This window comes from Flavilitoribacter nigricans DSM 23189 = NBRC 102662 (assembly GCF_002646595.1).
GTDB classification, from domain to species: domain Bacteria; phylum Bacteroidota; class Bacteroidia; order Chitinophagales; family Saprospiraceae; genus Flavilitoribacter; species Flavilitoribacter nigricans.
The window spans coordinates 1-115343 of record NZ_PDUD01000004.1; the positions used below are offsets into that span (position 1 = coordinate 1).

The 115343-nt window shown below is 53.5% G+C and carries 87 protein-coding genes (1 of these 87 running past the window's edge); 50 read left to right on the forward strand and 37 right to left on the reverse strand.

Features of this window, described 5'->3' with window-relative positions; all coding sequences use genetic code 11:
* From CRP01_RS03505 to CRP01_RS03535, 7 genes are all read right to left on the reverse strand, one after another.
* On the reverse strand, positions 1-706 hold a 706-nt coding region (locus tag CRP01_RS03505; RefSeq protein WP_143473250.1), incomplete at its 3' end, for a WD40 repeat domain-containing protein.
* Between the two features lie 110 nt (positions 707-816).
* Positions 817-4083, reverse strand: coding sequence for a caspase family protein (locus CRP01_RS03510; RefSeq protein ID WP_099148619.1), 3267 nt, complete (start codon positions 4081-4083; stop codon positions 817-819).
* Between the two features lie 52 nt (positions 4084-4135).
* Positions 4136-7321, reverse strand: coding sequence for a WD40 domain-containing protein (locus tag CRP01_RS03515; protein ID WP_099148620.1), 3186 nt, complete (start codon positions 7319-7321; stop codon positions 4136-4138).
* Between the two features lie 62 nt (positions 7322-7383).
* On the reverse strand, positions 7384-10986 hold the full coding sequence (locus CRP01_RS03520) for an eIF2A-related protein (protein ID WP_099148621.1): 3603 nt from the start codon (positions 10984-10986) through the stop codon (positions 7384-7386).
* A 156-nt stretch (positions 10987-11142) separates the two neighbouring features.
* Positions 11143-14649: a caspase family protein gene (locus CRP01_RS03525; RefSeq protein WP_099148622.1), complete on the reverse strand. Its 3507-nt coding sequence runs from the start codon at positions 14647-14649 to the stop codon at positions 11143-11145.
* A 45-nt stretch (positions 14650-14694) separates the two neighbouring features.
* Positions 14695-15642, reverse strand: coding sequence for a DUF928 domain-containing protein (locus CRP01_RS03530; protein WP_099148623.1), 948 nt, complete (start codon positions 15640-15642; stop codon positions 14695-14697).
* Positions 15643-15674: 32 nt separating this feature from the next.
* Positions 15675-17309: a M48 family metalloprotease gene (locus tag CRP01_RS03535; protein WP_099148624.1), complete on the reverse strand. Its 1635-nt coding sequence runs from the start codon at positions 17307-17309 to the stop codon at positions 15675-15677.
* A gap of 287 nt (positions 17310-17596) precedes the next feature.
* Between CRP01_RS03535 and CRP01_RS03540 the strand changes: the two genes are divergently transcribed.
* Together CRP01_RS03540 and CRP01_RS03545 are read left to right on the forward strand one after the other, a co-directional pair.
* A complete protein-coding gene (locus CRP01_RS03540; protein ID WP_143473252.1) occupies positions 17597-19120 on the forward strand; it encodes a coiled-coil domain-containing protein in 1524 nt (507 codons plus the stop codon).
* 346 nt (positions 19121-19466) lie between these two features.
* Positions 19467-19892 carry a hypothetical protein gene (locus tag CRP01_RS03545; RefSeq protein WP_099148626.1) on the forward strand — a complete coding sequence of 142 codons (426 nt, stop codon included), beginning with the start codon at positions 19467-19469 and terminating at the stop codon, positions 19890-19892.
* A gap of 30 nt (positions 19893-19922) precedes the next feature.
* Here the strand turns inward: CRP01_RS03545 and CRP01_RS03550 are convergent, their stop codons facing one another.
* The 3 genes from CRP01_RS03550 to nagA all read right to left on the reverse strand — a co-directional run bounded on the left by CRP01_RS03550 (position 19923) and on the right by nagA (position 23259).
* Positions 19923-20648, reverse strand: coding sequence for a glucosamine-6-phosphate deaminase (locus CRP01_RS03550; protein ID WP_099148627.1), 726 nt, complete (start codon positions 20646-20648; stop codon positions 19923-19925).
* A gap of 85 nt (positions 20649-20733) precedes the next feature.
* A complete protein-coding gene (locus CRP01_RS03555; protein WP_170110203.1) occupies positions 20734-21963 on the reverse strand; it encodes an Nramp family divalent metal transporter in 1230 nt (409 codons plus the stop codon).
* 81 nt (positions 21964-22044) lie between these two features.
* A complete protein-coding gene (gene nagA / locus CRP01_RS03560; RefSeq protein ID WP_099148628.1) occupies positions 22045-23259 on the reverse strand; it encodes an N-acetylglucosamine-6-phosphate deacetylase in 1215 nt (404 codons plus the stop codon).
* A 160-nt stretch (positions 23260-23419) separates the two neighbouring features.
* Between nagA and rluF the strand changes: the two genes are divergently transcribed.
* The 11 genes from rluF to CRP01_RS03615 all read left to right on the forward strand — a co-directional run bounded on the left by rluF (position 23420) and on the right by CRP01_RS03615 (position 36330).
* Positions 23420-24127 carry a 23S rRNA pseudouridine(2604) synthase RluF gene (rluF, locus tag CRP01_RS03565; RefSeq protein ID WP_099148629.1) on the forward strand — a complete coding sequence of 236 codons (708 nt, stop codon included), beginning with the start codon at positions 23420-23422 and terminating at the stop codon, positions 24125-24127.
* Positions 24128-24316: 189 nt separating this feature from the next.
* A complete protein-coding gene (locus CRP01_RS03570) occupies positions 24317-25525 on the forward strand; it encodes a Gfo/Idh/MocA family protein (protein ID WP_099148630.1) in 1209 nt (402 codons plus the stop codon).
* A gap of 53 nt (positions 25526-25578) precedes the next feature.
* Positions 25579-26367 (forward strand): SDR family NAD(P)-dependent oxidoreductase, encoded by a 789-nt coding sequence (locus CRP01_RS03575; RefSeq protein ID WP_099148631.1) that lies wholly within the window; start codon positions 25579-25581, stop codon positions 26365-26367.
* On the forward strand, positions 26364-27251 hold the full coding sequence (locus tag CRP01_RS03580) for an ROK family protein (RefSeq protein WP_099148632.1): 888 nt from the start codon (positions 26364-26366) through the stop codon (positions 27249-27251). Before CRP01_RS03575 ends, CRP01_RS03580 begins: the two co-directional genes overlap by 4 nt.
* Before the next feature lie 33 nt (positions 27252-27284).
* Positions 27285-28058, forward strand: coding sequence for a sugar isomerase domain-containing protein (locus CRP01_RS03585; protein WP_099148633.1), 774 nt, complete (start codon positions 27285-27287; stop codon positions 28056-28058).
* 53 nt (positions 28059-28111) lie between these two features.
* The gene (locus CRP01_RS03590) at positions 28112-29140 is read left to right on the forward strand and encodes a cobalamin-independent methionine synthase II family protein (protein WP_099148634.1); all 1029 of its coding nucleotides are present in this window, start codon (positions 28112-28114) and stop codon (positions 29138-29140) included.
* 132 nt (positions 29141-29272) lie between these two features.
* Positions 29273-30040, forward strand: coding sequence for a YwqG family protein (locus CRP01_RS03595; RefSeq protein WP_099148635.1), 768 nt, complete (start codon positions 29273-29275; stop codon positions 30038-30040).
* Between the two features lie 332 nt (positions 30041-30372).
* Complete coding sequence (locus CRP01_RS03600) at positions 30373-33174, forward strand: ATP-binding protein (protein ID WP_099148636.1); 2802 nt, start codon at positions 30373-30375, stop codon at positions 33172-33174.
* A gap of 155 nt (positions 33175-33329) precedes the next feature.
* A complete protein-coding gene (locus CRP01_RS03605; protein WP_170110204.1) occupies positions 33330-34049 on the forward strand; it encodes a class I SAM-dependent methyltransferase in 720 nt (239 codons plus the stop codon).
* A gap of 28 nt (positions 34050-34077) precedes the next feature.
* Positions 34078-35292, forward strand: a complete 1215-nt coding sequence (locus CRP01_RS03610; RefSeq protein ID WP_099148638.1) for a hypothetical protein — start codon at positions 34078-34080, stop codon at positions 35290-35292.
* Between the two features lie 171 nt (positions 35293-35463).
* The gene (locus CRP01_RS03615; protein WP_099148803.1) at positions 35464-36330 is read left to right on the forward strand and encodes an MBL fold metallo-hydrolase; all 867 of its coding nucleotides are present in this window, start codon (positions 35464-35466) and stop codon (positions 36328-36330) included.
* 89 nt (positions 36331-36419) lie between these two features.
* On the opposite strand, the gene CRP01_RS03620 is transcribed toward CRP01_RS03615, so the two are convergent.
* Together CRP01_RS03620 and CRP01_RS03625 are read right to left on the reverse strand one after the other, a co-directional pair.
* Positions 36420-37427, reverse strand: a complete 1008-nt coding sequence (locus CRP01_RS03620) for a ThuA domain-containing protein (RefSeq protein WP_099148639.1) — start codon at positions 37425-37427, stop codon at positions 36420-36422.
* 252 nt (positions 37428-37679) lie between these two features.
* A complete protein-coding gene (locus CRP01_RS03625; protein ID WP_099148640.1) occupies positions 37680-40151 on the reverse strand; it encodes a helix-turn-helix domain-containing protein in 2472 nt (823 codons plus the stop codon).
* A 207-nt stretch (positions 40152-40358) separates the two neighbouring features.
* Between CRP01_RS03625 and CRP01_RS03630 the strand changes: the two genes are divergently transcribed.
* Together CRP01_RS03630 and CRP01_RS03635 are read left to right on the forward strand one after the other, a co-directional pair.
* The gene (locus CRP01_RS03630; RefSeq protein ID WP_099148641.1) at positions 40359-41744 is read left to right on the forward strand and encodes a D-arabinono-1,4-lactone oxidase; all 1386 of its coding nucleotides are present in this window, start codon (positions 40359-40361) and stop codon (positions 41742-41744) included.
* 194 nt (positions 41745-41938) lie between these two features.
* Positions 41939-42382 (forward strand): hypothetical protein, encoded by a 444-nt coding sequence (locus CRP01_RS03635; RefSeq protein ID WP_099148642.1) that lies wholly within the window; start codon positions 41939-41941, stop codon positions 42380-42382.
* A 103-nt stretch (positions 42383-42485) separates the two neighbouring features.
* Here CRP01_RS03635 and CRP01_RS03640 read toward each other — a convergent pair whose 3' ends face one another.
* Positions 42486-43838, reverse strand: a complete 1353-nt coding sequence (locus tag CRP01_RS03640) for a BNR repeat-containing protein (RefSeq protein ID WP_099148643.1) — start codon at positions 43836-43838, stop codon at positions 42486-42488.
* A gap of 580 nt (positions 43839-44418) precedes the next feature.
* Between CRP01_RS03640 and CRP01_RS03650 the strand changes: the two genes are divergently transcribed.
* The 6 genes from CRP01_RS03650 to CRP01_RS03675 all read left to right on the forward strand — a co-directional run bounded on the left by CRP01_RS03650 (position 44419) and on the right by CRP01_RS03675 (position 49836).
* A complete protein-coding gene (locus tag CRP01_RS03650; protein ID WP_099148645.1) occupies positions 44419-44718 on the forward strand; it encodes a hypothetical protein in 300 nt (99 codons plus the stop codon).
* 129 nt (positions 44719-44847) lie between these two features.
* Complete coding sequence (locus CRP01_RS03655; protein ID WP_099148646.1) at positions 44848-46512, forward strand: D-arabinono-1,4-lactone oxidase; 1665 nt, start codon at positions 44848-44850, stop codon at positions 46510-46512.
* 155 nt (positions 46513-46667) lie between these two features.
* On the forward strand, positions 46668-47627 hold the full coding sequence (locus CRP01_RS03660) for an alpha/beta hydrolase family esterase (RefSeq protein ID WP_143473253.1): 960 nt from the start codon (positions 46668-46670) through the stop codon (positions 47625-47627).
* 5 nt (positions 47628-47632) lie between these two features.
* Positions 47633-48340: a DUF2927 domain-containing protein gene (locus tag CRP01_RS03665; protein WP_099148648.1), complete on the forward strand. Its 708-nt coding sequence runs from the start codon at positions 47633-47635 to the stop codon at positions 48338-48340.
* Positions 48341-48505: 165 nt separating this feature from the next.
* Complete coding sequence (locus tag CRP01_RS03670) at positions 48506-49525, forward strand: hypothetical protein (protein ID WP_143473254.1); 1020 nt, start codon at positions 48506-48508, stop codon at positions 49523-49525.
* Between the two features lie 26 nt (positions 49526-49551).
* Positions 49552-49836, forward strand: coding sequence for a DUF3303 domain-containing protein (locus CRP01_RS03675; protein WP_099148650.1), 285 nt, complete (start codon positions 49552-49554; stop codon positions 49834-49836).
* 74 nt (positions 49837-49910) lie between these two features.
* On the opposite strand, the gene CRP01_RS03680 is transcribed toward CRP01_RS03675, so the two are convergent.
* Complete coding sequence (locus CRP01_RS03680; protein ID WP_099148651.1) at positions 49911-50507, reverse strand: fasciclin domain-containing protein; 597 nt, start codon at positions 50505-50507, stop codon at positions 49911-49913.
* A gap of 258 nt (positions 50508-50765) precedes the next feature.
* Here CRP01_RS03680 and CRP01_RS03685 point away from each other — a divergent pair, with 258 nt between their 5' ends.
* The 5 genes from CRP01_RS03685 to CRP01_RS03705 all read left to right on the forward strand — a co-directional run bounded on the left by CRP01_RS03685 (position 50766) and on the right by CRP01_RS03705 (position 58986).
* On the forward strand, positions 50766-52340 hold the full coding sequence (locus CRP01_RS03685) for an SGNH/GDSL hydrolase family protein (protein WP_099148652.1): 1575 nt from the start codon (positions 50766-50768) through the stop codon (positions 52338-52340).
* 80 nt (positions 52341-52420) lie between these two features.
* On the forward strand, positions 52421-52945 hold the full coding sequence (locus tag CRP01_RS03690; RefSeq protein ID WP_099148653.1) for a hypothetical protein: 525 nt from the start codon (positions 52421-52423) through the stop codon (positions 52943-52945).
* Between the two features lie 677 nt (positions 52946-53622).
* Positions 53623-54768: a transporter gene (locus CRP01_RS03695; protein ID WP_099148654.1), complete on the forward strand. Its 1146-nt coding sequence runs from the start codon at positions 53623-53625 to the stop codon at positions 54766-54768.
* 785 nt (positions 54769-55553) lie between these two features.
* Complete coding sequence (locus tag CRP01_RS03700; RefSeq protein ID WP_099148655.1) at positions 55554-58178, forward strand: PAS domain S-box protein; 2625 nt, start codon at positions 55554-55556, stop codon at positions 58176-58178.
* 37 nt (positions 58179-58215) lie between these two features.
* Entirely contained in the window at positions 58216-58986 is a 771-nt protein-coding gene (locus CRP01_RS03705; protein WP_099148656.1) for a GNAT family N-acetyltransferase, read from the forward strand.
* A gap of 20 nt (positions 58987-59006) precedes the next feature.
* Here the strand turns inward: CRP01_RS03705 and CRP01_RS03710 are convergent, their stop codons facing one another.
* Complete coding sequence (locus CRP01_RS03710) at positions 59007-60632, reverse strand: DUF5597 domain-containing protein (RefSeq protein ID WP_099148657.1); 1626 nt, start codon at positions 60630-60632, stop codon at positions 59007-59009.
* A 93-nt stretch (positions 60633-60725) separates the two neighbouring features.
* Positions 60726-61400 (reverse strand): GDSL-type esterase/lipase family protein, encoded by a 675-nt coding sequence (locus CRP01_RS03715; RefSeq protein WP_170110205.1) that lies wholly within the window; start codon positions 61398-61400, stop codon positions 60726-60728.
* 518 nt (positions 61401-61918) lie between these two features.
* Between CRP01_RS03715 and CRP01_RS03720 the strand changes: the two genes are divergently transcribed.
* From CRP01_RS03720 to CRP01_RS03730, 3 genes are read left to right on the forward strand one after another with little or no spacing between them, the layout of a single operon-like run.
* Positions 61919-63214, forward strand: coding sequence for a CitMHS family transporter (locus CRP01_RS03720; RefSeq protein WP_099148659.1), 1296 nt, complete (start codon positions 61919-61921; stop codon positions 63212-63214).
* A 44-nt stretch (positions 63215-63258) separates the two neighbouring features.
* The gene (locus tag CRP01_RS03725; RefSeq protein WP_099148660.1) at positions 63259-64608 is read left to right on the forward strand and encodes an acyclic terpene utilization AtuA family protein; all 1350 of its coding nucleotides are present in this window, start codon (positions 63259-63261) and stop codon (positions 64606-64608) included.
* 1 nt (position 64609) lies between these two features.
* Complete coding sequence (locus CRP01_RS03730; RefSeq protein WP_099148661.1) at positions 64610-64909, forward strand: AtuA-related protein; 300 nt, start codon at positions 64610-64612, stop codon at positions 64907-64909.
* A 311-nt stretch (positions 64910-65220) separates the two neighbouring features.
* Here the strand turns inward: CRP01_RS03730 and CRP01_RS03735 are convergent, their stop codons facing one another.
* Positions 65221-65778, reverse strand: a complete 558-nt coding sequence (locus CRP01_RS03735) for a GNAT family N-acetyltransferase (RefSeq protein WP_099148662.1) — start codon at positions 65776-65778, stop codon at positions 65221-65223.
* A 178-nt stretch (positions 65779-65956) separates the two neighbouring features.
* Between CRP01_RS03735 and CRP01_RS03740 the strand changes: the two genes are divergently transcribed.
* On the forward strand, positions 65957-66421 hold the full coding sequence (locus tag CRP01_RS03740; protein ID WP_099148663.1) for an SgcJ/EcaC family oxidoreductase: 465 nt from the start codon (positions 65957-65959) through the stop codon (positions 66419-66421).
* A 113-nt stretch (positions 66422-66534) separates the two neighbouring features.
* On the opposite strand, the gene CRP01_RS03745 is transcribed toward CRP01_RS03740, so the two are convergent.
* From CRP01_RS03745 to CRP01_RS03765, 5 genes are all read right to left on the reverse strand, one after another.
* Positions 66535-67749 carry a right-handed parallel beta-helix repeat-containing protein gene (locus CRP01_RS03745; RefSeq protein WP_099148664.1) on the reverse strand — a complete coding sequence of 405 codons (1215 nt, stop codon included), beginning with the start codon at positions 67747-67749 and terminating at the stop codon, positions 66535-66537.
* On the reverse strand, positions 67742-68692 hold the full coding sequence (locus CRP01_RS03750) for a glycoside hydrolase family protein (protein ID WP_099148665.1): 951 nt from the start codon (positions 68690-68692) through the stop codon (positions 67742-67744). The genes CRP01_RS03745 and CRP01_RS03750 overlap by 8 nt, the downstream gene beginning before the upstream one ends.
* Positions 68693-68764: 72 nt before the next feature.
* Positions 68765-70066, reverse strand: a complete 1302-nt coding sequence (locus CRP01_RS03755) for a hypothetical protein (RefSeq protein ID WP_099148666.1) — start codon at positions 70064-70066, stop codon at positions 68765-68767.
* Between the two features lie 97 nt (positions 70067-70163).
* Positions 70164-70673 (reverse strand): hypothetical protein, encoded by a 510-nt coding sequence (locus tag CRP01_RS03760; protein ID WP_099148667.1) that lies wholly within the window; start codon positions 70671-70673, stop codon positions 70164-70166.
* Positions 70674-70733: 60 nt separating this feature from the next.
* Positions 70734-71216 carry a DinB family protein gene (locus CRP01_RS03765; protein WP_099148668.1) on the reverse strand — a complete coding sequence of 161 codons (483 nt, stop codon included), beginning with the start codon at positions 71214-71216 and terminating at the stop codon, positions 70734-70736.
* 184 nt (positions 71217-71400) lie between these two features.
* Here CRP01_RS03765 and CRP01_RS03770 point away from each other — a divergent pair, with 184 nt between their 5' ends.
* From CRP01_RS03770 to CRP01_RS03785, 4 genes are all read left to right on the forward strand, one after another.
* Positions 71401-72645 carry a putative DNA modification/repair radical SAM protein gene (locus CRP01_RS03770; protein WP_099148669.1) on the forward strand — a complete coding sequence of 415 codons (1245 nt, stop codon included), beginning with the start codon at positions 71401-71403 and terminating at the stop codon, positions 72643-72645.
* 15 nt (positions 72646-72660) lie between these two features.
* A complete protein-coding gene (locus CRP01_RS03775; RefSeq protein ID WP_099148670.1) occupies positions 72661-73416 on the forward strand; it encodes a TIGR03915 family putative DNA repair protein in 756 nt (251 codons plus the stop codon).
* A 41-nt stretch (positions 73417-73457) separates the two neighbouring features.
* Entirely contained in the window at positions 73458-74216 is a 759-nt protein-coding gene (locus tag CRP01_RS03780) for a DUF72 domain-containing protein (protein ID WP_099148671.1), read from the forward strand.
* Between the two features lie 87 nt (positions 74217-74303).
* The gene (locus CRP01_RS03785; protein ID WP_099148672.1) at positions 74304-76931 is read left to right on the forward strand and encodes a GH116 family glycosyl-hydrolase; all 2628 of its coding nucleotides are present in this window, start codon (positions 74304-74306) and stop codon (positions 76929-76931) included.
* Between the two features lie 9 nt (positions 76932-76940).
* Here the strand turns inward: CRP01_RS03785 and CRP01_RS03790 are convergent, their stop codons facing one another.
* From CRP01_RS03790 to CRP01_RS03820, 7 genes are all read right to left on the reverse strand, one after another.
* Complete coding sequence (locus CRP01_RS03790; RefSeq protein ID WP_099148673.1) at positions 76941-78206, reverse strand: cellulase family glycosylhydrolase; 1266 nt, start codon at positions 78204-78206, stop codon at positions 76941-76943.
* A 67-nt stretch (positions 78207-78273) separates the two neighbouring features.
* Positions 78274-80748: a discoidin domain-containing protein gene (locus tag CRP01_RS03795; RefSeq protein WP_099148674.1), complete on the reverse strand. Its 2475-nt coding sequence runs from the start codon at positions 80746-80748 to the stop codon at positions 78274-78276.
* Positions 80749-81055: 307 nt separating this feature from the next.
* Positions 81056-82633, reverse strand: a complete 1578-nt coding sequence (locus CRP01_RS03800) for a RagB/SusD family nutrient uptake outer membrane protein (RefSeq protein ID WP_099148675.1) — start codon at positions 82631-82633, stop codon at positions 81056-81058.
* A gap of 23 nt (positions 82634-82656) precedes the next feature.
* Positions 82657-86322, reverse strand: coding sequence for a SusC/RagA family TonB-linked outer membrane protein (locus CRP01_RS03805; RefSeq protein WP_170110206.1), 3666 nt, complete (start codon positions 86320-86322; stop codon positions 82657-82659).
* A gap of 203 nt (positions 86323-86525) precedes the next feature.
* Positions 86526-87548 carry a FecR family protein gene (locus CRP01_RS03810; RefSeq protein ID WP_099148677.1) on the reverse strand — a complete coding sequence of 341 codons (1023 nt, stop codon included), beginning with the start codon at positions 87546-87548 and terminating at the stop codon, positions 86526-86528.
* Positions 87549-87759: 211 nt separating this feature from the next.
* Positions 87760-88362: an RNA polymerase sigma factor gene (locus CRP01_RS03815; protein ID WP_099148678.1), complete on the reverse strand. Its 603-nt coding sequence runs from the start codon at positions 88360-88362 to the stop codon at positions 87760-87762.
* A 347-nt stretch (positions 88363-88709) separates the two neighbouring features.
* The gene (locus tag CRP01_RS03820; protein WP_099148679.1) at positions 88710-90029 is read right to left on the reverse strand and encodes a KamA family radical SAM protein; all 1320 of its coding nucleotides are present in this window, start codon (positions 90027-90029) and stop codon (positions 88710-88712) included.
* Between the two features lie 332 nt (positions 90030-90361).
* Here CRP01_RS03820 and CRP01_RS03825 point away from each other — a divergent pair, with 332 nt between their 5' ends.
* Complete coding sequence (locus CRP01_RS03825) at positions 90362-92509, forward strand: outer membrane protein assembly factor BamB family protein (protein ID WP_099148680.1); 2148 nt, start codon at positions 90362-90364, stop codon at positions 92507-92509.
* A 134-nt stretch (positions 92510-92643) separates the two neighbouring features.
* Here the strand turns inward: CRP01_RS03825 and CRP01_RS03830 are convergent, their stop codons facing one another.
* Complete coding sequence (locus CRP01_RS03830; RefSeq protein WP_099148681.1) at positions 92644-94200, reverse strand: sensor histidine kinase; 1557 nt, start codon at positions 94198-94200, stop codon at positions 92644-92646.
* 282 nt (positions 94201-94482) lie between these two features.
* Here CRP01_RS03830 and CRP01_RS03835 point away from each other — a divergent pair, with 282 nt between their 5' ends.
* Positions 94483-94944, forward strand: a complete 462-nt coding sequence (locus tag CRP01_RS03835) for a response regulator (RefSeq protein WP_099148682.1) — start codon at positions 94483-94485, stop codon at positions 94942-94944.
* Between the two features lie 88 nt (positions 94945-95032).
* On the opposite strand, the gene CRP01_RS03840 is transcribed toward CRP01_RS03835, so the two are convergent.
* The gene (locus tag CRP01_RS03840) at positions 95033-97390 is read right to left on the reverse strand and encodes a TonB-dependent receptor (protein ID WP_099148683.1); all 2358 of its coding nucleotides are present in this window, start codon (positions 97388-97390) and stop codon (positions 95033-95035) included.
* A 432-nt stretch (positions 97391-97822) separates the two neighbouring features.
* Between CRP01_RS03840 and CRP01_RS03845 the strand changes: the two genes are divergently transcribed.
* Positions 97823-98434: a hypothetical protein gene (locus CRP01_RS03845; protein ID WP_099148684.1), complete on the forward strand. Its 612-nt coding sequence runs from the start codon at positions 97823-97825 to the stop codon at positions 98432-98434.
* Here the strand turns inward: CRP01_RS03845 and CRP01_RS03850 are convergent.
* From CRP01_RS03850 to CRP01_RS03870, 5 genes are all read right to left on the reverse strand, one after another.
* Positions 98428-98892, reverse strand: coding sequence for a MarR family winged helix-turn-helix transcriptional regulator (locus tag CRP01_RS03850; RefSeq protein WP_099148685.1), 465 nt, complete (start codon positions 98890-98892; stop codon positions 98428-98430). The genes CRP01_RS03845 and CRP01_RS03850 overlap by 7 nt on opposite strands.
* A gap of 34 nt (positions 98893-98926) precedes the next feature.
* Positions 98927-99397, reverse strand: coding sequence for an EVE domain-containing protein (locus tag CRP01_RS03855; protein WP_099148686.1), 471 nt, complete (start codon positions 99395-99397; stop codon positions 98927-98929).
* Positions 99398-99505: 108 nt separating this feature from the next.
* Positions 99506-99934: a nuclear transport factor 2 family protein gene (locus tag CRP01_RS03860; RefSeq protein WP_099148687.1), complete on the reverse strand. Its 429-nt coding sequence runs from the start codon at positions 99932-99934 to the stop codon at positions 99506-99508.
* 128 nt (positions 99935-100062) lie between these two features.
* Entirely contained in the window at positions 100063-100272 is a 210-nt protein-coding gene (locus CRP01_RS03865; RefSeq protein ID WP_099148688.1) for a hypothetical protein, read from the reverse strand.
* Between the two features lie 48 nt (positions 100273-100320).
* On the reverse strand, positions 100321-101988 hold the full coding sequence (locus CRP01_RS03870) for a TlpA family protein disulfide reductase (RefSeq protein WP_099148689.1): 1668 nt from the start codon (positions 101986-101988) through the stop codon (positions 100321-100323).
* A 162-nt stretch (positions 101989-102150) separates the two neighbouring features.
* On the opposite strand from CRP01_RS03870, the gene CRP01_RS03875 reads away from it, so the two are divergent.
* The 9 genes from CRP01_RS03875 to CRP01_RS03915 all read left to right on the forward strand — a co-directional run bounded on the left by CRP01_RS03875 (position 102151) and on the right by CRP01_RS03915 (position 109640).
* Entirely contained in the window at positions 102151-102723 is a 573-nt protein-coding gene (locus CRP01_RS03875; RefSeq protein WP_099148690.1) for a pentapeptide repeat-containing protein, read from the forward strand.
* Positions 102724-102783: 60 nt separating this feature from the next.
* The gene (locus CRP01_RS03880; RefSeq protein ID WP_099148691.1) at positions 102784-103326 is read left to right on the forward strand and encodes an inorganic diphosphatase; all 543 of its coding nucleotides are present in this window, start codon (positions 102784-102786) and stop codon (positions 103324-103326) included.
* Between the two features lie 357 nt (positions 103327-103683).
* Positions 103684-104808: an acyl-CoA dehydrogenase family protein gene (locus CRP01_RS03885; RefSeq protein ID WP_099148692.1), complete on the forward strand. Its 1125-nt coding sequence runs from the start codon at positions 103684-103686 to the stop codon at positions 104806-104808.
* 305 nt (positions 104809-105113) lie between these two features.
* The gene (locus tag CRP01_RS03890; protein WP_170110207.1) at positions 105114-106238 is read left to right on the forward strand and encodes a helix-turn-helix domain-containing protein; all 1125 of its coding nucleotides are present in this window, start codon (positions 105114-105116) and stop codon (positions 106236-106238) included.
* Between the two features lie 137 nt (positions 106239-106375).
* On the forward strand, positions 106376-106936 hold the full coding sequence (locus CRP01_RS03895; RefSeq protein ID WP_143473256.1) for a hypothetical protein: 561 nt from the start codon (positions 106376-106378) through the stop codon (positions 106934-106936).
* A gap of 1 nt (position 106937) precedes the next feature.
* The gene (locus CRP01_RS03900) at positions 106938-107966 is read left to right on the forward strand and encodes an alpha/beta fold hydrolase (RefSeq protein ID WP_170110208.1); all 1029 of its coding nucleotides are present in this window, start codon (positions 106938-106940) and stop codon (positions 107964-107966) included.
* A 63-nt stretch (positions 107967-108029) separates the two neighbouring features.
* Positions 108030-108584, forward strand: coding sequence for a hypothetical protein (locus tag CRP01_RS03905; RefSeq protein WP_099148696.1), 555 nt, complete (start codon positions 108030-108032; stop codon positions 108582-108584).
* An 87-nt stretch (positions 108585-108671) separates the two neighbouring features.
* On the forward strand, positions 108672-109022 hold the full coding sequence (locus CRP01_RS03910; RefSeq protein WP_099148697.1) for a TfoX/Sxy family protein: 351 nt from the start codon (positions 108672-108674) through the stop codon (positions 109020-109022).
* A gap of 180 nt (positions 109023-109202) precedes the next feature.
* Positions 109203-109640 (forward strand): hypothetical protein, encoded by a 438-nt coding sequence (locus tag CRP01_RS03915; protein WP_099148698.1) that lies wholly within the window; start codon positions 109203-109205, stop codon positions 109638-109640.
* A 5-nt stretch (positions 109641-109645) separates the two neighbouring features.
* On the opposite strand, the gene CRP01_RS03920 is transcribed toward CRP01_RS03915, so the two are convergent.
* The gene (locus tag CRP01_RS03920) at positions 109646-110362 is read right to left on the reverse strand and encodes a hypothetical protein (RefSeq protein WP_143473257.1); all 717 of its coding nucleotides are present in this window, start codon (positions 110360-110362) and stop codon (positions 109646-109648) included.
* A 219-nt stretch (positions 110363-110581) separates the two neighbouring features.
* Here CRP01_RS03920 and CRP01_RS03925 point away from each other — a divergent pair, with 219 nt between their 5' ends.
* From CRP01_RS03925 to CRP01_RS03940, 4 genes are all read left to right on the forward strand, one after another.
* Positions 110582-112093: a hypothetical protein gene (locus CRP01_RS03925; RefSeq protein WP_099148700.1), complete on the forward strand. Its 1512-nt coding sequence runs from the start codon at positions 110582-110584 to the stop codon at positions 112091-112093.
* Entirely contained in the window at positions 112090-112890 is an 801-nt protein-coding gene (locus tag CRP01_RS03930) for a creatininase family protein (RefSeq protein WP_099148701.1), read from the forward strand. The genes CRP01_RS03925 and CRP01_RS03930 overlap by 4 nt, the downstream gene beginning before the upstream one ends.
* Positions 112891-113578: 688 nt before the next feature.
* Positions 113579-114883, forward strand: a complete 1305-nt coding sequence (locus CRP01_RS03935) for an enolase C-terminal domain-like protein (protein ID WP_099148702.1) — start codon at positions 113579-113581, stop codon at positions 114881-114883.
* A gap of 209 nt (positions 114884-115092) precedes the next feature.
* Positions 115093-115343 carry the 5' end (the start) of a pyridoxamine 5'-phosphate oxidase family protein gene (locus CRP01_RS03940; RefSeq protein ID WP_099148703.1) on the forward strand. 316 nt of this gene lie beyond the right edge of the window, so the window shows 251 of its 567 coding nt (coding positions 1-251); it begins with the start codon at positions 115093-115095; its stop codon lies off the right edge, out of view.

Consider the following 115343-nt stretch of genomic DNA (forward strand, 5'->3'; position numbering starts at 1 on the left):
CTGAATGCCCTTCAAATGTTTTGATTTTCTGTCCCTCCAGGTCCCACAGTATTGCGGTACCATCAAAGGATCCGGTGAGGATGAATTGCCCGTTGGGGGAGAAGGCCACGGACCAAACCTGCTCTGAATGCCCTTCAAATGTTTTGATTTTCTGTCCCTCCAGGTCCCACAGTATTGCGGTACCATCAAAGGATCCGGTGAGGATGAATTGCCCGTTGGGGGAGAAGGCCACGGACCAAACCAGCTCTGAATGCCCTTCAAATGTTTTGATTTTCTGTCCCTCCAGGTCCCACAGTATTGCGGTACCATCACCGGATCCGGTGAGGATGAATTGTCCGTTGGGGGAGAAGGCCACGGACCAAACCGGCCCTGAATGCCCTTCAAATCTTTTGATTATCTGTCCCTCCAGGTCCCACAGTATTGCGGTACGATCCGGTGATCCGGTGAGGATGAATTGTCCGTTGGGGGAGAAGGCTACGGAAGTGACCGGCTCTGAATGCTCTTCAAATCTTTTGATTTCCCGCCGCTCCAGGTTCCATAGTATTGCGGTGTTATCATGTGATCCTGTAAGTATTGACTTCCCATTGGGAGAGAAGGCTACAGAACTGATATCTTTTGTATGCCCAATCGGTACCACCAACACCGGCTTTTGCCCCAACAGGCTAGCCGTACCCCACAGAGCGAATAATAAAAAAAGATTTTTCATGCTATCATTGATTTTCACCTGGATATACCGGATGTTTTTAGTAGTGGCTTAGACCTTCTAAGTTTTCAAAACTTAGAAGGTCTTGTAGGTCTTGAAAGTCTTTCCTTCGGTCACTCCTGATGCAACATCGGCTTCACTTTCCGGAAAATATACTGCACCAGTCGTTCCACATCATCGGTAGCTTCCACCTCCAGTATAATAGGCGGTTCGTTCCCCCGGATCAGCCGGATGTCCGTATGGATGATCCCCCGGGCATCGACCGAATACAGGCCGTTGAGGGTATATCCGTTCGGGTAATTATTTATTTCCACAAAAAGCAGATCTGCATCTTTCCCTTTTTCCGTTTCCCGGGCCAACTTTTCTCTCAGCCGGACCTCTATCCCCTGGTCGTCAGTAATGGTTTCCCGGTTGAGGAAGCGTATCCAGTTGACGACCGGTTTTTTGTTACCGATCGAGATGTCGACCCGTTCGTCAAAAATGCCGATGTCGAAGCTGGCACCGGTGCTGGGAAATCCCAACATAGGCGATTGGATACCGTTGATGCTGGTAGCCAGACGCGGCACTTCATCGGCGGCGTACTGGAATAATTTCATCACGTCCACGTAATCCCCATCGGCCGTATTGCGGGTGGCTACGCCCAGCATGCCCTGCAACAGGGCGTAGGTGAGCAAACCCTGGCCGTATTCGGAGGCTTCGTAACTGACCTTATCCGCTGCACTGCCGGACAGGATGAAGGTGCCGGTACGGTCCTTCATACGATCGAGGGCCCGGATCTGACTGGAATTGAGGCTGCGGGTCGTACTGGTCAGGTTGTCGATGACCTTCCCGGAATTACAGGCATCGATGATCAGTACCTGTTTGAGGGCGGCGATGTCTTTGAGCCAGGCGGTCAGTTCTTCCGTGGAAACGGTGTAGCGGGCCCGGGCGTCCGGATCGCTGAGCATATCTTCACTGTTGACATCGTGCGTCAGGTAGTAAAACTGTGCCGCTTCGCTCGCGCCGTAGGTAAGGCCGTGACCGGATAAATAAACCAGTAATACATCTTCCGCTTTGGCTCGCCGGCGGATGTCCTTCAGGGTGCTTTCAATGTTGGCTTTACTGGCAAATTGCCAGTGGATGGGCGTCGCCTCCAGACCGGTCTCGGTGGCCGGCACCGTACTCAGACAGTGCACTTCAATACTATCTCCGTTCGCAAAAAGATTGGCGCCTACGGACTGTAGGGCTTTGGCCATCGCCAGGGCATCCTGAGCGGCGAACTGCAGGTCCAGCTGATCCCCGTTGTAGTCGGAGGTTCCAATGGAAACCACGTACATTTTGGGATCCAGACTGGCTTCCCAGGAATTTTCCGCACCGGAGCCATTACCCTTTGCCCGGGCGGCGGGGCGATAGACCAGTTCTACGGAAGGGCCTTTCAGCCAACCGGCCTCATTGAAAGCCCGCAGACTGACAATATTGGTACTGTCGGGGTGCCGCAGCAGCAGATGGTGGGTGCCGCTCAGATTATAGGAAAACGCTGTTTTGCGATCCGGATTGACATCTCTTTCCACTTCTTTTCCATTGACGAACACGCTAACGGGGCCGATGCCGCCATTTCTTTCGGTCAGTTGTACCTGGAGTTGTTCCCCTTCGATCTGGGCGCTTAATTTGGGGTAGAGCATTAGTTGGTTCATGCCTTCCACCGAGCGTAGGCGTTCCGGTGAGTAGCCCAGCAATTTTTGCAGCAAACCCGGTTCGAAGTACCGGCCTTTGAGTTGATCCAGTTCGATGATCTCCAGATCGACGACATAGTACAGTAGGTTCATGGCACCCGGTGAGGCATCAAATAACCCATCCGGCTTGATGATCACCCACTCCCGGTCGTTGAGCAGGTAAAGCTTCGCCAGTAATTGATCCTGGCTCTGATCGACGAGTTGGATACTGTAATCAAAGCCATTGATCTTCAAATCAATCCGGCGTCCGTCCGGTAATGCAAACTGGTGCTGCAATGTTGAGTTATCCGAAGGAGCGGGTAATGGAGTGAGGCGGCCGGACGGCAGATCGAACGACCATTGTTTACCATCGGCCCGGATCCGAAGTTTTCCATCCGGATCCAGGCCGGCTTCCCGGGGTTCCACCGGATAGCCGTATTCAAACGATTGGGTGATCCGTCCAGATTGCAGATCCCTGACCAGAATATTTCCCTGCCTGTCGGCGATTAAAACCGCAGGTTCACGACCCGGAGCCCGGAAGGGGAGGATCTGATCCAACTGATCGTCGTAATTCTCCTGCACCGTGGTGACGGCCTGTTCCCAGATCTTTTGGCCCCGATCGATATTCCAGGCTTCAAGCTGGTGCTCACCGGATTTAAAGAGCCCTATCAATCCGCCCGAGGTGTTTTTCAGGACAGGGGAAAAGATCTCGATATCCGGCCCGGAGTAAAGGTACAGATCAACTTCGATCAATAGTTCCGGTGGCCGGCCGGTCGTGAGATCCTGCTGTACGATCTGACCGTTATCGAGTAAGGCGTAGAGATAGCGTTCATCCGGGGATAAGGTGGTGCAAACCGGAACTCCGGGGTACGGGCCAAGGTCCCGACCGAATTTGCCCTGTTCATAGTTAAAGAGTTTCAGGTGCGCTTGCTCCGCTTCTCCGGTGTTCAATACGGCGATCGGCTGGGTGGTCATCAGATCCACCACGATCGGCTTATGCGTAAAGACCGGAGTGAAGGTGCTTTTTTCCGACTTTTTAAAGTCAATAAGACTCAGGCTGTATTGGAACTCAGGGTCGAGGATATCCTCCTGGTCCGATTCTACGATCAAAACCTGCAACGGATGGATGGGGAGCGGAAAGAGTTCGGCCTTTTCGTGTACGAACAACTGGCTCTCTTCGGGGCCTTCCCGCTCGGCGATCGGATAACATTTAATCTGATAATCGTACAAATCGCCGGTTCCCCCGGGATCGTACTCTTTGGTAAAAAGGAAGTTGCCATCGGCAGAAAAATATCCTCTGGGAGCAGTAGTCAGTACGCCCCTTTTTTGTTTATCCCTGTCCCAGAACTGTATTTGGGGATAGTTATCCAGACCGACGCTGGTATAAATGATGCCGGAGCCATCCGGCATCATTTCACAATAACTGCCGAAACCCCGACTGAAAACGTAATCGGTGGGCAGGGGGAAGTTGGAAATAAGTTTGCCGGTAGCTACATCCCAAAAGCGGAACTCATTATTCATGAAGGTAGAAATAACGGTTCCGTTTGCCGAGATATCTACTTCGTGAATACCCTCGGAGAGCTTTTGCGGAAAATACAAACGGGCCTGCTGGGCCGCCAGGAGCAGCGGGAATACATTTACCACGAGAAAAAAGACCTTTTTTACGGAATAGGGTCGAAGTTTCATCATTTTAGCTTATACTTTTTACGCTGATCGGTCCCCAAAAAGTGGACGGCATCCATTACCGAATAGCCCTTTTTACCTCCCTCAGCACTAACTTTACCAGCCGGTCGGGATCATCCGTCGGCGGGATCTGCAGATCCATTGGATCTTCTCCATTTTTAAAAAGTTTGATGGTCGTACGGATCTCCGTTCCCGTTATGCTGTACAGTCCACTCAGCGCATACGCTCCCGGATACTTCATGACATCCACGTAGATCAGGTCGGCATTTTTTCCCTTTTCCGTTTCCGACCGAAATTCCGCTTCCAGTAGGCTGACCAGCCCCAGATCATCTTTAAGGGTCACCTGATTCAGGAAATTGGAGCGGATCATGACCGGTTTTTTACTGCCGATGGGAATATTGGCGTTTTCGTCCACGATGCCGATATCGAAACTGTCCCCGGTCTGCGGAAAGCCCAGCATGGGCGTTTGGATACCGTTGATGGTGGCGGCCAGCCGGGGCACTTCATCGCGGGCGTGCTGGAATAACTTCATCACATCGATATAGTTGCCTTCGGCCGTCTGGCGGGTAGCTACACCCAGCATACCCTGCAGCAGGGCGTAGGTGAGCAGTCCCTGACCGTATTCGCTGGCCTCGTAGCTGACCTTGTCCGAAGCGCTGCCGGAGAGCACGAACATACCGGTGCGGTCCTTCATGCGATCCAGCGCGCGGATCTGACTGGAATTGAGGGCCTTGGTACCGCCGGTCAGGTTTTCAACGATCTGGCCGGAATTGCAGGCGTCGATGATGAGTACCTGCTTCAGGGCGGGAATATCGTTGATCCAGTGGGTGAGTTCATCGCTGGAAATGGTATAGGCTTTGCGAATGGCAGCATCACTCAGATCCTCACTGGCAATGCCCTGGGTAAGGTAGTGGAACTGGGCCTGCTCGGCGCCACCGTAGGTCACACCGTGCCCCGAAAGGTAGACCACGATCACATCTTCCGCCCGGGCTTTTTGTTTGATGGACCTGAAAATGGCTTCGATATTGGTTTTATCGGCAAATTGCCAGTCGATGCGTGTGCCCGCCAGTCCGCTCGCGCCTTCCTGCGCGGTGGAGAGGCAATGAACTTCCAGACCGCTGCCGTTGGTGAACAGGGCCGTACCCACCGATTCCAGGGCCCGGGCCATCATGGTCGCGTCCTGGTCGGCAAAGCGAAGATCCAGTTTGGTACCGGTATAATCGGAGGTGCCGATGGAGACCACGTATAGTTTGGGCGTCAATTGACCGACCTGAGCGGAACCGCCTCCTGAACTTCCGCTTCCCCGGCTGCGGGCGGCCGGTACCCGGTACTCCAGCTGGATGGCCGGACTCTTCAGCCAGCCTTCCTCGTTGTAGGCCCGGATACTGATGATGTTGGTGCTGTCCGGATGGTGTAGAAAGTAATTTTCAAAAGGCCTGAGGTCAAAGTTGATCCGACTGGCCCGCCGGGCATTTTCTCCTCGGCCGGGGGGATTGGCGTCTTCCGCCACTTCCTTACCGTTGATGAAAATGCTGACCTTGCCGATGCCGCCGTTGCGTTCTTCGAGCTCAATTTGCAGGACACCCTGGTTAATCCTGGATTGGACTTTGGGGTAAAGCTTGACCGCTTCCAGATTCTCGACGGGCCGGATCCGTTCGTCGGAATAAGCGAGTAACTTTTGCAGCAGTCCCGGCTCGTAGTAGCGGGATTTGAGTTGTTCCAGTTCGATAACCTCCTGCTTACCCTTGTCCTCGATGATATAATACAGCAGATTCATAGCCTGTTGGGAGGCATCAAAAAGGCCATTTGGGCTCATAACCACCCAGTCCGCTTCATCGATATTCAGTAGGGTGGCGATTTCCTGCCGGGTAGTCAGATCCCAGAGTTTTACGGTACCGTCGGTCGATCCGGAAGCCATCATTTTGCTATCGGATGAAAAAGCCAGGCCGGTGATCTCGCCTTTGTGGCCGGTAAAGGTATGGATCCGCTGACCGGTATTCACATCGTGCAGATAAATATGGTGGGTCCAGTTGCCCAGCGCCAGCAGACTGCCGTCCGCGGAAAGCGCTCCGGCGGTCGTGTAGCTGTTGGAGGGTTCCTCGTACCGGTACAGCATCCGGCCCGATGGTATATCCCACACGTAAGCCACCGTTCCGTCCTTTAACTCGTGGTCCGTGAATAGGAGAAACCGTTGCTGGTCAGCCGAAAAGATAACCTGTTTGAGATCCTGTCCAGTATACGGACCCTGATCAAGCGTCTTGATCGGGGCCAGGCCCGGTAGGCCCCAAAGTTCAGCCAGGAGATATCTTCCGAAGTCATTATCCATTCTTTCGACACTTACGCCCAGTTTGCCATCCGGAGAAACGCCCAGGATATTTATAGGAGGTAGTTCATCAGCCGGTTGCGGGAGTGGTTGCTCCTCGGCCGGGAGCTGGGGTTGTTCAATGATCCGGCTCGATTTGAAATCCCAGATCCGGGTTTTTCCTTCCCAGGTCGTCCAGATCAATTGCGAGTCCTCGGTTGCAAATTGCAACTTAACCGGTGGGCGGGTATGACTTTCCAGACGGCGGATCAGTTGGCCGGTCTGCAGATCCTGTAAAATAATGGTTCCGTCACCACGGCCCCGGGCTATAATGGTACCATCCGGAGAGATCTTGTTATCGGGGTGCGTCAAAAATGAATTCTCCTCCTCGGTTTCCCCGGGCAGGTTATAGCCCCGGACGGTTTTTTGGGTCGCATGTTCGTAAAGGATGACCCGACTGTTGCTATTAGCCAGCAAAAGGTATTTCCCGTCCGGACTGACGTCTTCCAGTTCGAATCCTTCCGGGAGTTCCACGTCGCCGGGAGGAGACTTGATGGGCGGGGCCAGGCGGTTATAGCGGGGCGGCCCGTCGAATTCTTCTGACAGCATGTCCCGCTGTTCCGGGTGGTTGAAATCATATACCCGGGCCCGCCCGTCCGTCCATCCCCGGCTGTATTCCACATAGCGCAGATCTTCCGAAGCGCTGAGGGACCCCAGTATGGTCGTACTCATATGCGGAGAGGTCTTGAGCAGTTTGCCGCTATGCACGTCCCAAAGCTTCAGGCTTTTATCGTAGCTGGACGATACCAGTAAGGCACCGTCTTTGGAAAAGAGCAAACCGCTCACGTGGTCGGTATGACCGTTGGGCAGGCCAAGCCGGGGTTTCTGGGCGGCAGCCGCGATGGTTAATAAAAGAAGGCTTAAGGACAAGAGTTTATTCATTGTGTTTTTATGGTCTAATGACGTTTGTAATTTAAACTATACCGCGGGCTGGATCAGCATATCTACTCTGTTTCTTGTATGCCCTTTTTCACCGCTTTTAAAATATTCTGGACCAGGCGTTCGGGGTCATCCGTCGGGTCAATGTTCAGTTCCTGCGGCTCATCATTTCCAAATAATTTAAGCCGGATACTGATCATACCCTCTTTAATGGTATACAGCCCCTTTACCGAATAGGCTCCGGGATACTGATTGGTGTCCACGTAGATCAGGTCGGCTTTTTTACCCCTCTCGGTTTCCTCCCGGAATTTTTTTTCCAGCAATTCGATCAGGCCCAGGTCATCATCCAGCAGCGTTTGATTTAGGAAGACCGACCGGATCAGAACGGGTTTCTTTTTATTGATCAGGATGCTGCCGGGGTCCTTTACAATACCAATGTCAAAGCTGGCCCCGGTAGTGGGGAATCCCAGCATGGGCGTTTGTATGCCATTGATCGTAGCGGCCAGGCGCGGCACTTCGTTGCGGGCGTATTGGAAGAGCTTCATGACATCCACATAATCTCCAACGGCCGTACGTCTGGTAGCTACCCCTACCATACCCTGCAGCAGGGAATACGTCAGCAGACCCTGCCCGTATTCGCTCGCCTCGTAACTTACCTTATCGGCCGCACTACCGGAAAGGACAAACATGCCGGTGCGGTCTTTCATCCGGTCCAGGGCAAGGATCTGGCTGGAATTTAGGTTACGGGCTCCCCCGGTGAGGTTTTCCACCACCTTACCCGAATTACAGGCATCGATGATCAATACCTGCTTGAGGGCGGCTATCTGGTTGATCCATTGGGTCAGTTCATCACTCGAAACGGTGTATTTATTGCGGATATCTTCTACCTTGATCATGTCCTCGCTGGCAATACTGGTGGTCAGGTAGTAGAACTGAGCATTTTCTCCGTCTCCATAGGTTTTTCCATGTCCGGAAAGGTAAACCAGTAGGATATCCTCGGCTTTTGCCCTGGTTTTAATGAGCTCCAGAGTGGACTTGATATTTTCTTTATTGGCGAACTGCCAGTGCACCGAACTGCCCGACAGGTCGGTAGAATCCTGGGTTGAAGTTGTCAGGCAGTACACTTCGAGACTGTCGCCATTGGCAAACAAATTGCCCCCAACGGATTGCATAGACAGGGCTATACTCGTCGCATCCTGATTGGCAAACTTCAGGTTCATACCAGGGGCCGCATAATCCGAAGTTCCGATGCTGACCACATACATTTTGGGATTGGATTGGCCTACCCATCCGGAATTACTACTGTCCCCTTCACCTTTTGCCGATTTAGCAGGACGATATTCCAGCTCGATAAAATTACTCTTCAGCCATCCGGCTTCATTGAAGGCAACCAGGCCGATGTGATTTACACTATCCGGGTGATGAAACAGATATTTTTTCGCCTGGCTCAGGTCATAGGAAACCTGGTTTTGGCGCTGGGGATTTATATCCCGGGCTACTTCTTTGCCATTGACAAAAACACTGAGTATACCTATGCCTCCGGATCTTTCCTGGATTTGGATCTTGAGTTGATCCTGTTCAATGGATGGGCTCAGGTCGGGATAGAGCGCTATTTGGTCCAGACCTTCCACCGAGCGGATCGGCTGGTTGGAGAAGCCCAGTATCTTCTGGAGCAAACCGGGTTCCCAGTAGCGATATTTAAGCTGTTCAAGAGCAATTACTGTGTACTTTCCGGTGGAATAATCCACATAGAACATATTTGCCATAGCACCATCCGAAGCATCAAATAAGCCGGATGGGGTGGTAAGCACCCAGTCGTAGTCGTTGATAAAGTAAAAAGTGGCTATTTCCTCGCCATTTACCGGAGACCAAAGTCGGAGTGTCTGATCGCTACTGGTGGTGATTATATACTTGCCATTTTGCAGGTAATCGGCAAATAAAACGCCATTAGAATGCCCCCGCAGCGTAAACAACTCCTGGCCGTTCAGGTCCCAGACTTTAGCCGTCTGATCTCCACTACAGGTCAGGATCTGTTGCTGGTCGGGAGAGAACGCTACGGCGTTTAGCCAGCTGGTATGACCAGTAAAGGTCCGTTCTACCGTACCATCCAGGTTCCAAAGCTTTGCAACCTGATCAAAACCTCCCGTAAGGATCTGCTTCCCGTCCGGGGAAAAAACGGCAGTAGAAATGAAATGCTCGTGCCCTTCGAGGCTTACTAATTCGTGCCCTTCGAGGTCCCATAATTTAGCAGTTTTGTCACTACTGCCGGTAAGAACGGTATCCCCGGTTGGTGAAAAGGCAACCGAAGAAATACTGTACTGATGTCCTTCGAAAACACTTTTTTGTTCACCATTGGTGTCCCAGGTTCTGGCGAAATAATCCTCACTGCCTCCACCAATAAGGACGAGATCACCTTTCGGCGAAAAAGTGGCCGATGGTGCCCCGCTGTAATCTGCGGCGTAGGTCGTGAATCGATTCAACACCTTTCCCTGCATATCGTAACGTTCCAGTGTCGGGTAGGGGGTTGCGGTCAAAACGGAATTTCCATCTGGTGAAAATTCAACATCATATACATTGCCCAGGTCGGTATCAAACCCCAATTGCAATGGGAAGCCCGACAATTGATTTTCCTTTAGATCAAAGATCCTAATGGTGGTATCCAATGCTCCCAGCACAATTTTTTCACCGTCATTCGAGAGGTCAAAATCACTGATAGCGGGCGAATATCCCCTCAAAGTAGCCTGGGGGTGCCCCTGCAGATTCCAGATCCTAGCCGTTTTATCCAGACTGGCCGTAAGCACGCGTTGTCCGTCCGGAGAGAAAGCGACGGTGGAAAGATGGTGTTCATGTCCACGGAAAGTCTGTACGGCAGTGCCGTTTAGATCCCAAAGAATGGCCGTTCTGTCTTCGCTGGCCGTAAGGATGTGTTCCCCGTCGGGAGCAAAGGCGACGTCTTTGATGCGCTGAGTATGACCCTGAAATGTATTCAACTCTTCTCCGGCAGTGTTCCAGATACTTACAGTATTTCCTTTTATGGTGACCAAAGAATCTCCGCCCGGAGAGAATGCAAAACGAAATCCTTTGATGATCTTTTCCACTTTACCTTCTGGATTCCAGAGCAGGATGGTATCTACACCGCTTCCGGCCGCGATATATTTACCGCTGTCGGGAGAAACTTCGACATCATAGACCCCGGCGCGTACATAATCTGTATGATTATCTAATTTCTGCAGCTCCTGACCTTCCAGGTTCCAGCGACGGGTAGTCTGGTCGTCGCTTCCCGTGACTATTTCATTTCCGTCCGGTGAAAAAGCTACGGTCAGAATTTCCGACCAGTGGCCTTCAAAAGTCTGTAATTCTTTACCGTCCAGGCTCCATAATTTGGCGGTTTTGTCCCGGCTGCCGGTCAGGATGTTTTTGCCTTTTGGCGAAAAAGCTACTGCAGTTACGCCCTCCTGATGGCCGCGGAGGGTTTTTAGTTGCCGGCCTTTACGGTCCCATAATATGGCCGTATTATCTTCGCTGCCGGTGAGGATGAGTTGTCCGTCCGGAGAATAAGCCACTGCACTGATATAACTGGCGTGCCCTTTAGGTACCATCAGTTCAGGTCGTTGGGCCTGAATGACCAGAGGGAGGAGCAGGGGTAAAAGATAAAATAAACGTTTCATGCTTTACTGGGTTTGGATTAGAGAAAGTTAGCACCTCCCATCTATTTTTAAATGGATAAGTTGTACCGCAAGCGTCGCTTAACCCAATTGCCGGAATCAGGAGCGATTGCTGGCAGGTAGCGACGGTTGTTGCAGTAGTGCATTTTCTAAGGCTTATCAGTTGCTGCGCGCGGCCAGTACTTTCTTTACTTGCCTGATAATATACCGGACCAGTCGTTTGGGATCATTGGTTTCCGGAATCTCCAGGTTCACCGGATCTTTTCCATCTTTAAATAATTTAAGATCGATGCTGATGTTACCTCCATTGACCGTGTACAGTCCCCCCAGGGAATAGGCGCCGGGAAGTTTGTTGAGATCAGCGTAGTTCAGGTTGCCGTCGCTGCCTTCTTCGGTTTCTTCCCGAAAGACCATTTCTATCAGTTCAACCAAATTCAGATCATCTTGTAGTTTGTCCTTATTCATCAGCAGGGAACGGATCAGGGTTGGTTTTTCCTTTCCGATAGGAATGTTGACGGTATTATTGAAAATACCGATGTCGAAACTTGCACCTGCTGCCGGAAAACCGAGCATGGGGGTCTGTATGCCATTAATGGTTGCGGCCAGACGCGGTACTTCATCCCGGGCGTGCTGGAACAGTTTCATGACATCAACATAGTCCCCGTCGGCAGTCCTTCGGGTTGCTACTCCTTTCATTCCCTGTAGGAGGGAATACGTAAGTAGCCCCTGCCCGTAAACGGTAGATTCATAACTCACCTTATCCGCCGCACTGCCGGAAAGCACAAACATGCCGGTGCGGTCCTTCATGCGATCCATGGCCCGGATCTGACTGGAATTCAGGGCCCGCGTATTCCCGGTGAGGTTTTCCACCACTTTTCCGGAATTGCAGGCGTCGATGATCAGGACCTGCTTGAGGGCCGGGATCTCGTTGATCCAATCGGTGAGTTCACCACTGGAGATGGTATACTGGTCGCGGACCTGTTTGTCGCTGATCATTCCTTCACTGGCCACACTGCCGGTGAGGTAATAGAATTGGGATTGTTCGGCACTGCCGTAGGTGAGGCCGTGCCCGGACAGGTATACCAGCAGGACGTCCTCCGCCTTGGCTTTCTTTTGGATCACCTGCAGGGTGGCCCTGAAATTTTCTTTATTGGCAAGCTGCCAGCGGACGGGAGTGCCTTCCAGCCCGGTCGACCCGGCCGCCGCGGTGGTCAGCGCGTAGACTTCGATGCTGTCGCCGTTGGCAAACAGGTTGGCGCCTACCGCCTGCATGGCCCGGGCTATGGAGGTTGCGTCCTGGGTGGCATACTGGAGATCCAGTTGGGTGCCGCTGTAATCGGAAGTCCCAAGGGCGACCACGTACATTTTGGGGTTCAGCTTGCCCCGCCAGTTGGCACCGCCACTTGCGTTGCCTCTGCTCCAGGATGTCGGTTGGTAGGGTAGGGTGACCGCCCCGCTTTTTAGCCAGCCATCGCGATTGTAGACCCGCAGGCTGACCGTGTTGGTGCTGTCCGGGTGCCGGAAGAGGTAGTTTTGTTTTGGTCGCAGATCGTAGGTGATACTGGTTTGGCGTTGGGTGTTGGCATCCTGCTCGATCTCTTTACCGTTCATGAAAATGCTGAGTGCGCCGATACCACCGGATCGTTCCCGGAGGTTTATCTTCAGCTGGTCGTCCTCAATGACTGCGTCAATTTCCGGATACAGGTCCACCTGCTCCAGGCCCGCTACCGAACGGATCGACTCGGAAGAATAGCCCAGGAGCTTTTGCAGTATGCCGGGCTCGTAGTACCGGCTTTTCAATTGTTCCAGTTCGATGATCTCCGATCGGTCGCCCTCAAGGATCTTGTAGAACATCAGCTCCATCGCCCGGGGCGAGGCATCGAACATGCGGTTGGGCGTCATAACCACCCAGTCTTCGCTGGCCAGATTGATCAGGGTGGCCATCAGCCCCCCTTTTTCGAGGTTCCAGAGTTTGACCGTCCCGTCCTGAGCATTGGTCATCGAAAGAAACAGTGCATTATTCTGCGGAGCGAACGCAAACCGGGTTACTGCATTGGGGTGTCCATCCAAACGCGTGAAACGACCGCTTTTTTGGTTGAAGACGGAAAATTCTCCGGTCCCATGACCAATAAGCAGATAATTTCCATCCGGCGAAAATGCCAAACCGGAGATCCCCAGGTTTATAGACACGGAAATCTGCTGACCCTGACCTTTTTCGATGTCCCAGAGGATGTTTGAGGTTTCCGCTCTCCGGGCCTCCAGAGAAGTCCAGAAAAAAATATGGTTTTTATCCGGAGAAAAAATCGCTCCTGCTATCGCATTCCCCGATTTCAGGATATCCCGGACACCGTTCAGGTCCCGAAGCTTGCGATCGCCATTCCCGTTCCACAATTCCAACTGATCGTTGGCACCCATCCGGACGCTCAGTTCCCCGTCTTCGGAAATCCCGAGCGCACCGTCGGGTAAGGAAACGCCTGGTCGCGGAGGCTGTTGCGGCTCGGAACGGACAATGCCGTTGACCAGATCCCAACTGCGGTGGCTTCCATCGCTGAGCCGGAAATGGAGCTGCCGGCCCTCCGGCCCGAATTCGGCGTGCTGCACGGCTGCGGTATAGGCTTTGAGAACGGTTTTTAACCGGCCGTTCCCGGCGTCGTGCAGGTAAATAGCTCCATCGGCTCCTCCCCGGGCCACCAACTGGGCGTTAGGGGAGAAAGTGGCCTGATTGAACACCAGACTTTCCGGCCGACTGCCGGGATCGATCAGATGGGTCGGCGGATAACGACTGAACAACGGCAGCAGCTTTTGGGATTCGATATGAAATAAGCCGGATTGCCCCCGGGAATCGGTGATCAACAGATGTGTACCGTCCGGACTGATGTCGTTGAGGTAAGTACCATCGGGCAGATTGACCCGGGCGTGAACGAGCCCGGTTTGCATCTGCCAGATGGTAAATTGCCGGCCCGCCGGCCCGTCCGGACTGCCGAATAAGTACGCTCCGCTACTATTAATGGCTATGATCGGGCTCAGTCCGGCAAAAGTGACGGGCGGAGCGGACCGTTCCTCCCAAATGCCGTGGAGGCTCATCTGGTCGCCGGAGCGCTGGTAATAGTGGATGCCGTCGGGGCAAAAACCATAATGTTCCGCACCGACCCCGTTGGTGAAATAGACCACCTGGCCGGAACCGGAAAACCTGATCTGGGTGACGGACTGCAATTCACCCTGGTAATCCCGCGCGGGAGGACCGGAAGGCGCTCCATTTAAGTCGTTCAGCAAACTGTTCAGGTCCGATTCGACGGGCTTGGGACTAAGATCATTCCCATCCCAGAAATTATTGCTTTCCAGGTTCCAGATCCAGTTGTACCAGTTGCCGGTCATGGAGCCGGAAAAATAAGTGACAAGGTTTTGTTCCGGAAATAGGAATAAGTTTCGCAGGAAGGGCGCAGCGGAGATCTCCGGAGAGGTCTTGAGCAACTTCCCGCTTCGAACATCCCAGAGTTTCATGGTATTGTCCATGGAACTGGATACCAGATACCGGCCATCCGCAGAAAACCGCAGACCGGTGATGGCTCCGGTATGGCCGAGATTTAACCCCAGTTCCGCAAGTTGAGCGCATACCAGAACGGGCAGGCACAGTAGTGCCACTAGTGCAAATAATTTACTGGGCATGAGTTTCTTTTTGGAGACAATGGAAGAAAAAAGTTCAACGCTCGGCTATTCGATCATATCGTACCGCCAGCGGAACGATTCGTAAAGCAACTGAGCCAGTTGATTCTTTTTGTTTTTCCGCGCTGCGGTTGCCAGGCGATCGTAGGCTTCGGCCAAAAATCCGGCCTGTTCCAGTACACTGGCTTCCATCAGCATTTTGGCCGCCGGATCACCCGTTTGGTACATACCGGAGGACCGCAGACTTCTCTGGAGTTCGGACAATTCCGCGGGAGCGGCGTAGACAAAACTGATGTTTGGCGTATTCAATTCCGGGTCTTCCAGAGCGCTTACCTGCCACTTGTAGGTCTTGCCGTTTTCTAGGCGATAGTCAGTAGAGTTGAGGTCCAGGTCAAATCCTTTTACTTCCTGCTGCCAGAGCACTTCGTCATCCGACGAACGCAGCGTAAAGCGAAATTTCTTCAGTTTGCGTTCCGGATCGTCCAGTTTCCAGCTGAAGCCCAGTTCGCTGCCGCTGACTTTACCTCCGGTGGGTTGCAGCCGGATGATCTCGTATTCTTTGTTACCGTGGCCGTCCTTTTCCAGTTTGCTGGGCGGTGGTGGCGGTGGGTCGCCGGCTTCCGCAAAACCCGAGCGGACCTGGAAATAGGGGTTGAGAGCTTCGTCGACCTGCCCGCTCATGAGTTCAGCCAGGTCGTTTTCACGGAACAGGCTGACATTGCCGGTAATCGCGGCGACGTTCTGCTCGCCGCTGGTGTTGACCACCGCGTACTCTTCATCGTAAAAAATACCGACGGTCGCTCCCGGATAGATCTTCAGGGTGCCTCCCGGAGCCAGTTCCGTGCCGGGCTGGATCTTTTCGAGTTTGGCATTTTCACTGGCAGCATATTTCACTTTACCGGTGATGCTGTACACTACGGGAACCTGATCGTTTTGTGCGGGTAGAGCGAGATGGATGGTAAAAAATAGAACAAAGAGCCAGATTAGCTTTTTCATAGCTGAAGTTTTAGAAGGTAATGGCGATATGTTTACAGTTTTGTTGAGTAGACGATCCATTGCTGTAGTTGATTTTGGTCATTTAAGAGAAAGAGTAGGTGCTGTTCGGGATAAGACAGGCAACGCCCCGCCGGCAGTTCCAGGGTCTTGGGCGGATCCCCGTAGGCCCGCAGGATCTCGTGGGCCTGATCCCCGAGCCGGATGCCCTTCTGGGTAGCGCCCTCGTAATTGGGCATAGTCTGGTGGAACAGCGCATACTCCCCTTCGCTGACGTAGTGGATCAACAGCTCCGACTGTTCCAGATTTTGTCGGCCGCAGATGACCTCGTTCGGCAGTTCGGAAGTGATGGTGAACTGTGGCTCCGCCAGCACATCTTCTAAAATCACCTCCTCAATAGTTTCCACTCCGGTAGCGGGTTTGGTCGCGATCACCGGTGGTGCCGGCGGTCCCTGAATGCGGGCCAGATTGGCCTGGGCCAGGGCGCGATTGCCGGGCAGAGCCAGCGTAAACTGGGTGCGGGCCTCATCGATCTTATCCTGGAGGGCATTGATGATCCCCAGTGCGATCTGGGCGTCGGCGGACTGTTTGAAACTAGCGGATTGCTGACTTAGCGCCAGGGCCTTACTGGCAAAATAAGTAGCGTCCAGCCAGGCTTCCCGCAAGGTGTATACAATGGCGAGATTCAGATAGCCGATCGGCTTTTCCGGAGCCAGTTCGATGGCATTCTTCAACCAGCTTTCAGCGTGCCGGAGCAGTTCTGCTTTTTTTTGATCCGCATCGTGGATCTCGCGGGTGTTCAGGCCGTCCAGTCGGCTACCCAGATCCAGTTCCAGCGGAAAGGCGTACGGCAATTTCAAGGGGTCGGTCAGGTGAATGGCACCTAGACAGGCATTGACCCCGGCATTATTATAGACCTCATAACTCTGAAAATCCGTCAAGATGTTTTGGTAGTATTGATCGGCAGTGGCGTGGGCTTCGAGCAGGGTCAGCAGATTGGCCATCAGGTAAACGTTGTGGAGTTTCCGGAGCCTTTCGGCCGTACTGGCGCTGGTGATCAGCCGTTCTTCCAGGTTGGGATAACCTTCGATCGCAGCGGGCAGGTCGTAAGCTTCGTAGGCCTGTTTGAGGAATTTATCAAAAACATTGTAGGTATTGTAGCCGGCGGAGATCGCCAGAATACCACCCAGGTAGTCGGCCTGGACTTCAAATTTCAGTCCTTCGTTCAGCTCGCCGATCTTGGTGCTGATGTCCAGCTTTTTATTGGCGCTGACAAAACTCCGGCTCCAGTCGTGATTTTCGTAGTAGTGGGTGATCTCATGGGCCAGCAGGGCCGCCATAGCGTTGAGGGAGTCGGCTCCCATCCGGGTACATACATCGTAGGCCGTTTCCTCCAGTCCGATCTCCGTAGTGAAGGGATTCATCCAGGCTACGTAGCGCTCACCCGCGTTCATGACGAACTTCGGTACGGGCTTCCGGCTATCTCCCCGGGCCTGAATGAGCTGGTCGTAGAGGTGTTTGGCCGTTTCGTATTTATGGTCCCGGATCTCTTTGGGTAGCGCCCGGGAGCGACCGTTCTGCACGAATGCAAATAAACTGTCCTGGGCAAAGGTAGAACTACTGGTTACCACGCAAAGGATAAATACGACCGTTCGCAATAAGACGCTCATAGCAAGGATGCTTTATGATTTAATGGGCATAATCCGGCAGGAAGTGTAAGTGTCTTCTGCCGTAAGGACTACTGATTACATTTAGAACCGGAGAAAAAGGTTACCTTTTTCAGCCTTGCCAAATATAAAGTTCTACAGGGTCGTAGCGATCATTTCAATAAAAAAAAAGAGCGGACTGTTGAAGAGGGGAACTGCTTACTGGGCTGTACATTTTTTTGAGTGATGCAAACCGAACTGTTAAAATTCCTATATTGGAAAATTAATAAAAAATACTTAAATCCCAAGCAATGAGAAACTTCTTGATGGCAGTAATTCTAATTTTTGCTCCAATTATCCTTGCTGCTCAGGATCTCCACATTTACTACGATGTCTACAAGGATTCTATTTTCTACAAAAAAAATGGCCAGACGGTGGAAAGGGCCCAGTTGAAGAAGGGAGCCAATGCCGTTTTGCACATTGTGAATTACAATGACTACATCTACGATGTGATGGTCAGCACGGAGTCGGAAAACTACGAGATCCCTTCTTCCGGCATGGGTAAAATGTTCGGTGGCGGTGGAATGGGGGATGCCTTCCGGGAATTAGGAGACGCAGCGGGCAATTTCGGGATATCGGGATTCGGCCTGGAGGCCAATTCCCTGACCGATGAACGCGAAGGGGCGGTGGAATACGAAAGCACGGTTTCCCTGGAAGCGATCCGGCTGAGCAAAAGATTTGAAACGGTCCTGGAGGATATGGCCGACATCGAGAATGATATTGAGGAACTGGGGGAAGACATTGAAGAAAAGATCCAGAATCAGCAGTTTGCGTCCTTCAAAAAAGACCAGGTCTACCAGCTGCGCACCAATCCCAATCTTTCGGCGAATATGATTAAAAAGATCTCCATGGATTACATGGAGCAGGTGCTGGATATTGAAAGGGGAGAAGATTTCGACCTGGAGAAACTCTTTGAGAAATCGGACCCCAAAAAGGTGATCGGATCCACGGTGAAGGATTACAAGACCGAAACGACCCGCCTGGAAGGCAAATTCGCGGAACTGTCCTCCATCGCCCAGCTGCTCTTCGCTTTCGAAATGCCGGGTACGGATAAGGCCACCTTTGAAAGTGCCTTCACCCGGGCGGCCCAACGGCAGGAAGCTTACCAGGAAAAGGTAGCGACCATGGAGGCACAGATCAACGATATTCAAAAGTTAGATATCCAGGAGTTTGCGGATCTCCGCTACATATACGAGGAGATGAAGGATCATCGCTTCGAAAAAACGATCACCCTCAAACCGGAAGACGATCTGACCAAGATCAAGATCAATCTCGTACCCGTGGATTCGGCTCTGATAAAAGGATTGAAACCCAAATCCCTTTCCAATCTGGAAGTGGAGACCTTCGGGGGGCTCAAGATCAACGCCAGCGTAGGTATCAGTTTTGCCGGCTTTTTCAAGCGACCGCAGAAGTATTACGCCCGCGACGGTCGGATCTTTGCCGATGATCTGGATTCATTCACACCCATCATCACTTCTTTCATTCACTTCCATCCGCAAAGTAAAAAGCAGGTATCGCTCGGTGGTGCCTTCGGTATCGGCATCGGGCTCGGCACGGAGAACTCGGGCCTGCAAAACTACTTCCTGGGCCCCAGCATAATTGTCGGAAAACGCCAGCGAATCGTATTCACTACCGGTTTTATGACGGGCAAACTCAACCGGATCTCCCAGGGCTACCAGGTAGGCGACGCCTACGACCAGGACCTCATCCCCACCAAATCAGTATACGAACTGGGCGGGTTCCTGGGCATTTCCTTCAACTTTATGGGGGGGTGATTGTGTTGGGGTGTGTTAAAGTGTTAAAGTGTTAAAGTGTTAAAGTGTTGGAGTGTTGAGGAACGAGCCATTTTGCTAAAAATCAAATCATCACTATCCGACCAATTCTGATGAGACACAGTCTACAGCACAACCCAGGAATATAAATCAGCAGGAGACCAGGAGCAACCCCCCAGCTCCCCGTCTCCTGCGCTCTCCCTCTCCTTGTCTCCCCGTCTCCCCATCACCTTGTCTCCCCATCACCTTTCCCCTCCCTCTCCCCAACAAAATTCCCTGATAATTAACCAATTACTCCCCAGGTGCCAAAGTATTTGATTAAATTTATGAGAACTAAAATCCGCATAGTATGAAAAAGCTCTTTCTTCTCCTGCTGGCCGTCTTCGGCCTGTTACTCTCCTGTGCTAAGACCGATCTCGATCAGACCCTGTTGGAAGACCATCTGGTAGGCAACTGGACCGGCGAAAAAGTAGTGATCACCCATTTGGTGGAAAATGTGGCCCAATGCCCGCGAAATTCGGAAGTGGCCCTGAATCTCGCCGCCAACGGTACGGGTACCTACAACGGTCGTGCCATCGAATGGTCCCGTACTTTCGACGAGATTTCCGGTCGCGAAAAGGTATCCTTCCGCCTGGACGGTAACTCATCCTTTTTCGCCTGGATCGAGGTTGATGAACCGCATTTCCAGCAATGGAGCGGCGACGGCAGGGTATCCGAATTGCAGGTGCCCGGCGACATCAGATGGACGTTGCGCAAAGAAGGTCTGGAATTCTGACAAACGCCAGCAAAAAGGGGGCACTAGGTTCTAGAGTTTACCCGCCGACTCCCGGTCCAGATACAGCCAGGTATCCGGGTGCTCCCGCAGTATGGAGGCCGGAACTTCCGGACTGATCTCCGCCCGAAGCGCGTTCTTTACGGCATCGGCCTTACGCGCATCGGGCACACTGCAAATAATGGTTTTGGACTGCATGATCTGCCGGATGGACATACTGATGGCCCGCCTGGGCACGGTCTCCAGACTGCTGAACCAACCCTCCCCAAACTGCTGTCGGCGGCAGGCTTCATCCAAAGTTACCGGAATGTAGGCCGCATCGGTCTCAAAATCCGCTGGCGGATCATTGAACGCCAGATGCGCATTTTCTCCGATTCCGATAAAGGCCACATCGATGGGATGGGCCTGGATCAATTGCTCCAGCCTCCGGCATTCTGCTTCCGGCTCGGCTTCCCCGTCTACGTAGTGGAAAGCTTTCAATTGTACTTTATCGGCAAAACGCTCCTTGAGGTATTTGCGAAAAGAAGCGGGGTGGGTCGCCCGCAGTCCGATGTATTCGTCCAGGTGAAAGGCCGTGACTTTGGTCCAGTCCACGGGGATCTTCAGCAGGGCTTCGAGCATTTCAAATTGGGAGGCCCCGGTGGCCAGGATGATATTAGCCGCGCCCTTTTCCTCAATAGCACGATTAATGAATTCGGCACCCCGGGCGGCGGCAGCTGCTCCCAGCGCCTGTTTATTTTCTGAGATAGAGGTTTCCATGTAAGATTGTTGAAATTTCTTTTTTTAATAAGTTGGTTCCGATACCGTAATAGGAATGACTATCCTGTACAGCTTCCGGAAATTTTCAAAAAAGACCAATGATCGCAAAGTAACTGGTGATCAGGCTGAAGAGGATCACCGCAATAATGCCGGCGTTCATTCCCTGCCCCGCCGTATCATCGCCCATCAGGGCTTTGCGGTTGATCAGGAGGTAAATGGGGATGGCCACGGCCGGCAGGATCAATGCCTGAAAGGCCTGGGACAGCACCATGACGATGGGCGGCGGTGTGGCCATAAACTGCGTGCCGAAGCAAAACAGGATCCCTACTAGTCCCAGCGTGCGGTACATCGGAGAGCGGATATTCCGTTCCCGACCGGTATAGTCACTGATCAGCCAGGGAGCGATCAGAATGATGGGGAATATCGTCGACAGCCCGGCACCGGCAATACCGAGGATCAGTAAAAACGCGGCGAATTTACCCCCGATCGGTTCGAACAGGCCGATCATTTCCACGGTATTGTTCAGTTGCATGCCCATGACATGCAGAGTACCCGCACCCACGGCCATAATGATCAGACTGAGCACGAACATCATTGTGGCCGAAACGGCGGAATCCTTTTTCTCCTGTTCCAGTTCTTTGATGGTCCAGCCCTTTTCGGCCACCACGGTACTGCGCATGATGAAAACGGCCGCCGAGCAGGTCGTACCGGCAATGGCTGCGATCAGCGCAAAGGCCCCGTCGGTCTTCGGAATGGTAGGGATCAGTCCGGAGGCCAGACTGGAAAAATCGGGTCGCACCATAAAAAACACCAGAATGAAAGTCAGCGCCATCAGGATCACAAACCCCATCAGGATCTTTTCGAAAACCTGATAACGACCGTACCAGAACAGTGCGTACAGAAATACTACCAGAATACTGGTGATCAGCAAGGTATTGACGGGAGTGCCCGTCAGCAGACGGAATCCTTCACTGATCAGATCGGAAACGATGCCCATGATGCCCATCAAAGCCAGCATTTCGCCAATGATCAGGGCGATCATGATGTAAATGGCCAGGACCTTACCGAAGCGGAAATTGTTTTTGATATTGAACAGGGCGGTATGCCCGGTCACGAGGGTCGTCTTCCCGTAAGCGACCATCAGGATGTAGGTGAAAATACAGGAAAGGACCAGGGCCCAGGTCAGGGTCATGCCGTATTCGGCTCCTACCTTGGCCATCGTGGTGACACTACCGGTCCCGATATTGTAACCGATCAGGAACAGCCCCGGACCGACGGCGCTGAGGCCGATCGCGATTTTTTTTAGGATACTCAAGGTTTCAGGTATTTGCCGGCTGCACTCCGGAGATTGTTCCGGTCCGCAGCCGGGCGTATTGGGTAATGGGTTCGCCGGGGGTTATCGCTCGTAGACCACCTTACCGCCGACGATGGTTTGCTGCACATTCATTTCACCGTTTTCCAGGGTGAACAGGACCAGATCCGCCCGTTTGCCGGGTTTGAGGATGCCGCGGTCTTCGAGTTGCATCAGTTCGGCCGGATTGGTACTGGCCATCCGGATCGCTTCGGCCAGGGAGCACTGGGTATAGTTCATCATATTCCCCACGCACAGGCGGATGGGAGAGGCCGCTCCGGCCAGGACGTTCTCCGCCGGGAACTTGATCACATTGGGAGTCAGCACTACGGTCCTTTCGCCGCGGATGTATTCGCCGGGTTCCAGTCCGGCCAGGTCGAGTGCGTCCGAAACCAGAATGGTTTTCTCGGGTCCTTTGGCTTTGTAAAAGCTGCGGACTTCTTCCCGGGTCAGGTGATAACCATCCACGATGATACTGATGCTCAGTCCGTCTTCGGCCAGTTGCGGCCACAGCGGATTGTAGTGGCGGTTGATCTCATTGGCGCAGCCATTGCCGAGGTGGGTGGACAGCGAGGCGCCATTGTAGACGGCCTGCTTGATCTCGGCCGCGGAGCCGTTGTGATGCCCCAGCGAAACGATGATGTCCTCATCGACGAGCTGCCGGATGAACGGCATGGCTCCTTCCGCTTCCGGAGCCAGGGTGACCAGCTTGATACCGCCCTTCGCGGCCTGCTGGTAGGTTTTGAATTCCCGGCTATCCGGGATGCGCACGTATTTTTCCAGGTGAGCGCCCCGAAATCCGGCAATGGGCGAAATATAGGGACCTTCCAGGTGCAAACCGGGGATGGACGGACCGATCTCGGGGTCCTGCATGGCTTTGCCCAGTACGGCAAAATTCTTTGCCAGCCTTTCGTGGTCGGCGGTGATCACGGTCGGCAGATAGGTAGTGACGCCTTCTTCCCAGAGTCTTTTGGTGGCTGCTCGCATGCCGTCCAGATCCAGATCCTCACCAGTGAAATCAATCCCCATGTAGCCATTGATCTGGATGTCGATGAGGCCGGGAGCTATGTACAGTTCCGGTTTTGCGGCATCTTCGTCCAGGGGCTGCATGCCCGTGATCACCCCCTGTTTCATGGTGATCTGCACGGGGCTGCCGTCCAGATATAATAATCCGGTAACCGATGTTTCGTTGGATTGTCCGTTAATAGTGTTGTGAAAGGCCATCAGTAAAACGATGATCTGGAAAATGCGACTTTTCATAGTAATTTTTATTTCTGATCGTAAGACGTAGTTAATATAAGGCTCTCCTTATTCCCGATCGCATAAATGCCGGAATTCCTGCATAATATTCATGAGCTGCACCTTTATTGAGCAATCGGGCAATTAATATTAGCTTTGCACCCGCAGTAAATGAGATCCAATGTCAGCAGAATCGATCAGTCTCAATAAATACATCAGCAGCACCGGTATTTGCTCCCGTCGGGAAGCGGATAAATGGATCGATGCCGGTCGGGTGAAGATCAACGGTCAGGTGGCCCGCAAAGGAAATCGGGTAGAAGAAGGTGACCGGGTAACGGTCGACGGCAAACCGATCCAGGAGCAACCGAAGTTCGTCTATCTGGCGCTCAACAAACCTCCGGGGATCACCAGTACGACCGACCAGCGCGACCGGGACAATATCATCGATTTTGTAAATTATAAAGAACGGATCTTTCCCATCGGTCGGCTCGATAAAGCGTCCTCCGGCCTCATCTTACTCACCAATGACGGCGATATCGTCAACAAGATCCTGCGGGTCGAAAATGAACACGAAAAGGAATACATCGTCACGGTAGACCGGCCGATCACACCCGAATTTTTGCATAAAATGAGCAATGGAATCCCTATTTTGGGTACCGTTACCAAAAAATGCGAGGTGCAAAAGATCAGGAAAACTATTTTTCGGATCATCCTCACTCAGGGCCTCAACCGCCAGATCCGTCGTATGTGTGAATACCTGGACTACCGCGTGGTGACCCTGAAAAGGATCCGGATCATCAACATAGAACTGGGAAACCTGAAAGTTGGCGAATGGCGACCACTGACGCAGAAAGAACTGAAAAGCCTGAAAAAAAGTGTCGGGCATTGATGATGTGGAAAGGTGTTAACGTGGAAATGTGTTAAAGTTGTAATGTGTTGAAGTGTTGAAGTGTTGAAGTGTTGGGGTGTGAATACCTCATTCCGACCTTTCAGATTGTTTATTTTCCACCCGTCCACCGTCCACCGTCCACCGTCAACCGTCCACCGTCCACCATCAACCCATCAAAACCCTAACCACATGTCACAAAAAATATGCATGCTCGGTACCGGCCTCATCGGTACATTTTACACCATGTGCCTGCACGGGCAACGCAGTCGGGATCGCGTCGTAGCTGTCTATTCCCGCACCGAAGAACGCGCCCGGACCTTTGCCAAAGAGTGGAACATTCCCAATACCTACACGGATATGGCGGCTGCCATCCGGGATCCGGAAGTCGATACGGTCGTCATTGGTTTGCCCAATCATCAGCACGAAGAAGCCGTCCTTCTGGCGGCTGCTGCTGGTAAGGCGGTGCTTTGCACCAAACCCCTGGCCCGTACGGCCGCCGAGGCCAAACGCATGCTGGAAGCCGTGGAGCGGGCCGGCGTATTTCACGGCTATCTGGAAGATCTGGCCTATACCCCCAAAACCTTAAAAGCCCTGAAATCGGTACAGAACGGAGCCCTGGGTAAAGTGCTCTGGACCCGCTCTCGGGAAGCCCATCCCGGTCCGCACAGCGACTGGTTCTGGGATCCGAAGTTGTCGGGTGGCGGAGCCATTATTGATCTGGGGTGTCACTGTATTGAGATCGGCCGCAATTACATCGGTAAAGACGTCAAACCGGTGGAGGTCATGTGCTGGGCGGCCACCCAGGTGAAACCCATTGAAGCCGAGGATAATGCGATTGGGTTAGTCAAATACGAGAACGGCGCCATCAGTCAGTTCGAAGTAAGCTGGACCTACCGCGGTGGGATGGACCTGCGCGACGAGGTGGCCGGTACCGAGGGCAACATCCGGACCGATCACTTCCTGCGCACCGGTTTTGAAATGTTTACTGATGTGGGACTGGGCGGCTACGTAGCGGAAAAGGCGGAAAGCGAATCCGGCTGGCTGTTCCCGGTGGGGGACGAAGTGCACGAACTCGGCTACACGGATATGTTTACCGATATGTTCGAATCCATCGAACGGGAAGCTACGCCCATGGAAACCTTTTACGACGGCTACGTCGTCAATGCGATCATGGATGCCTGCTACCGTTCGGCGGAATCCAAAAAATGGGAACCGGTGGAACTGGAGATCTGGCGCGGCCAGACCGGACTACAGGCCGAACGGGCCACCGTGGCCTACGATGACGAACATTACCTGATCAAGGAAGAACTCCTGCCGGACGGGCGGAAAAAAGTGATCCTAAAGCATAAGGAGACGGGGCAAATGTCGGAGCGGATTGTGAAAAGGTATGAAGATTGAGACGTGCGGAGGTGGGAAAGTTAGATGCTAGCCCTAATCAAATAAACGGATAGATGCTGGAAGGAAAAAACATCCTGATCATCGGCGGTACGAGCGGCATGGGCTGGTCGGCGGCAGCGGCATTTGTGGCGCAGGGGGCTAAAGTGGTCGTTACCGGTATCGAGGAGGAATCCTGCGAGCGGGCCGGCATCGCTTTGGGTGAAAATGGTAAGGTTTTGCTCCGCGATGCCCGGGAAGAAGGGGCCGCCGAAGCGGCCATTGAGGTCTGCCGTAAACAATGGGGCGATCTGCACGGCCTGTTCCACGTGGCCGGCGGCAGCGGCCGCAAATACGGAGACGGGCCTCTGCACGAAATGACTCTCTCGGGCTGGAACGCTACCTTTGAACTCAATCTGAGTGCCATGATGCTGTCCAACCGCGCGGCCGTACGGACGTTCCTGGAACAGGGTGGGGGAGGAGCCATTCTGAATATGGGGTCGGTACTCGGGGAGTCGCCTTCCCCGGCTTATTTCACAACCCATGCCTACGCGGCTGCGAAATCCTCGGTAATTGGTTTCACTCGTTCGATCGCCGCTTACTACGCCCGGCACAATATTCGCGTGAACGTTATTGCTCCGGCCCTGACGGAGACGCCCATGGCCCGCCGGGCGGCCGAAAATGAAGAGATCATGGCGTTTATCCGGACCAAACAACCGCTGGACGGCGGACGGATCGGGCAACCGCAGGATACTAATGCCGCCGCGGTTTTGTTACTTTCTGATCAGGCCGCTTTCATTACCGGGCAGGTGTTACGGGTGGACGGCGGCTGGACTATTTCCGAAGGACAAATACCACAGCCATGAAGCAGATCCGTATGGGTATCGACATCGGGGGGACCTATGTGAAAGGTGTATTGATTGAAGCGGATGAGATCACCTGCCGCCTGAAAATGGAAACCCGGGATGGCCGGGAGGACTGGCAGCGGGCGATCGCTGATATGCACCGGGAACTCACGAAAAAGGCCTCCGGGCCCGTAGAAGCCATCGGACTATCGGCCCCCGGCATCGCCAGTGCGGATAACCGCTCGATCGCCTACATGCCCGTGCGGCTGCAGGGCCTGGAGGGATTCAACTGGTCCGATTATCTGGCCGTCGAGGTGCACGTACTTAACGACGCCCACGCCGCCCTCTGGGCCGAGGCTCGTTTGGGAACCGGCAAGGGGAAGTCTAATCTGGTGATGATCACCCTGGGCACCGGAGTTGGCGGCGGATTGCTGCTGAATGGTCAGCTCTATCAGGGCTTTATGCAGCGGGCGGGCCATCTCGGCCATATCAGTGTAGATGCCGCCAGTATCACGCCGAGTATCACCGGAATTACGGGCAGTCTGGAGGACGCGATCGGGGAAGCGGGCCTGGCCGCACGCAGTCTTCAGCGATTTACTTCTACCTTCGATCTGGTGCAGGCCCACCGGGCCGGAGATAGCTGGGCGACCTACCTCTGGCTGGATTCGGTGCGGAAACTGGCGCTAGCCATCGCTTCTTTCTGCAATGCCTTCAGCCCAGATCTGGTCATCCTGGCCGGCGGGATCACCAAAGCCGGGGAAGATCTTCTACAACCATTGGCCACTTTTCTGGATCTGTACGAATGGCGGCCCGGAGGACGATCGACACCGGTAAAACTGGCGGAATTTCAGGATTACGCCGGAGCGATCGGCGCCGCTTTATACGACGGACCGGTGCCGCAGTGATACTAACATCAAATCAAAAAACATCAGCAAAGAATGTCCATAAGCAGGGAATATTTAGAAAAATGCCGGAATCTGATCGATACTATTGCCGGACAGGAACCGGCGATCCAGCAGGCTGCCGGCTGGTTCGCGGGTACGATCCTGGCCGGTAGGATGGTCCAGGTTTTCGGCTCGGGGCACAGCCGCATCATGGTGGAGGAAATGTGGCCGCGCTACGGCTCTTTCCCCGGCTTCAATCCCATCGTGGAATTGTCCCTGACCTTTCACAATCTCGTAGTGGGTGCCAACGGACAGCGACAGGCTATGTTCCTGGAAAATGTGCCGGGCCTGGCCGAACGCATCCTGCGCAATTTTGCCCTAAATGATCAGGACAGTGCACTGGTCATCTCCAGTAGCGGCTGCAATGTGGTGCCGATCGAAATGGCGGAACTGTTCCAACAACGCGGACTGAAGGTCGTCGCCCTGGTCAGTAAACAACATTCGGAAGCTTCTACCAGTAAACGGGCCGACGGCAAAAAGCTAACGGATTTTGCGGATCTGGTGCTGGATACCGGCGCGCCTCCGGGAGACGCCATGGTTCGGGTACCCGGTCTGGATACACCGGTGTCGCCGGGCTCTACGGTCGGCGGAGCCATGATCGTGAACAGCCTCAAGGCCGAGATCGCCGCTCTGCTGACCGAAGCGGGGCAACCGCCTAAAGTGCTGAGCGGATCCGCGGTAGTCGGTCCGGAACGCGCGGTTAGCTTGTTTGAAAGTGCCTACGATGAACACGCCCACCGGCTGGCCAGGCTGTACCAGGGACTGTAAACGGCCGCTTAACCTCAGGCCAAAGATTTGACTAACCAACTAAAAACAACAATATGACCGACCATCCTATTCGCACTACCGTCATCGGCAGTTATCCTTTTCCCGGCTGGCTGGAATTCGCCGCCCGGCACCTGGACCAGTTTGGTGCCGCCGACGTGGAAGAAATGATCGATGATGCCGTCGTGGCGGCCGTTCACGATCAGGTGACCGCAGGACTGGATGTGATCACCGACGGTGAGCAGACCCGCCTGGACTTTAATCTCTCCTTTTACGGATACATCGCCGGCATTGAGCGGGAAACGGTCTCTCCCCGCCTCTGGGGCCCACCGGCCCACGATCAGCGGGGGAAGCACCGGATCGTGGAAAGTCTGCGGGCCCCGAACGGACTGGGAGTTGTAGAAGAATACCGACGGCTCCAACGCCTGGCCCCGGACGGTCCGGTACTGAAGGCCAGTGTCCCCGGTCCATTCACGCTGAGCGGTCGCCTGTTGCCTAATAAGGAGTACCCGGATCGATATGCTATTACCGAAGCGCTGCTCCCGATAGTACGTAACGAGTTGAAAGCATTAATAGCGGTCGGTTGCCGGGAGATCACTGTGGATGAACCCTCCATGAGTTGTTATGCCTACAAAGAAGATACCCGTCGCTTTGTCGATATCTTTAACCGGACCATCGAGCCGGTGGTGGGGAAGTGCCGCCTGTCGACCCACCTTTGTTTCGGCAATTACAAAGGGCACGCGGTAGGCTACCGCCGGATAGCGCCTATGCTGCCGGATTTCCTCGACTTTAAAGTAGATGAAGTCCATTTGGAAATGGCCAACCGGGAATTTGCGGAGTTGGAACTAATTGAAAAATTCGCCGAACGAATGGAGGTAGCCGTAGGTGTAATTGACGTAAAAAGCTACTACATCGAGACGCCGGAGGACGTAGCGGCGCGGATCCGTCAGTGTCTGCAGTATGTACCGGCAGATAAATTGTCGGTGGCTCCCGATTGCGGGCTGAGCCAGACGGCGCGCTGGGCGGCAAAGAAAAAACTGAACAGCATGGTGGCCGGGGCGGCGCTGGTAAGGGCGGAGCTGTGAACCGCGTTTGCCGAATAAATTACCCCTGCAAAGTGAGGAGCAATCAGGCAGATAAATTTACCCATTCGGACCAAAAATATTTAACTACCCAGCACGCAAAAAAGCAGTAAAATTGGGACATAATTTAAACACATGATCCCGACTTTTCTGCAACCCTTTGCCGCGGAACTAGCTAAGTACCGGAGAGAAAAAGTACAAATCACCGCTACTCCCCGAACGGAGCATCCGCTCAGTGATCCGCTGGACCTGAAAACCAGTAAATTCCTCGGCCTTCCCTTTTTTCCGGAATCCGAAAAATACCCGCTCGACCGCGAGGGGCAACCCATGTTGCTGATGGCCCAGTTGAATTTTGCGGAAATCCCCCATCTGCCCGGCTTGCCGAAAGACGGCATCCTGCAGCTCTACTTTTCCGTGGAAGGCTGGTACGAGGAGGATGCGGCGGCCATTTACCACGATAAGCAGGCGCTGGAGAGCACACCGATGCGGGATTTTTCCTTCCTGAAGCCTTCGGATTACGAAGAAATGCCCATTTATAAATTGCATACGCTACAATTTGAACGAGCAATTGACCACGGTGGATCGGAGGATTGCCAGTTCGGTTTTCGGTTCGGAGATCTGGATTTCTGGGAATTTTCCGAGCAACTGACGGAAGAGCAGAAACGGGAATTCCTGGCTTATTTTAATGCTGCCGGTCATAAGATCGGCGGGTATGCGGATTTTACCCAATCGGATCCACGGGATTACAATCGGGGTGAGCGGAACGATTTTCATCTTTTACAGATCGATATGGACGAAGAGATCATGTTCGGAGACTCCGGATTGGCTCATCTCTTCATTGACCCGGAAAGCCTGCAGAATAAAGATTTTACCAAGGCTTACTTCTACTGGGACTGTTGCTGATGCCAGTTGAGTCCGCCAACCTAACGGATGGGAAAAATCCGTCGGGTCCAAAGCGATAGACGCGTCAGTATAAATTGAGGCTACACCGCTAATGGTCCCGCCCCTCCAGGATTTACTACCTTTGGGTATATTCTCCGGCAATCCCGGTATTTTCATCGCCCTTCGGCGGATACCTTTGGATTTCCGGATATTACCTCCGCGCCGGAAGTAACCTTTCCCGGCTTCATCCTATAAATAGATAGAACAACTTTCCCTAAAAAACGCTCCTTCCGGTCGGAAGCCGGAGTGGAGCAACTCGTTCATCCATTCCCCTCTGTACCTAAGATATAGTGATGCTCAGGAATGTGATATTTTTAGTGCTGTTGCTTACGCTGGTATCCTGCGATGGACCGGATCAGTCGGCCGTCGCCTACCAGCCGGCCCAGGTGATGGTCAATGACCAGTTACTGACTTTTCAGGATTCGGTGAATATTTTACCGTATGCGGCCCTACTGCCCCCGGATGGAAGTCCACTGAATTACGAAAGAGTAGTAGCCCGCCGGCGCGCGGGCGCTTTTGAGGCCCCGGGGTCCTATCCGACCCTGATCCGGAGCAAGCAGGAATACTGGCTGACGTTCACCCTGGCCAATCCCAGAGAAACTACTACCGAATTTATCCTGTATTTCGGGCCGGAGCAATACCTGGAACTCTATGGTCTGGAGGAAGTGGCCCGAATGGGCAATATGGTCCCCGCCCGCGAAAGGACCGGTGCGTTCTTACCGGGCTTTTTTATTCGGGATGACGGTCATAGCGCGCAGGCAAAAATTCAACTGGCCGCCGGAGAAAGCCGGGAACTGTTCGTGAAGATCCGACGGGTGATCAACAAACCCATGGCGCTGAGACTGAAGGTGTTTCAGCCGGAATTCTGGTCCCGGCGGATCGATCCGGGCCGCCGCCATCTCGGGCAGGCCTTTTTTCAGGGCATCATCTGGGCGCTGCTGCTCTACCACCTGTTGTTGTTCCTCATGATCCGGGACCTCACCTATCTCTATTACTGCCTGTATATCCTGATGATCTCTTTGCTTACGCTGGGCGATTTTGGTTACCTTCAATCCGTACTGTTGAAGGAGCAGCCCTATTTCGCCTGGGGGCTCTTCCTGCTGATGCAATACGCCACGGGGATCATGACTTTCAAATTCATGCAAAGTTTTGTGCAGCTCCGGCAGTTGTTGCCGGTCTGGAACCGGCGGGTCAACCTTTTTATCCGGATCAACTTGGTCATTCTGGCCACGGTGAGCGTCCTTTATCTGCTGACCCGGGATTACCTCGTGGTGCAGCTCACGCAACCGTTGCTGGTCCCCTTTGCGCTGGCCGGTCTGCTGATCTGCTATCTGCTCATTCGGACCAGGGACCAGGTCGCACTGTATTTTGCGATCGCCGGTGTCATTTTTACGACCGCAATTATCATTAACGGATTACTGGAGCTTTTGAGCAATAAAGACCTGATCCTGGAATCCTCCTATTCCCGCTATTACATACTGGAAATCACGGCGATCATCCATCTGTTTACTTTCTCTATTGGCCTGGGTTACCGTCGCCGGATGAAAGATCTGGAATCCCAGCGTAGCCTGGAAATCGGGCGCATAAAAAATCGCTTCTACGCCAATATTACCCACGAATTTCGTACGCCGCTCACGGTGATCATGGGCCTCAGTGAACAAATCAACGGGTATCCGCGGGAGCAAAAGCTCATTCGCCGGAATGGAAAACATTTACTGCGACTGATCAACCAGTTGCTGGATCTGTCAAAACTGGAATCCGGAAAACTGGAAGTACACCCCGTGTGCGGCGATATCGTTGCTTATCTGCGCTACCTGACGGAATCCTTTGATTCCATGGCCATGGATAAGGGCATCAAACTGACCTTTTATTCGGAAGAAGATGCGTTCCTGATGGATTACGACGATACGCAGATCCAGCACATCGTTTATAATCTTTTATCCAACGCCATTAAATTTACGCCGGATAACGGGAAAGTGATCCTGCACGTGGTGAGTACAGAACGGGACGGACGACCCTATTTACAGATCAAGGTAAAGGATACGGGCATCGGTATTGCCGAGCAGCAGTTTTCCCACATCTTTGACCGCTTTTACCAGGTGGACAGTTCCTCTACCCGCCGGGGCGAAGGAACGGGCATTGGGCTGTCGCTCACCTCGGAACTGGTTCACCTGCTTGGCGGAGAGATCGACGTGGCGAGTAAAGAAGGGCAGGGCAGCACTTTTAAGGTTTTTATACCGATCACCAAAACGGCACCCAGGGCCTCCCAGTCAACTGCTCCTATCGCTCCCAGTGAGGAAATGGACCGACCGGAACTAAAGGGGACGGCCGCGAGACCCGACTCCGCAGACTTGCCTCAATTATTGCTTATCGAAGATAATCCTGATCTGCAGGAATACATTCAAAATCTGCTCCGGGAGACCTATATGGTCCATACGGCCGGAGACGGCCAACGAGGGATCGAACTCGCCATCGAACTCATACCCGATGTGATCATCAGCGATGTGATGATGCCGGAAAAGAATGGCTACGAAGTCTGCGAAGTTCTGAAACAGGATGAACGGACCAGCCATATCCCGATCATTCTCCTGACGGCCAAAGCCGCGCAGCGGGACAAAATAAAAGGCCTGCAATACGGCGCCGATGCTTATCTGACGAAGCCTTTTGATTCGGAGGAATTGTTTGTCCGCCTGGAAAAACTGATCCAGCTCCGGAGAGAACTACAGGCGCACTTCGCTCCGGACCGGGAACTGGTAAATACCAATGGCCGCCATCCGCAGGAAGAAGCCTTCTTGCAAAAACTGCGAAGTGAACTGGACGAAAGGATAAGCGATCCGGATTTCGGGGTTCGTGATCTGGCCCAATCGGTGGGAATGAGCCACACCCAGATGTATCGCAAGATCAAAGCCCTGACCGGGAAAACGCCTTCCTCGTTTATCCGCTCCGCCCGCCTGCAACGGGGACGGGAGTTCCTGCAGTCTACCGATCTGAACGTCTCGGAAATTGCCTATGAGGTAGGATTTGCCGATCCCAACTATTTTTCCCGGACTTTCTTACAGGAATTCCACACTTCTCCGTCGGACTTTCGGAAGTAGATGATCGTGTGGGGTTTTCTGCTGCTTTTGTTGGGTGGGGGGCGTAAAGCTCGGTTGTTTGGGTTATCTTTAGGTATGGTTGAGGGTTGATGGTGGACGGTCGACGGTCGACGGTCGATGGTTGACGGTGGAGGGGACCGCTAAAAATAATCGGGGTGGAGAAACCGAATGACATATTTGGCCAGGCGCTGTACAGTTACTGGATTGGGGACCGCGATATACATCATATCCTGCGGCGGGATGACGGCTATGGGGGTAAGACGGATATCGGTAGTTATTTTGATCCGGAGTATTTCCCGGACGAGGACCCGGTGCTGTCCGCTGCGCGGGGGAAGATCCTGGATGTTGGCTGCGGGGCGGGTAGGTTTCTGCTGTATTTCCAAAAGCTGGGTTTTGATATAACGGGCATCGACATTTCGCCCGGTGCAATTGCGGTGTGCCGGGAACGGGGTTGCCGGGAGGTGCGCTTGATGGATATTTTCCAGCCGGAATTTGCACCCGCCAGTTTTGATACGATATTGCTGTTCGGCCATAATATTGGGATTGGAGGGACGCTTACCGGAGCCGAAAAACTCCTGCAGATCCTGCGGCTATTGATCCGGCCGGGGGGAGCATTGCTGTTGAATTCCCTGGATCCGACCGCCATGGAAGAGCGATACCATCAGGCGGATCACCTGGTGTACAAAGCGGAGGATGGTTACCTGGGGAGTATTAAGTTCCGGGTAGAATATAAAGATCGGATCGGGGACTGGTTCAACTGGGTCCATCTGGATTCCGGAGTATTGCGGCAACTGGCGGAAAAAACCAACTGGCAGGTAGAACGGCTGTGTGAAAGCAGACAGGGCGATTACTCTGCGGTACTCCGCGCCCGCTGAGCTTGTTTTTATTAAAACTGGCATACCAATGAACATCCATACCCGTTTAATCTTAATCCTGAGCCTGATGAGCCTATTGAGTTTATTTTCATTTTGCCGGGGTAAAAACCGGGCGAACGACAGCCGGGTAACGGTTCAGAACGGGCCGCTTACCATTCAGAAAGATCGCGTAACGGAAAGAAGGTTCGATATGAACCGCGGAGGAATGGTGAAATCAGCCTACTCTAAATACCGGGTGTTTTACCGGGACCAGCCGATTAAATTTCCCGATGCCCTCCAGTCCAATACCGGTTATGCCAGCGTCTGGAAGGCTTTTGTATTGGAGGATGCACCCCGCCCCGCCGTCATTGCCGGGAGCCAGAGTATGTATCTGATCACCGAGGCCGGCGATAGTGCGGCCATTACACCGCTGAGTGAGCAGCATTCCAACTTCGCCAGTGTCCAGTGGCTGGATAGTGAGAACGGGCAGCCCGGGCCGAAACGGGAGATCTATATTTCCGAAGATACGAGCGCTAATCTGTCGCTGCGGGGCGGTGAGTACCTGCTGGTGAATGAACTGACGGTGCTGCGGGTTTCCGATCTGTCGCTCTATCCGTTCCGGAAGAGTATCGATTTTACCATGGGCTATTATGCCGGCCGGGCCAGAGGATTTTCTCCGGATAGAAATTGGGTCGTATTCGATGGCAGCAAGGATTCGGAAGAGCGTTATGATAAGTTCATCTACGCCTTACTGGCTTACAATTACCGGACCAATGCGGCCTATGCGGTACCTTTCGATCAAACGGAAACCCGCCTGTACAATACAGATCATATAACCACCGAGTGGATAAACACTTATTTTGAGTGGGATAAAAAGACAAATGGCGACGAAGTACTGCAATTGCGCAAACTGGACCAGCTGCCCAACTGGCAGGGCATTTTCACGCAAAGCCATTCCTACGAGCTGACCCCGGTGAAGGAGGATATATTGCCCTATTTTCTGGATTTCGTTAAGAAAGAACTCGAGTTGTCCGACGAAGCGGTAGCGTTGGATGCCTACGGTGATTATAAACCGTACCGGATCACCAAAGATTCCTATGTCTTTTCCGTGGGCTATATGGAAAAGCTGAATATGGTCAGTTTTTCGAAGTCTTTTCTGGGGGCGGATGACGATGGTTTTAAGGCTATTGTTGAAAGGGTAGGGAAGGGATTTGATGCTGAACTCGACCAGGGAAAATATCAGGATCTGTTCCTGAGTTATTAACAGGTTTTGCCACACTTCTGTATTGTAGGGATCTATGCAAAGGGAAGGGATCTGAATGATTTATCGCTTCACCGGTTCCAACCTGTAAATTCATTTTGCTGTTGTATGAAAAAGATCGGCCCCGGCCCCTACGATCAATTGTTAAATCACTTCAAAAACACTTCCATACCCGTGATCACTCCTTACCAAAAAGATGATGAGCTGCTGGCCGATATCCGATCCGCCGATCCTGCGGAAGACCGTTTCCGGCTGTGGTGGCTGGGGCAGAGTGGATTCTTGTTGCACTGGCGGGGTCAGTTCCTGTTGTTCGATCCCTACCTGTCGGATTCCCTTACGGAAAAATACGCCGATACGGATAAGCCGCACGTTCGGATGACGGAACGGGTGATTGACCCGGCCCGGCTGGATTTTATCGATGTGGCCACTTCTACCCATAATCATACGGATCATCTGGATGCCTTTACCCTGTGGCCGCTGCTGCGGGGCAATCCCGATCTGCAACTGGTCATCCCGGAGGCCAACCGGGATTTTGTCGCCCGTCGGCTCCAGTGTCCGCTGGACTATCCGATCGGACTGAATGACGGCACCTCCGTCAGCGTGGGGCATTTCACTTTTCACGGGATCGCGGCGGCCCACAATGCCGTAGAACGGGATGATCAGGGCCGCTGCCATTATATGGGCTACGTGGTGACCTTCGGCCCCTGGACGGTTTATCACAGCGGAGATACGCTCTGGTACCACGAACTGACGGAGCAGCTCCAACCATTTGCGATCGACTTGGCCCTTCTACCCATAAACGGTAACAAACCGGAGCGACGGGTAGCGGGCAATCTGGATACCGAAGAGGCCGCCCGGCTCGGTAAGGAGATCGGGGCCGGCATGGTTATTCCCTGCCACTACGATATGTTTACCTTCAATACCGCCAATCCGGCGGATTTTGTACGAGCCGCCCAGCAGCTCGGGCAAACCTTTCAGGTATTGCAGTGCGGAGAACCCTGGAACAGTGATCAACTCGCCCGGCAGGATCTGGTATTGTAATCAGCCCGCAGGCATTAGTGAAAAATACAAGGGCACGCTCCGGTCAGAGGAGCGTGCCCTTGTAGTATAGCAAAGTGTTTAGCTTTGGATCACTGCATGGAGAAAGTCCGGGCACTGGAGGCCTCGGCCGTCGGGAAATCATCCGGTATTGGTTGGCTGACGCTGCCCGTAGCGGCCCATTCCACGCCCCGATTAAAGGTGGTAATGAATCCCACGCCGGAAACGGAAACATCGTCGTGCCCCATCGGCGTATGGAATACCCGTCCGTCTCCGTAACTGATGGTGATGATCATCGGCTCGTGGCGGCCGGTTCCCTTTTTCTCCTCCGCATCGGAATAAGCGGTAGCCAGAATCTCCATATTTTCGGCGGGGCCGCGTAGCCGGTCGTACAACTCATCCTTGGTATGCAACCATTTGGCCGGCATACCTTTGGTGATCGGGTGATCGCTATTGCGAATGGTGATCTCAAATTCGTGCTGGGGACCGTGTGAGCCGCCCCTTCCGGCGGTGGTATCGCGTACCAGTTCACCGGCATCGTTGTAGTAGACGTAAGGGCCGTCCTTTTCGGTACGATCTCCCCAGCCACCCAGGCCGATCATCTTATTGAACGCTACCCAGTCCGGGAAGGAATTGTCGGCAGCGTGTACCACCACAAAGCCACCGCCCTGGCTCACGTACTGTTCCAGTGCAGTTTTGGTGGATTCGGGCCAGGGGGCCGCGTTCCAGCCGAAGTTGGAAATTACGACATCATAGGCGGAGAAATCGGGCGCAAAATTCGGATCGGCCTTAGGCTCTTCCATCGCCGTCGTGGTCGTCTCGGCCGCGATCGGGAACTCACCGATCAGATCATCCCCTTTCCAGGTGTAGGCCGTCCGTTGGATATCTACGGAAAACAGTCCGGTCTCTTCCAGGTACTGCTTCATCATAACCGATATCTTCGGCCACATGACGTGGTTGTTCTGGCCGTCAACGATGAGTGCTTTCATCGTGGTGGTTGCTTCCGGTTGTTCCGATTCGGAGGTTCCTTTTTCGGTGCCGCAGGCGAATAGAGCCAGACAAAATAACAGACCGAAAACAGGTGCAAGGTGTTGTCTCATTTCTTTTTTGGATTAAAATCGGAAATTATTGGCAGAGGTCACCCGAACTGTGGGAATTAATTTTTTTTGGGGAGGTGTCAGGGGCCAGGGGCGAGGTGTCAGGCGCGAGGTGTCAGGAGCGAGGGGTTTTAGTTCCTTATCCCTGAAACCTCGCACCTACCGCCTGACACCTGACTCCTCGCTCCTCTCTCCTGACCTGACCCCTCGCCCCTCTCTCCTGACACCTCTCGCCTCACCCCTCGCCCCTGACAACTACTCTTCCTCCTCCTCCCCCCGCAAACAATAATTCAGGATCATCCGCAACTCGCCGTAGCTGAACTGGTCACCAAAGTGGTTTTTAGCTTCGGAGAGCGACTGACCCTTGGAGTCTTGGAAATAGGCAGCTCCCGCTTCTACTTTTTCCCGGTCCAGCAACTTAAAAATATCAAGTTCGCCGAGACGGATGAAGTGAGCCAGGTGGCTTTGGATGGTCGTTGGAGCCAGTTCCCGGGCCGTTGCGATCTCTTCGGGGCTTTGCCCACTTTCGAACATAACCAGACTGACCGTTTTCGTATCCGGCTTGGGCGGTTTGGAAGTTTTGGGCGCCTTGCCGGTCGCAAACTGCACCCGGTCCGTTTCCAGGCCATGCTCCGTGCAGTAATCGCTGATCAATTCCAGCAGGGCCGCACCGTATTTATCCGCCCGGCCTTTACCGATGCCGTTGACTCGTTTCAGGCTGGGGCCGGTAGTGGGCAGCACGCTGATGAGTTCCAGCAGGGTCTTGGTCGGAGCCACCACGTAGCGTTGTACGCCTTCCTGATCGGCCGTCTCGGCCCGCCATTGGGCCAGTTTCTGAAATAAGGCCGGGTGTTCCACACTGTTGGGTACACTGACGCGCGGGGCGCGACTGGCGGAAGATTTACGGAAATCCAATTCCGCGTCTACCCGGGTTTTATTGAAGGCTCTGCTCTCGAACCCACGGACGAGGGCCTGATTGCCGGCCTGGGTGATGAACAGTTCTTTACGCAGTTCCGTCAGCTGTTCATCCACCTTTTTGCGCACCGCCTGGTTGTCGGATAGGAGTTCCAGTTGATTGGCGGCCGGCAATATGGTCTTTTCGAAATGCTGCTGGAAATAGGCGCCCGCCTTTCCCAGACGATCTTTGAGTGCTTCGTTTGCTTCGGGAAGTGCTTCCTGCCGGAAGTAATTTTCCAGTTGGGGCCGGAATTTTTCGCCGACCGTCATGATCAGATTTTCGGTAGTGGTTTTGAGCGTTTTAACGTCTTCGACCAGGCTTCCCTGCAGGGCATTCTCGTTTTCCAGAACGGAGCGGTAGAGGCGCTCAAAAGCCCGCTGCAGGGGTTTGAAACGGAAGAACCGGCGGAGTACATCCTGTTGATAATCCCGCTTGGCCCGGTGGAGCTGGTCTTCATCCGGCTCGTTACGGCGGGCCTGTTCTGTGTAGGATTGCACGACCCGGTCGGTCTTTACACTGCTCGGGATCAGTTCGGTATGCAGCACGATCCCCTCAAAGGTCTTACAGCGACTCAGCGCCACGTATACCTGCCCGTGGGCGAAAGCGGCCTGTGCGTCGATGATCACCTGTTCGAAAGTCAGCCCCTGACTTTTATGGATCGTAATGGCCCAGGCCAGTCGCAGGGGATATTGCGTAAAGGTGCCGATGATCTCTTCGGACACTTCCTTGGTCTTTTCATCCAGAGTGTACTTGCGATTGTGCCATTCGGTCGGCAGCACCGCTATATGGTGTTCTTCTCCCGGGCATTGGACAAAGATCTCTTCTCCCCGGATCTTGGTGATCCGGCCGATCTTACCGTTGTAGTAGCGCTTGTCCGGGGAAGCGTCGTTCTTGACGAACATTACCTGGGCCCCGACCTTAAAGTGCAACTCAGGATCAGTGGGATAAGCGTGGGCGGGGAAATCCCCGTCGATTGCCGCACTGACTACGGTGAGATCGCCCGATAATGCCGTCAGCCGTTCGTTGTTGATCTTTTGGGCGGCGGCGTTGTGCGAGGTGAGGGTGATGTAGCCGGAATCTTCTTCGGGTACAAAATTCGGTCGGTAGCGGCTGTTGAGGGTCGCCAGTACCTGCTGGTCGAGTTGGTTACTGCGCACCTGATTGAGTAATTCGATAAACTGACTATCCGCCTGCCGGTAGATATGCTGTAGCTGGATGGTGACGGCGTCGGTCTTTTCCAGGGCAAGACTTCCAAAAAAATAGGGGGTCCGGTAGTGCTGGCGGAGCAGGTCCCATTCGTTCTGTTTGACCACGGGCGGCAACTGGTGCAGATCGCCGATCATCAGCAACTGCAGACCACCGAACGGCCGGCTGTAGGACCGGTAGCGGCGAAGCACTTCATCGATACCGTCCAGAACATCCGCCCGCACCATACTGATCTCGTCGATGATCAGGAGGTCGAGACTTTTGATGAGGTCGATCTTTTTTTTGCTGAACCGGCGCTGGGCCATCCTTTCTCTTACCTGACCGGGGATCAGCGGACCGAAAGGCAGCTGGAACAGGGAATGAATGGTAACGCCTTCGGCATTAATGGCGGCAACACCCGTAGGCGCTACGACTGCCGTTCGCTTGGTGGTTTCCCGCACTACACGGCGCAAAAAAGTGGTTTTGCCGGTACCGGCCTTACCGGTCAGGAAAATGTGCTTATCGGTTTGAGTGACATACTCAAAGGCAAGTTCAATTTGGGGATTGAAGGTAATGTGTTCCATCCAGAGTAATGTTTTGTAAAATAAGCAGCCGAAGATCCGGGGCCTATTTCAGAGCGCGTTAATAAGTCCCCAAAATTATAAAAAGTGAGCGACTTACCGGTGATAAATGGCCTCCGGACCGGGATAGATCGCAATTTTTGCTAGATTAGGGGCAGTAAAATTCAAACTCCGGATCATTGATCTTCTTTCAACCAGAAACCTGAAACCATGAAAAAAAGGACTTTTCTCAAGACCTCTTCGGCCTTGGTCACCGGCAGCCTGCTTTCTCCCCTGATCGGCTGCGGACCGGAATCCGAATCATCAGGAGCAGCATCATCAACGACACCACCAGCAGCTATGGAACGAACGAACTGGGCGGGTAATCTGACCTACAGCGCCGAGAAACTGCACGAACCCGATACCCGGGAGGCCGTGCAAATGGTCATTCACAACAACGAAAAACTGCGGGCCCTGGGTACCCGTCACTGTTTTAATAATATCGCCGACACGACGGCCGATCAGGTCTCGGTACTGAGCCAGGACGAGGTCTTCGAACTGGATGAAGAAGCGATGACCGTGACCATCGAAGCGGGGATGACCTACGGCCAGCTTTGTCCCTGGCTGCACGAACGGGGCTACGCGATCCACAATCTGGCTTCGCTGCCGCACATTTCCGTAGCGGGAGCCTGCGCGACCGCCACCCACGGGTCGGGTATGAAAAACGGCAACCTGCCCTCGGCCGTGGTAGCCATGCAGTTCATCGACGGAGGTGCGAACTACCAGAACCTCAGCCGCGAAGCAGACGGCGATAAGTTTGCCGGTGCTATCGTTCACCTCGGCTCCCTGGGGGTACTGACCCGCCTGACACTCAAGATCGAGCCCACTTTCGATATGTACCAGCACGTCTACCAGGATCTGCCGGTAGCCGAACTGGAAGCGAACTTCGAGGACATCATGTCCGCCGGCTACAGTGTGAGTCTCTTTACCGACTGGCAGTCGGATACGGTCAATCAGGTATGGATCAAATCCAAAGTTGGCGAAGTACGCGCAGGGGTAGGGGATGCCGAATTTTACGGCGCTAAATTATTTGATCGCAAAGTGCATCCTATCCTTGATCATCCCGCCGAGAGCTGTACCGACCAAATGGGCATTCAGGGCCCCTGGTACGAAAGATTGCCACACTTCAAAATGGAATTTACGCCCAGCAGCGGCAAGGAACTTCAAAGTGAATTTTTTGTGCCCCTGCCGAATGCGGTAGAAGCGTTTAAGGTCATTCAAAGTTTCAAGCGCAAACTGGCGCCGATCCTGATGATCTCCGAAGTTCGCGCCGTCGCAGCGGATGACTTCTGGATGAGTCCCTGTTACCAGCAGGATTGCATTGCTTTCCACTTTACGTTGAAGCAGGATTGGGAATACCTAAAAAAACTCCTGCCCCAGATCGAAGGTGCCCTGCACGACCTGGAGGTGCGTCCGCACTGGGGAAAAATGTTCACCATACCGAAACCCCGCCTGGAGGAATTGTATCCCAAATTACCGGATTTCCGGGCGCTGATGCGCGAATACGATCCGAATGGGAAATTTATCAATGACTATATGCGGGAACATCTGATCTAGAGATCCGGAGTAGCTGATCTCTGGAAGGCCGGTTCAATTACTCTTCTTATAGCGATACAATTCGAGAAACCCACCTACGCTCTTTCGGAGCAGTGGAGCATTTTGGATGCTCCGTAGAACATGGTCACATAATCCTGTACTTCGGGATGGTCTCCCGGAGTGCCATGTCCTTTGTGTACCTAATACTTACTACAATGAAAGCTTTAATTTCTCTGGGGCTCCTGTTCTTGATAGCCAGTCCCCGGGCCATGAGTCAAAAAACGCCGGACGAACTGATCCGGGATTTTTTTGCGCTTTACGAGGAAAACAAACCGGCGGAAGCGATTGACCTCCTGTATTCTACCAATTCGGAAGAGTGGCTGGAACAGATACAGGATAACATCAACCAGGTGAAGTCCAAATTTCAGGATCTGCAGCAGATTGTGGGAACTTATTACGGCCACGAAAAGCTCAACGATGCCGATCTGGGAAGTTGCTTCAAAACCATCATCTATCTGGTAAAATACGACCGGCAGCCGATCCGCTTTATTTTCCAGTATTACAAACCGCAAAAAGACTGGCGACTTTACGGCTTTTCCTACGATGATAACATCCTGGATGATCACGAGGAATTGCTTAAGCAAAAGCTGGTCGAATGATGCCGGTGGGATACTGGCCGGTAGCGGGTGGCGTCATCCTTCGGTACCAAAGTGAAAGGTACCGGCAGCCGACTCCTTACCCGCTACCGGCTGTTCTCACTGATCAATCAAAAGTATACAGCACCAGCGGACTGGGCCCCGGCAGCGGACCACTTCGCGGACGGTCCCGGTTGCGCGGCAGGGTCTCCCACCGCAGTAGGTAGAGTTTGCCGTCCGGCGCGCGCTGGGCGCGGGTCTGCACTTCCATGTCCGGAAATTCCGAACGTACCTGCTCGAGCTGTTCCGGATAACCTTTATCGTAAGGCAACTCTTCGGCTACCGTCAATTGCTGCGGATCCAGCCGGAACTTCCGGGTACCTACCGTATCGATCCAGAGACGCTGCGTGAGTTGATCATCTTCCTGCGCCACGGGATTAAGGCCCACCCGTTTGCCAATGGATCCCCGGCCGCCGAAATCCCAGCGGAAATCCCAGTCGGTAGCCTGGTGGATCTGCCAGCCCCCGTCGATCTGGCGTGCATTAAAGATCTGAGTGTTGCCCTCCGGCCCGAACTTGTGATAGGAGACCACCGGGCGGTTGTCCAGGTCGAAACCGATCACAGTATTGCCGTTGATCATACCGCCGCCGGCGGGTACCGGGTCGATAATTTCACAGTTCTTGATTGTGATCGGCAGGGTTTGCGGACTACCGTCGCTCTTTTCCCAGTTGACCAGGTCCCGGCTGCGGGCGTAGGAAATATCGTGGTTGGTTGCGGCGTCCGGGGTGTCCCGCCAGACCCAGATCAGGTGGTAATATCCATCCGGACCCAGCACCGGACCGTGCAGATAGGCATTCATTGCTCCCTGCCCGTCCATCAACGGTTCGTCGAGCAGTCGGCTCCAGACTCCCGATTCGGGATCGTAGCGATTGTAGATCTGGTTGCCGTTGCCGCTGCCGCCGTCACGGTAGGTGAAGATCAGGTCGCCGTCCGGGTCGGAAAAGAATTTGGGATAGGTAGCACGGTTCTCCAGATCGCCGATCAGGTTTCTCCGCCGTTCCAGGCTTTGGATATCGTAAGGCTGTGTAGCCTGAAAATAAACCAGCGAATCGACGTGCATATTGCCGGATACGTGCAGGTGGCCTTTACTGTCCAGGGCCATGGAAATATAATTGTGGGAATCCCAGCCGATGGTTTCGGGCAGTACTTTTTTATCCCATTCATCGGTGCCGAGTTGCCGGTGTTTCACGATCATGGCCCGCGAACTGTCGTAGTAGGCTACAAACTGGTGCGGCGGTTCGGTGAGCAGGGCAAAACCCACCGGATGGCCGGACCATACCTGGTCGAGGATCAGCGAATCCGGTTCGGTAGTGCTGTCGGCTGCGGGTTGGGCGTCCTGTCCGCAGCTTGTTAGAGATAATCCACTCAGGAGGAGCATCCAGAGGAGTAAATGCGGAAGAGCAATGGGTCGGTTGGTCATGTGTACTGTTGGTTATTCGTAAAATGAAGCAATGAAATCCGGCGATTCGTGAGCGAAATACCGGTAAAAAAGTCCCGAACTACTCATCGATCGGCCGGGCCGGATGAGCGATCCGGAAAATAAATAGCCGCCTGAGTCCGCTTTTGACCGGATCTGGCGGTAGTCGAAAGAGGGGATGCGCAAATTGTACAAATGAATGCGCTGATTGTGCAAATTTGCCATTTCACAGCCTGGTATCTTTACACCATTCCGAAAGGATACTAATTCACAGTCCTATCACAATTAGTCATCAGCAGTAGTAGATCAAGCCTGTATTAAAGGTTCGGGTGCTTTGGCATCTCCTCCTCATTTCTATGACTGGAGGACCGGACCGGACCCTGACATACCCGGGGAAAAGCTACCTATCCATATTGCTGACATTTTCCACCAGCATCCGTTCCGTTTGTCCCCTGCAGACCACTTTGCTGCAAAGTTTTCCGACATGACCAGTTCCCGTAGATCTAAACAAAAGGTAACAGTGGGCAGTGGCTGCCTCCCCTTTGCCTTATTTAAACGCAGCCAACCTAAAACTCCATCAAACATGGCATCAGCAGGTTCAATCCGGGTGAAAAATACCGGTGGTTTTGTAGCACGTTTTTATGTCGATTACACCTCGGGCGGACGCCGGATCCACCAGGCTTCCGGCAATTTTACGGCCGGTACCTCCAAAGCAATCTATATTCCACCCGATGCTACCGATATCTACGTGGTGATCCAGGAGGAATACTTCATCGCTTCCTGGTCTACGGTGGCCACCTTCAATTTCAATGATCCAATCGTCAACTGTTACGAAGTCTATGGGACAACCCTCGATGCGCACGTGAAGGAAATTGCGTGCTAGCCGTTATCCCAGCTTTAAATTATTGATGTGCAAATGAATAGGTGCGGGTGAATTCACCTGCACCTATTTTTCATTGTGCGATTCCAAAAGTAGTTGGCAGTGACATTCACTACTGAAAACCAATCCAATATGGCAAATTATTCTATCCACCATAAATGGCAAAATTCCTCCCAGACCCTGACGGCCGATCCGGGGACCTTCTACCAGGCTACGGATAAGAACGATCTGATCGAGATCGTAAAAAAGGCCGTGGCCGCTAATCAGAAAATACGGGTTACCGGTGGCCGGCACTCCTGGTATCCACTGGTGCTTACCGATCAGTCGCTGGGCGGCGGGCGGCTGAATAACGGTGATATCTGTATGATCGATGTGAGCAAAATGAAAACCATCACGAAGGAAAAAACGGCGGACGGCCTCTATCTGGTGCACGTAGAGCCGGGCGCTACTATGGGGGATCTGGAACAGGCAACTATGCGCGACTGGCCCGATAATCCGGCTCCGGCTCCGCTGGTAGCCCTGCCCACCAACGGTGTTATCCCTACCGAACTGCAGATCGGCGGTTTTATTGCGGCCGGTTGTCACGGTACGGGATGGATGCAGCCTACCGTACCGGATCTGGTATACGCCATTGAGATGATCCTGGTAGACGAACAGCGAAACGTGCAGGTGCGTACTTTCAGCGAGGCCAACGCAGATGATCCGATGGAAGCGATCCGGGTCAATCTGGGCACCATCGGCATTATGACCCGGATCACCTTCAAGGCGGAACCCCTGTTTTGTATCCATGGTGTTGACACGGTCGATACCTTAATGGCCGACGTGATCAACCGCGAACCGGATGCGACTAACCATCCACTAAAAGAGCTGGTGGAAAGTACAGATTATCTGGAGCTTTTCTGGTTTCCCTTCAATGAGACCAAACTGGTCGGCAAAGGGCTGCTTGATAAGAAAATGGTGCCCGATATGGACAAAACCAAAGTCTGGAAAAAGATGGGCACGGCGATTAAAAACGGAGCAGATGGCTCACCAAAGAATTGCCCGCAGAATGTCCCCAGTCAGGTCTGGGACAGCCTGGGCACCAAATTTGGCGGCGCGGTCTATACCGAGCTGGCTAAGATGCTGTCCGGTAATCTGATCGATTACGGCTTAGCAGAAGGGCTGCTGACCGGTATGAACCGCCTGGCCTACGGGACCGCTCCGGATGATTACGTAGCGCCGGCTACCCGTTTCTTCCATTACCAGACCACGGCCTTTCCGGTACTCGATTTTTCCTTTGCCATTCCGATGGACGCCTCCACCGACCCTTACTACATAGTGGTGTCCGATGCGTGGTACGCTGTGGTAGATGCCGTCAACGACTGGGCCGCCAATAAGAGCGAATACTACCAGCGTTTTCCCGTTAACGTGGCGTTGCACGTGCGCTTTATTAAGAACAGCCAGTCCTGGTTGTCTCCCGCTTACCAACCGGCGGGGTCGGAAGTGCATACCTGCTGGATCGAATTTTTGTCCGGGTCGCCAACTCCGGCTGCACCGAATGAAGCCTGGTACCAAAACTATATGAGCGCCTGGGGGGATTTTTGCCGCTTTATCGGCCCCCAATGGCTGGCGCTCGGCGGCCGGCCCCACTGGGCTAAAGAGTGGCAGTTGCTCAATATTCCCTCCATCAATATTTACGATAAACTCCCTGATCTGTACGGCGATAATCTGTCCAAATTTAAAGCGGTCCGGGACGAACTGGATCCTACCAAAACCTTTCTGTATTCCTGGACAGAGGCCATTTTTAGTGGACAGTAATTCTGTAGTATAGTTGCGATTGTTAAGTGGGAGCAGGGCTTTGTTTCTTTTTTTCTGCCCTGCTCCCTACCGCTTACTCAATTAGCTGCCCGGTAACTCATGCGCGGTTTCAGATCATGGTATTTCCCCGGATATTCGTCTCTAAAATCCAGGCCATGAAAATTAACAAGCGTATGCTGACTGCACTGGCAATCATCCTCGGGCTTCTTTTTATCGGAACGTATTACCTGATCATCCACCGTCGCCTGCAGGCGCCCCGGTGGTCCCTATCGTCCGCTACTTTACCGATCGACGGAATCGATCGACATTTTAGCTACTATATTCCGGAAGGGATCTCCCGGCAGCCGGCCCTGGTCTTCGTCCTGCACGGTTCGAAAGGGACGGTAAACATTATGCGCTATCTGACCGATTACGAATTTGAGAAGATCGCCAGCCACCGGAAGGATTTCATTCTCGTCTATCCGCAGGGATTTGACCGGCACTGGAACGACTGCCGCGCTTCCGCCACCTACCGCGCCAAGAGGGAAAACATCGATGATATTGCTTTTTTTCGGGAGATGATCACTTATCTCTCCGATCGCTACGGTGCGGACCGGCAGGCGGTATTTGCTACCGGATATTCCAACGGTGGACATATGTGCCTGAAACTGGCCTACGAACTGCCGGAAGCCTTCCGGGGCATCGCACCCATTGCCGCCAACCTGCCGGATGTGGCCAATAATGACTGCATACGGAAAGACCGGCCGGTCTCGGTACTGTTCGTCAACGGGACGGCTGATCCGGTTAATCCCTACAACGGCGGACTGGTGGTGCTGAAGGGAGACAGCAGTCGCGGCCGCGTATACTCCACCGCAGAGAGCGGACAGTATTGGATAGATCTTTTACCCGGTGCGCCGAAAACGGAACGTATCCCCTATGATGCCCCCCGGATCGAACATTTCCGGACAATTTCTGAAGACGGCAGGTACAAAGTAGAAGTAGTCAGCGTTAAGGAAGGGGGACATACGATCCCTCTGCGCCGTCCGGCACCCTATCTGCCGGGTTTTATTGGTGCAACTAATCGCAATCTCCATGCACCCGATCTGGTGATTGACTTTTTTGAAAACCTAAAATAGACCATATGAAAAATTACCTGCTGTTGTTGATCTCACTGGCCTTTTTGGCTACTTCCTGCACCAAGGATATTGTAACTCCGGACCCCTCGGAACTTACTGCCTACGAATTGGAAGTGATCGATTACTTCAAGGAGATCGCCCTGGGCTTTGAATTCGGTGGTGCGAGTGAGATCACCCGCAAGTGGAGAGATACGATGAAGATCTACGTCGGCGGAAGCCCAAGTAGTGACCTGCTCAACGAACTGGAAGAAATCCGGACGGAGATCAACAGCCTGGTTTCAGACGGTTTCGCCATGGAAGTTGTAGCGGATTCTGCCCAATCCAATTTTTACATATTCCTCGGCAGTGCCGATGAGTACGTCGAGCGTTATCCTTCCCAGGCGGGTAATGTGACCTCCAACTGGGGATTGTTCAACGTTTTCTGGAATGGCTCCAGCGAGATCAACCGGGGCCACATGTATGTCGATCTCGACCGGGCCGATCCGCCCGCCCAGCGCCACCTGCTGCGCGAAGAACTGACCCAGTCGCTCGGGCTGGCCAAAGACTCCGACCGTTATACCGAAAGCATTTTCCAGGCCTCCTGGACCACCACGAATGAATACGCCATGATCGACCGGGACCTCATCCGGCTGTTGTACCATCCGGATATGCCCATTGGGCTGGACGAAATGCAAACGGATGCCGTTCTCCGGGATATTTTGAGTATGGAATAATGAGGCCGGTACATATGGCGTTTAGATTTCAGACGTATTGCTGTCCGCCTGGCCGTGCCGGTTGAAACGGCAAGGCTGTCGGCACCCAACTTGTGCAGGCCGGCTCATCCGGACCGGGTGAGCCGGCACTGATGAAATTCATCCATCTAAATTTTATTCGACCATATGAGACGCTCCTGTGCATTGCTGATGTTGTTGATGTCAGTGACTTTGACCGCCCAGGTAGATTATACTCAGCTCTATTATCCTACGGTTAACCGGGCCGAGCTTTCCATTGTGGAGGGCGACTACGAAAATGCCCTGCAGTCTTTCCAAACAGCTTTTGCAGCAGTTCATTTCTCTCCTTCGATCGATCTTTATAATGCGGCCGTCTGCGCGTTGTATCTGGGCGAACCGGCTACTGCAAAACCGCTGTTGATCCGCATTCTCGGCCGGGGTGTCGAACCTCAGTACCTGTGGGAACGACTGGAGCGTTTCCACCCCGAACTGGTGGCGGACTGGGAAGCGCTGAAGGCCTATCCGCGCGTCGGCATTTACGAAGCTGAATCCTACCGGCAGGAGATCTACGATATGGAAAGTCTGGATCAGGAATTTCGTAATATCGAAGGGACCGATGAGCCCTATGCCGATACCATCGCTGCGATCGACCGGCAAAATATCCGCCGCTTCCGGGAGTTGATCGCTGAACATGGCTTTCCGGGAGAGCAATTATTCGGTGCCGAAAAACAAATACTTACGACGGAGTTTCCGGGGCTGATCATCCTGCGCCACTACCTGCAGGGGCTTTCCCGGAAGCAGCACCCGGAAAATGATCTTATGGAGATCCTGATCCGGGCCGTAAAAGCAGGACAGCTCGAACCCAATCTCATGGCGCAATTGCTTTCCCTGCAGGGCAAAACGGACCTTCGGCTGGGAGGAAGTGGTGTCTGGGTCTTCCGGTCGGGGAGCGAAACCAGCGGCTACGTAGTGGAGAAATATCCGAAAGAACAACTGGAAAAAATAAACGAAGATCGCCGGCAGTACGGTCTTGATCCGTTGGCCGATTACCACCGGAAAGCGGCATTTAGCCTCCAAAAAGCCAGAGAACGGGGATTCGATTTCTCGAAATACAGCACTACCAATAAGATCGCTCTGGACCGGACGGCCTACGACCGCATCCTGCAAAGCTTTGAATCGCTGCGGTAATCAATGGGGCTGCTAAATCTCAATCCATGCCTACCTACCTGATCATTGAGCATTTTCGCGCGGGAAAAGTCCGGGAACTGTACCGACGCTTTGACGAGCGGGGACGAATGCTGCCTCCCGGCCTTCACTATCTGGATAGTTGGATCAATGAATCGGTAACGACCTGTTACCAGTTGATGGAAAGCGATTCCCGGGAAGCGCTGGAGGAATGGATGGATCACTGGAAGGATCTCGTGGATTTTGAGGTGGTCCCGGTTATCTCGTCGGCACGGGCCCGGGAGAAAGCGCTGGGCGGAGCGGCCAAAAAATAAAGCCACCCCCAAACTCCGGGATGGCTTTTAAAATATCCTATTCAACCGTTAGGCCACTTGGGCCATCATTATACTTAACCGGGCATAACCACGGTGTCGATAGCGTGGATCACTCCGTTGGAGGCTTCCACGTCGGTCATTACTACGGTTGATTTGTTCCCTTTTTTGTCCGTCAGCACCACTTTACCGTTTTCCAGCGTAGCGGTAAGCGTTCCTTCCTGCACAGTAGGGATCATAAAACTTCCATTGTTCTTGTTGATGGCGTCAATGACATCCTTTGCGGTATATTCACCGGATACCACATGGTACGTCAGAATGGAGGTTAGCGCCTCTTTGCTTTCCGGGTTGAGCAGACCGGCAACGGTACCGGCCGGCAATTTCTCAAATGCGGCATCTACGGGAGCAAATACGGTGAAGGGGCCGTTACTCTTCAGGGTTTCTACCAGTTCGGCAGCCTGTACGGCGGCGACCAATGTGGTGAAGTTCCCATTGTCAGATGCAATATCCACTATAGTGCCGGGCTCCTCCATCGCCGGTGGGGTGGTTTCTGCCGGCTCTGTGGTTTCCGTGGTAGCGGTGGTATCTTCTTCCATCGCATTGTTGTCACTACCGCCGCAGGCGGCCAGAGATAGCGTTCCGAGAAAGGCAAAAAGGATCAGTAAGTTTTTCATTTTCAATTAGTTTAGTTTAATAATGCACAATCACCAGCCTAACAAAAGTTGGTAATCGAATGTTTAGAGATTTTGCCAAAATGATCGGCTTTTTTTATGTGGTAAATGTGGTGAACAAATTGGTGGGTGGGGTGTTGGGCTGGACGGTTGATGATTGATGGTTGATGGTTGATGGTTAACGGTCGATGGTTGACGGTCGACGGGGGGAATCAGGGGATAAGCTCCCGGCAGCGTCTATAAATTGCACAAACAGAAGCTATGAAGATCACCTCCACTTTTGCGATACTGCTTTTGGGTCTACCCCTGATCGCTCAGCCGGATCCGGCCTGGGACGATACCCGCTCGGTCAACTGGCCGCAGGAATGCCGGCAAGTTGAGATCCCCTCGACTGCGGATCAACAGCCCCAGGCCGCTTATTTTTTTCGGGCCACCGGCGATGCGTCCCGGCCTTTGATCGTCAGCCTGCATACCTGGAGCGGGGGCTATGACCAGAAGGATACGCTGTCGTGGATGTCGGTGAAAAATAACTACAATTATATCCATCCGGACTTTCGCGGGCCCAACAACCGCCCGGAGGCCTGCGGTAGTGAACTGGCCATTCAGGATATCGAGGATGCGATCAGCTATGCCATACGGGAAGCGCGGGTGGATACTTCCGAGATCCACGTCATCGGGGTCAGCGGCGGCGGCTACTCAACCCTGCTTACCTATATGCGTACCCACCATCCGGTGAAAACCTTTTCGGCCTGGGTGCCGATCTCGAATCTGGTCGACTGGTACTACGAGTCCGTGGGGAGAAAACAGAAATACGCCCGGGAAATCGCCCTGGCTACCCATCCGGATGGGGTTGGGGAGGATGGCTATAGTCTGGATTCGCTCGAAGCCCGGAAACGTTCCCCAATCTTTATGGACACCCCGGTCGAGCGGCGGGAGCACAGTAAGCTGTACATTCACGCGGGGATCCACGATGGGTATCAGGGCTCCGTGCCCATCACGCAGAGCCTGCGATTTTTCAATAAAGTGGTCAGTGATCACGATCCGGCCGCCGATACGATCGGTACAGATGAGATGCTGCAGTTGCTCGAACGGCGCAACGGTCCACTGGAACATCCCGGCGATGCGACGCGCGGTCTCACCCATTTCCAGCGGCAATACCGGGATAAAGTACGGATGACCATTTTTGAAGGCGGGCACGAACTCCTCGCGGACCGGGTACTGGCTCCCCTGAACGGGAAACGGGTACTCGCGATCGGAGATTCCAACGGCGCGCTGGAGGAGGGCTGGGTCAATCAGTTGCGGGAGTTGCGCTTCGCTGATCACGTTTATAATACCTGCGTTTCCGGGAATACCATTGGTTTTGACAATCTCGGACGGGAAAGTCTGAACACTTTAGCTAATGCGGACCGATACCTGGAGGAAGCCGATCGTGGGCTGGGCGGGCTGGATAAGATCGTTATCCTGCTGGGCACGAATGACTGTAAGGCCGTATTTGACGACCGGCTGGCGGAAGTGCCCGAAAACCTGCGCAAGCTGCTCCGGCAGATCAAGGCGCACCCGGTCTACCAACGGGATCAGCCGGAGATCTACGTGGTCTCACCGCCTCCCTACGCTCCGGACGAAGCCCTGATCCCCAAGTACCACGGTGGGGCGGCGGATATTGCATGGTTGTTTCCCCGCTTTCGGGAAGTGGCCGAAGAGGAAAGCTGCACCTTTATTGACATCTATAGCGGGCTGGCACCCGAATGGGAGACCTGGTCCGAAGACGGCATTCACCTTATAGAAGCGGGTCAGGTCAAAATTGCGGAGATGATCGCGAAAAAGTTTGAGAACTGACGAATTCCCAAGAAATATTTGGCGCTATACGCTGCTTGCCAAAAGACATTTGTATATTGAGCCCCGAAATTTAGTCCAATATGACCTGGAAACACCTCTCAGCCTGGCTTTTACTGCTGGCCGTATCCATTCAATGGATCGGAGGGGTGATCTACGTTAAACTCACGCATTCTTCGCTGATCGAGCTGGAAATGGATGATTCCGAGACGGTGCTGGCCGAACAGCTGTCCACCGACTACGGTATCGAAACCCAGATCAAGATCCTGGATGAAGCCGAACAAATGGCCAATCTGAGTGCCGGCTACGGTGCGCCTTTCCTGTTCTCGACTTCCGATGAAGAAAATGCGGAATACTACACCGTTGATGAAAATGGCCTGGAAACAGTTCATTCGGAATACCTGGTCAACGGTCCGGAACAACAACAGGATGCGGAAAACGCCCTGTTGAGCCTGCAAAAATTATTTTCGCCTTATATCATTAACGCGGCTGAATTGGTTCAGCCCGCCGAAATAGTCCGGTTCTCCACCGGCAATTTCCTGTATAATCCCCTGGAAGACCTGTATAACCCTTCTATTCCCACACCACCACCGGCCCGCATCGGGTAACTTTTTCCTTTTTAAAATGCTGATTTAACTTATTTGCAGTTGGCGAATTTCATCGTCTGCTTTATGGCTATGCGATGAATTCGCCAGCTTGTTTATTGCTTTACCTCACTGGAACTGACGGTCACGACCGGCAGCGGATCAAACCCGAGTTCATACAGCTAGGGTAACCACACATCGAATTTCGAATTGGTTGGCGCTACCTGTTTTTCTGGGGAAGTGCCATCGCTGTAGGACTCTTTCGTTTCTGATGGCTTATAAGTTGCCCCCAGAAAGGCACCGGATGATCGCGAATGACCCGACTTTGGACCCTGTTCCGAAATGACCCGACTGTTGAAAAAGCGGAGGGATAACCGACAGCTTCAACCGAAGCCAAACCGGTATCCATTTCGCACACCTGGAAACCCGAAAGACACGGGCGCGGTACGTGGTTCGGAAAAGTAAGTCGATGACCGGCCTACCGGTAATGCTGTTGGTGGGATCGTGCAAAGGCCCGGCGGACAGGCAGTGAAACAGCAAGGTAAAGCGGCTATTATCCAATTGTTTCCCCGGATGTTGCTCCGTGGTGAATGACCGGGGTTTCGTTCTCCGTACAGAGAACGGATTGATCCCGGCCTTACGGGTCCATGTAATCCCAGCGGGATATAAGCAACGGGGAACCATAGCGCAAAAAACACACCATGCGAAAAATCAAACTGTTGTTCTTTATACTCATTTCGCTTTCCTGCGGACAACTGGTTATGGGCCAGGGCTGTGTAGCCATTCGGGGAGGTTCCTCCTGCGGCACCAACCTGGGTGGAGGCGCCAACCTGATGCAGGGCGAATTTTTACTGGGTGCCGGTTTCCGGTACTTTGAATCTTTCCGTCATTTTCGGGGCTTCGAGGAGGAACACAACCGCATTGAAGACGGTACCCAGGTGATCAATGATTCTTATTTCCTGGATCTTTCCCTGACTTACGGCATCACCGACCGGCTGTATGCCAATGCCATCCTGCCGTTTGTCAATCACAAGCGCTCCTCCATGTACGAGCACGGGGGCAATCCACCCAACGGTCTGGGAGAACGCCATACGACTACTTCCAGCGGCCTTTCGGATATGAGGCTGGGCCTGGGGTACTGGTTGTTTGATCCCGCCAAAAGCCATGGATTTAACTATGCGGTGGGACTGGGCGTGAAGTTGCCGACCGGTAAGTACGATTACACCGACACCTTCTACAATCAGGGAGAGAACCGGGACGAAGACCGGGAAGTGGTGGTGGATCAATCCATTCAGCCCGGCGACGGCGGCACCGGTATAACGCTCGATGTGCAGGGGTACCAGACGCTATCTCCTTCTTTCCTGCTGGTGACCAACTTTTTCTATCTCTTCAACTACCAGGAAACCAACGGCGTGCTGACCCGCAACGGGCGCAGCGAATTTTCCTGTCCGGACCAGTTTGCCGCACAGATCGGCACCTATTACAACACCGGGCTGGGTGGGCTGAGTGCCTACCTGGGCGGACGCCTGGAAGGCGTACCGGCCAATGATCTGATCGGTGGCAGCAGCGGCTACCGTCGTCCGGGTTACGTCGTATCCGTCGAACCCGGTCTGAATTTTGGGACCCCTAGACTCGCTTTCAATCTGAGTGTGCCGATCGCGCTGGTACGCGATCGTATTCAGAGCTACGAAGATAAAGTGCGCACCGTTGAGCGGGGCACTTATACCCACGGTGATGCGGCTTTTGCCGATTACCTGATCAATTTCAGCGTATCCTACCGGCTGGGCGGAGGCAAACACGATATGCCGGAGAACCAGAGCCCGTTATGGATCGACTTTAATAATTAATTCAAGTTGTGATGCAACTTGGTAGAAAGTATAAAGTAGAGGGTAGAGGGACTGCCAATTGTTAAAATGAGCGATTTAGCACTATTCTTCCAGTCTCAGTCTCTCCACGCTCTACCATCTTCTCTCTACAATTCAAGTATCGAATCTTGAATTAATTAAATAACCGGCTTTAGATATCGGATCCGGCTCAAAGCAGCCGGTTCGGTATCTAAAGTTCCATTAAATATTGAATAGTCGTTTTCCTCAAAAACCTCATGGAAGCTAGTACTATAAACAAACGGTTATTTTATGATTCCTGATTGTATGGTCTGATGTCTGCCGGCAAGTTCCTGGCCGGCATCAGTCCATCAATCTTTTAAGCCCATAAACCCAATTAGCAGGATTACTGAACCCCGGATAAAGACATAAATCATACCTAGAGTTTTCGTTTAAATTGACAGTTTACCAGTTGCCGGGTTATTGGTGGAGGGCTCCAAAAAGTGGAGTAAGCTGCTGATGCCCGGTTTTTTTTATGCTACTTCCCGGGCCGGTTGAGCCCCAACCCAATTTTTCTTTGCAATCGGAAAAGGAACAAAAATGCCGCTACCTCCGGGAGAATACAGGCCCTCTGCGCAAGTCGCCGCGCAATTGCAATTAATTAGTCGGAAAGATGGATAATTTCAAAAATGAACGTATAATTGTATCATTCTGATCTGATTAGCACACTCACCACTGAAACAATACTATCCAAAAATCAGTAAAATCGTGTATGCGGTTTTACTCACTTTTAACTGCCCAATAGATAGATGCAAGAAGAACCTGTTAATGTGCTACAACAGGAACGGTACCGCGTTTTGATCGATCATGCTCCGCAGCCTATGTTGATCCTGGACGTAGAAAGTGGAAAATTCATTGATTTCAATCACAAAGCTGAACTGTTCTTTAAAATGCCCGGAGCCCGCCTCCGGACACAGGGTCCGGCTGAGTTGAGCCCTGACCTGAAGATGTACGCTCCGGACTCGATCCGGAAAGCGCTGGACGGGGGCAGTTCTATTTTTCCCTGGGTACACAAAAGCCAGGAGGGTGAGGAGATCTTCTGTGAAGTCTGGCTGGTGCGCTTTCCACCCTACGATCGTCAGTTGCTCAGTGCAACGATCATTGACAAAACCCAGAAACGCCGGATGGAGCAGGCGCTGGCCGACAGTGAAGAACGCCTGAAACTTGCCCTGAAAGTAACCGGCCTGGGATCATTCGACTGGAATTTTGAAGAGGAGCAACTGCATTGGGACGATCAGATGTACGAATTGCACGGACTGAGTCGGGATACGAAAGTCGATAAGCTCAACTACCTTTTCAGTATTCTCCATCCGGAAGATAACGCCTGGATTAAGAACCGCCTGGATTTCGTTATCCGGCCGGATGCCGAATTGACCACTTTCGAACGTGCTTACCGGATCATCCGTAAAGGAGAAGTCCGCTATATTCTTATCAACGGTTCTTTTTTTCGACACGAAGACGGCAGGATCAAACGCGCCATCGGCACCGCAAGGGACATCACCGCCCAAAAACGGGTCGATGCGCAGATCTCCTACCAGGCCGCTTTGTTGGAAAATATTTCGGACGCCGTGATCTCTACGGACGAAAATTTCATCATCAAATCCTGGAACCGCGCCGCCGAAAAACTGTACGGATGGACCGCTGAGGAAATGATGGGTGAATCTATTTTTCAGATCTGGACCGATTATCTGGAAAAGGACGGCGATTCGGTATTGGAAGAATTCCAGACGAAGGGGATCTGGCGGGGCGAAGTGATCCAGCGGGGGAAGGACGGACGGGATTTTCACGTGCTGGCTTCCGTTGCCGTCATGAAGGATAAAAGCGGTAATTCCAACGGTTACATCGCCGTGAACCGGGATATTACCGACCGGAAACAGGCCGAACGGAAACTGCTGGATAGCGAAGAAAAATTCTCCAAGGCATTTTTTAGTCACCCCACGGCGATGGAGATCGTGGATATGAGCACCGGAAGCCGGATCGAGGTGAACGACAGTCTTTGTAAACTACTGGGGTACGCTCCGGAAGAATTGGTCGGCAAGAATGCCTATGATAAATTATTATGGTCGGGAGATCCGGAGCTCCGCAATTATGCCAACCGACTCATGACAGAGGTAGGCTTTATCAAAAACTTTCCAACGGAACTCATCCATAAGTCCGGTGATACGATCCATGTGCTGGCCAGCGCGGCCAAACTGGACATTGGGGGTGGGAATATGGTCATTGTCGCCCTCATAGACGTTACCGAAAGGAAAATTGCGGAACGGCAGCTCGACCTGACCCAGCTCGAACTCCGGGAACTCAACAACCGCTTTGAGATCTCCACCAAAGCCGCCCGGGTAGGAATCTGGGAATGGGATGTTGATACGGATGTACTCATCTGGGATGAGACCATGTTCGAACTTTACGGTATTTCCGAAGATCAGTTTACCGGAAATTCCTCCGCCTGGCGCAATAGCCTGCATCCCGAAGATGCCCAGATCAGTAAGCGGGCGATCATCCTGGCCCTGAAGGGGATCAAACCCTTCGATGTGGAATTCCGGATTGTCTGGCCGGATAAATCCGTTCGCTATATCAAGGCTGCGGCCAGCGTCCAACGCGATGAAAACGGTCAGGCGCTGCGAATGATCGGCACCAACTGGGACATTACCAAGGAAAAGGATGCGGAAAATCAAAAGATCCGGGCGCGTCAGCTGGAATTGAAAAATAAGGAACTGGAACAGTTTGCCTACGCCGTCTCCCACGATCTACAGGAACCGCTGCATACGGTAAAGGGCTTTGTCAGTCTGCTGCGTAAACGCGTGCAGTACGATCTGGATGAGAAATCAGTGGAGTACCTCGACCTGATCACCCAGTCCATTAACCGGATGAACAACCTGATCCGGGCGTTGCTGGATTATTCCCGGATCGGACTGTACGAACAGAGAAGCGAAGTGGATACAAATAAACTGGTGCGGGATTCCATGATCGATCTGGGCGGTCAGATCACAGAGACGGGAGCTTCCATTCGGTTTGATCCTTTACCCCATTTGTTCGGTTACGAAACGGAACTGCGGGTTCTTTTCCAAAACCTGCTTTCCAATGCCATCAAATTCCACAAAAAAGATTTGAAACCGGAGATTGCGATCACCGCCCGGGAGAATACCGATGCCTGGGAGTTTTGTATATCGGATAACGGTATCGGCATCTCTCCGAAGCACCAGCACCGGATCTTTGCGATCTTCCAGCGTTTACATCCGCACAGTGAATATCCCGGAACGGGTATCGGACTGTCCCATTGCCAGAAGATCATCGAACTACACGGCGGTAGTATCTGGGTGGATTCCAGCCCGAAGGAGGGCAGCAGTTTCTTCTTTACGATCCCGAAGCCGGTCTGAATGCCCTGCGTTGCCGTTTAATGCTCAATTTAAAAACATGCCTCCTCCCGATATCTCACTCCGGAAAGTCACGCTGACGGACATCCTTCCGCTGCGTGCGCTGTACCTGCAGGAGCATCCCGTACAGATCCGCTACGATGCCTGTCATGTACGCAACTGGTCCACACCTTACGCCATCTTGCAGGGGGCGCAGATGATCGGGTACGCGGCGGTGAAGGGCCGGGAGGAACTGGCGGATCGCGATGCTATTTTTGAATGGTACCTGCTCCCGGAGTTTCGCCGTTGGAATGGGGGGATCTTTACGGAAATGATCCGGTTTACCGCCGTGAGCTACGTGGAATCCCAGACGAACGAGCCCCAGCTTACGGCCCTGCTCTACCGCTTTTGCAACCCGGTCTTTTCGGATACGATATTATTTGCCGATCACCAGCCAACGGACCACCAGCTTTCGGGCGTAGTTTTTCGCCGGCGTAATCCGGAGGACGATGTTTTTGGGTTGAAGCCGAAAGATGCAGGAGACTATGTGCTGGAAAAGGACGGACTAATTGTAGCCACGGGCGGTTATCTCACCCATTACAATCCTCCTTTCGCCGATCTTTATATGGAAACGCATCCGGAGTTTCGCAACCAGGGACTGAGCAGCTATCTCCTGCAGGAAGTGAAAAAGGAATGCTACCGGGCCGGATATCGCCCGGCTGCGCGCTGTAATATCCGGAACGAAGCGTCCCGATCCTGTTTGCAGAAGGCCGGATTCCGGATCTGCGGATTCATGATGATCGGGGAGATCAGCCCGGAATATCTTGCTTAGCCCTTTAGTCAGGCTTCATATCAGTTCTTATCAAAATTAGCCCGGATCCGGGCGCCGTCCGGTGTTTCCACCCGTCGCAATTTGATCTTCAGGATCGCGCCTTCGTGGGGTAGGGTCGCGTGGTAGAGAGCATCGCCATTCCAGATCCTTTCCCGTACCCAGCGGCCGCCTTCGTAGTGGCCCTGTTCCACCAGGACGTATTCGGCAGCATTGTAACCCGATCCGTAGGTAGGCCGGAACTGGAACTTGGCGTCAAACCCAATAAGCAGGAATTCATCCGGACCTGTCTGGCCGATCAAGGCCCGCCCGGTTCGTTGGGAGCGGTCCTTATAGGTCGGGAACCCGTAGCGGAACAGCACGTCGTATCCGTTCAGCCGGACCAGTTGCTCGGACATGCCTTCTTCTTCGCCCACTGCCCGTAAATTGCCCGTGCCCTGGAGCTGCGTGATCGGCTGAATGGCTCCGGAAAGCAGGTGATAGTTGCGGGCAATTCCGTCAAAACGCCCGTCCAGTTGGTCTTTATTGCGCTGATCGTGCGGGTCTACGTGGAAGGGATCGATGCCGTAGGGCGCTACGCCGATGGCGTTGTAATTCCCGATGGCGTAGAATTGAAAACGGGCGAAGTTGTGTCCATTCCCCATTTCCGGCACGAAAAGCGCATTGTCGGGCCGGTCGTAATTATCGCAGAGCTGATTGAAAATATTGGGATTGCCGTGGTAAACATCGAGCGCAAGGAGGTCCAGATGCGGTGCGGCTGCTTTCCATAGGTCGATCATGTTGGAGGTGGGGCCGCCGCTGGGATACTCGCCGGGCCGCTGAAAAGCATTTTCCCGGATCCATACGTTGGCGTACATGGGTAGGTTGTACACCTCCCGACCCGCCTCGGCAATGCGGTCAATGTAGCGGGCAATATGGTAGGCGTTAAAAGCTTCGGGGCCGTCTACTCCGAAAACCTGTTCCCAATTGCCCCGGGATTTATTCAGTTTCCGGAGGATATCCACCGGCACCGGAGCTTCGTACAGTTGGTTGGCGGCCGGGCTGTAATCGCGGTTGGTCCACATCGAGCCGGGCTCATTTTCTACCTGCATCATGATCACGGTCTGGTGGGCCTCGTCAATTTCTTTGAGGTGTTTCATCACCGCTACAAAGGCCGATTGATCCGCCTCCCGGTTGTTTTCGGATACTGCCGATAGCACATAGATCTCCTCGCCGGCGGCATTCCGCATGCGGGGATAGCGTTCGGTATTTTCCAGCACCCAGGGCGGCGCGTACTGAGAACGGCCGTTCTTGTAGCTGCCAAACCAAAGGAGTACCAGCCGCAGGTTCTGTTCGCGTGCGCTCAGGATGAGGTGATCCAGTTCCCGGAAATTGAAGCGGCCGGGTTCCGGTTCGATATTTTGCCAGTAGATCGGCGCTTCGATGGTATTGCAGCCCAGCGTTTTGGCCTGCTCCCAGAACTGATCGGTGATCTCCGGCCAGACGCTGCTGTTCCAGAGCTGGGCTCCCAGGATCAGAAAAGGTTCTTCATCCAGGTAAAAGGTATGTTTATCACCTGTTTTCCGGATCTCCGGCAGCGGTTTTTGGGCCAAAACCAGTAAGCCCGACAGGAGTAGCAAAACGGTGGGGAGTACTTTCTTCCAATGCATAGTTCGTTGGTATTAATTCACCGGGCGTGACTGGTTTTGGCTGAACCGGCCGGAGACGAGTTGTAAAACTGTGCTCCGGCCGATGGCAGTTTGCTACTGCGCTACATACGGAGCCAGCACTTTCTGCCAGATCTTGTAGCCGTCCGCATTCATGTGGAGGTTGTCCTGCACAAAAATGTGCTTGAACACCATGCCGTCCTCATCCAGCGCCGGGTACCACACATCGGCGTATTCGGTGTAGGCCTTTTTGTCGGCAAATTTCTTGATCAGCGCGTTCGTTTCCAGGTAAGTTTCCTGCAGGTTCCAGCGGGCCACACTCGGCTTGGGTGAAATGAAGATCACCGGCACCTCTTTGCCCAGGTTCCTGGCGATCATTTTCCGCAGTTTTTTGGCTTCTTTCAGGATATCTTTCGGTTTGTCTCCGGCACCCACATCATTGTCCCCCTCGTAAATGAACACCTTACTGGGCTTGTAGGGATAGATTACCCGGTCGGCGTAGTAGATCAGATCGGAGAACTGGGAACCGCCAAAACCACGATTGAGCACCTCATACTCCGGGAAATAGTCACCCATATCCTGCCATTTGGCAATGGAAGAGCTACCCACAAAAAGGATCAATCCGGATTTCGGAGGATTTTCCTTATCTGCTTTTTCAAATTTCTGGATCGTCGCTTCCCATCTTTCCGGTCCCTGCTCCTGAGCGGAGAGCAGCAGCGGGCCCAGCAGGCCGATAAAGAGCAACGTAAGGATCTTACAGTTGAAATTCATAATGGTCATAGTTTTTTGAACGGAAAATATTGCTTTTGGTGGGCTCAACTGTCCTGTACCGGCATTGTAACAATGGAGGTCAGCTATAAAGAACTGTATAAAAAGATGACGTCTCCGCCGATAACTAAGATAACCACTTTCACTAGTTGACAGGACGACACATCCAACCGTCCACCATCGACCGTCAACCATCGACCGTCGACCGTCGACCGTCAACCAATTCAATTAACTTCTCTATCTTTAACACTTCAATGTCCAAGACGGTAGTCCGTAAGCTTACCATTAAAACCTTTGAAGTGGTTTAAATTTTTTCTATCCGGCCGGTGATCTCAACCCGGGGTTGCTCCCGGCGACTCTACGCACACTTGCGAATTGGAGGGGCCGTTCTTAAATGGATTTGCCGGTCTCCGTTCGGCACATTGAAACCATAAGCCACCGGGCGCAGCGGCAGGCACCACCGTTTTCAGTTTGTGCATTGCTGCCGCGAACTTGTTTGTCGATCCTAAAACAGCTAGCTTTTGATACTCCTGACCGGAATTCTGATCATTGTCGTTTTGCTGGCCCTCATCCTAAGTAAAACGACTACGGCGCTCAGCGCCCTGATCCTGGTGCCTATTGTGGGGGCGCTTATCGCCGGCTTTGGCCTGGAAACGGCCCAGTTCGCGCTGGCCGGTATCCGGAACATTGCGCCTGTAGCGGCGATGTTCATTTTTGCCATCCTGTTTTTCGGGGTCCTTACCGACGCCGGTATGTTCGATCCAATCATTCACCGCATCCTCAAAGCGGTAGGCAATGATCCGGCCCGGATCACCGTGGGCGCTGCCCTGCTGGCCATGATCGTTCACCTGGATGGCTCGGGCGCAGTGACCTTTCTGGTGACCATCCCGGCCATGTTGCCGCTTTTTGACCGGATGGGTATGGATCGCCGGGTATTGGCCTGCGTGGTGGCGCTGGGTGCCGGCACCATGAACATCGTTCCCTGGGGCGGACCAACCCTGCGGGCGGCAACTGCCCTGAATGTCAGTGTGACGGACCTGTACAATCCGGTTATGATCCCGCAGCTTTGTGGCCTGCTGTTTGTGTTGCTGGTCGCCTTTCGACTGGGCAAACGCGAAGCCGGGCGGCTGGGTATCCAGACCGGACAGGTGGAGCGTACCGTGTACGTCCGCGAACTTACCGATGCCGAAAAACTCATCCGTCGACCAAAATTGTTCTGGTGGAATATTGCCCTGACGGTGCTGACCATCGGAGCGCTGGTGTCGGGCTATGTCGCTCCGGCTATTGTATTCATGCTGGGCGCTACCCTGGCCCTGATGATCAATTATCCCCGGGTGAAGGACCAGCGGGAGCGCATTAACGCCCACGCGCAGGCGGCCCTGCTGATGGCAAGCATCCTGCTGGCTGCCGGTGTCTTTACCGGTATCATGAAGGAATCGGGAATGATCATCGCCATGGCCCAGGAAGCGGTAGCGGTGATCCCGCGGAGTATCGGGCAGTACATTCCGGTGATCCTGGCCGTGGCCAGTATGCCGCTGAGTCTGGTTTTTGATCCCGACTCTTTCTATTTCGGATTTTTGCCCATCATAGCGGAAGTGGGAAATGAACTGGGCGTGGCGCCCGTCGCTATGGGGCAGGCCGCCATTTTGGGGCAGATGACCACCGGCTTCCCGCTCAGTCCACTCACGGCTACTACTTTTTTACTGATCGGACTGACCGATATAGAACTGGCCGATCACCAGAAATTCACCTTTAAATATGCCTTCCTGACTACCATCGTCATGACGGTGGTGGCGGTCCTGATCGGTACCCTTTAGAACCGGTACCAACGATGGCCGGACCAACTGATAAGCAAAGAACAATGAACGACTCCCAAGATAAGATCATTCGCATCGGCTCCGGAGCCGGTTACAGCGGCGACCGCATTGAACCCGCCGTGGAACTGGCGGAGCGGGGCCAGCTGCACTATCTCGCTTTTGAATGTCTGGCCGAACGAACGATCGCCCTGGCGCAGCAGCGTCGGCAGCGCGATCCGCAGGCCGGTTACGATCCGCTGCTGGACCTACGGATGCGGGCCTGTCTGCCACCGGCGCGCCGCAATGGTGTCCGGATCATCTCCAATATGGGGGCGGCCAATCCGGTGGCGGCTATGGAACGCACCGTGGCGATTGCCCGGGAACTGGGATTACAGGGGTTAAAAATAGCCGCCATCACCGGTGACGATGTACTGGAACAGATCCAGAGACGGGATTTCCCCATCCTCGAAACCGGAGGACGACTGGAGGACCTGCGGCCGCAAATCATCTCCGCTAATGCTTACCTGGGGGTAACTCCTATCGTGGCGGCGCTGGCGGCAGGAGCGGATGTGATCCTGACCGGCCGGGTGGCCGATCCGGCGCTCTTCCTGGCGCCCCTGATCCATGAATTCGGCTGGTCGCCGGAGGATTATCATTTGCTGGGTAAAGGTACGGTACTGGGGCACCTGCTCGAATGTGCCGGCCACGTCAGCGGTGGTTACTTCGCCGATCCGGGCGTGAAAGAGGTCCCGGACCTGGCCAGGCTGGGTTTCCCGATTGCTGAAGTGCGGGCCGACGGGGACTTTATCCTTACTAAATTGCCGGGTACCGGCGGCATGATCACCCCGGCTACCTGTAAGGAACAATTGCTTTACGAAATACACGACCCGACTGAATACCTCACCCCGGATGTGGTGGCCGATCTTAGCGGTGTAACCTTTCGCGAGACGGGAAAGGATCGGGTCGAGGTGACCGGCGGGAGCGGAAAAGTTCGGACCGGTTTATTGAAAGTATCGGTGGGTTTTCGGGATGGATTTATCGGAGAGGGACAGATCAGCTACGGCGGTGCCGGGGCGGTTGCGCGGGGAGAACTGGCGCTGGATATCGTGCGGCAGCGGCTGGACGCTACTGGCGTCGGCGCTCAGGAACTGCGTTTCGACCTCATGGGCGTCAATTCCCTGTACGGCAATACCCTATCTGTTGGAGAACCGGCTGAAGTGCGGGTTCGCGTTGCCGGCCGCACCGAAAACCGCGCCGAAGCCGTCCGGATCGGCAACGAAGTGGAATCGCTTTACACCAACGGCCCGGCGGGTGGGGGAGGAGCGACCAAGTCGGTAGGGGAGATTATCGCCATAAATTCTATTTTAATCGATTCGTCCGAGGTGGACCCGAAAGTCACTTACAAAACGGTTTAAGATGAAACTCAGAGCCATTGCCCATTCTCGTACCGGAGACAAAGGGAATATTGCCAATATTTCGGTGATCGCCTTCCGGGAAGAGGATTACCCTTTACTCCTGGAACGGGTGACCGCCGCCCGGGTCAAAAATTTTCTGTCGGATGTGGTGAAAGGGGAAGTATTGCGGTACGAGCTGCCGAATATTGCGGCCCTGAATTTCGTTCTGCACGACGGTTTGGGCGGCGGCGTAACGCGATCCCTGGCGCTGGACAAGCACGGAAAATCGCTCTCCTCGGCCTTGCTGGACCTGGAGATCTAGCGCCGAAAAGTGTTGACAAAAGAACTTTTCCTAAATGATTGTCGGCAAAATTTTTCAAAAATAAGATGGTTCCCAAAAGAGGTGCAGCGCACCGTACGATCTTCAGGGAAGAGAAGTGAAGATTTTTCAGGTGCAGCGCACCGTCCTGGCCAGGTTACCGTAGTTGAGGCCGCTGGGTGCATAGAATAGAGTGCTGCACCTCAGCTTAACTATGACTGAGCACCTAAGTTTGATTCTCGATAAATCCGAAGGAGAGAATGAAAAGATCCGGCGTAGCGAACCTATTTTCCCCTACGCCGTAATTTACTCTTTCAAGCCTGGCGGCCCTCCCATTCTTCCCGGCTGATGGCGAGCAGATTTTCATCCACCCACTTGCCGTGCTTTTTAAATCCTTTCTCTATGTAGCGGACCAGGCGCATTCCATTTTTTTGCAATACCCGTTCGCTGGCCTTGTTCCAGATCGCGTGGCAGGCTTCGATCTCACGGGCCTGTAGTTGCGTGAACCCAAATTCGATAACAGCCCCAACCGCTTCGCTCATGATGCCTTTTCCCTGGTGGTCCGGATGGGTCCAGAAACCGATGTTCCACCCGCCGGCTTCGGAGGTGGGTCGGATGGAGATGCGCCCGTAAAAGTCGGAAGTATGTTTGTCCGCGATGGTAAAAGCGTAAGCCTCTCCCCGTTCCCAGGCTGAGATCGCACGCTGGAGCGGCTCCTCCAATTCCTCCATGTTCTCGGGCGGATACCAGAGCATCCCATCCGTAAAACCCGGATAACGACTGGCGGAGAAAATAAAGGGCAGGTCTTCCGGGGCGGGCATGCCGAGCCGCAGGCGGAGCGTTTCCAGGGTGAAATTTCCGGATAGTAGCATCTTTTCTGATTTTCAACCAGGAACTCAGGGGCTTAGTTCCACAGACCGGCCGGCTATTTTTCGTGCTCATTACCCGGCCCGGACCCAATGAAACATCTGTACAATTTTCCCCGTCCGAAAGCCCGTAAACTTGCATTGTTAATTCTATTCAACTCATTTAAACCATACGTAAGAGATTATGAAAACTAAACTGTTTTTCTTTTTGGCATTAGTAGCTTTTAGTAACGCTGTTATGGCTCAGGCCGAAATGTCCACAGATGAAGCGGAGATCAAAACACTGGTACAGACCCTGGTTAATGGATTACTCAAAAAAAATGCGGAACTGATGGGGACGAGCCTCGCGGATGATGTGGTATTCATTACCCCCGGCGGGCACCTGTTGAACAGCCGGCAGGAAGTAGTAAGCTTTCACGAGCAGGCTTTAAAAATGATGCCACCCAATTATACGTTCTCCGTTGAAGTAAAGGATGTTCAGTTTGTCCGCCCGGATCTGGCTATCGCCCGCATTTCCGGCAGCGGCTCCTTTGAAATGGAAGGCAAAAAAATGATGGATGTACAACACGCCGGCATTACCGCGATCAAGGAAAATGGTAGCTGGAAGATCATCCACTTCGGAGCTACGCCCGTACAACCTCAGGGCTAAAACTAAACACCGTGCTTAGGTCTACCTGACCGGTTGCCGGTTGCCTCTTTAAAGCAGGCAGCCGGCAATTTTTTTCCCAGCCCGTCCGTCATGCAATTGAATAAAGTATACGATCAGGGAGCCGCAAAGGCCCCGGCCGCCCGTTTTTTGCCGTAAGGGCGCCCCAAAAAATCAAGCTTTGGCTCCGTGGTGCCGCTTATATAGTGCCGGACCGGGCTGGCGGTTTTCAGCTGGTAGTTCGCTCCCTCCAGGTCTGCAAATTGTGGATCCTTTCCCCATTGCTGCCGGAGTGATGTTGCTGGGAGTTGCGGTTCGCGACCGGGATCATCCACCCGGTACCAGTAATTATCCGAAAAGTCGAAACTCTCCGGACGGGTATGGGCCCCGGTATTAACTTCCGTGCGCAGCGGCCCGTAATAGATGAGATTATTCGCAAAGACATTATCGCCGCAGGCCACAAATCGCCCGGGATCCACGGTTTCCTGCAGGATGCGCAGTACCCAGGCGGACGGCAGGATGATGGTGTTGTTGATCACCTTTACCCGCACGGCCCCCACGTAGGCGATCGCGGCATCGGAACCGACGATGAGGTTGGCGTAAACCTGCAGATCCGCAGCTTCGTAAGTCGCGTCTGACGGACGAAAATAGGGAAGGCCGGTGCTGCCGCCCAGATTGAGTGTACGCAGACCACCGTTTCTGAAATGGTTCCTTTCAATGGAGATGCGAGCTGATCCCCCTTTTACCTGGATCGAATTGCTGCCCATATTTTCGAAGCGGGACGCACTTATGGTACCGTCGTGACAGCCGACCAGATCGATGCCGCTGCCCCCGTCCGCCCCGTTGGTGAACTGGCAGCGATCAATGGAAAAATGGTCCAGCCCGGATAACTTCAGCAGATCGTTATTACCCCGCCCTTTCAGGTCCCGAAACCTACAGTCCGCCAGTTCAATGTGGTGCGCCGGATCGGTATAGTCTCCTCCGTCGTCGATATTCAGGCCGTTCTGGGTCTGCCCTTCGAAGGTGAAACCGCTAATGGTGAGGTAGGCCGGATCGGACAGGTGCCAGGCAAAACGGCCGCCGGAAATGACTACCGATCCGGAAGCGGCGGCAATTATGTAGATCCGGGCGCCGGCCCGCCCCTGCAGTCCGATGACGCTTTGTTCGCCGGGATAACGACCGGGATGGAACAATAAGGTGTCTCCGGGCTGGGCCCGCCGGGCGGCTGCTTCCAGGTTGGCGTAAGTCTGATCCGGCCCGATAGGCAACACGGCTGCCGCCAGAGAAGATCCGCCGGCCATGAACAGCGCAACCAGGAGCAGTTTATTCATCCCATTTAAGTTTGGCTAGTTTGACGCCCTGAAAATCGGCAATATCGCTGATATACCACTGCCCGTCCTCAAAAATTAGTTCCGGTGCCCAGACGGGCAGTTCGGCGATCAGTTTATCATCATTGTTGACCCCGAAATTGTAGGGATCCGTCGAGCGGTAAACGAAGGTAGTGCCGGTAGAGGATGAGGAGCGGAACAGGAAATAGTAATCACCGTATTGCTGCACAAATGGGCTCTCGGCACTGACCGCGCCGTTGCCCGCCCGGCCGCCTTCGGAGACGATGGTGTAGTCACTCCACCGCTTCAGGTCCTTTGAGGTGCGCACGTTGACGAAGCCCCGCAGCCAGCCGTCGCGGGCCACGGTGGAAATGGTGGAATAGGCAAAAAAGGTGTCGCCTTCCCGCATAACCATCACATCCCGGCCGCCTTGTTCGTAAAGCAGATTGTTGTCGTCTTTAAAACGGGGACGGGTATAATTCGCTCCATCCTCCGAGGTCATGATCCGGATCCCGGCTGAATTATAAAAGCAGTAATAGGTGCCGTCGATCTCCAGAAAATAAGGTGCCTGCATGGTCTCCTTCCGCCCGTCCTTTTGTTCGCCCCATTCCGTCTGGGCTCTGGCGGCTATTCCCCGTTGCTCCCAGAGTTTACCGTCGGAGAGGGACTGGCCTTGCCAGGCGTACAGTAAGCGGCTGACCCCGGTGCCGCGCATGCAGGCCCAGAGGTGCCAGTGTCCGTCCCGGTCCTTGACGAAGCCGTGATCCACGACGTGCTGTTTAGCAGGGTCCGGTCCGTTCAGGCTATCGAGATCGGGCGCAGCGCCGATCCGCCAGAATTCACCGTCAATGACGGGTACCGGAGCCGAATCGGGTGCTTCCTTAGACGTACAGGCCAAACAAGTGAGTAAACCTATTATTCCCGTAAGGGCGATCCATCTTTCCATTTTTTCCCTGTTTTTACTGGAAATTAGGTGTTTAGCCGAAGTTCACCGTCCTGCGCTTGTGGGTACCGCCGGTTAATTACGGACAAACTGGCCGCCGATCAGGAGAATAATGCTCAGGATCACGACTAAATAGAGATAGTGCCCGGGTAAGGAGGCGGAGGGGGCATGCCGATTGGTCCAGCCGGCCTCGCCGAGGTCGTAAACGGCGTATTGGGTCTCTCCCTGGCTATCCTCGTAATTCAGGTAGGCCGACCGGGACGCTTCGTCGATACCAATTTTCCGGATCGTATACGGGGCAGAAATATTCCAGTGGAAATTCCAGAAATAATGACTGTTGCAATTCCCGCGGATCAGGTAGTCGTAGCGGGGGGAGATTACCTTACTTATTGCTTCCAGCCGCGAACGGGTCTCACTAACGGGCCGGATATTGAAAGGAATATTGATCTCACTGGAGATCTGATAGCTGAAATCATAAGCCAGATAGTCCGCAAGGGCCCGGAGCTGGTGCTGATCCGCAAAAAGCGGACGTTTGGCGGTTTCGATCGCTGCCCGGTATTGGTAAACGTAATTGGAGACCTCCACCGTAGAGTAGGAAATCTGTTCATCCGGTTGTCGGTCCATTATTCCGCAGGACCATCCCGGTATCGTATCGTAATGAATATTCCCGATCTCGATGGGATAGGTAAGCGGAAGGACTTCGAATTGCTGACCGGAAGGCGGCCGGTAATATTCCCGATAAAACTGATCAATAAGCTCGGGGAGCTGGTAGCTTTCTTTCAGCTCTGTAACTTCCTGCGGATCTTTTGCACCAAGTTGCCGGCTTTCCAGGGTCCGAAAATACGCCAGATAATTTGCCGGCATTTCTCTTGCTTCCTCCAATAACTGCATCTCATTCAGGTAAGCGGCCGAACGGGAAAAACGGACGATGATCTTGCGGTAGGCTTCATCCGGGGTGAAAACTGCGTCGAAGCGGGAGACCAGGCTATCCTTCACCTGGAACTGGGACGGTGGCACATTGAAATAAACAAGATCCCGATAGATCGCATCGGCCCGCAGTCGCAGAAAATGGCTGGTAATCGTATCGTAATTGGCGTTCATCAGCACGATTATTTCCGCCAGCAGAGAATGATCGTCGCCGAGCAGGCGAATGACTTCCCGGAGCCGCTCACTGGTGTTGATCTCGTGGGTATACCCCTGGACGTTGAATAGAAAGGAATCCACTGTCCAGGCCGCAGAGGCAGTTAGCTGCTCTGAACTAAAGCCTTCCCGCAAAACCGATTGGGCAGATACCGGAGCCGTCAGCAGCAGCGTTATCCCGATCAGCAGATAATAATGGAGGAGGGAATTTTTCCTTGTAAGTCTGGCTATTTCCATGTTCAGCAATTCAGTTTTCGGGTAAAGAGGGACTACCCGGTAGATGCAGAGAACTGCTGAAAGGTTGGATAGGAGCCGGATCCGCTGGGGCTAAATTTTACTTTTCCGTCCAGACTTGTTGTAGCGCTCTTATCTGGGGATCTACATAAAGCACCGGCTGACCGGGGTCCCGGATTCCGGCCGGCCATTCGTCGGGATAATCCTGCCAGGGGTACAGATCGTGGAGTAGTACAAAACGTTCGCCGTTTTCCAGTTCCATAATGGTCTGCAACTGCAGATAATTGGTATGACTTTGCTTTCCGACCTGCATGACGATGTACTGCCAGTTGAAGACAAGACGCCGGATGGGTTGCTGCTCAAATATCGTTTGCCGCCCGGAAAGAAGAGACACACTCCGTTCGGCGGGGTAAAAGATCAGTTTCCCATCAAATCGAATGGCGTTCATCAGCCCCAGGAATAAACTGATGAAGAGGAGGACCAAGACGGGAGCACTCCGAATCATAATGGTGAGGAAAACAAACACGACGATCAGCGTGATCACTATCTTTTGGAGCAGATCATTCCAGCTGCTTTCCCTTTTATATTTTAAAACGATCTTCTCGCTCATGTCGCTAAAATACGTAAGTGGGGCAGAATTGAAAATAGTGGAGCATCTGCGGCCATATTTTTAATCCCTATCCGCCAGCAGCCAGCGTTCGATCTGCCGCCGGTGCCGCAGGATGTGCACAATGGCGTGTTCCATCATTTGTTCTACATCGTAGACCTGCCCCCAGGCGACTTTGATCTTTTTGTCCCGGTCGTGTTCTTCCAGTTTCAGGTCCGGATAATCGGCGAACAGTTGCTCGGCGCTCCGGATCACTCCCAGCAGGGCTTCACTGTATGCTTCGGCAGTTTCCAGCTGGTGCCTGTTGGCGTAATCCAGTTGCTCACCCCGCATCCGCCGGATCTCGATCTCGTAACACAAACCGGCGCGAACGACGTGGGTCAGTACCGTTTGTATGGAGCGGCAATCAGCGTGGCTGGTGTGGGGATCCCGCACTTTTTGCAGGGTCCCGGGAGATAAGGGATGGATTACGTCGATCAGTTCGCGCATCGCTCTTTCGTACTCATCCAGGAGAGCGCCGACGGCTCCGTTGTTTCGATAGGTCATGTTGTTAGAAGTTGGGAATTGACGTGTTGATTTGGGTATTGGGTGTTTGCCTGCATCAACTCTATGGGAGGTATTTAAGTTCCGGTGGTGGGCGCTTTGTCGGTCCGGTTACGCCACCGAAAATTAACAAAACACAAACAGTTTAAATTATTGATTTATGACATAAAAGATTTAAATTTACCCAATGAACCAGAAAACGCAGGAAAAACTAGAGATCCTGGCCGATGCGGCCAAATACGACGTCAGCTGCTCCTCCAGCGGCAGTAAAAGAAAAAACACCCGGACCGGTTTGGGCAACTCCACCGGGTCGGGCATCTGCCATACCTATACCGAGGACGGGCGATGCGTTTCCCTACTCAAAATTCTACTGACCAATTTTTGCATCTACGATTGCGCTTACTGCGTCAGCCGCAGCAGCAACGATATCAAACGCGCTGCTTTCACGGTGGATGAGGTGGTCGATCTGACGATCAATTTCTACCGCCGCAATTATATCGAAGGGCTCTTCCTGAGTTCGGGCATTTTCAAAAATGCCGATTACACCATGGAGCGTCTGGTCCGCATCGCTAAAAAACTGCGGCTGGAGCATCAGTTCAACGGCTACATCCACCTCAAGGCCATTCCCGGGGCCAGTGAAGAACTGCTCGATGAGGCCGGCCTCTACGCCGACCGCCTGAGCGTTAACATCGAGATCCCTTCGGAGATGAGCCTGAAAAAAGTAGCGCCCGAAAAAAACTATAAGGATGTCCTCGAACCCATGGGTTACCTGAAGACCCGGATCAAGGGCTACAAGGAGGAACGCAAGCAGATCAAAAAAGCGCCCCTTTTCGCTCCGGCCGGCCAAAGTACCCAGCTGGTGGTGGGCGCCACTCCCGAGAATGACCTCAAAGTGCTGCAACTGGCGGATTCGCTGTACCAGCAGCAATCCCTCAAACGGGTATATTATTCCGGATACATTCCCATCCCGACCGATAACCGGCTGCCGGTGCTGAAGGCCCCGCCGCTGGTGCGGGAAAACCGGCTGTACCAGGCCGACTGGCTGTTGCGGTTCTACGGCTTTAAAGTGGATGAGATCGTCAGTGAAGCTTTTCCGGAACTGGATCTGGAGATGGACCCCAAAATGGCCTACGCCCTGCGGCATCCTGCCTTGTTTCCGGTGGACGTCAACAAAGCAGATTACGAAATGATCCTCCGCATTCCGGGGGTAGGCGTGAAGTCGGCGCAGAAGATCATCCAGGCCCGTCGCTTCGGTCAACTCCGCTTTGAACATCTGAAAAAGATCGGGGTGGTACTAAAACGTGCCCGGTATTTCCTGGTCTGTGCGGATAAGGATTTCCTGCATCTCGGCTGGGATCCGGACACTATTCGCTCCCAGATCCTGCACGCCGATCCGAAAAACCGGAAAGCCGCCCAACTCAGCCTGTTTTAAAAACGCCCAGCATTCATGACCATCCTCTATAACGGTACCTACCCGGGTCTGCTCTCCGCCATCTTTGAATCCTATCGGATCAAAGCCCGGCCCACACGTATCGTGCCCGAAGCCGATTGGCGCGGCAGCCTGTTTGAGGAACCGCTGGTGGTAGCTACCCGGTCGGACTGGGCGGAGCGGGTACGCGCCGGCGTAGTCAAAAAGACCTCTAAAAAGGGGGAGCGGATGTTGTACCGCTGCCTGCTTTCCGAGCAGCCGGATGTGGAAATGCTGATCTACGATTTTGTACGGCAGTCCATGAAAAGCAAAACCAACTGGGCGGATAATTATCTCGATGATACGGTGCTGCGCCTCCAGCAGATCGATAAAAAAATGGGGCGGGAGATCCACCGCATGCACGCTTTTGTTCGTTTCCAGCAGACCCGCGATGATATTTATTACGCCGTGATCGAGCCCGATTTTGATGTGTTGCCGCTCATTATTGACCATTTCGAAAAAAGATACCCGGCACAGACCTGGCTGATCTACGATTCGCGGAGGCACTACGGTATGTTTTACGACCAGCAACGGACCGAGGCGATCACTTTTGCCGAAAAAGACCATCTAAATTTGCGACAGATCAGCGCATCGATACTGGAGGAGGGGGAAACCGACTACCAGGAAGCGTGGCAGAAATACTTTACCAGTACGAATATCCCCGAGCGCAAAAATATGAAGCTGCATCTTCAGCACGTACCGCGCCGGTACTGGAAATATCTGGTCGAAAAATAATCTCCGGCGAACATCTTGGCTCCGGGATCGGTCAGTTAAGTATGAGCGATTCAATCCACGATCCGTTATTCCTGGGCACCGCCGGCTGGACGATTGCCCGGGAGCACGCTGCCCTGTTTCCCGCGGAAGGCAGTCACCTGGAACGTTATGCCCAACTCTTTCGCGCCGTGGAGATCAATGTCACCTTTTACCGCCTGCCCATGGCCCGTACCTTTCTTCGCTGGGCGGAAACAGTGCCTCCGGATTTTCGTTTTTCTGTGAAATTATCCCGCAGCATTACCCATCATACCCGATTGAAGGATCACGGTCTGTTGGCTCCTTTTTTGGAGCGCGTGGAGTTGCTGGGCGAAAAGCTGGGCCCGATCCTGGTCCAGCTACCGCCCAATCTGGCTTTCGACAGCGGGCCCGTCCGGGAGTTTTTCCGGGAATTTCGCCGGCAGCACGACGGGGCCATTGTTTGTGAACCCCGGCACCTCAGTTGGTTTGCGCCGGAAGTGGAACTCGTCTGGGATGAATTCCGGATCGCCCGGGTGGCAGCGGACCCGGCCCGTGCCCCGCAGGCCGATCAGCCGGGCGGGTGGAACGGGCTGGTCTACTACCGGCTGCACGGAAGCCCCCGGGTGTATTATTCGAGTTATGATGAGGGCTACCTGCAGGAACTGGCCCGGCAGCTGGAGGAGTGGCGGCAACTGGCGCCCGTCTGGTGCATATTCGATAATACGGCCAGCGGCGCGGCGGTCGGCAACGGACTGACCATCCAGCAGCTAACGGGGGCAGGGCGCAGCCAGGGCGATCAGTAAAAGCTGACTAGGACACCAAAGGACACTGCAAACCTCCGCTGTTGCGTATATTGAGCGAAAGGACAAACTCCCGTAAAACTGATCGCCATGCCCAACACCAAGCCTTTTGCCTGCCTCATGAAAATAGATGAAACTCACTTCATCGCTATCTGGCTACTCTCCATAAGTCTACTACTATTACCGGGCCTAAGCCCGGCGCAAAACCCGGCCAAGGTCTATCGCGGCCAGCAGTTGCAAAGTCTGCGGGTACCGATCGGCGGGATCGGTACCGGGGATATTCTGATCGGCGGCCGGGGAAATATTGCCCATATCGAAGTTTTCAATCGACCGGATCGCCAGCGACGACTGGAAAAAACGGGTTTTGCGATCTGGTGCCAATCGGGTGACGGTCCGGCCGTTGCCAAATTACTGGAGCGGGAGATCTTTCCGCCCTACGGAGAATCGACGCACAAATACGTTGCGGGATTGCCGCGCTTCCGGGAGGCGGAGTTTATCAATGATTTTCCCCTGCACCGCTGGCAATTCCGGGACGAAGCCATACCGCTGAAAGTGAATATGGAGGCATTTAGTCCCTTTGTCCCGCTCGATGTGGCGGCCAGTAGCTACCCGGTGGTTGCATTCTATTGGGATCTGGAAAATCCAACGGACGAGCGCGTCCGGGGATCCGTGGTTTTCAACCTGGAAAATCCCATTCTCGGGGACAGTATTACTAACCGATACCACCAAAACGCAGCCCTGCAGGGCGTACGCATGGCCAATCAGGATCCGGAAAACGTCAATTATCAGGGGCAGCTGTTTATCGGTACTACGGCTGCGGACCCGCAGATACAAACTCATTGGTATCCGGGTACCTGGCGGGACGAAGCCCATATTTTCTGGGATGACTTCAGCAAAGACGGGCGGATCGAAACCCAACTTTCGGACTGGACCACCAATTCCGATCCGGCATCCTACAACGAATCCACCCACCGGATGGCCAGTGTGCTGGTCCCGTTTGATCTCGCTCCCGGCGAACGCACCCGCATCCCTTTTTATCTGAGCTGGTATTTTCCCCAGCGGGTTTTTCGGCTGTCGGAAACTTTCGGGATCGCAGAGGCGGCCGGGAAAACATTTGGCAATGCCTACAGCAATTACTTCAGCAGCGAACTGGACGCTCTATCAAAGCTATTGCAGCAGGAGGATCACCTGTACACCATGACGGCTCGATTCGCCGAAAGGCTCCAGCACTCCACCTATCCGGAAAGTGTGAAGGAAGCGCTGAGTACCCAGGCGGCGACCCTGCGCACCAATCTCATCCAGGTGAGCGATAAGGGCAATGTCCACGGCTTCGAAGGGGTGAACAGCGGTGGCTGGTGCTGCCCGGGCACCTGTACCCACGTCTGGAACTACGAGCAGACGCTGGCCTCGCTCTTTCCCCCGCTGGAAAGAAACATGCGGGAGATCGAATTTTTGCACAACACTTTTGACAATGGTTTTCAGGCCCACCGCTCCGTACTGCCTATTGGAGATTATTATTTCAACGGTCCGGCGGCGGCCGACGGGCAGATGGGTACCGTCGTCCGGGCTTATCGTGAATGGAAGCTGAGTGGAGACGATGACTGGCTCGCCGGTGTCTGGCCCGGCGTCAAAAAAGCGCTGGAATTTGCCTGGTACGGACCGGGCACGGTTTCGGAAGATCGCCACCGGCACCAGGAAAAACAAATGGCCTGGGATCCCGATCAAAATGGGATCCTGACCGGCCGTCAGCACAATACCTACGATATCAATTTCTACGGACCCAGTTCTATGACGACCTCCGTCTACCTGGCGGCGCTGAAAGCGGGTGCCGCCATGGCCGCAGCGATGGGCGACGAAAAGAGTGCCAGCGCCTACCGGGAAGTGTACGAAAAAGGCATCCGGGCCACGGAAAAGGAACTGTGGAACGGGGAGTATTTTATCCAGACCATCGGCGATGACCCCGCAGCGACTACGGAGTATGAGCCCGACAATGGTTCCGGCGCGTCGATCCCCAAATACCAGTACGGTGACGGCTGCCTGTCCGATCAATTGCTGGGACAGTATCTTGCGTTTATATCCGGACTGGGCTACCTGCTGGATACGGTGAAGGTAAACAGCGCGCTGCATTCCATTTACCGTTACAATTTTATCCCGTCTTTGCGGGAGTTCTCCAATGTGCAACGAGTTTACGGCCTGAACGACGAATCGGGTGTCGTGCTGTGTACCTGGCCAAACGACAATCGGCCCGCTTTGCCTTTTGTGTATTCGGATGAGATCTGGACGGGGGTGGAATTCCAGGTAGCGGCCTCCCTCATCTATGCCGGGTATACGGAAGAAGGGCTGGATATCGTCCGGGCGGTACAGGACCGGTACGACGGGTTCAAGCGCAATCCGTTTGAACACGATGAGTCCGGAGTACACTACGCGCGGGCCATGGCCAGCTGGTCGGTGCTGCTGGCCCTTTCGGGAATAGACTACGACGGTCAGGAACAGCGCCTCACTTTCGGCCCCCGGATAAATGCCGGCAACTTTTCCACCTTCTGGTCTACCGGCACCGCCTGGGGTTCCTTCGATCTGGTGGGGAGGGTGGCCGTATTGACGGTGGACTACGGCGAACTCACCCTCCGGCAATTTGGCGTCCGTGATCGCAAAATAGAGACCTATCCTTCCGGAAAGCAGTTGCGGGCCGGTGAACAGCTGGTGCTGGAATTGCGATGATCGGGAAGTTTACTTTTTGATCACCTTATATACAGTATGCTCTATCTGTAAAAAATATACTCCGGCCGGCAGATCCTGCAGGTTCAGAATATTATCCCGGAGAAATACCGTTCGGACCAGGGCTCCGCCGGCATCGGCGATCCGTACCCGGCTGGGACCGGATAGGCCCCGGATAATGAAAGTACTGTCCGAAGGATTGGGATAGATCTGCAGGGATGGTCCGGCAATGACTTCATCCGTAGGTACCGTCCCGAATATGGCCGCCGCACTGGCGTTGGCCTGTAGGTAGGGTAGGATATATTGCCCGGCCGGCGTCAGGTTACTCTCCACGATGCCGCCGCATACGTTTTTGATCACGGAATAGTAGGGCTTATCGGTGCCGTCGTAGAAGGACCAGAAAAACCAGCCGATGCCCTGTTCCGCACAGGTAGAGACAATGGTTGCAGCGGTGTAATTCCCCGCATAACCTTCCGGATCATCCCAGCCGAATTCTCCCACCATTATCGGTAGCCCGGCGGCTTTCAGAGCCGGCAGTTGAGTTTCTACCTGAAAGGGCGGCGTCCAGTCGGTGAAGGTTTTATCTTCGGTTCGCCAGAAGCCGTACATGTGGATGGAGAAGATGACATTCCGCTCCGGATCGCTCTCCAGAACTTCGGCGCCGTAGGTGCTGAACATTTCCGGGTTTTGGCCGCAGTTTCGACCGGCGTCGATCACGATGGGATTTTTGATCCCCGCTTCCCGGAATTTCGTGATCACCTCCTTGTAGCCGTCGCGCCAGGCTTCGAAGTCGGAGAAATTATGTTCATTAGCTACATTGACCCAGAGGTACTCCTCGTAATCCTGGCAAAGTTTTACCATCTCTTCGCTGGTCCAGTAGTTGACAATATTTTCAAATTGCGGCTCATCGCAGGTGGCGTTGTGCATTTCGAGCATCGGGATCATTTTGGCTTTTACGGCCCGGTCTACGAGATTGCGTTGGGCGGCCGGGTTGGCGTTCCAGCCGAAAGCCCCCGCCGTCTGGGAAATGATCCGCACCGCATTGGCGCCGCTGTTGGGAATGTGGACGCTCATATTGGTCTTTTTGCAATCCTCATTGCCGGCCCAGAAAGCGGCGGCATTGTAGCCCATGGGAATAAATTCGTTTCCGCCCGAATCGTAGATCTTTCCGTCTTTTACAAAGAATCCGCTTCCGGTATTGTACTCCGGTCGGGTTTCCTGGGCGAAAGCCAGGGAGGGGATCAGGATGAACAGCAAAATTCTGAAAAGTGGGTGCATACGTAAGTTGTTTTGAAAATTTTCGCGCTTCGTGAACCAGTATATATTTTTAAGACAGTTTCTTCAGTCAATTATCTTTTCGGTGTTCCTTTAGCCATTCCATGAGGTCCTCCTGATATTCCCCGAGATAGCGGTGGCCGACGCCTTTCACTTCCGTCCATTTCAGCTCCACGCCGGCCGTTTCGAAGAGATCCTTCAATTTCCGGTTGACTTCGGTCAGACGGGTTTCCTCTTCACCCCAGGTCATCCAGACTGGTATCTCCTGAAAAAGTTTTGCCTCTTCCAGCGTAGGATTGCGCATGGCGCCGGAGTAGACCCCGATGGCCGCCCAGCGGTCCAGGGACTTTTGGGCAATGCGGAAAGTGCCGGCTCCACCCATCGAAAAGCCGTAGAGATACTGTCGGGCCGGATCGGTGGGAAAACGCCGATCCACATCGGCCAGGACCTCGAAAATGTCGGTTTCGGCCTGATCGCGGTAACCGCGATCTCCCCGACCCCAAGGCAAAACGTAGATCCCTTCCTTGCGGTATCCCTGGCTGGGCACACCTTTGATCTGGGGTTGGAGCGGTTGGTAAAGCATCTTTCGGGGATTGTTATTGCGGCCGCCCCCGCTGCCGTGCAGTTCGAAATAGAGCGGATAATCCTTGCGGTTGGGATCAAAGTCGCGGGGAAGAAACAACCAGTAGTAACTGTCCAGACCGTCCGAAGGCGATGGAAAGGCCATCATCAGGGGGCGCGGCCCCGCGGCGTAGGTTTCCCACTGCGCACCCTCATCCTGGAGGAAACGAAAAACGGCTGCGGCCGCTTCCCGGTCCGCTTCGGAGACCCCGAAACCGTGAGCCGTATCGCGACTAATCCGGGCGATCGATTCGAAATGGTGCCGGAATAACGGGCGACTTTCCCGGGCAGCCAGTTCGTCGACCAGGTCGAGCAACAGCGCAAAAGTATCGGGCGCGTTCGCAGCCGGCGTGCGGAGTGTGATCGCTTCACTGCGGCTGCGGTTTCCCACCCAGTCTACGGCTTCTACCGCTACGGTATAATCCTGGCCGGGGTCCAGGCCTACGAAACGGTAGTTCGTTTCCGCTGCGGGTAATCGTTGGATCAGTTGATCGTTCAGGTAGACCAGGTATCCGGCCAGCCGTATGTCGTCGCGTACTCCGCGCCAGCGCACGCGGATCTGAGAATCGGTGATCTCACTGTCCTCCGGATTAAGTCTCGGTGTTCCGGGTGCTACCTTGTCGGAAACGAAGGTGCTGCTCATTTCCCGGGTATCCTGCGCCCAGCGGAAGTCCTGCAGGTCGCCCCGGCAGGAGTCGGGTTCGGGCGATACCTCCGGGCGGTAAAACGCAATGCGGTCAATGCCCATGCCGTTGGAGCGGCCGGCAATTTCAATGCTGTGCGGTCCCGGCCCTTCGATACGGTACCAACCGCAGGGGCCGCCGGCCCAGCTCCATTGTTTTTCCAGGTTGTTGCCCGTTTTGCGCCAGAAATCCCAGTTGATGCTGCGCCAGTAGTCGTTATCACCGTCGAACTTTTCGTGATAGGTATAGATGGAATAGTAATAGACACTGCTGTCGGGGATCTGAACGTAAAAAGTCAGTTTCCGGTGATTGGGTATATCGTCGTAAGCGCTGCGGGGTTCCGGCCACATAGACGGCCCCTGGAAACGGGCGTAACCGGTGCCGCTGAAACCCGGAGCATCCCGGAAGATGGTCCAGCTCCGATCCCCGTATTGGGCGATCTGGGCGTTTTCAGCCTGGATGATCCCGTAGTCGCCGCTGAGCTGCCAGACTTTTATGTGATCGTTGGCGACTTCCAGCCGGCAGGTATCCGAAAAGGTGCCATCGAAACTTTCAACTGTGAGCCGGCTGCTTCCCGGAGCCAGGGCGGTAACCCGGCCGGATTCATCCACCGTGGCCACATTGGGATCCGAGGAACTCCAGCGCAGACTCTGATCGCAATAGTCGACCGGCTGGAGTGCGGCCCGGAGCTGGTAGGTATCTCCGGGATTGAGGGCGTTCCGGATGGGGTTTAGCAGGGTGATCCCCCGGAGCGGCCGGGTGCAGTCATCCACCGGTGGCCCCAATATCTGCAGCTCATAAATAGCCGTGCCGGTTTTCAGGCCGGGTCCGTCCGCCAGTACCCGCAGGTAGCGGGCCCGCCGGGCGTTAAAGCCGATGGTATCGGGAGTACCGTCGTTTCCGAAAACCCGGTACAGAGATTCCCAGACCAGGCAGTCGTCGGAAGCCTCCACCAGATAGTTTTCCGGGAAGGCGGTCTGGTGCCACTGAATGATGACCTCTGTAAAGGATAGCGTGCGGCCGAGGTCCACGTAGATCCAGGCCGGGCGTACCCCGGCTCCCCAGAGGCTAGTGTCGTTACCGTCGGTAATACGATTGGCGGGCGTTTCAAATCCACTTTCATTGGAGGCGAAGGCGGGGCGATGCAGGGCCAGGTTGGTGAGACTGCTATGCTGGGCCCACAAACCGTTCAGTCCCAGCAGCAGGGCCAGGCCGGAAAGGAAACCGTATTTTAAGGACATTACTGGATGTTTGTTGGTTTGATATTGCTTCGACCCCGGGTTGACCGGTCGCCGGTAGCAACTAAAATCATTTGAAAAGTAAAGGTTTTCCTTCCCGGAACTGTCCTGTACGGTAGGCCTGCCGCAAAGAGTAGCAGCATGGAGGCGAGAGACACGACGGCTCCGCTCCGGGAGCAGTAGCCGTCGTGTGAAAAAATTAATAATACTCCGAGCGATCTATTGCCCGAAAAGAAGACATTGATAAACTGATTATGCTTTTTCGGAGATTAAGGGTATGGTCAACCGGCCAAAATTTCCAGCCACTGCTCTATCCTCCCGACCAGGCCGGTTTCTGGGTCAGCTGATCGTTGCGATCCACGGCCACCTGGGGGTAGGGGAGTTTCCAGTGACGATCCGGATTAAAAGCGGCGATATCGTTATCATCCCCGTCCGTATCGCCGGCGAGTATACCGGCAAAGGCCGTACTGAACAGGTTCGGCATGCTATTGCGCTTGCGCACAAAATCGAACCATCTTTTACTCTCTCCGAAGAGTTCCCAGCGTCTTTCTTCGAGGATCAACTCAATGGTCACTTCGCCGGCGCTGAGTTCCGGCAAACCGGCGCGGGCCCGGACGGCATTCAGTGAACTGAGGCCGGCGGCACTCAGCGAACCGTCGGCGAGCAGATCGGCCTCCGCGTGGATGAGCAGGAGTTCGGCGTACCGGAGCTCGGGGAAATCGAGGGTAGAGATCCCGTTCACATTTTTGGTTTTTTCCTGGTACCAGAATTTTTGGTAACCCATGCCGTTCGACCGGTGGCAGCAGCGGTTCTGGTTGTTTTGATTGTAGTAACTGGTCGTGTCGCCGTTGACAATAATCGGTTCTCCCTGAAACCAGATATTAAAATCTTTCCGGGCATCGGTATCCTCCCAGATATCGTCGATGCCTTCGTAGATATAGGCCCAGCCAAATCCCCACATATTGTTGCTGCTGCGTTCCTGGCGGGGATTCATGGCCATGGGGAACTGGCCGCCCACATCTCCGTCACTCCAGTTGCCACCGCTGTTGAAGTGGTTGATGCTGAAAATGTGTTCCTTGCCGTATTTGTTGTAGGTCTGAAAAATGGATTCCAGGTTTCCTTTCGGGCTCGGCAACTCGTTGAACAGTCCGTAGGGACCGCCGTTGATCACTTCCGCCGCTTTGGATTCGGCCAGTCCGTACCATTCCGACCGGCCCAGTTCGTCCGCTCCGAACAGGTAAACTTTAGCCAACATGGCTTTTGCCGTCCAACTGGTCACCCGTCCGCCTTCGGCCGGATTGGCGGCGAGGCCGGCTTCGGCAAACTGCAGATCGGCAATGACCTGTTCGTATACCTCGGCGGCCGTGGCGGGTGCCGGGGAAAAACCGGATGGGTCGGCCGGCAGTTCCGTTACGATGGGCACATCACCCCAGATCTGGGTCAGCATGAAATGCGCGAAACCGCGCAGGAAAGTGACCTCGGCGATGGCCTGATCCAGTACGGCCCGACTGACTTCCGCCTCGGGGCCCCGGGCGATCACCTGGTTGCTCATATTGATCATCCGATAAAAGGACTGGTACACGGTGAGGATATTACCGCTTCTGGGATCGTAATTGAAATTACTCCAGTCGCCGTAGCGGCCGTCGGTACTGGTAGAACCGTTGTAAATGTTATCGGAAAACTGCTCAAAGCCCACCGCGCCATCGTAGTGGTAGGATCCGGGCGTACTCAGCCCGGAATAGGCGGCGACTACCGCCTGGCGCAGATCATCTTCAGTGGCGAAAAAATCTTCGCCGGTCGGCCCGGTCGGATCGGTTTGATCCAACATTTCGGTGCAGCCCCAGAAGAGGGAGGCACTTAGTAAAAACAGGGCGATTATCTTTTTCATGGTGTGAAGGATTTTAATAATGCTTAAAAGGATAGTTTCAGTCCGAGGGTAAATTGGCGGCTCAGCGGATAGGCGCCGCTGTCGCTACCTGCGGTTTCGGGGTTACCGGCTACCCGCAGGCCGATCTCCGGATCAAAACCGGTGTATTGGGTAAGCGTAAGCAGGTTGGTGGCACTACCGTACAGCTCAATGCCCCCTTTTTGCCAGCCGATGTTGCGCAGTACCTGTGCCGGGAAATTATAGGAAAGCCGGATGTTCCGCAGGCGGATGAAAGAACCGTCTTCCACCGCAAAATCGGAAGCACCGCCATTGCCGTTCGGATTGGTCAGGGCGGAGCGCGGGATGGAGTTGGAGGTGCCCTCTCCCGTCCAGCGATTCAGGATGGTGGTGCGCTTGTTGCTCCAACTGGCGATGGATCCCTCCTGGCCGGCACGCAGCCCGTTGAAGACATCCACACCGTGTACACCCTGGATTGACACCGCCAGATTGAATCCGCCGAGGCGGAAGTAATTATTCAATCCCCAGGTGAAATCGGGAATGGTGCTGCCGATGATCACCCGGTCGTTATCGGCATCGATGATACCGTCCCCGTTCTGATCCACAAAACGCTGGTCACCGGGAGCCGTGTTGTTATTGATCGTGGCCTGGTCGGTATTGCCCGTGTAGATGGGCAGTCCGTCATCGCCGAAAGATTCCACGGATTGGTTTTGGTAAGCGTGGCTGTAGACCTCGGTCCAGTTCTGGAAAAGACCGTTTACCTGAAAACCGTAGAGGGCTCCGATCTCTTCTCCTACGCGGGAAATATTGTTGCCATTGAAGCGATCCGCATTTTCGGGCAGTCGAACGATCTCATTACGCACGGCGGAAATATTGAAATCCGTCCGCCAGGTGAAATTGCTGCGGGCTACGTTGACGGAACTGATCGCTACTTCGATACCGCTGTTGTCCACTTCGCCCAGGTTGCCGGTAGGATCACTCTGGGAACCTACTTCGAGAGACGGAGCGAATTGGAGCAGCATGCCTTTGGTGGTCTTGTCAAAATAATCGATGGTCACTTCCAGGCGGCCTTCGAATAAACCGAGATCCAGCCCGAAATTATACATCTCGATCTCCTCCCAGCCGAGAAACTGATTGGCCAGGCGGGTGAGTGTAGCGCCGGGTACCCGGCCGCCGTTGAATACATAATTGAGGTTATCACCGGAACCCACCTGTGAGTTCCACTGGTAGAGGCCGGTATTGTCACTGCCGCTGATACCGTAGCCGGCGCGCAGTTTCAGATTGGAGATCTTGCTGCTGCCCGACTGCATGAAGGGTTCCTGGTGGATGCGCCATCCGGCGGAAACGGCCGGGAAGGTACCCCAGCGCTTATCCGGGCCGAAACGGGAGGAGCCGTCGCGCCGGACCGTCAAGGTGAGCAGATAGCGATCGTCGTAATTGTAAATGGCGCGGCCCAAAAAGGAAACGAATGCCGATTCGTTCTGGTAATTGCCCACGCCCGGGGTCACCAGGGGTATGGTTGCCACCACATTACCGTTGCCGTCGACGATCTCGGAAGTCAGTTGCGGCCGGTTGAAAAACCAGTAGTCCGTATTGACGAAACCGCCGCCATTGGCACTGAAGCCCTTGTTCAGGTTATTCTGCGCCTGGTAGCCGCCCATGATGCTGAAATCATGCTGGTTGATCCGTTTGGCGTAGGTGAGGGTGTTTTCCATAAACCAGGTCCGGAATTCTCCGTGCCTCAAATTAAAGCGGTTATTCGTATTGTCGTTGGCCTGAGCGCCGTCGATGGTATTGGAGGGATGGCGATCCTCGGAGTCATTGAAACTCCAGTCGACCGATCCCATGGTATGAAAGGTCAGCCCGTTGAATATTTCGTAATCGGCATACAGCGATCCCCAGATGCGGTTGCGTACATCCTGCTCGTACTGGTTCTCCAGTACCCAGATGGTGTGGGTATTGGAAAAATCAAGCTGGGCTTCGGCATCCGGATCCTGGGCGCTCAGTCCGGCGTAGTCCCCGTCGGTTGGATCAAAGATCGGTTTGTAGGGGTTTTGGATGAGCAGACGGCCGATCCAGTTCTTAAGGTTGGAATTGGCGTTGACGTTACCGACTGTCTGGGCTTCACTGCGGGAAACGGCCAGAGTATTCCCGAACGAAAGGCGATTGCTCACTTTATGATCGCTGTTTAGCCGAACCGTACCTCGTTTCAGATTGGAATTGGGCAGGATACCTTCCTGATCAAAATAGTTGGCCGATACGTAGTAACGCGACTTGGCGGTGCCCGCGTTCAATGACAGGTTATAACTGTTGATGCGGCCGTCTCGATAGGCGTAGTCGAACCAGTTGTATTCCTGCGGTCCGTTCCCGGCCAGTACCTTGTCCAGGAAGGGCTTACCCGGATAGTCGGTCTGTCCGGCGGAGGCATAAGCTTCCGTCAGGTACTGCGCCCACTGCGGGCCGCTCATCATATCGAAATTGCTCCGGTCCAGTACGCTGAATGAGGTATAGGTATCGAAATTGATGGACATCTGACCCTGCTTTCCGCGTTTGGTCGTGATGATGACCACCCCGTTCCCGGCACGGGCACCGTAGATGGCGGTGGCCGAAGCGTCTTTCAAAATATCGATACTTTCGATATCATTAGGGTTGATCAGGGCCAGCGGACTGATGGAGGATTGTCCCCCACCGGCTACATTGCCGATGATGATGCCGTCAATCACGTAGAGCGGTTCGGAATTGTTGAGCGAACCCACTCCGCGCACCCGGATGGTGGCGCCGGCACCGGGAATACCCGAACCGGAGATCACCTGGACGCCGGCCGCGTACCCGCCCAGAGCCTGCTCGAAGGAGGTGACCGGCAACTGATTGAGTTCCTCACCGGAGACTGAGGAGATGGCTTCGGTAACATCTTTACGCTGTTTGGTGCCGAAACCGATCACCACTACCTCCTCCAGGGCAGCGGCGTTTTCTACCAGGGTTATGCTTATTTCCGAACGATTATTGACGGGTACTTCTACCGACTGAAAGTCGACATAGGATACGACCAGGGTCGCGTTCCCGTCCTGCAGGTCCAGCGCGAACCGGCCTTCAATATCGGTAACGGTGCCCTGACCGGAACCTTTGACGAGTACATTCACGCCGATGAGGGGATCACCCGATTCGTCCAGGATCTGCCCGCTGAGCGGAAACTGGAAGATCTTGAGGTGTCGGCTGCGGGGAGACGCTAGTTGAGGGACAGGGGTAAAGTGGGGGCGACTGGAAGTACTGCGCGGGAATTCGGTCCCGCTTGTACCGGAAGTAACGGGGCGGTCAGCATTAGAACTGCCGGTATTCGTTCTGGAGGTGATCACGTAGAATTTGCCGCGCACCTTTTCGTGCTGCAGGCCGTGGGGCCGGAGGAGCGGGGACAGGAGCTGATCTAGCGTTTCCCCGGCTTTGAGCCGCAGCGAAACGGTTTTGTTCTTGATCAGCTCGTCCGGGTAGGTGAAATAGACCTTATAGCGTTGCTCGATGATCTTGAGTGCCTCCTCCAGATCGATCTTTTGCACCCGATCGTTCTGGTGCGAACTGGTGGAGATCAGCATGCCTTCGTTGCCCAGAAAAGCCATCCCCTGAGCTTTGAGATTTCCGATATTTCCGCAGGGAAATAACCAGATCAAAATAGCCAGAGTGGTTAAGGATCTTCTCATTGTTGATCGTTTAGTGGTGTAAATCAATGGTTGCCAGAAGGCATAGACCTCCTGCCTATTCCATGAGCCATTCATGAAATGAGGGAATAATTTCAATCGGATTAACCCATACAGTACCAGGTTTTTAGGTAGTGCGGTCGGGTCGTTTGTTATTCGTGTTTATTCTGTTGGTACCATCATCGGAATTGCATATGCTGAAATTATCAATTGAATATTAAAAGACTATCCTGCTGGATGATGTTGATCTTGAGGGCTTTTTCCACGTTCTGGATCAGGAGATCGAGATCATCCGCCGGACCGGCACCCGTGATGGTTTGCCGGCTTCTTTGCTCGTCTTTGAAAGTGACCTCCATGCCGAAGGTTTCGGTGATGATCCCTCCCAGTTCGCCGAGGGTGATCCCGTCGAAAATGATGATGCCGTCTTTCCAGGAGTTCTTCGCGGTAGCATCCACCTCCTCATCCGAAAATTCCTGGGTTCGGGCGGAGAACCGGACCTGATCTCCCGGCTGCATTTCCACGATTGAACGATCCTCGGGAACTTCCTTCAGTTCGAGGGTTACCTTTCCTTCTTCGAGCGTCACCCGGGTGCCCTGGCTGCGGGCGTACACATTGAATACCGTTCCCAGCACTTTGACGCTGAGATCAGAGGTGTTGACGAGAAATTTCGCGCCGGTAGCCGGTTTGGGTTCCACCGTGAAATGGGCTTCCCCTTCGAGCCAGACCTCCCGGTCCGCTCCGGTCTCCCAGTGCTCGTAGTAGGAAAGCCTGGAATTGGCATTCAGGATCACTACCGAACCATCCGGCAGTTCGGCCTTTTCCGTCTGGCCGTAAGGCGTGGTGATCACCAACAGTTGATTATCGTCGGTCGGTAGCCCGGATTGCCAGAAATACAGACCGGCCAGGATCAGCAGCAGCACACTGGCCGCCGCGGACAGCGATAGCACGCGCCGCCGTTTCCGGGATCGCTCCTGCCGGACATTTTGTACCAGCCGGCGGTGCATGGCGCTTTTCCGATCGGTGGGAAGTTCCGCTTCGCCGGACCGGCCGTGCCTTTCGAGCACCATTCGCCGTGCCTCGGTAATTTTCTCCAGTTGACCGGGCGCTTCCACCAGGAACTCCTGCCAGAAGAGGAGGTCTTCGGTGGTGGGATCTAATACCCATCGCTGAAAATCCGGATCCTCTACCAGTTGATCAATGATGAAATCGGCGTAATTCTTATTATTCATACAGTTGGTTAATCGGCAAAACGGCGCGAATTACCGCTTTTCGTTATAAGGACGATGGAAGAAACACTTCATAACCCTGGGCACCAAATTTTTTTTTTGAAATTTTCGGTCCGGTCCGGAAAACGGAGCGTCAATCGGTGGAAACTTATGCCTCGGATGGAGCCGGCAAAACCAGATGTTGCGGAGAAGAGCGATCGGAAGGGTAGGGCGTTTAGCCCAAAGCAGTGAAGATCAGCAGCCAGAAGAACCAGCCGGAATAACGCTTATAGTTGCTGCGTAATTTCTGGGTGGCCCGAAAGACCATATTGACGGCTACCTGGGGGCGGATGTTCATGATCTCGGCAATGTCCGCATATTCGAATCCTTCGAAGTAGCGGAGATAGACCGCCTGCCGCATTCGGTCCGGAAGGTCATTGAGGGCGCGATGAGCGGCCGCTTTTTTAAGGTCCTTTTGCTCGGACTCCAGCCATTTTTCCTCTACCGATATTTCCTGTTCCGAGCTTACGGATTGTTCCGCGCGGAGCGTACGGAGCCGGCTTTGGGAGCGAAAAACATCGTGAATACGATTGCGCAGAGTGATCATCAGGTAGGATTCGACATTCTTTACATCTGCCAGTTTCCGTCTCCTGCGCCAGAGGTGTAAAAAGATATCCTGAATGAGGTCTTCCACCAATTCCCGGTCCCGGCACAGCATGAAACCATAGCTATAGAGATGCTCCACGTAGTGCGTGAACAAGCGGGACAGTGCCCGTTCATCGCCCTTTTTCAGTTGAGCCCATAATTCCAGGTCGCTATGCTTATCCTCGGGTTGCATAAAATTATTGGCTGAAGGATGTATTTAAGCGGTTAAAATAGGGACATTCGGGGAATGAACAAAATTTTTTTAGGATTGCCTGCTTCGGTGTCCTTCTGCTTTTGGAGTGCTTATCGGATGTGAAACCCGACCGGCTTCGGCCGGCGATTGGACATGGAGGTACCGAAAAATCGGAAAAAAAGGACCCGGTAACGGGAGTCGGCTATTGCTCGCCAATGCCGGGGCATCTGGCCGCTACAATTCAGGAAATTTAGGAGCTGGGAAAACGTTCCTTTCGGACGGTATAGTACCGGGAACAACAAAACCATCGGAGAGCAAGCGATCATTTCCCAACTCCTCATCCCTGCCTAATTCAGAGAGATATTCTTCAGTGCCGAGGATTGCTCGTAGAAAAACTCCGGAGCAAATGCCGGTTCGAGATCATCCAGCCAGATGGCGTCGGGATCGAATTTGGCGAAGAAGGGTTTGTTGACCCAACTGGGTTGCCGGCCCTGGATGAACCGCAGGGTGAAGACCTTCTTATTGTTGATCTCATTGATGCCGAGTATCTGGACCTTGCCGGGATTGGTGGACATACTGGGTCCCCGCACCGTCCGGGCGATACCGCTCACCTGTTGGTAGGCCTTGTGGTAGATATCCCAGATCCGTTCCAGTTCTACTGCAAAATAGTCCTGAGCGCCGGTATCCCTGGCCACGAACATATAGTAGGGGATGCAGCCCAGTTTGACCTGTTCCAGCCACATCTCTTTCCAGTCGGCCGGCCGGTCGTTGATGTGTTTCATCACGGGTGACTGGGTCCGGATCTGCGCTCCGGTTGCGATGATGCGTTTGATGGCCTGCCGCACCGCTTCGGTCTTTAGCTCGACCGGATTGTTGAAGTGAGCCATAAAAGCAAGGTGGTAACCCCGCTCCGTGATCTCCTCAAACAGGGCGATCATTTCATCCGCATCTTTATCCGTCAGGAATTTATACGGCCAGTAGGCCAGGGATTTAGTCCCGATACGAATGGTGCGCAGATTGGGCAGATCGGCCTCAAGCAGGGGCTCGATGTAGGCCCGCATTTTTTTCGCCGACATCACCATCGGGTCACCGCCGGTGAAGAGCACATCCGTTACTTCCGGGTGCCGCCGGAGGTATTCCACCAGCAGGTCCGTTTCCTTCATGGCAAATTTCAGTTCGTCGATGCCGACAAACTGCGGCCACCGGAAACAGAACGTACAGTAGGCGTGGCAGGTCTGGCTGTTACTCGGGAAGAACAGAACGGTTTCGCGGTACTTGTGCTGGATACCGGTTAGTTTGGTATCGTCCAGCATCGGGACATTGTGTTGCTGACCGTCGGGGTGAGGGTTGAGCTCGTAGCGGATCTTATTGGCCACCAGTTTCAGTTCGGCTTTACTCAGGTCCTGGGACAGGGCTTTTTCCATTTCCCGGTAGTGGGCTGCGGATAACATCTCTCTCTGGGGAAAAGTCAATTGAAAGATCGGATCATGGGGGATGTTGGTCCAGTCGATCAGTTCGTCAATCACGTAGTTATTGACTTTGAAGGGCAAAACGTTACCAACTACCTCAATGTCGTGCAATTGTTCGGGCGTCAGGTACTGTTGCACCTGTGGGACTTTCGCGAAATTACGCAAGGTAAAAACGCGATACTTTCTTGCTTCAACCATTTATGTATCGTTTTTGTAAAAATTGAGTGTTGATAATATAAGATTTCCGGTTACTTTTCCAAGTTCCGATGGGGAACAGTAGGTTGTTTGGGGGGACTTTGCGTCTTTTTGGAGGGTTGACGGTCGATGGTTGACGGTCGAGGGTCGACGGTTGAGGGTCGACGGTCGGTGGTTGAGGGTTGAGGGTTGAGGGTCGATGGTTGGTGGGAGTCAGGAATTAGCTGTAAGCTGGCCGGATTGGGGGCGTAAACCTTTAGTTTTCAATTGTTATTATGGCTGGGCTTGCAAAAAATAGGTCCCCAGATCTTTCATTTGTCAAACGAAGAGTAATAATGGATAAAAGCTGCTGTTTACTACTGGGGATCTGCTGCCTGCTCGCCGGCTGCCGCCCGGATGCCGGAGAATCCATAGCTGCCGGAGCTTTCATGGAATGGTCAACTTACCGGGGCGATCCGACGAGCAGCCAGTTCTCGGGCCACGACCAGATCAACTCCGGCAATGTAAAAAGCTTGCAACCGGCCTGGACCTACCGCACCGGAGGTGCCGGATCGAAATCGACGATAGAGTGTAATCCCATTGTTGTGAACGGTCGTCTGTACGGTACCAGTCCGGACCTGAAGGTGTTTGCGCTGGATGCGGCCACGGGAACGGAACACTGGGTTTTTGATCCTGCGACTAAACATAATCTCCACAGTGGTGTAAATCGGGGGCTCACGCATTGGGCCGGAAAAGCGGACGATCGCATTCTGTTCACTTCCGGTCATTTTCTCTACGCGCTGGATGCAGTAGGGGGGCAACTTATTCCATCGTTCGGTGATTCGGGGCGGATCGATCTCCGCTATCATCTGGAAATGGAACCGGAAGCGGTCAGTCTGACCGTAACCAGTCCGGGCGTGGTATTCGGTGATCTGATCATTCTCGGGTCGGCGGTAGGGGAGGGCTACGGTGCTTCACCCGGTCACGTGCGGGCCTACGACGTGCGTACGGGTGAATGGCAATGGACCTTTCATACGATCCCGCAGCCCGGACAACTGGGCTACGATACCTGGCAGTGGGAGGAGGGGGAGCAATACGGCGGCGCCAATGCCTGGGGCGGACTGAGCCTGGACGAAAAAAGAGGGTGGGTTTTCGTGGCAACCGGATCGGCGGCCTTTGATTTTTACGGCGGCAACCGGCTGGGCGCTAACCTCTTTGCCAATTGTGTACTGGCTCTGGATGCCCGCACGGGCGAGCGACAGTGGCATTACCAGACGGTACATCACGATATCTGGGATTACGATCTTCCCTGTGCGCCGAACCTCCTGACCATTCGCCACGAGGGGATCGAACGGGAGGTAGTTGTGCAACCAACAAAAATGGGCCATATTTTTGTACTGGATCGCGAAACGGGCCAACCGGTATTTCCCGTAGAGGAGCGTCCGTTGCCTATCTCGACCGTGCCGGGAGAAATTGCCTGGCCCACCCAGCCTTTCCCAAGCCTGCCGGAGCCTTTTACCCGACAGGGGATCACTGAGGCCGATCTCAGTAACATTACGCCCGAGTCGGAGGAATTTGTGCGGGAACAGTTCCGCAGCATGCGGGGTGGCACCATTTTTACGCCGCCGAGCCTGGAGGGCACGGTGTCCATGCCGGGTACCCGTGGCGGCGCCGAATGGAGTGGTGCCGCAGTGGATCCACACCGGGGGATCCTCTACATCAATGCCAATGAGATACCGAATATCCTGCAATTGAAAGCCGTGGAGCAGACTGCCGCATCTGAAGATACAAAGACGCCCATGGCTCGCGGCCGGCAATTGTTCCAGAATAACTGCTCAACCTGCCACGGTCTGGAACGGCAGGGCGCTCCGCCGATCTATCCGTCCCTACTCGGGCTAAAGGAAAAATACCCGGCGGCAGAAGTAATGCAACTCATCCGGACGGGTAAAGGGAGTATGCCGGGCTTTGCCCAGTTCTCGGAGGAAGAGCTGGCTGCCATTACCGCATTTTTGCTCGATCCACCGCAAGTTACCGATACTGCCGGTGTTCAGGCTGCCTCCGGGACCGCACCCCGCTATCTGATCAACGGCTACCGGCAGTTCCTCGATCAGGACGGCTATCCGGGTATCCGTCCGCCCTGGGGAACGCTGTCGGCGATCGATCTCAATACCGGGAAGCGGCGCTGGCGGAAAGTACTCGGAGAATACCCCGCCCTGCGGGAAAAGGGGATACCGGCAACGGGTACCCAAAACCTCGGGGGCTGTATCGTTACGGCCGGCGGCCTGCTCTTTATCGGAGCTACCCAGGATGAAATGTTCCGCGCTTTCGACTCGGAGAACGGAGACCTGCTCTGGGAATACCAGTTGCCGGCGGGCGGATACGCCACCCCCAGTACCTATGCGATCGACGGTAAACAATACGTCGTGATCGCCGCCGGAGGCGGAGGGAAGAACGGCACCGCTGCGGGAGATTACTATCTGGCTTTTGCGCTGGAGGACCGGTGATCACCGGATCAGGCCCTATAGGGTAAGTGCATTTATGAGAGGTGACCTGTCGCTACCAACTGGTGCGACCGGCGTACAGAAAGATGGCCGTTGACTGCGACCGGATGATCCATGAATTCGACACTCCGGATCGTTTATGATTTTGGCAGGGAAAAGTGAAATTTAGCTCCCTGGTCCACTTTAGATTCCGCCCACATATTGCCCCCGTGTTTTTTAACGATCCGGTAGGAGAAGGCCAGACCGATACCGTGGCCGCTGAAGTGCTCCGCTTTATGCAGTCGCTGGAACATCATGAAAAGTTTTTTCTGGAATTTATGGTCAAAGCCGACGCCGTTGTCGGTGACGGTATAAACCGTTTGGCCCGATTCATCCGAACCTTTTACGCGGATCACGATCTCTTCCCGACCGGAGGAGTATTTCAACGCATTGGACAATAAATTCTGTACTACCTGGCGGAGCAGTCCGGGGTCACCGTAGGCTGCGGGCAGGGATTCTATCTGAAGGTCAATCTTTTTTTCCGGGTAATGTGGACTCAGTTCGTGGTACACCTCCTCGAAGAGCGCCTGGATGTCAAACTGTTCTTTCTGGAGCACCTGCTGACCGACCCTCGAAAAATTCAGGAAATCCGTGATCAGGCGGTCCATGCGCTTGGCGTTCGTATTGATGTGGTCAATGAGGATGGCCCCGTTTTCGTCCAGTTGGGGAGCGTAGAGGTCCTGTAGCATGGAGGCCATTCCTTCCATATTTTTGAGCGGAGCGCGAAGATCGTGGGAAACGGCGTAGGAAAAGCTTTCCAGTTCTTCATTTACCTCCTGAAGCTGGGCGGTGCGTTCTTTTACTTTTTCCTCCAGGGAGGCATTGAGCGCGGTGATCTCTTCCTGGTGTTTTTTCCGGGCAGAAATATCCAGGATCTGAACGATGAAGTGTAACAGTTTATCATTTTCGTCAAATACGGCGGAGATCCCAAGCATGGCCCAGATCACATTGCCGTTTTTGTGCAGGGATCGTTTTTCCAGAAAAACGCCTTCCTGCATGCCGGCGCTGAGCTCTGAAATGGTGCTTTGGTACCGGTCCAGATCCTCGGGATGGGTGACGGCGGCCACATCGGTCCGCAGCAATTCCTTTTCCGAATAGCCCAGCATTTTACAGAGGGCGGGATTTACCTGTAGCCATTTACCCTGCGGACTAACAAGCGCCATACCGGCCGGTGCATACTTCATAGTCGTTCTAAATGATTCTTTTCGAATACGCAACTTTTCTTCCATTCTTTCCCGTTGCGTGATCTCCTCATTCAGTTTAACATTTGCCTGCTCTAATTGTGCGGGCGAGGGTATGGCTAAAATGGGTTTATACAATTTGAAGAGCATGCCGACCGTCCCCATCGAGACCATCGCCGTGGTCACTTTCGCTACGGCCTCCGCCCGGTAAATGGGCTGCCAGACGGAAACGGTGGCCAGCAGATGCGTGATCCCACAGCAGAGAATGAACAGGGAAAAAGCGAGGAAAACGCCTGGGTATTTGACATCCGGACGGGCTTTCACGAAACGGTAGAGGAGGAGGGGTATGACGAAATAGGCCAGCGAGGTGAATACATCACCCAATACATGGGGCCAGAGTATTTCCGGGCGCCAGAAATAGCAGTGCCCGTGCGGCATAAAATCCGTCTCAAATAGCTTTTGGAAAAATTCCATAGAGTTCAGAATAACTTTTGCGGAGGTAAATATTTACTAAAGGTTGCAAAAAAATCCACAAAAGGTTTAATTATGTGGTAATTTGCTTTTTCAAATATTTTCACGAAAAATTAGAGGTCTGATTTCATTGGGCAAACGTCCGGATAATGAGATTGAAACGACCTGACCGTTGCTCTAAAACCAACCGATTTTACCCGGAATTGTTCATGGCCAAATGAACAATAACCGGGGGGATATGTGTTTAAAAGTGCAACAGCTCTAGAGCCCAAAACTTCGCATTTCATGTCAGTGCATTCAATAAGAAAAAAACTGAACTGTATCTTATTGATCGATGATGATCCCGCAACTAATTTCCTGCATAAGCTTATTATCGAGCAGGCCAGGATCGCTCACGAAATAAGAATCGTTTATAATGGTCAGGAGGCCATGGATTACCTAACCCGTCAGAATGAATACCAGGATGCAGACGATGAACTGTATCCCCTTCCCGATCTGATGTTCCTGGATATTAATATGCCGGTGATGGACGGCTGGGAGTTTCTCGATGCTTACGAAGAGGCGTTCCTGGATCTACCCAAAGCGACCGTTATCTGCATGCTTTCCACCGCGCTGCCGAAAAATGTAGAAAGCAGGCTGAAAGAAAAATCCATACCGGTGACCAATTTTATCGAAAAGCCGCTCCGGAAAGATCGTCTACTGCAGATTATGGAAAAATTCTTTCCCGAACGCTTCGAAAAGGCCTAGCAGATCGCCGGATCTGTACATCTGCTAACAAAGACAACGTCCACCCTCAGCCGTTGCTCCCATTTTATTAGTCCGAAAAATATTCCTGCTAAAAATCGATCTGGAAACTCAGGACCGGCACGATGCTGGACTGACTCCTGAATATCCAGTCCTCCAGATCCGGATCGTAAGTGTAGTCCAGCGGGTCCTCATTGTTCCTTCCGATCACATTCTGTACATCCAGGGCAATATACCAGGCGTTGCCGGGATTATCCCGCCGGTAGGCGATCCGGATATCCGGACGGAAGAAATCACCCACCGGTAGCGTATATGGGCGACTTTCATCCAGAATGGGATTGTCGGGATCCCGCGGGTCCCGCTCGGGAGACAGGATCGGGGTCAGCCGCTGCCCACCGCCGTAGACTACCCGCAGGCCCGTTTGCAGGGTGGCATTATCGCTAAGCGCCCATTCCTTACCGCCCATCAGGGAAGCAGCAATACCGCTGTTGTACCGCGTATCGTAGGTCTGCCCGTTTAGCGGTTCGTAGGTGGAATTGAACAGCGAGCCCGCCAGAATGAAAAAAGTCCCGTTCAGAAAAGAGCGTTCCAGGGTCAGATCCAGACCGGTATTGGTACCGGTGCCCTCGCTCACCAGCCGGGTGATGAAAAATCCGTCAGCGTGGTTGAGTAGTGAAATGGTACTGTTCGGATCGGCACTGACCGGTACGTCGTAGAGCGACTGGTAATAGGCCTCCAGTTGCAGGCGCATGCCGTTGCCGAGCAATTGGCGATAGGCAAGTACCAGATGGTGGGCTTTGATCAGGTCGAGATCGAGATTGGGCAGTGTGAAATTGTTGCCGCTGTATTCCCGGATAAAGTAATTGGGCAGCGGCACCGTCCGACTGTGGAGCCCGTAGGCCAGACTGAGCTCGGCGGATTCGCTCAACTGATAATTCAATCCGATCCGGGGTTCAAGATTGGAGGTTTCGTTGAGCCCCAGGTACAGGCTGTGCAATCCGAAATTGACGGTCCAGCGCGGATGGGGGCGCAGTCGGAGATTGGCGAAAGCCTGCAATTGCCAGGTGCGATCGTTCTGGTCAATGAAAGCGGGCGGGTTGCCGGGAGGCAGTTTGGAACTATAGAAAAAGTCGTATTGGATTCCCTTTCCGATTAGTCCGGCTTTCAGGGTAAGCTTCGGTGAGAGCTTCCGGTTGTAAGTACTGGAAAGTACCAGTCGGTTGGAGGTATACTGCTCGTCGCGGATCATGGTGGCGTTCAGGTTTCGGTTGAGCGTGTCATTCTGGTAAAGAATGTGTTGCCCCATGATGGCCAGACTGGTGCGCAGGTAGGATTTATCATCGATCAGAAAGTTATGATTGATGCCGATGGCTCCCATTTGGGTATTGAAGGTCCGGGTGAGGTAATCGTCGTAGGTTCGCCAGTTCTCTATGCCCTCTACCGCTTCGAAAAACTCTCTGCTGATACCGCTGATCCCCCATACGGAAGTGATGTGGCGATTGTCGGCACTGTTGAAATTCAATTTGAAGGAAAGGTCCTGAAAGCGGTTACTTTCCCGCTCGTCTACCAGACGGATGTCAAAGGCATCCAGGATGCCCAGGGTGGAATAACGGTAATTGACCAGATAGGAACTCTGCCCTTTTTTGATCGGCCCCTCGGTCGCTACTTCCAGGCCCAGCATACCGGCCCGAAAGGTATACTCGCGTTTTTCGGTATTCCCGTTGCGGAATTTAATGTCGAATATCCCGGAAAGCGCATTGCCGTACTCAGCGGGAAAGGCACCGGTCGAAAAATCCGAATTACTCAGCAGCCCGACACTAAAAACGGTGATGCCGCCCCCGGAGGAGCCCCGGCGCAGGAAATGATTAGGGTTGGGAATATCAATGCCTTCCACCCGCCAGAGCATGCCGAAGCCGGCATTGCCGCGGATCACAATGTCATTACGGTTGTCCCGGCTGGACTGTACGCCGGGAAAACTGACGGCCATCCGGCTGGGATCGTTAGCGCTGGCGGAATAGCGCTGGGTCTCCTCGGCCGAAAAGGAGCGCGTGCTGACCATAGCCAGTTCATTCAGCGGTTCGTTGCCGTAGGAGCGCGCACTGACGATCACTTCTCCGGTTGTGATACTCCCTTCTACCAGTTCGATATCGAGTACGAGTTCTTTCGCAGAATTGACGATGGCATCGTCCAGTATGTAGGCTTCGTAACCGATGTAACTGAATTCCAGGCGATGCCGGCCGGTGGGAATGCCGGTCAGTTCGAAATTGCCGTCCAGATCGGTAACGGTGCCGGGGCGGGAGTCGAGGCTGGTGACCAGTACCGTAGCTCCGATAAGGGGTTGCTTGGTATCCTTATCCAGGATCCTTCCCTTGATATTCTGCACGGTACTCTGGGCCGGTAATGAGAACTGGAAAACGCTCAGTAGGAGTAGTAAAGCAAGTTTTTTCATGGCGGTTCAGTTTAATGAGTTTAAGAGACTGTTTGAAAACCTCTCACTGGGTTGCAAAACGCGGCTTTTGCCGCCACTTTGCACCTATTTTTAACTCCGTAGCTGGGCTATGCAGTGAAAGATAGCTTTCAATTGACGCCAAAATCCGGGTTTTTCTCCGGCAGCAGAAGTTGTCAAACAGTCTCTCAGCAACACATTGGTGGTCTATTGCTCAGAGGGAGTCGTGCTTTATCCCGGTCACCAGGCTCCCCGCCGAAAGGATCGGCCGTCGGGCCGGCAGACGGTAGCCTATACACAGGAATGATCGATCGGGAATATTACTTAGGGAAATGGTATCGTGAGGACTTTCATAAATGTCGTAATTATTTTATAATTCCGGAACATGCAGAAGGGAAAATACTACCTTGGGCCAAACATTAAAACAGGCAGCCGATGGCCAGGGATATTATAATTTACGGCATCGATCAGGAGCGGACCCTGGCGCGGATCCGGTCCCACTGGACTACCTGGCAACTGCCCGGAGACACACTTGCGCACTGGCTGAAGGTACTGGCCGAGCCTACGATCGCCGGGTTGCAGGACCTGGAAAACCTATTCTTGGAACAAAAAGACTGGACTACCGAAGAACTATATGCCGCTTTGGGAGCTGAAGAGTTGGTTGCTTTCCGCTCGCGGGAAAACGGCCTGGCCTTGCTGGCCCTGATCGATTATTACCATGCCGGCTTTAGTTGGGAGGGGACCGATGATGGTGTTTTTGCCAGTTCTGATGGCAGCGCACTGCTGCCGCCGGAGACGATGCACCATTTGCTGGATTGGCTTTTAGCCGCCGCTGCGGTACTGGCGGAAGATATTGATCCGAATGAGTCAAACCGTGATCTGGACCCGGTGCTGCTGGCGGAAGCCGGACGGATGCGACAAAAGAGCGGATTCTACCCGGCGGACTTTTCGGCATTCGGTGATATGTTATACCGAATCCGGGAATGGCGCGACGTGATCCTGGCTGCGGAGGGAATGGATTGGTTCTATCTGGAAAATTCTTATTGATCATTTGCCTTGTCCTGCATGATCCGCTGCATGCCGGCCAGAAAGCGATCCTTATCTGCTTCCAGTGGCGAAAAGAAGTGATCATCCACCTCATGTACGATCCGGAGCGCCTGTTGTAAAGCATCCGTGCCCGGCCCGGTGAGCGCAATGCACTTGGCGCGGGTGTCCGTCGGATGTTCCCGCCGGGAGATGTACCCTTTGCCCTGGAGCGTACGCAGTACTTTAGACACCATCATGCGGTCGGTTTTACTGTGATCGGCGATCTCCGTTTGGGTCACCTGTTCCTGCGTTTTTTCCAGCCAGCCGATGGCGGCCAGCAGCACAAACTGCGTATGGGTAAGGTCAATGGTATCCAGCGCCCGTTTCATCTGGCGCTGCCACAGCATATTGATCTGCCAGAGCATAAAGCCGGGACTGTCTTCGGGTTTTTTAAAACGAAAATCGACTTGGTTGGCCATATTGTTCAGTATTAAATTTTCCGGGAACCCCGTGCTATTGGGCCGGCACCCCTTCCGCTAAATTAACCTGATCCTCCAGCATCTCCTCCGCGATCAGAGCAAAATCGTGTTGATTGATCTCCAGTATTCCGTAACGGAAAGGATAGCCCCAACGGCTTTTATTCCGGATGAACTCCAGGTCTTCAATGAGGGGGCGGATGGAGACATCGCGGTTCGGGAAAAAGGTAATGTTCCGCCGGTGCGGGCAGAAGTCGGGGCTGAGCTCGACCTGGTAGACCTCTTCATCGTCGACCCGACCGATCGCCGTAAATTCCTGGCAGAGTTTTTTCTCCCCCAGGCTTTGTTTCCCGGAATAATAAATTACGAAATCTCCGGGGTGCATACGCTTCAGAGGGGAAGACTTACCGTGACAGGCCTGGGCAATGCCTTCCGCTTTCCCGGTTTTTACGTGATCTTTGGAAGCGACAATGATCCAGTATTTGGTACCTCTTTTTGACTGAGACATAGTGCGATGATTTTTTGTTGTCACAAATATAGTATATTCGACAACAAAATGCAAATAGCTTCAGGTTACGATCGAAGTGCCAGGTAGGATGAGCTATTTTTTAGCCCCTCAGGAAGTTGGAGGAGACTGCCAGAGTACCTGTACGATCTTCCATTTTCCGTCGTACTTACCCAACAGGATGTAATCCGTACCCCACCAGGCGGTGAGTTTAGCGGCAGCCGTCTGATCCTGTACATCCAGCAATTCTACCTTTTTGGGGGCTTCGGGAGAAACCGGGCCGCGTTTCTTGACGGAAAGGGCGTACTTAAGCATTTGCTCGAAACTCATCGGTTCTCCTGCGTAGGTTTTTTTATCCTTCAGGCGGTAGTACCCGTACTTCTGGACTTCGGGTAATACACTGCGGTGGAGTTTGGAAGTGTCGCCTTCGTAGAAGCCTTCTACGTAATCGAGTACGGCTCGTTCTACGTCGGCCTCCTGGGCGGTGGCAAAGGTGCAGCAGCAAGCCAGCACCAGCATAAGGGTGGTTTGTTTTAACATGTCGGATGATTAATTATAAAACAGAGAAGTCCAGTGTGGACTATTACCTTAAAAGTAGCAATTTTTTCCCAGGATGACTTTGGGCAGATGGCACAAGTATCCAGGCATTTATCCAATCCGGCAAGCTTTCAGGGCAACCTGCCGTGCAAGCTGAATCGTACCCCCTTTACACCGCAGGGCTGTTCATTTCTATAAAAACGCAATGCGAATTTTTCAATTACCATATCAAGCACCATAGCAATAGCAAGCAAAAGGCAGCTTTCTGCTCCGATTTTGACCCTTTTGTCTGATTTTGAGTTATTGAAATTGCTATTGCCATTGAAATTGCCATTTTTCATATTCAATAATTTGAGAACTGAACAGCCTACCCTTTACAGCGGGCTTTTCTATAGTTTCTCCTTCACTGCTTCCAGATCCACCGTACGTAAGGAATGGACCAGATCCGGATGGTACTGCCCGTCCTTATCGATGAAAACGTGGCTGGGATAACCCGGCAATTCGAAATAGGACATGATGCTTTTGGATAGTTCCGGGCTGAGGAATATCTGGGGTGCCGCCACGCCCAGTTCTGCCACTTTTTTCTTCCACTTTTCTTCCGACGAACCGCTGGCGGAGCAGAGGTAGATCACCTGAACGCCCAATTCCTCGAGCTTCTCCCGGTTTTCGGCGCTGTTCTGCATATCGTAAATACAGGGACCGCACCAGGTTGCCCAGACGTCGAGGATGATGGCCTGATCGGGATAGGCGGCCCGGATGGAACCAAGTAGCTCTTCCAGTTCTTCCTGTTTGGCGAGGATCAGATCGGCGCCGTTCGGCAACTGTCCGACGTTTTCTCCCATGGGTGAATCCGACTTATTGATCTTGATGGCGTTCAGTTTTTTATTGACCATCTCGATCTGTTGGCGGGTGGTTTCCCATTCCTTTTCCATGAGTTCGGCCGCCCATGTTGTTTTAATGGTTGGCATCAGTTTACCGATGTACAACTCGCGCTCCCAGATATCTTTTCCGCCTCCTACCAGCTTTAACAGATCGGCCTGTTCGGAGGGGAAGCGGTTCACCAGACGGGTGAATTTTTTGACCCGGGCGGCGTAAACTTCTTTTTCGTATTGTTCCCGGAAGTATTTGCTTTCCGTTCGGAAAACCTCTTTGTCGTATTCCTGCTCATCCAGTTTGGCGCTGAAAAGGGAAATGAACTCCTGCAGACGCTCCTGCTCCTGAGCAATGGGAATTGCCGGCAGAACATCTTCCCGGTAAATGTCCAGCAATTCCTGTTGGGAATTCATCAGCATATAATTGCTGAGATATCCGTAATAGTCAATGACACTTTCGTTGCTGATAGCAAACGGACGGTGTCGGATCATTTCCTCCATCAGTTCCTCCGGCATAGTGTGCCCCCAGTGAGCAACGGCGATCTCTCCGTATTTTTGGGAAGCTAGCTGATTGGTCAGCAACCAGCCGTAAGGTGAAGGGTTTTCCTGCAGGAACTCCCGGACGATCACTTCCTGGCCATCGTAGTAGTCCAGGAGTTTTTCCGTTTTTCCGGCGGGGGAAAGTTCCCGGTCCATCAGCGCTTCTATATTGGCCGGCCGGCCCCCGGCGGGTCTTTGGGAGATTTCGAAGGTGGTAAAATCGTTGACCAACTGATTCAGTTCTCCGTCACTTCCACCAAACCGGACGAATTCTGAGGCAAAGTGTTGCGAGGTATCGCGGAGGGCATCGAGGTCAACATCGATCGAGAGGTCCCGGTCGATGATCAACTGGCCGAAGTAGTTTTCGCCCACCCCAAACCAGATCTGCTGGTAACGGAGCGGGTAGTCCGGTTGAAATGCAAAGCTGCCGTCGGCATTCGGGCGGACCATTTTTTCGGCCTGGTGTTCGGGAGTCGGCACCACACTGACGAATTTGAGTTCGAGATCCTGGTCTTTTTCCGGATCGTATCCGTTCAGTTGTCCGGTGATCTTGGCGGTGATGGCATTGTGATGAGATTCCGGTTGTTGCGCATTCAGGTTGGAAAACAGCAAAGCTGCGCAGAGCATCAGAAAGGTGGTTTTCATGATCGGTGATAGTTTTTTTCTGTTCTCGACGCAAAGTGGCTGGGAGTTTCCAAACCAAAATTTACGTCAGTATACTGCTTAAGGTGCGTACTTTCTGGAAAAGATGCAACTAAGCCCTATTTTGGCGGCTCAAATTGTATAAACACCCAAAGATCAGACCCGATGGACCATAAATACCAGGAAAACGAAACCTTCACCGGCGTGGATTTTGCGGAGCGGGCGCCGGATGCCGATGCTTACGAGGACTGCACTTTCCAAAACTGTAATTTTTCCAATGTAGATCTGAGCGGACTGAAATTCTCCGCCTGCCGTTTCGAAAGCTGCGATCTGAGTATGGCCACGCTGGGAGAAACGGCATTGCAGGAAGTTGAGTTTAGCAATTGCAAACTAATGGGCCTTCGCTTCGATGAGTGCCGTACTTTTCTTTTGGGCTTTCAGTTTACGGATTGCGTGCTGAATTTTTCGTCGTTCTATAATCTAAAGATCCCGAACACCAGCTTTCAGGCCTGCTCACTGGTAGAAGTGGAATTCATCGGCGCGGATCTGAGCGGCGCCGTTTTTGACGAATGCGACCTGAGCGGCGCGGTTTTCGAAAACACCGTACTGGAACGGGCCGATTTCCGCCTGGCGAGCCATTTTTCGATCGACCCGGAATTAAATCGGATCGGTCGGGCCAAATTTTCTTCCACAGGGTTGGCCGGCTTGCTGGAAAAGTATAATCTTGTGATCGAATAGTTTTCAGCGCCCGGATCCGGGCCACAGAAAACGTATACCGAAGAACTGAATAGGAATACCATGATCTTAGACCCGCAAAATCCCTGGCACAAAGTACCGGTCGGCAAAGACGCCCCGGATATCGTTACAGCCATCATCGAGATCCCACAGAATACCCGCGCTAAATACGAGCTGGATAAAACCACCGGCATGCTCAAACTGGACCGCGTGCTGTACTCTTCCATGTATTATCCGGCCAATTATGGCTTTATCCCCCGCACTTACTGCGACGACAAGGACCCGCTGGATATCGTAGTGCTCTCCCAGATCACGGTAGTCCCCATGTGTCTGATCTCCGCAAAAGTGATCGGCGTAATGCGCATGCTGGACGGCGGTGAACTGGACGACAAGATCATCGCCGTGGCCGATAATGATATGAGTGTAAACCACATGAATGACATCAGCGAGCTGCCGGAACACTTCTTCAACGAACTCCGGAATTTCTTTGAGGACTATAAAAAACTGGAACACAAAACGGTGCAGGTAGAGCAATTTCAGAATGCCGAACTGGCCCGCGAGATCGTCACCAAAAGCATGGAGGACTATCTCGAACTGATCAAATAGGATCTCTGTTGAAAAGGATCAAAGGTTTGTTCTACTCATCCCCATCCATGCACCATCAACCGTCAACCCTAAACCCTCAACCGTCAACCCTCAACCGTCCCCCGTCAACCCTCGACCGTCAACCCTCGACCGTCCACCATCCCCCATCCCCCACTCACAAAACCATCAACACACACACTCAAAGGGCCCAGCCAATCAATTGCCGTTTCTCCGCTCCCGCACCGCCCCTACCTTTGGGGAAACTTCAACTATCGGACCTGTCACATCGCCTTCCGGAAAAAAATTACCCGGAAAATTATCAGACGCTCTGGCGGAAAATGAGACTGGTCCGGTAGGTTAACATCAAAACTCACGACAATGAATGTATTACAAGCGGTTGAACCTACCTGGGAAGAATTGACGCACGAATTGGGAAAGGTTTTCGCCAAGCGGGCCGCTCAGACTGATCTCCAGGGCAAATTCGTATTTGCCAACTACGAAGAACTGAAAACCCACCGTTATTTTTCCGCCATGGTGCCTCTTGAATTCGGTGGTGGCGGTATGTCCTACGAAGAAATGTGCAACCTCATCCGGACGATGGCCCACTACTGCGGCTCCACGGCATTGGCTTTCTCCATGCACCAGCACCTGGTAGCGGCCACGGTCTGGAAATACAAAAATAAAGGCGAAGGCGCGGCGGTACTGCAAAAGATCGCCGATCAGCAACTCGTACTCGTCAGCACCGGTGCCCGGGACTGGCTGGGCTCTAACGGAGAGCTCGAACGGGTAGAGGGCGGCTATCTGTTTTCCGGCAAAAAGGCATTTGCCAGTCAGTCCATCGCCGGTGATATTGCCGTGACGAGCGCTCCCTACCTCAACGAGGATCAGGAATGGAAGGTATTGCACTTCTCCACGCCGATCAAGACCAAAGGCGTACAGGTACTGGACGACTGGGATGTGATGGGCATGCGGGCTACCGGTTCGCAGACCATCCAGTTCGATCGCGTATTTATCCCGGACTCGGCCATTGCGCTGACTCGGGATCAGGGTGAATTCCATCTGGTATGGAATGTCGTACTGGCCGTGGCCATGCCGCTGATCATGTCCGCCTACGTCGGTATTGCCGAAAAGGCGATGGAAATTGCCCTGAGTATCGGTAAAAAATATTACCGCAATCAGGACCACATGCCCTACCTGATCGGTAAGCTGAATAATACACTAGTAGGCACGCAGGCGCAGTGGGCAGCCATGTACGCCCTGACCAATAACTTCAATTTTAAACCGCAGGAGGCAATGTCCATGCAGATCCTCAGTCTGAAGACCAATGTGGCGGATGGCTGTATCAAGGTCGTGTCGGACGCCATGGAAGCGATCGGTGGCCAGAGCTTTTACCGGAAAAACACCCTGGAACGTTTGTTCCGAGATGTGCAGGCGGCTCAGTTCCATCCACTGCCCAAGTGGGATCAGTATGCCTTCACCGGTAAGCGGTTGCTCGAAAAATAGGTAGGAACCGTGCCCGGCGTGCGGTCTCGTTCAATGAAATATTCGGTAAGGGAAAGCGGCCCTGGCGGTCGTTCCCTTGCCGACACCCTAAAACCCTGTCGATCCGCAGAAAATATGAATGCGGATCCGATCTTCCCTGTAAACCCCTTATCATTCCCCGGTTGTGCCTCCCCGGAGAGTTCCCTGAAAATTTGTTCGGGGTGCTTTCCCCGGATAGCAGCAAATACTCTCCGCTGCACTTGAATGTGCAGGGTATATTTCTGTACCTTTGGTGTTTCAACCCGAGGTGCAATCTTATGGATGATATGATGAACACAATTGTCTGGGCCGCGATTATTCAGGGGCTTTTGCTGGGCATTGTGTACAGTTCCTCCAAAAAATACAACGCTTTCGCCAATCGCCTGCTGGGCGCTTTTTTGTTCACCCTGGTAGCGGAAGCACTGACTATTTTCCTGCCTTTCGAAAGTATCGGTGGATATCCGCTTACCGGATACTTCGCATTGCCGGAGGTCAAGTTATTCTTTCCACTTTTATTCGTCCATTTCGTTCTGGAAAAGGTAGGGCAGTCCGGTCACTACCGTCCTTTTTTGCGTATTCACTACTACCTGGCTTTTGCGGTCGCCGGCCTCACGGCGGTCAATTTACTGGTTTTCTTTTTTACCGGATCTCCGCTGCGGACATTCACCGGGAGCAGATTGCTGACGGTCATTTTTATGAGTCAGCAGGTTTATGCCTTCGGGCTGAGTATAGTCGCCCTGCTTATTTCCATCCGGGCGACCCGGCATTACCGGGAACGGGTCAAAAATGAATATTCCGATTTTACGATGTTGGAGATCAACTGGCTCTGGCAGTTCATTTTTATCATTATTCCCATCATTCTGCTTTGGGGAGGAGAACTGATCCGGATCGCGCTCGGCGGAGAAGGTGGCGAATCCGACCTGGTGATGATCAACTGGGGGCTGCTGGTTATTTTTATCTATTTCGTCAGTTATAAGGCCTTCCGCCACCAGAACCTGTTTGAAGGAAGTGATGCGGGAACGACTCCCGCTCCGGACACCGCAGTAAAATCCGAAGAAGAGAATGACGATTACGATCGGTGGGGAGAGCGGCTGAAACAAAATATGGAAAGCGAAAAACACTATCTGGACCACGACCTCACCATCCACGAACTGGCTCGAAAACTCTCCATTTCTCCCCGGCTGATCTCTACCTGTATCAATCGCTATTTCGGCTGCAATTTTTCGGAATGGATCAACAACTACCGCGTGGACGAAGCGCTGCGACGCCTGGAGGATCCGGAAAATGCCCATCTTTCCATCGAGGGGATCGGCCTGGATTCCGGTTTCAAATCCCGCTCGGCTATGTATACGGCTTTCAAGAAGAAGACCGGCCGCACGCCCGGACATTTCCGACAGGTGGAGGTGTCCTGAAAGCTGTATCCGGTACAACTACAACTTTACCAGCCCTGATATTCCCCCTAATTTTGGATCTGTAATCGCCTGAGCTCCACGGCAGTTTATCGCTTTCCGGGAGCAATGGGTACCCACTGTAATTAAAAGGTTTAAAAATGATGAGATCCATGTATTTCGTCCTGTTCTGTATCCTGGTCGCCGGACCGGGGCAGGGGAGGGCCCAAAAACAAATTAATCTGGGCGCCGGATATTTCGGTGCCGGCCGGTCCGCTCCCGGACTGGTGCTGGCGCTGGAACTGGAACCCTTTCAAAGTGAATCTTTCTCTTCTCCCACCCGCCTCAATCTGGGCTATTTTAAAGATCCGGATTACGGTGTAGCTTTTCTCGATCTGCACAAAGGTTTCCGCAAGTATTTTCGTTCCGGCCTTTACCTGGAGCAATCGGTTGGGGTCGGTCTGATGGCCACCTATTACGATGTGGACAATCTGTATTACTTCGACCGTTACCGGAATTCGATCCGCTTTAAGGAAGGGGCGAATATCAGTGTAATGCCCTCCGTCGAACTGGGGATCGGCTATCTGCTGGGAGATACCCAAACGTCCCAGAACCGGATCTGGATCCGCCCCAGAATTTACTGGAACCTGGGATTCCGCAACTTGGCTTTCCCCTACGCGGCCATTCAGGCCGGATTTTCTCACACCCTAAATGCCCGATAAGATGAAAACCCACTCGCTGTTATTACTCCTTTGCGCCCTGATTTTCGGGGCCTGCAACAAGTCCGAATTCCTGACCGAAGGAGATTATTTCCACCTGGACCACAACGGTGCCAAACTGCCCGTCTGGGTGAAAGGCAATGTAGATTCCGGAGTGTTTATCATTACGGTGCACGGAGGCCCCGGTGATTCCGGTCACGAATTTCCGCTGTCCAAAGGTTTTAAATACCTGGAGGAGGATTACGCCGTAGTGTACTGGGATCAGCGGTTTTCCGGATTGAGCCAGGGAGATCCCGATGATTCCAACATCACCCCTGAATTATTCATCGAAGACACCGAAAAGGTGGTGGAACTGATCCGGCACCGCTACGGGGATCCCACCCTGTTTATGCTGGGGCACAGTTGGGGTGGCCAGTTGTCAGCCGGTTACCTGGGCCGCGACGATCACGATCAGCTCTTCAACGGCTGGATCGATCTCGACGGCTCCATTTATGGAGCGCTGGAAGCCCAGATCATGAAAGACTGGATCCTGGAACAGGTACCCGGCAAACTGAACGAGGAAGGATCGGACAAGGCCTTCTGGCAGTTTGTGCTGGATTGGTATGAGGCCCATCCGGCACCGGATAACTACACCGATCAGGAGCCTTATTTTTTTGCCGATGCCCTGGACGGATACGCCTACGATTGGGAGAGAACCCAGGAACTGAATCCCGTGCCCTACCATGAACTGATCTTCAGCTCCATGTTCTCGCTGGCCTATTACGTATCGGGCCTGACCACCGATCAGAGTTGGGCGGACGATCTCAATTTTACCCCCGAATTGGCACAGATCACGATTCCGTCCCTATTGCTCTGGGGAAAGAACGACGGTGCCGTGCCCGCGGCGGTAGGGGACTACGTATACGAACACCTGGCGACCCCGATTGCGGATAAACGCCTGGTAAAAATTGACGAATGTTCCCACGCTCCGCACTACGATCAGCCGGAGATCTTTTACCAGCAGGTCGTGGAATTTGTCGAGCAATACCAGTAAGTGCGGAAAAGGAATGGCGATATACAGCCATCCGTTGATTTATCACCAAGAAAAAAAATAAAAATGAAATATGCTTATATGACGGCGCTGTTGTTCAGTTGCCTGCTTACCCATCTGTCGGCCCAATCCAATCTAAAGGCCGGTGTTGCTTACTTCGGACACACCCTGACCCATCCGGGGGGCGTACTGGAACTAGAACTGGAGCGGGAATTCAGCGAGCGGGCGAGCTTGCCGTTCCGGATCGATCTCGGATATTACCGGCACGCCCGTAATCACGACGGTCTTTTTCTGGATGCCCACATCGGATTGCGTCAGTACGCCCGTTCCGGTTTCTTCTGGGAAGAAAGTATTGGCATCGGCATCCTGCAGACCATGCTCAACGGAGAGGATGGCGTCTTTGAAGTGGGAGAGGACGGCACGGTCCGGCGGGGTTCGGTTTTCAACCAGCCGGATCTGATGCCTTCGGTCACGCTGGGCCTGGGGTGGGATCTGACCCACCGCCAGGATCGCAAGACCCTGCTCTGGCTGCGGCCTAAGCTGTACTGGCAATATCCGCAAAAACTGGTTTCGGTCTACCATGTAGCGGTCCAGGCCGGGTTCAGCTGGCAGTTGCGGTAGGCTTTGCTTTGTGTTGAGGATGGTTATTTCGGACCGGTCATTTACCGGTAATAGTCCTTATCTTTGGTCAACCTCAACCCAAAAATTATGGCAGTAGACCTCTATCTGATAGACCGGATGCGCCGCATACTGGAGTCCCGTCTGGTAGCCTGGTACGAAAAAAAGATGTTTGGTGGCCGGTGCTTTATGGTCGATGAAAAAATGTGCTTTGTAGCCCGCCGGAATGGCGGGCTCATGGTACGTATCGATCCGGCGGAAAGTGAAGCGCTGCTGACCAGGGAGGGCGCTTCCCAGATGGTGCACGGCAATCGCACCATGAGCGGATTTCTCTATCTTACCCCCGAGGCTTGTGCTGAGGACGCGGAACTGGAGTTTTGGCTGGACAAATGTCTGGAATACAATCCCCGTGCCCGGGCCAGCAAGAAGAAAAAGCGGTGACATCATCCGGGTTTGCCGGTGCATCTTCAATTATTCCGGATGGACCATACCGGCTGTCTTTATTTGGCCTACAGGGGCTACACTTTTTTTGGTTAATAAAGCATTAAGGGTGAGATCCTGCACCGGGACTTACCAAGAAAAAATTAGCTTTATCCCTTATTAAACCAAAGACGCTCTTTCATGAAAAAGAAAACCTCGTTATTGACACTGTTGTTTTTGACCATTCTATTTTCCCGTAATCTCCACGCCCAGTTCGGCTTCAGTTATCACGAATCGGCCTTGCCTTTTGTGGGGATCAATTACGAAGCCGGGAATCGGCTGCTGACCGAATTTCGGCTCTCGACGAATATCTACCTGGGAGATCTGGCGATTGAAGGTATTGCTGCGTTGAAACTGGGCCGCAGCGAGGAGTTGGATCCCTACGTGGGTCTGGGCATCCGTCTGGCTCCGGACGAAGATGAAAGTGCCATTGTAATTCCGGTCGGCATCAATGTATATCCCTTTCCGCGAAAGACTTTCGGTTTTCATCTGGAATTTACACCGCTTATCCGTGGTGAAGATTTTGGTAACAATATTATCAGAGGGAGTTGGGGTGTCCGCTATCGTTTTGAAAAATAGACCCGCTACACGGTGAGGTCCTTTAGGATCAATTCGTAATTCAGCTGCAGGGCCCTTTCCAGGCTGTAGGAAAACTGGATCTGGCCTTTCAGGTCATTAACGATGGTACGGGTGACGGTTTTACTGTCGTGATTATTCTGGAAAAGATTTTTTACAATATCGATGGCATCGGTCAGCGACCGCTGGGTTTCGGCCTGCAGGCCGTAGAGCCCGTGCAGTTTGAAGGCCGTTTCGGTATCCACGAGGTGAAGCACATCCATCAGTTTGGTATTTTCCCAGGCAATATTGGAAATGCTCATGTAACGCAGGTTCAGATTCAGACTCCCGTCGTATTCGTACAGACTATCGCGGTAGGGCTTTTTTTCCTCGATGTCGATGAACCAGCCGTGCTCCTGCAGAAAGTGATCCATCTGACCGGTACCGGCTACCATATTCAGGTCCTCGTTGAGCAGTTTGCCGAAGGCCGAAACCGCCCGCATCAGGCTATCCAGGTGGCCCACGTGCTCCTTCAGCTTACCTTCATTTTTCCGGATCTCCTGGCGGACATTGTCCATGGCGACCGTCATGCGCTCGCGTTCGCGCTGATGCTCGTAATAATTGCCGAGCGAGAACGCCAGCCAGACGCCGAGCAGCGTACTGATGAAGGCCATCAGGTGATTGGGCCAGTCGATACGTGCGGTAAAACGGCCCAGGGCCTGGTTCATTTTTTTGAATACACTCATGATCTGCGGGTATTGGTACGGAACGGAAAGCTGCCAATAAAGCACCTCCATAAGCTCGACAGGCCTGAACATCTGAATACGCATTGAGGCCCTGCCAAACTTTAATTTAAAAATTCTCCCCAAAAGCGTGACTATTTTTTGACGGGTAGTCTAATGCTAACGACCAATTTAAAAATGGAATGGTCGTTTAAGGTTATACAACATCAAACGCATTAGAAAATGACCGATATCAGCGCATTGCTCGTTTTAAAACAATTGTCCGTTCACAAGCTCACCGTCGAGAAAAAACGGGTGAAAGCGACCTATACCGTTCAGAAAATGGACGGCACGGAAGTAAGCAATGAATTGATCTATTCCTACGAGCAGGCGTTCTTTGACCCCGCCGCTGCCGCTGATATCAACCTGGCGTCGATGATGGTGGCCCAGGTTGCCCTCAACTACGGTCTGTTTTTTGAGACCATCGTATTTGACGGCCTATACGAGGAAGCCGATAAACGCTTTCTGCTCGACATGCTGGAAAATACTTCCCGTGAGATCTACGTCAATAAGTTCCTCCATCCGAACGAATTCCTGCGGCCGCCCTTCGATCAGCTGGAAGCCCGGCAGATGAAGGAGTACACCGGAGCAAAGGTTATCTTTCAGAATACGCAGTACTCCGGTATGAAAGTGAAAGCAGAGCCGGTAGTAACGGCCCCGGACCAGTACGCCATTCTAAGCAGCGGCGGCAAAGATAGCCTGCTGACCTACGGACTGGTCAAAGAGTTCGGTGAAGCGCATCCGGTGTTCATCAATGAATCCGGCCGGCACTGGTTTACGGCGGTCAATGCCCACAAATATTACAGAGAGCACGAACCCAATACCGTCAAACCCTGGTGCAACAGCGACCGGATCTTCAACTGGATGGTCCGGCAAATGCCCTTTATCCGCGAGGATTACGCTTCGGTGCGGGCCGACATCTATCCGATCCGCCTGTGGACGGTAGCGGTCTTCCTCTTCGGTGTACTGCCGGTGGTCCGCAAGCGCGGCATCGGCAATGTGCTGATCGGCAATGAATATGATACCACGGTCAAGTCCAATTTTCAGGGCATCACCCACTACAATGCTCTTTACGATCAGAGCAAATATTTCGATAATGCCCTGACCCGCTATTACAGCAAAAAAGGCTGGAATATCCGCCAGTATTCCGCCTTGCGCAGCCTGTCGGAATTGCTGATCCTCAAAGTACTGGTCAAACGCTACCCGGAACTGCAGCGGGAACAGGTCTCCTGCCACGCTGCCCACGAACGGGACGGCCGGATGTACCCCTGCGGCAATTGCGAAAAATGCCGTCGCATTATCGGTATGCTCAAGGCCCTGGACGAAGATCCGCGGCGTTGCGGCTATACCGACGAGCAGATCCAGCGGGCACTGAAAGCCCTGGAAGCCAAAAGCGTGAAACAGATCGGATCGGATGCAGCCCATCTGTATTACCTGCTGCTGAACAAAGGACTGATCGCCAGTAACGAACGCACCCGGAAACTGGCAAAGGCCCACCCGGAGATCCTGCAACTGCGCTTTGATCAGGAACGCAGCAAAATAGCGGACCTGCCGGCGGGCGTACGGGCACCCCTTTTCCGCATCCTGGAAGAATACGCTCAGGATGCGGTCAGACTGGAACACGGTAAGCCCCAGCCCCTGACCATTGATCCCGAATTTTTACAACAAGCCTACTTTTTAGAAAAACAATCATGAACGAAAATAAACAAGGAGCCGGTTTCCTCTGGGAGTTGATGACCTGGCCCGAAATTGAAGCCTATCTCCAGACCATGGATACGGCCATTCTGCCCTGTGGTGCCATTGAACAGCACGGCCCCCACCTGCCGGTGGATATCGATTATTTCGATGCGCGTTATCTGGCCCACCAGGTAGCGGCGGCCTGTGCGGATCCGAAACCACTGGTACTGCCGTCCATTCCGTTCGGCGTTTCCTATCACCACGAGGACTTCAAAGGGACCATTAGTGTTTCCAATGATGCCCTGTCCCGCTTTGTGTACGATATCGGGATGTCTCTGGCTAAGAACGGGATCAAAAAGCTGATCATCCTCAACGGCCACGGAGACAACGCTCCAACCCTGAGCTATGCCGCACAGATGATCAACCGGGATGCCCATATCTTCGTCTGCGTGGATACCGGTGAAACCAGTGACGTGGACCTCTACGACCTGATCGAAACGCCCAACGATATTCACGCCGGAGAGATCGAGACCAGTACCACCCTGGCCATCCGGCCGGAAATGGTGCAGATGGACAAGGCCCGCGATGCCACGCTTTCCTTCGGCAGCAAATATCTGGATTACGATTCCGACCGTGGAGTGAGCTGGTACGTGCGCACCAGTAAGATCTCGGAAAGTGGCGTACTGGGTGACCCGACCAAAGCTACCGTAGAAAAGGGAGAAAAAATGTGGGAACTGATGGTTCGCCACCTCGTTCGCTTCGTAGAGTCAGTAAAGAATACTCCACTGGAAGACCTTTACCAGAAACGGTATTAAAACTGCCTTTTGCTCATGGATTGATGGCTGGGCGGTTCTATTGCCTGCACCGAACTCCATGAATGCTACAGTATGTATCTAAATGATAAGGTGCATCACCCCGTTCTATTTTCTGCCCGAAGGGAGGAAAATAAATAGAGCTACAGGGTAGTGTTCTATTGGTAAAGTACGGGTCGGTGCGCTACACCACCTTTGGGATAAAAATCGCCCCGAATTTTATAAAAGGCGGTGTATGACCTCAGAGCGGTTGAATATTCGTAAAATTTAGCATGGATAAGCGTTTCCCTACCTCCCTGAGGTCGAAACCAGCATTTCGACTATTTTTCTACGAATGTATAACCTCTACGAGGTCATTTTTGAGTCCTGAAAAAATTCAGGATGAATCATGCGAATCAGGAGTTAAACTTGGAATCAATGTGCCTTTTGGCACAAAATCTAGGTAGCAAAATGACCATTTTCCGGCTTAGCGTGCCGTAGGTACGCCATGTAAAACCATATTGCGTACCTACGGCACGCTGAACCTCCAGAATTATTGGACGGGCTACCTATAGCTCGTCCCTACGGGACTTTTAACCCCTGATTCGCATCAATCATGTTATACGTTGACCAGAAAGGTAAGATCGAGCCACTACTAAGGGGTACAATTGCCCTTACGCGTCATAGGAAAGAACATCCAAAATCCGCACCTATGACCACCAGTACGCAAACGACCCGTCGCCAGTTCCTGCAGCGATTCACCCAGGCTTCCGCCCTGGCTTTTCTTCCCTGGGAGACCCGCTGGCTTTTCACCGAGCACGCCGCCGATCCGGATACCATCATCGAAGCCGTGGAGATCGTCCGCATTGCCGGACCGTACACCAGTAAGCCGGGTGTAAACCGCCAGTACCAGTCCCAACCGGCCCATCTCTATCCTGATCTCCGGCCCGCGCCCTACCGGGACCGCGAAAATCCCGTGGAAACGGAGGGACAGATCCGGCACGATTACCTGCGTATTCGCACCAAAGGCGGACTGGAGGGACTGTACGGCTATCTCGATCCGGAAACCATCCAGCCCATCATCGCCCAGATGCGGAATTTCCTGATCGGTAAAAACGCCCTGGCGGTCGAGATGATCTGGGACCAGTTGTACCGGCGAAACCGTCACGCCCGTTCCGGCCATTACATGATGGCCCTCAGTGCCGTGGATAATGCACTCTGGGATCTGCGGGGCCGTTATTTCGAAGCGCCCGTCTACCAGTTGCTGGGTGGCGCTACCCGGGAGGAAGTGCGTGTGTACGGAAGTTGCCTGGGCTATACGGTAGAAAAAGGAAAGGCCGGCCCCAAAGCCAAGGAATTATACGATCAGGGATTCCTGCATCAGAAGTGGTTTATGGCCTACGGGCCGGGCAGCGGCAATGCCGGACTGCAGCACAGTATCGAGCTGGTAGCGGAACTGCGGGAAGCGGTAGGTTTTACGGGCGAGCTGATGTTCGATGCCTTTAACGCCTGGGACCTATCCTTCGCCAAGGCCTGGGCCAAAGCGGTGGAACCCTATCGCCCCTACTGGATCGAGGAGGCCTTTAGTACTGAGCGATTGGAAAGTTTTATTCAACTCAGCCAGAGTACCTCCGTGCCGGTAGCCACCGGGGAGCACTTTTACAATCGCTGGGAAGTACTCAACTACCTGAAGTCGGGCGCGATCCAGATCGTACAGGCGGATCCGGAGTGGTGCGGTGGCGTCAGTGAATTGGTGAAGATCTGTCATCTCGCGTCCACCTTTGGTGCCAAGGTCTTTCCGCACGGGCACAACATCCACGCCGCGCTGCACGTGGTGGCCAGCCAGTCGCCGGAAGTCTGCCCGCTGGTGGAATACCTGATCAACCACGTCGGCTACAAATTGCATTTCCAAAAAGATCCGCTGCTGACGGATAACGGTATCCTGCCGCTGCCGACGGCGCCGGGTTTTGGGATTGTACTGGACCAGGATAAAATTGAGGAAACCACCATTTTGTAGATAAGCGCCGGTCAATTTCTGTTCAGCTAGAGGCCCGGATCGGGAAATTTGCCGAAAGGCGGGTTAAAGTCTCATTCTGCGGAACCCTTTTTCCGCTTGGGGTTGTTAGCAGTAGAATTAATACTCAAATTGCACACCTAAAAAGCAAGCGGTAATTTCCCGTTTCCACTGCAAGCCGGAACCTGCTGTTGCTCTAAAACCGACTGAACATGGGCAAAAGATTAGACCACATCCGCCAAGATCTTCAGGAATTCATCCAAAAACAGAAAATATTCTTCGTAGCCACCGCCGCCGATGAAGGCCGTGTCAATCTATCCCCCAAGGGGACGGACAGCTTTCGCATTCTGGGACCGAATCGCGTCATGTGGCTCAATCTGACGGGTAGCGGTAACGAAACGGCCGCCCACCTGCTGAACAATAACCGGATCACGGTCATGTTTTGCGCCTTTGAAGGCAAACC

Excerpts from the sequence above, each read along its gene's own strand:
- CRP01_RS03890 (WP_170110207.1), top strand. The coding sequence starts at position 105,114 with ATGATGAACACAATTGTCTGGGCCGCGATTATTCAGGGGCTTTTGCTG.
- CRP01_RS03670 (WP_143473254.1), top strand. The coding sequence starts at position 48,506 with ATGAGACGCTCCTGTGCATTGCTGATGTTGTTGATGTCAGTGACTTTG.
- CRP01_RS03775 (WP_099148670.1), top strand. The coding sequence starts at position 72,661 with ATGACCATCCTCTATAACGGTACCTACCCGGGTCTGCTCTCCGCCATC.
- CRP01_RS03825 (WP_099148680.1), top strand. The coding sequence starts at position 90,362 with ATGGATAAAAGCTGCTGTTTACTACTGGGGATCTGCTGCCTGCTCGCC.
- CRP01_RS03580 (WP_099148632.1), top strand. The coding sequence starts at position 26,364 with ATGAAGCAGATCCGTATGGGTATCGACATCGGGGGGACCTATGTGAAA.
- CRP01_RS03855 (WP_099148686.1), bottom strand. The coding sequence starts at position 99,397 with ATGTCTCAGTCAAAAAGAGGTACCAAATACTGGATCATTGTCGCTTCC.
- CRP01_RS03595 (WP_099148635.1), top strand. The coding sequence starts at position 29,273 with ATGATCCCGACTTTTCTGCAACCCTTTGCCGCGGAACTAGCTAAGTAC.
- CRP01_RS03715 (WP_170110205.1), bottom strand. The coding sequence starts at position 61,400 with ATGAATTTCAACTGTAAGATCCTTACGTTGCTCTTTATCGGCCTGCTG.
- CRP01_RS03800 (WP_099148675.1), bottom strand. The coding sequence starts at position 82,633 with ATGAAAAAGATAATCGCCCTGTTTTTACTAAGTGCCTCCCTCTTCTGG.
- CRP01_RS03640 (WP_099148643.1), bottom strand. The coding sequence starts at position 43,838 with ATGACCAACCGACCCATTGCTCTTCCGCATTTACTCCTCTGGATGCTC.
- nagA (WP_099148628.1), bottom strand. The coding sequence starts at position 23,259 with ATGAAAAGTCGCATTTTCCAGATCATCGTTTTACTGATGGCCTTTCAC.
- CRP01_RS03515 (WP_099148620.1), bottom strand. The coding sequence starts at position 7,321 with ATGAATAAACTCTTGTCCTTAAGCCTTCTTTTATTAACCATCGCGGCT.
- CRP01_RS03730 (WP_099148661.1), top strand. The coding sequence starts at position 64,610 with ATGAAACTCAGAGCCATTGCCCATTCTCGTACCGGAGACAAAGGGAAT.
- CRP01_RS03935 (WP_099148702.1), top strand. The coding sequence starts at position 113,579 with ATGACCACCAGTACGCAAACGACCCGTCGCCAGTTCCTGCAGCGATTC.
- CRP01_RS03660 (WP_143473253.1), top strand. The coding sequence starts at position 46,668 with ATGAAAATTAACAAGCGTATGCTGACTGCACTGGCAATCATCCTCGGG.
- CRP01_RS03590 (WP_099148634.1), top strand. The coding sequence starts at position 28,112 with ATGACCGACCATCCTATTCGCACTACCGTCATCGGCAGTTATCCTTTT.
- CRP01_RS03540 (WP_143473252.1), top strand. The coding sequence starts at position 17,597 with ATGAGAAACTTCTTGATGGCAGTAATTCTAATTTTTGCTCCAATTATC.
- CRP01_RS03785 (WP_099148672.1), top strand. The coding sequence starts at position 74,304 with ATGCCCAACACCAAGCCTTTTGCCTGCCTCATGAAAATAGATGAAACT.
- CRP01_RS03885 (WP_099148692.1), top strand. The coding sequence starts at position 103,684 with ATGAATGTATTACAAGCGGTTGAACCTACCTGGGAAGAATTGACGCAC.
- CRP01_RS03850 (WP_099148685.1), bottom strand. The coding sequence starts at position 98,892 with ATGGCCAACCAAGTCGATTTTCGTTTTAAAAAACCCGAAGACAGTCCC.
- CRP01_RS03635 (WP_099148642.1), top strand. The coding sequence starts at position 41,939 with ATGAAAGCTTTAATTTCTCTGGGGCTCCTGTTCTTGATAGCCAGTCCC.
- CRP01_RS03815 (WP_099148678.1), bottom strand. The coding sequence starts at position 88,362 with ATGCAACCCGAGGATAAGCATAGCGACCTGGAATTATGGGCTCAACTG.
- CRP01_RS03585 (WP_099148633.1), top strand. The coding sequence starts at position 27,285 with ATGTCCATAAGCAGGGAATATTTAGAAAAATGCCGGAATCTGATCGAT.
- CRP01_RS03930 (WP_099148701.1), top strand. The coding sequence starts at position 112,090 with ATGAACGAAAATAAACAAGGAGCCGGTTTCCTCTGGGAGTTGATGACC.
- CRP01_RS03725 (WP_099148660.1), top strand. The coding sequence starts at position 63,259 with ATGAACGACTCCCAAGATAAGATCATTCGCATCGGCTCCGGAGCCGGT.
- CRP01_RS03780 (WP_099148671.1), top strand. The coding sequence starts at position 73,458 with ATGAGCGATTCAATCCACGATCCGTTATTCCTGGGCACCGCCGGCTGG.
- CRP01_RS03865 (WP_099148688.1), bottom strand. The coding sequence starts at position 100,272 with ATGAAAAATGGCAATTTCAATGGCAATAGCAATTTCAATAACTCAAAA.
- CRP01_RS03760 (WP_099148667.1), bottom strand. The coding sequence starts at position 70,673 with ATGAGCGAGAAGATCGTTTTAAAATATAAAAGGGAAAGCAGCTGGAAT.
- CRP01_RS03545 (WP_099148626.1), top strand. The coding sequence starts at position 19,467 with ATGAAAAAGCTCTTTCTTCTCCTGCTGGCCGTCTTCGGCCTGTTACTC.
- CRP01_RS03905 (WP_099148696.1), top strand. The coding sequence starts at position 108,030 with ATGAAATATGCTTATATGACGGCGCTGTTGTTCAGTTGCCTGCTTACC.
- CRP01_RS03910 (WP_099148697.1), top strand. The coding sequence starts at position 108,672 with ATGGCAGTAGACCTCTATCTGATAGACCGGATGCGCCGCATACTGGAG.
- CRP01_RS03770 (WP_099148669.1), top strand. The coding sequence starts at position 71,401 with ATGAACCAGAAAACGCAGGAAAAACTAGAGATCCTGGCCGATGCGGCC.
- CRP01_RS03805 (WP_170110206.1), bottom strand. The coding sequence starts at position 86,322 with ATGAGAAGATCCTTAACCACTCTGGCTATTTTGATCTGGTTATTTCCC.
- CRP01_RS03750 (WP_099148665.1), bottom strand. The coding sequence starts at position 68,692 with ATGGAAAGATGGATCGCCCTTACGGGAATAATAGGTTTACTCACTTGT.
- CRP01_RS03665 (WP_099148648.1), top strand. The coding sequence starts at position 47,633 with ATGAAAAATTACCTGCTGTTGTTGATCTCACTGGCCTTTTTGGCTACT.
- CRP01_RS03895 (WP_143473256.1), top strand. The coding sequence starts at position 106,376 with ATGATGAGATCCATGTATTTCGTCCTGTTCTGTATCCTGGTCGCCGGA.
- CRP01_RS03880 (WP_099148691.1), top strand. The coding sequence starts at position 102,784 with ATGATCTTAGACCCGCAAAATCCCTGGCACAAAGTACCGGTCGGCAAA.
- CRP01_RS03740 (WP_099148663.1), top strand. The coding sequence starts at position 65,957 with ATGAAAACTAAACTGTTTTTCTTTTTGGCATTAGTAGCTTTTAGTAAC.
- CRP01_RS03510 (WP_099148619.1), bottom strand. The coding sequence starts at position 4,083 with ATGATGAAACTTCGACCCTATTCCGTAAAAAAGGTCTTTTTTCTCGTG.
- CRP01_RS03860 (WP_099148687.1), bottom strand. The coding sequence starts at position 99,934 with ATGTTAAAACAAACCACCCTTATGCTGGTGCTGGCTTGCTGCTGCACC.
- CRP01_RS03610 (WP_099148638.1), top strand. The coding sequence starts at position 34,078 with ATGAACATCCATACCCGTTTAATCTTAATCCTGAGCCTGATGAGCCTA.
- CRP01_RS03915 (WP_099148698.1), top strand. The coding sequence starts at position 109,203 with ATGAAAAAGAAAACCTCGTTATTGACACTGTTGTTTTTGACCATTCTA.
- CRP01_RS03525 (WP_099148622.1), bottom strand. The coding sequence starts at position 14,649 with ATGCCCAGTAAATTATTTGCACTAGTGGCACTACTGTGCCTGCCCGTT.
- CRP01_RS03900 (WP_170110208.1), top strand. The coding sequence starts at position 106,938 with ATGAAAACCCACTCGCTGTTATTACTCCTTTGCGCCCTGATTTTCGGG.
- CRP01_RS03705 (WP_099148656.1), top strand. The coding sequence starts at position 58,216 with ATGCCTCCTCCCGATATCTCACTCCGGAAAGTCACGCTGACGGACATC.
- CRP01_RS03845 (WP_099148684.1), top strand. The coding sequence starts at position 97,823 with ATGGCCAGGGATATTATAATTTACGGCATCGATCAGGAGCGGACCCTG.
- CRP01_RS03530 (WP_099148623.1), bottom strand. The coding sequence starts at position 15,642 with ATGAAAAAGCTAATCTGGCTCTTTGTTCTATTTTTTACCATCCATCTC.
- CRP01_RS03790 (WP_099148673.1), bottom strand. The coding sequence starts at position 78,206 with ATGCACCCACTTTTCAGAATTTTGCTGTTCATCCTGATCCCCTCCCTG.
- CRP01_RS03535 (WP_099148624.1), bottom strand. The coding sequence starts at position 17,309 with ATGAGCGTCTTATTGCGAACGGTCGTATTTATCCTTTGCGTGGTAACC.
- CRP01_RS03875 (WP_099148690.1), top strand. The coding sequence starts at position 102,151 with ATGGACCATAAATACCAGGAAAACGAAACCTTCACCGGCGTGGATTTT.
- CRP01_RS03700 (WP_099148655.1), top strand. The coding sequence starts at position 55,554 with ATGCAAGAAGAACCTGTTAATGTGCTACAACAGGAACGGTACCGCGTT.
- CRP01_RS03765 (WP_099148668.1), bottom strand. The coding sequence starts at position 71,216 with ATGACCTATCGAAACAACGGAGCCGTCGGCGCTCTCCTGGATGAGTAC.
- CRP01_RS03520 (WP_099148621.1), bottom strand. The coding sequence starts at position 10,986 with ATGAAACGTTTATTTTATCTTTTACCCCTGCTCCTCCCTCTGGTCATT.
- CRP01_RS03600 (WP_099148636.1), top strand. The coding sequence starts at position 30,373 with ATGCTCAGGAATGTGATATTTTTAGTGCTGTTGCTTACGCTGGTATCC.
- CRP01_RS03575 (WP_099148631.1), top strand. The coding sequence starts at position 25,579 with ATGCTGGAAGGAAAAAACATCCTGATCATCGGCGGTACGAGCGGCATG.
- CRP01_RS03675 (WP_099148650.1), top strand. The coding sequence starts at position 49,552 with ATGCCTACCTACCTGATCATTGAGCATTTTCGCGCGGGAAAAGTCCGG.
- CRP01_RS03620 (WP_099148639.1), bottom strand. The coding sequence starts at position 37,427 with ATGAGACAACACCTTGCACCTGTTTTCGGTCTGTTATTTTGTCTGGCT.
- CRP01_RS03690 (WP_099148653.1), top strand. The coding sequence starts at position 52,421 with ATGACCTGGAAACACCTCTCAGCCTGGCTTTTACTGCTGGCCGTATCC.
- CRP01_RS03870 (WP_099148689.1), bottom strand. The coding sequence starts at position 101,988 with ATGAAAACCACCTTTCTGATGCTCTGCGCAGCTTTGCTGTTTTCCAAC.
- CRP01_RS03830 (WP_099148681.1), bottom strand. The coding sequence starts at position 94,200 with ATGGAATTTTTCCAAAAGCTATTTGAGACGGATTTTATGCCGCACGGG.
- rluF (WP_099148629.1), top strand. The coding sequence starts at position 23,420 with ATGTCAGCAGAATCGATCAGTCTCAATAAATACATCAGCAGCACCGGT.
- CRP01_RS03755 (WP_099148666.1), bottom strand. The coding sequence starts at position 70,066 with ATGGAAATAGCCAGACTTACAAGGAAAAATTCCCTCCTCCATTATTAT.
- CRP01_RS03920 (WP_143473257.1), bottom strand. The coding sequence starts at position 110,362 with ATGAGTGTATTCAAAAAAATGAACCAGGCCCTGGGCCGTTTTACCGCA.
- CRP01_RS03685 (WP_099148652.1), top strand. The coding sequence starts at position 50,766 with ATGAAGATCACCTCCACTTTTGCGATACTGCTTTTGGGTCTACCCCTG.
- CRP01_RS03550 (WP_099148627.1), bottom strand. The coding sequence starts at position 20,648 with ATGGAAACCTCTATCTCAGAAAATAAACAGGCGCTGGGAGCAGCTGCC.
- CRP01_RS03680 (WP_099148651.1), bottom strand. The coding sequence starts at position 50,507 with ATGAAAAACTTACTGATCCTTTTTGCCTTTCTCGGAACGCTATCTCTG.
- CRP01_RS03570 (WP_099148630.1), top strand. The coding sequence starts at position 24,317 with ATGTCACAAAAAATATGCATGCTCGGTACCGGCCTCATCGGTACATTT.
- CRP01_RS03735 (WP_099148662.1), bottom strand. The coding sequence starts at position 65,778 with ATGCTACTATCCGGAAATTTCACCCTGGAAACGCTCCGCCTGCGGCTC.
- CRP01_RS03710 (WP_099148657.1), bottom strand. The coding sequence starts at position 60,632 with ATGCATTGGAAGAAAGTACTCCCCACCGTTTTGCTACTCCTGTCGGGC.
- CRP01_RS03810 (WP_099148677.1), bottom strand. The coding sequence starts at position 87,548 with ATGAATAATAAGAATTACGCCGATTTCATCATTGATCAACTGGTAGAG.
- CRP01_RS03745 (WP_099148664.1), bottom strand. The coding sequence starts at position 67,749 with ATGAATAAACTGCTCCTGGTTGCGCTGTTCATGGCCGGCGGATCTTCT.
- CRP01_RS03695 (WP_099148654.1), top strand. The coding sequence starts at position 53,623 with ATGCGAAAAATCAAACTGTTGTTCTTTATACTCATTTCGCTTTCCTGC.
- CRP01_RS03820 (WP_099148679.1), bottom strand. The coding sequence starts at position 90,029 with ATGGTTGAAGCAAGAAAGTATCGCGTTTTTACCTTGCGTAATTTCGCG.
- CRP01_RS03925 (WP_099148700.1), top strand. The coding sequence starts at position 110,582 with ATGACCGATATCAGCGCATTGCTCGTTTTAAAACAATTGTCCGTTCAC.
- CRP01_RS03650 (WP_099148645.1), top strand. The coding sequence starts at position 44,419 with ATGGCATCAGCAGGTTCAATCCGGGTGAAAAATACCGGTGGTTTTGTA.
- CRP01_RS03655 (WP_099148646.1), top strand. The coding sequence starts at position 44,848 with ATGGCAAATTATTCTATCCACCATAAATGGCAAAATTCCTCCCAGACC.
- CRP01_RS03625 (WP_099148640.1), bottom strand. The coding sequence starts at position 40,151 with ATGGAACACATTACCTTCAATCCCCAAATTGAACTTGCCTTTGAGTAT.
- CRP01_RS03840 (WP_099148683.1), bottom strand. The coding sequence starts at position 97,390 with ATGAAAAAACTTGCTTTACTACTCCTACTGAGCGTTTTCCAGTTCTCA.
- CRP01_RS03630 (WP_099148641.1), top strand. The coding sequence starts at position 40,359 with ATGAAAAAAAGGACTTTTCTCAAGACCTCTTCGGCCTTGGTCACCGGC.
- CRP01_RS03795 (WP_099148674.1), bottom strand. The coding sequence starts at position 80,748 with ATGTCCTTAAAATACGGTTTCCTTTCCGGCCTGGCCCTGCTGCTGGGA.
- CRP01_RS03835 (WP_099148682.1), top strand. The coding sequence starts at position 94,483 with ATGTCAGTGCATTCAATAAGAAAAAAACTGAACTGTATCTTATTGATC.